The 81,666-nt window shown below is 40.2% G+C and carries 83 protein-coding genes and 1 pseudogene (1 of these 84 only partly in view); 59 read left to right on the forward strand and 25 right to left on the reverse strand.

Going from position 1 to position 81,666, the window contains the following annotated elements; translation table 11 throughout:
* The 3 genes in view from IL355_RS05985 to IL355_RS05995 are tightly spaced (at most 18 nt apart) and all read right to left on the reverse strand, a layout consistent with a single transcriptional unit that may run on beyond the window.
* A protein-coding gene (locus tag IL355_RS05985) for a hypothetical protein (RefSeq protein ID WP_192461236.1) crosses the window boundary here: on the reverse strand, positions 1 to 299 show its 5' portion. It extends 82 nt beyond the left edge of the window; 299 of the gene's 381 nt are visible here — the first part of the coding sequence; it begins with the start codon at positions 297 to 299; its stop codon lies beyond the left edge, outside the window.
* Positions 300 to 317: 18 nt separating this feature from the next.
* Positions 318 to 803, reverse strand: a complete 486-nt coding sequence (gene purE / locus IL355_RS05990) for a 5-(carboxyamino)imidazole ribonucleotide mutase (protein WP_192461237.1) — start codon at positions 801 to 803, stop codon at positions 318 to 320.
* Between the two features lie 2 nt (positions 804 to 805).
* On the reverse strand, positions 806 to 1,978 hold the full coding sequence (locus tag IL355_RS05995) for a 5-(carboxyamino)imidazole ribonucleotide synthase (RefSeq protein ID WP_192461238.1): 1,173 nt from the start codon (positions 1,976 to 1,978) through the stop codon (positions 806 to 808).
* Positions 1,979 to 2,087: 109 nt separating this feature from the next.
* Between IL355_RS05995 and IL355_RS06000 the strand changes: the two genes are divergently transcribed.
* The 5 genes from IL355_RS06000 (at position 2,088) to IL355_RS06020 (ending at position 6,177) form a co-directional block, all read left to right on the forward strand.
* The gene (locus IL355_RS06000) at positions 2,088 to 3,194 is read left to right on the forward strand and encodes an adenylate kinase (protein WP_192461239.1); all 1,107 of its coding nucleotides are present in this window, start codon (positions 2,088 to 2,090) and stop codon (positions 3,192 to 3,194) included.
* 9 nt (positions 3,195 to 3,203) lie between these two features.
* Positions 3,204 to 3,914 carry an SIMPL domain-containing protein gene (locus IL355_RS06005; protein ID WP_192461240.1) on the forward strand — a complete coding sequence of 237 codons (711 nt, stop codon included), beginning with the start codon at positions 3,204 to 3,206 and terminating at the stop codon, positions 3,912 to 3,914.
* Between the two features lie 114 nt (positions 3,915 to 4,028).
* Positions 4,029 to 5,048 carry a GTPase ObgE gene (gene obgE / locus IL355_RS06010; protein ID WP_192461241.1) on the forward strand — a complete coding sequence of 340 codons (1,020 nt, stop codon included), beginning with the start codon at positions 4,029 to 4,031 and terminating at the stop codon, positions 5,046 to 5,048.
* Between the two features lie 10 nt (positions 5,049 to 5,058).
* Entirely contained in the window at positions 5,059 to 5,580 is a 522-nt protein-coding gene (locus IL355_RS06015) for a DUF4136 domain-containing protein (protein WP_192461242.1), read from the forward strand.
* A 234-nt stretch (positions 5,581 to 5,814) separates the two neighbouring features.
* Positions 5,815 to 6,177, forward strand: coding sequence for a hypothetical protein (locus IL355_RS06020; RefSeq protein ID WP_192461243.1), 363 nt, complete (start codon positions 5,815 to 5,817; stop codon positions 6,175 to 6,177).
* 3 nt (positions 6,178 to 6,180) lie between these two features.
* On the opposite strand, the gene IL355_RS06025 is transcribed toward IL355_RS06020, so the two are convergent.
* The 8 genes from IL355_RS06025 to IL355_RS06060 form a co-directional block, all read right to left on the reverse strand.
* Complete coding sequence (locus IL355_RS06025) at positions 6,181 to 6,888, reverse strand: transglutaminase domain-containing protein (protein ID WP_192461244.1); 708 nt, start codon at positions 6,886 to 6,888, stop codon at positions 6,181 to 6,183.
* On the reverse strand, positions 6,885 to 7,619 hold the full coding sequence (locus tag IL355_RS06030) for a carboxypeptidase-like regulatory domain-containing protein (protein ID WP_192461245.1): 735 nt from the start codon (positions 7,617 to 7,619) through the stop codon (positions 6,885 to 6,887). Before IL355_RS06030 ends, IL355_RS06025 begins: the two co-directional genes overlap by 4 nt.
* 140 nt (positions 7,620 to 7,759) lie before the next feature.
* Positions 7,760 to 13,798, reverse strand: coding sequence for an alpha-2-macroglobulin family protein (locus IL355_RS06035; RefSeq protein WP_192461246.1), 6,039 nt, complete (start codon positions 13,796 to 13,798; stop codon positions 7,760 to 7,762).
* A 309-nt stretch (positions 13,799 to 14,107) separates the two neighbouring features.
* Entirely contained in the window at positions 14,108 to 14,893 is a 786-nt protein-coding gene (locus tag IL355_RS06040; protein WP_192461247.1) for an SDR family oxidoreductase, read from the reverse strand.
* 17 nt (positions 14,894 to 14,910) lie between these two features.
* Positions 14,911 to 15,228 (reverse strand): cupin domain-containing protein, encoded by a 318-nt coding sequence (locus IL355_RS06045; protein ID WP_192461248.1) that lies wholly within the window; start codon positions 15,226 to 15,228, stop codon positions 14,911 to 14,913.
* 98 nt (positions 15,229 to 15,326) lie between these two features.
* Positions 15,327 to 17,486, reverse strand: coding sequence for an OmpA family protein (locus IL355_RS06050; RefSeq protein ID WP_192461249.1), 2,160 nt, complete (start codon positions 17,484 to 17,486; stop codon positions 15,327 to 15,329).
* A 1-nt stretch (position 17,487) separates the two neighbouring features.
* Positions 17,488 to 18,432, reverse strand: coding sequence for a PorP/SprF family type IX secretion system membrane protein (locus tag IL355_RS06055; protein WP_192461250.1), 945 nt, complete (start codon positions 18,430 to 18,432; stop codon positions 17,488 to 17,490).
* A gap of 21 nt (positions 18,433 to 18,453) precedes the next feature.
* Positions 18,454 to 21,333: a gliding motility-associated C-terminal domain-containing protein gene (locus IL355_RS06060; protein ID WP_192461251.1), complete on the reverse strand. Its 2,880-nt coding sequence runs from the start codon at positions 21,331 to 21,333 to the stop codon at positions 18,454 to 18,456.
* 258 nt (positions 21,334 to 21,591) lie between these two features.
* On the opposite strand from IL355_RS06060, the gene IL355_RS06065 reads away from it, so the two are divergent.
* From IL355_RS06065 to IL355_RS06095, 7 genes are all read left to right on the forward strand, one after another.
* A complete protein-coding gene (locus tag IL355_RS06065; protein WP_192461252.1) occupies positions 21,592 to 22,950 on the forward strand; it encodes a UDP-N-acetylmuramate--L-alanine ligase in 1,359 nt (452 codons plus the stop codon).
* A gap of 57 nt (positions 22,951 to 23,007) precedes the next feature.
* Positions 23,008 to 23,706 (forward strand): RadC family protein, encoded by a 699-nt coding sequence (radC, locus tag IL355_RS06070; RefSeq protein WP_192461253.1) that lies wholly within the window; start codon positions 23,008 to 23,010, stop codon positions 23,704 to 23,706.
* An 85-nt stretch (positions 23,707 to 23,791) separates the two neighbouring features.
* Positions 23,792 to 25,042 (forward strand): polysaccharide deacetylase family protein, encoded by a 1,251-nt coding sequence (locus IL355_RS06075; protein WP_225621120.1) that lies wholly within the window; start codon positions 23,792 to 23,794, stop codon positions 25,040 to 25,042.
* Entirely contained in the window at positions 25,035 to 25,724 is a 690-nt protein-coding gene (locus tag IL355_RS06080) for a YjjG family noncanonical pyrimidine nucleotidase (protein ID WP_192461255.1), read from the forward strand. Before IL355_RS06075 ends, IL355_RS06080 begins: the two co-directional genes overlap by 8 nt.
* Before the next feature lie 50 nt (positions 25,725 to 25,774).
* Positions 25,775 to 26,326, forward strand: coding sequence for a hypothetical protein (locus IL355_RS06085; RefSeq protein WP_192461256.1), 552 nt, complete (start codon positions 25,775 to 25,777; stop codon positions 26,324 to 26,326).
* Positions 26,323 to 27,753 carry a DUF5723 family protein gene (locus tag IL355_RS06090; protein WP_192461257.1) on the forward strand — a complete coding sequence of 477 codons (1,431 nt, stop codon included), beginning with the start codon at positions 26,323 to 26,325 and terminating at the stop codon, positions 27,751 to 27,753. The genes IL355_RS06085 and IL355_RS06090 overlap by 4 nt, the downstream gene beginning before the upstream one ends.
* A gap of 89 nt (positions 27,754 to 27,842) precedes the next feature.
* Positions 27,843 to 28,766, forward strand: coding sequence for a hypothetical protein (locus tag IL355_RS06095; RefSeq protein ID WP_192461258.1), 924 nt, complete (start codon positions 27,843 to 27,845; stop codon positions 28,764 to 28,766).
* Here the strand turns inward: IL355_RS06095 and IL355_RS06100 are convergent.
* Positions 28,756 to 30,039 (reverse strand): replication-associated recombination protein A, encoded by a 1,284-nt coding sequence (locus IL355_RS06100; RefSeq protein ID WP_192461259.1) that lies wholly within the window; start codon positions 30,037 to 30,039, stop codon positions 28,756 to 28,758. The two genes, IL355_RS06095 and IL355_RS06100, sit on opposite strands and share 11 nt — an antisense overlap.
* Positions 30,040 to 30,176: 137 nt before the next feature.
* Between IL355_RS06100 and IL355_RS06105 the strand changes: the two genes are divergently transcribed.
* Positions 30,177 to 30,917 carry a rhomboid family intramembrane serine protease gene (locus IL355_RS06105; RefSeq protein ID WP_192461260.1) on the forward strand — a complete coding sequence of 247 codons (741 nt, stop codon included), beginning with the start codon at positions 30,177 to 30,179 and terminating at the stop codon, positions 30,915 to 30,917.
* 7 nt (positions 30,918 to 30,924) lie between these two features.
* Here the strand turns inward: IL355_RS06105 and rlmB are convergent, their stop codons facing one another.
* From rlmB to IL355_RS06120, 3 genes are all read right to left on the reverse strand, one after another.
* Positions 30,925 to 31,665 carry a 23S rRNA (guanosine(2251)-2'-O)-methyltransferase RlmB gene (gene rlmB, locus IL355_RS06110; RefSeq protein WP_192461261.1) on the reverse strand — a complete coding sequence of 247 codons (741 nt, stop codon included), beginning with the start codon at positions 31,663 to 31,665 and terminating at the stop codon, positions 30,925 to 30,927.
* A 67-nt stretch (positions 31,666 to 31,732) separates the two neighbouring features.
* Positions 31,733 to 33,157 (reverse strand): SusD/RagB family nutrient-binding outer membrane lipoprotein, encoded by a 1,425-nt coding sequence (locus IL355_RS06115; protein ID WP_192461262.1) that lies wholly within the window; start codon positions 33,155 to 33,157, stop codon positions 31,733 to 31,735.
* Positions 33,158 to 33,168: 11 nt separating this feature from the next.
* Positions 33,169 to 36,399, reverse strand: coding sequence for a SusC/RagA family TonB-linked outer membrane protein (locus tag IL355_RS06120; protein WP_192461263.1), 3,231 nt, complete (start codon positions 36,397 to 36,399; stop codon positions 33,169 to 33,171).
* Positions 36,400 to 37,044: 645 nt separating this feature from the next.
* Between IL355_RS06120 and rpsL the strand changes: the two genes are divergently transcribed.
* From rpsL to IL355_RS06305, 37 genes are all read left to right on the forward strand, one after another.
* Complete coding sequence (gene rpsL, locus IL355_RS06125; RefSeq protein WP_187459365.1) at positions 37,045 to 37,419, forward strand: 30S ribosomal protein S12; 375 nt, start codon at positions 37,045 to 37,047, stop codon at positions 37,417 to 37,419.
* 61 nt (positions 37,420 to 37,480) lie between these two features.
* Positions 37,481 to 37,957: a 30S ribosomal protein S7 gene (gene rpsG / locus IL355_RS06130; protein ID WP_187459366.1), complete on the forward strand. Its 477-nt coding sequence runs from the start codon at positions 37,481 to 37,483 to the stop codon at positions 37,955 to 37,957.
* A gap of 6 nt (positions 37,958 to 37,963) precedes the next feature.
* Positions 37,964 to 40,093, forward strand: coding sequence for an elongation factor G (fusA, locus tag IL355_RS06135; protein ID WP_192461264.1), 2,130 nt, complete (start codon positions 37,964 to 37,966; stop codon positions 40,091 to 40,093).
* Positions 40,094 to 40,104: 11 nt separating this feature from the next.
* The gene (rpsJ, locus tag IL355_RS06140; protein ID WP_007094989.1) at positions 40,105 to 40,410 is read left to right on the forward strand and encodes a 30S ribosomal protein S10; all 306 of its coding nucleotides are present in this window, start codon (positions 40,105 to 40,107) and stop codon (positions 40,408 to 40,410) included.
* A gap of 202 nt (positions 40,411 to 40,612) precedes the next feature.
* Entirely contained in the window at positions 40,613 to 41,236 is a 624-nt protein-coding gene (gene rplC / locus IL355_RS06145; RefSeq protein ID WP_192461265.1) for a 50S ribosomal protein L3, read from the forward strand.
* Positions 41,236 to 41,868 carry a 50S ribosomal protein L4 gene (gene rplD, locus IL355_RS06150; protein WP_192461266.1) on the forward strand — a complete coding sequence of 211 codons (633 nt, stop codon included), beginning with the start codon at positions 41,236 to 41,238 and terminating at the stop codon, positions 41,866 to 41,868. Before rplC ends, rplD begins: the two co-directional genes overlap by 1 nt.
* A gap of 3 nt (positions 41,869 to 41,871) precedes the next feature.
* A complete protein-coding gene (rplW, locus tag IL355_RS06155) occupies positions 41,872 to 42,162 on the forward strand; it encodes a 50S ribosomal protein L23 (protein WP_187459370.1) in 291 nt (96 codons plus the stop codon).
* Between the two features lie 9 nt (positions 42,163 to 42,171).
* Positions 42,172 to 42,996 (forward strand): 50S ribosomal protein L2, encoded by an 825-nt coding sequence (rplB, locus tag IL355_RS06160; RefSeq protein WP_192461267.1) that lies wholly within the window; start codon positions 42,172 to 42,174, stop codon positions 42,994 to 42,996.
* A 13-nt stretch (positions 42,997 to 43,009) separates the two neighbouring features.
* Entirely contained in the window at positions 43,010 to 43,288 is a 279-nt protein-coding gene (gene rpsS / locus IL355_RS06165; RefSeq protein ID WP_187459372.1) for a 30S ribosomal protein S19, read from the forward strand.
* 3 nt (positions 43,289 to 43,291) lie between these two features.
* On the forward strand, positions 43,292 to 43,699 hold the full coding sequence (rplV, locus tag IL355_RS06170; RefSeq protein WP_192461268.1) for a 50S ribosomal protein L22: 408 nt from the start codon (positions 43,292 to 43,294) through the stop codon (positions 43,697 to 43,699).
* A 1-nt stretch (position 43,700) separates the two neighbouring features.
* The gene (rpsC, locus tag IL355_RS06175) at positions 43,701 to 44,423 is read left to right on the forward strand and encodes a 30S ribosomal protein S3 (protein ID WP_187459374.1); all 723 of its coding nucleotides are present in this window, start codon (positions 43,701 to 43,703) and stop codon (positions 44,421 to 44,423) included.
* A gap of 16 nt (positions 44,424 to 44,439) precedes the next feature.
* Positions 44,440 to 44,868, forward strand: a complete 429-nt coding sequence (rplP, locus tag IL355_RS06180) for a 50S ribosomal protein L16 (RefSeq protein WP_187459375.1) — start codon at positions 44,440 to 44,442, stop codon at positions 44,866 to 44,868.
* Positions 44,869 to 44,874: 6 nt separating this feature from the next.
* Positions 44,875 to 45,066, forward strand: a complete 192-nt coding sequence (rpmC, locus tag IL355_RS06185; protein ID WP_187459376.1) for a 50S ribosomal protein L29 — start codon at positions 44,875 to 44,877, stop codon at positions 45,064 to 45,066.
* Positions 45,067 to 45,079: 13 nt separating this feature from the next.
* Positions 45,080 to 45,340 (forward strand): 30S ribosomal protein S17, encoded by a 261-nt coding sequence (gene rpsQ / locus IL355_RS06190; RefSeq protein ID WP_187459377.1) that lies wholly within the window; start codon positions 45,080 to 45,082, stop codon positions 45,338 to 45,340.
* Between the two features lie 2 nt (positions 45,341 to 45,342).
* Positions 45,343 to 45,711: a 50S ribosomal protein L14 gene (gene rplN / locus IL355_RS06195; protein WP_192461269.1), complete on the forward strand. Its 369-nt coding sequence runs from the start codon at positions 45,343 to 45,345 to the stop codon at positions 45,709 to 45,711.
* Between the two features lie 13 nt (positions 45,712 to 45,724).
* On the forward strand, positions 45,725 to 46,039 hold the full coding sequence (rplX, locus tag IL355_RS06200; protein WP_192461270.1) for a 50S ribosomal protein L24: 315 nt from the start codon (positions 45,725 to 45,727) through the stop codon (positions 46,037 to 46,039).
* A gap of 2 nt (positions 46,040 to 46,041) precedes the next feature.
* Positions 46,042 to 46,593: a 50S ribosomal protein L5 gene (gene rplE / locus IL355_RS06205; protein ID WP_187459380.1), complete on the forward strand. Its 552-nt coding sequence runs from the start codon at positions 46,042 to 46,044 to the stop codon at positions 46,591 to 46,593.
* A 1-nt stretch (position 46,594) separates the two neighbouring features.
* On the forward strand, positions 46,595 to 46,864 hold the full coding sequence (rpsN, locus tag IL355_RS06210) for a 30S ribosomal protein S14 (RefSeq protein WP_121849999.1): 270 nt from the start codon (positions 46,595 to 46,597) through the stop codon (positions 46,862 to 46,864).
* 59 nt (positions 46,865 to 46,923) lie between these two features.
* Entirely contained in the window at positions 46,924 to 47,322 is a 399-nt protein-coding gene (gene rpsH / locus IL355_RS06215; RefSeq protein ID WP_187459381.1) for a 30S ribosomal protein S8, read from the forward strand.
* A 21-nt stretch (positions 47,323 to 47,343) separates the two neighbouring features.
* Entirely contained in the window at positions 47,344 to 47,886 is a 543-nt protein-coding gene (gene rplF, locus IL355_RS06220; protein ID WP_192461271.1) for a 50S ribosomal protein L6, read from the forward strand.
* 9 nt (positions 47,887 to 47,895) lie between these two features.
* Positions 47,896 to 48,252, forward strand: a complete 357-nt coding sequence (gene rplR / locus IL355_RS06225) for a 50S ribosomal protein L18 (RefSeq protein WP_192461272.1) — start codon at positions 47,896 to 47,898, stop codon at positions 48,250 to 48,252.
* Positions 48,253 to 48,260: 8 nt separating this feature from the next.
* The gene (gene rpsE / locus IL355_RS06230; RefSeq protein WP_187459384.1) at positions 48,261 to 48,785 is read left to right on the forward strand and encodes a 30S ribosomal protein S5; all 525 of its coding nucleotides are present in this window, start codon (positions 48,261 to 48,263) and stop codon (positions 48,783 to 48,785) included.
* Between the two features lie 12 nt (positions 48,786 to 48,797).
* On the forward strand, positions 48,798 to 48,980 hold the full coding sequence (gene rpmD, locus IL355_RS06235; protein WP_192461273.1) for a 50S ribosomal protein L30: 183 nt from the start codon (positions 48,798 to 48,800) through the stop codon (positions 48,978 to 48,980).
* Between the two features lie 13 nt (positions 48,981 to 48,993).
* Positions 48,994 to 49,446 carry a 50S ribosomal protein L15 gene (gene rplO, locus IL355_RS06240; protein ID WP_192461274.1) on the forward strand — a complete coding sequence of 151 codons (453 nt, stop codon included), beginning with the start codon at positions 48,994 to 48,996 and terminating at the stop codon, positions 49,444 to 49,446.
* 12 nt (positions 49,447 to 49,458) lie between these two features.
* A complete protein-coding gene (secY, locus tag IL355_RS06245; RefSeq protein ID WP_187459387.1) occupies positions 49,459 to 50,802 on the forward strand; it encodes a preprotein translocase subunit SecY in 1,344 nt (447 codons plus the stop codon).
* A gap of 2 nt (positions 50,803 to 50,804) precedes the next feature.
* The gene (gene infA, locus IL355_RS06250) at positions 50,805 to 51,020 is read left to right on the forward strand and encodes a translation initiation factor IF-1 (RefSeq protein ID WP_013305172.1); all 216 of its coding nucleotides are present in this window, start codon (positions 50,805 to 50,807) and stop codon (positions 51,018 to 51,020) included.
* Between the two features lie 20 nt (positions 51,021 to 51,040).
* A complete protein-coding gene (ykgO, locus tag IL355_RS06255; RefSeq protein WP_010519235.1) occupies positions 51,041 to 51,157 on the forward strand; it encodes a type B 50S ribosomal protein L36 in 117 nt (38 codons plus the stop codon).
* A gap of 2 nt (positions 51,158 to 51,159) precedes the next feature.
* Complete coding sequence (gene rpsM / locus IL355_RS06260; protein ID WP_192461275.1) at positions 51,160 to 51,534, forward strand: 30S ribosomal protein S13; 375 nt, start codon at positions 51,160 to 51,162, stop codon at positions 51,532 to 51,534.
* 13 nt (positions 51,535 to 51,547) lie between these two features.
* On the forward strand, positions 51,548 to 51,952 hold the full coding sequence (rpsK, locus tag IL355_RS06265; protein ID WP_187459389.1) for a 30S ribosomal protein S11: 405 nt from the start codon (positions 51,548 to 51,550) through the stop codon (positions 51,950 to 51,952).
* Between the two features lie 89 nt (positions 51,953 to 52,041).
* The gene (gene rpsD / locus IL355_RS06270; protein WP_192461276.1) at positions 52,042 to 52,647 is read left to right on the forward strand and encodes a 30S ribosomal protein S4; all 606 of its coding nucleotides are present in this window, start codon (positions 52,042 to 52,044) and stop codon (positions 52,645 to 52,647) included.
* A gap of 18 nt (positions 52,648 to 52,665) precedes the next feature.
* Positions 52,666 to 53,658: a DNA-directed RNA polymerase subunit alpha gene (locus IL355_RS06275; RefSeq protein ID WP_187459391.1), complete on the forward strand. Its 993-nt coding sequence runs from the start codon at positions 52,666 to 52,668 to the stop codon at positions 53,656 to 53,658.
* A 61-nt stretch (positions 53,659 to 53,719) separates the two neighbouring features.
* Positions 53,720 to 54,259: a 50S ribosomal protein L17 gene (gene rplQ, locus IL355_RS06280; protein WP_192461277.1), complete on the forward strand. Its 540-nt coding sequence runs from the start codon at positions 53,720 to 53,722 to the stop codon at positions 54,257 to 54,259.
* Between the two features lie 96 nt (positions 54,260 to 54,355).
* Positions 54,356 to 55,477, forward strand: coding sequence for a glutamine-hydrolyzing carbamoyl-phosphate synthase small subunit (carA, locus tag IL355_RS06285; RefSeq protein ID WP_192461278.1), 1,122 nt, complete (start codon positions 54,356 to 54,358; stop codon positions 55,475 to 55,477).
* 117 nt (positions 55,478 to 55,594) lie between these two features.
* On the forward strand, positions 55,595 to 56,887 hold the full coding sequence (gene eno / locus IL355_RS06290) for a phosphopyruvate hydratase (RefSeq protein WP_192461279.1): 1,293 nt from the start codon (positions 55,595 to 55,597) through the stop codon (positions 56,885 to 56,887).
* A 126-nt stretch (positions 56,888 to 57,013) separates the two neighbouring features.
* Entirely contained in the window at positions 57,014 to 58,549 is a 1,536-nt protein-coding gene (locus IL355_RS06295) for a glycogen synthase (RefSeq protein WP_192461280.1), read from the forward strand.
* Positions 58,550 to 58,668: 119 nt separating this feature from the next.
* Positions 58,669 to 59,955 (forward strand): citrate synthase, encoded by a 1,287-nt coding sequence (locus IL355_RS06300; protein ID WP_187459396.1) that lies wholly within the window; start codon positions 58,669 to 58,671, stop codon positions 59,953 to 59,955.
* Between the two features lie 96 nt (positions 59,956 to 60,051).
* Positions 60,052 to 60,963, forward strand: coding sequence for a dimethylarginine dimethylaminohydrolase family protein (locus IL355_RS06305; RefSeq protein ID WP_192461359.1), 912 nt, complete (start codon positions 60,052 to 60,054; stop codon positions 60,961 to 60,963).
* Here IL355_RS06305 and IL355_RS06310 read toward each other — a convergent pair.
* Positions 60,960 to 61,364: an ACT domain-containing protein gene (locus tag IL355_RS06310; RefSeq protein WP_192461281.1), complete on the reverse strand. Its 405-nt coding sequence runs from the start codon at positions 61,362 to 61,364 to the stop codon at positions 60,960 to 60,962. The two genes, IL355_RS06305 and IL355_RS06310, sit on opposite strands and share 4 nt — an antisense overlap.
* 108 nt (positions 61,365 to 61,472) lie before the next feature.
* Between IL355_RS06310 and ctlX the strand changes: the two genes are divergently transcribed.
* Positions 61,473 to 62,402: a citrulline utilization hydrolase CtlX gene (gene ctlX, locus IL355_RS06315; protein ID WP_192461282.1), complete on the forward strand. Its 930-nt coding sequence runs from the start codon at positions 61,473 to 61,475 to the stop codon at positions 62,400 to 62,402.
* Here ctlX and IL355_RS06320 read toward each other — a convergent pair whose 3' ends face one another.
* The gene (locus tag IL355_RS06320; protein WP_192461283.1) at positions 62,403 to 62,864 is read right to left on the reverse strand and encodes an Lrp/AsnC family transcriptional regulator; all 462 of its coding nucleotides are present in this window, start codon (positions 62,862 to 62,864) and stop codon (positions 62,403 to 62,405) included.
* Between the two features lie 158 nt (positions 62,865 to 63,022).
* On the opposite strand from IL355_RS06320, the gene metE reads away from it, so the two are divergent.
* The 4 genes from metE (at position 63,023) to IL355_RS06340 (ending at position 68,725) form a co-directional block, all read left to right on the forward strand.
* On the forward strand, positions 63,023 to 65,326 hold the full coding sequence (gene metE, locus IL355_RS06325; RefSeq protein ID WP_192461284.1) for a 5-methyltetrahydropteroyltriglutamate--homocysteine S-methyltransferase: 2,304 nt from the start codon (positions 63,023 to 63,025) through the stop codon (positions 65,324 to 65,326).
* A 122-nt stretch (positions 65,327 to 65,448) separates the two neighbouring features.
* Positions 65,449 to 66,060 carry a hypothetical protein gene (locus IL355_RS06330; protein ID WP_192461285.1) on the forward strand — a complete coding sequence of 204 codons (612 nt, stop codon included), beginning with the start codon at positions 65,449 to 65,451 and terminating at the stop codon, positions 66,058 to 66,060.
* A 6-nt stretch (positions 66,061 to 66,066) separates the two neighbouring features.
* Positions 66,067 to 66,573, forward strand: coding sequence for a (2Fe-2S)-binding protein (locus tag IL355_RS06335; RefSeq protein ID WP_192461286.1), 507 nt, complete (start codon positions 66,067 to 66,069; stop codon positions 66,571 to 66,573).
* Complete coding sequence (locus IL355_RS06340) at positions 66,560 to 68,725, forward strand: xanthine dehydrogenase family protein molybdopterin-binding subunit (RefSeq protein ID WP_192461287.1); 2,166 nt, start codon at positions 66,560 to 66,562, stop codon at positions 68,723 to 68,725. Before IL355_RS06335 ends, IL355_RS06340 begins: the two co-directional genes overlap by 14 nt.
* 2 nt (positions 68,726 to 68,727) lie before the next feature.
* On the opposite strand, the gene IL355_RS06345 is transcribed toward IL355_RS06340, so the two are convergent.
* From IL355_RS06345 to IL355_RS06370, 6 genes are all read right to left on the reverse strand, one after another.
* Positions 68,728 to 69,723: a phosphotriesterase family protein gene (locus IL355_RS06345; RefSeq protein ID WP_192461288.1), complete on the reverse strand. Its 996-nt coding sequence runs from the start codon at positions 69,721 to 69,723 to the stop codon at positions 68,728 to 68,730.
* Positions 69,724 to 69,727: 4 nt separating this feature from the next.
* Positions 69,728 to 70,516 carry a DUF3050 domain-containing protein gene (locus IL355_RS06350; protein WP_192461289.1) on the reverse strand — a complete coding sequence of 263 codons (789 nt, stop codon included), beginning with the start codon at positions 70,514 to 70,516 and terminating at the stop codon, positions 69,728 to 69,730.
* Positions 70,517 to 71,066: 550 nt separating this feature from the next.
* Positions 71,067 to 71,555 carry a MarR family winged helix-turn-helix transcriptional regulator gene (locus tag IL355_RS06355; protein ID WP_192461290.1) on the reverse strand — a complete coding sequence of 163 codons (489 nt, stop codon included), beginning with the start codon at positions 71,553 to 71,555 and terminating at the stop codon, positions 71,067 to 71,069.
* 119 nt (positions 71,556 to 71,674) lie between these two features.
* Complete coding sequence (locus IL355_RS06360; RefSeq protein ID WP_192461291.1) at positions 71,675 to 73,156, reverse strand: BCCT family transporter; 1,482 nt, start codon at positions 73,154 to 73,156, stop codon at positions 71,675 to 71,677.
* A gap of 9 nt (positions 73,157 to 73,165) precedes the next feature.
* Positions 73,166 to 74,593 carry an SDR family oxidoreductase gene (locus IL355_RS06365; protein WP_192461292.1) on the reverse strand — a complete coding sequence of 476 codons (1,428 nt, stop codon included), beginning with the start codon at positions 74,591 to 74,593 and terminating at the stop codon, positions 73,166 to 73,168.
* Positions 74,594 to 74,610: 17 nt separating this feature from the next.
* Positions 74,611 to 75,036, reverse strand: coding sequence for a hypothetical protein (locus IL355_RS06370; protein ID WP_192461293.1), 426 nt, complete (start codon positions 75,034 to 75,036; stop codon positions 74,611 to 74,613).
* Between the two features lie 174 nt (positions 75,037 to 75,210).
* On the opposite strand from IL355_RS06370, the gene argS reads away from it, so the two are divergent.
* A complete protein-coding gene (argS, locus tag IL355_RS06375; protein WP_192461294.1) occupies positions 75,211 to 76,995 on the forward strand; it encodes an arginine--tRNA ligase in 1,785 nt (594 codons plus the stop codon).
* A 6-nt stretch (positions 76,996 to 77,001) separates the two neighbouring features.
* Here argS and IL355_RS06380 read toward each other — a convergent pair whose 3' ends face one another.
* Entirely contained in the window at positions 77,002 to 77,682 is a 681-nt protein-coding gene (locus IL355_RS06380; RefSeq protein ID WP_192461295.1) for a haloacid dehalogenase type II, read from the reverse strand.
* A gap of 486 nt (positions 77,683 to 78,168) precedes the next feature.
* Between IL355_RS06380 and IL355_RS06385 the strand changes: the two genes are divergently transcribed.
* The 3 genes from IL355_RS06385 to IL355_RS06395 all read left to right on the forward strand — a co-directional run bounded on the left by IL355_RS06385 (position 78,169) and on the right by IL355_RS06395 (position 80,447).
* Positions 78,169 to 78,648 (forward strand): tetratricopeptide repeat protein, encoded by a 480-nt coding sequence (locus IL355_RS06385; RefSeq protein ID WP_192461296.1) that lies wholly within the window; start codon positions 78,169 to 78,171, stop codon positions 78,646 to 78,648.
* A gap of 133 nt (positions 78,649 to 78,781) precedes the next feature.
* A complete protein-coding gene (locus IL355_RS06390; RefSeq protein WP_192461297.1) occupies positions 78,782 to 79,261 on the forward strand; it encodes a DUF695 domain-containing protein in 480 nt (159 codons plus the stop codon).
* A 493-nt stretch (positions 79,262 to 79,754) separates the two neighbouring features.
* Positions 79,755 to 80,447: an ATP-binding cassette domain-containing protein gene (locus tag IL355_RS06395; protein ID WP_192461298.1), complete on the forward strand. Its 693-nt coding sequence runs from the start codon at positions 79,755 to 79,757 to the stop codon at positions 80,445 to 80,447.
* A 182-nt stretch (positions 80,448 to 80,629) separates the two neighbouring features.
* Here IL355_RS06395 and IL355_RS06400 read toward each other — a convergent pair.
* A pseudogene (locus IL355_RS06400) lies at positions 80,630 to 81,666 on the reverse strand (transposase); the annotation flags it as partial.

An 81,666-nucleotide genomic window follows, 5' to 3' on the forward strand; every position in this document is an offset into this window, starting at 1 on the left:
ACGCATTGTTTCTTTTCGGGGTCCTTTAAAAGTTGATTGCGTAGTTCCCTATATTCCGGAGTATATTCCGTTAGGTCTATTTTACCGTTGGAATCAAGGTCCATAGCCTCCATTTGAAGGTTTATGTATTGCGCATTCATAGCTAAAATAAGCAATATTAATGCGTAAAGGGAACAAAACAGCAAACCACTTCTCCAAATGCATTTCCAATAGGGGTTTTGGATATTTCGGCCCCAAAACAGCAATGCGGCTATGCCCAAAATACTCAACAGAAAGCCAATAAACGAAGGTGTGTTCATAAATAGGACAGTCGGTTGTTATTTTGATAGGCTTTTAGCTCCATCAATCACTTTTTGTTTAAGACCTTCTTTGTAAGCAATAATTCTGTCCAAAATTTCTTGGTTGCTACTTCCTAAAATTTGAGCGGCCAATATTCCGGCATTTTTGGCACCGTTAAGGGCTACAGTTGCCACAGGAACACCTCCGGGCATCTGTAATATGGAAAGTACGGAGTCCCAGCCATCTATTGAATTGCTGCTTTTTACAGGCACCCCAATCACCGGTAGGGGAGACATGGATGCAACCATTCCAGGAAGATGTGCCGCGCCACCAGCACCCGCTATAATCACGGAATAACCGTTGGTGTGGGCGTTTTTACTAAATTCAAAAAGTTTTTCCGGGGTTCTATGAGCAGAGACAATATCTACATCTACCTCAATCTTTAGTTCCTTTAATATATCTATTGCGTCTTGCATTACGGGCAGGTCACTTGTGCTACCCATTACAACGGCTACTTTACTCATGTTTATTTGCTTATTACTTTGATGGTTTCCTTTACTTGTTGGGCAATTTGCCTGGCCTTTGAAATATCTTGGTTAACAATGGTTACGTGGCCCATCTTTCTAAACGGTCTGGTTTGTTTCTTACCATAAATATGGGGTGTAACCCCTTCCATGGCCAATATCTCTTCTATATTTTGGTAATGTACATCTCCCGTATGTCCTTCTGCGCCTACCAAGTTGACCATAATACCCGCTACCTTACTTTTGGTTTCGCCCAAAGGAAGGTTCAGTATGGCCCGTATGTGCTGTTCAAATTGGTTGGTATAGCTGGCTTCAATACTGTAATGTCCGCTATTATGAGGTCTGGGAGCCACTTCGTTCACCAAAATTTCATCTGTCTGGGTTTGAAAAAGCTCTACGGCCAAAAGACCTACGTGCTCAATCTTTTCAGAGACTTTAAGTGCCACTTCTTGAGCCCTTTCTGCTACTTTTTCATCTATTCGTGCGGGGCAGATAACATACTCCACTTGATTGGCCTCTGGATGAAATTCCATTTCCACTACGGGGTACGTTTTAATTTCTCCGTTGGCACTTCTGCACACAATTACAGCCAATTCGTTCTTAAAGTCGATTATCTCCTCGGCAATGCACTCACCGGGAGGCAATGCGTTCAAATCCTCCATTTTACGTACCACCTTAACGCCTTGGCCATCGTAACCAAATTGGGCGGCTTTCCATATAAAAGGGAATTGAAGCCCGCCATTTTCAATACTGTCCTTGATTTCGCTTTTGTAGGCAAATCTGCTAAAATCCGCGGTAGGAATTTGGTTGTCTACATAAAAGAGCTTTTGTTTTGCCTTATTCTGAATTATTCGTAAAGCCTTGGTAGGAGGGTAGACTGTTTTGCCTTGATCTTCCAGTTTTTCCAAAGCCTCAACGTTTACATTTTCGATCTCAATGGTGAGCACGTCTACATCCGTGGCAAAATCCAGAACGGTCTGGTAATCCATAAGGTCTCCCTGTACAAATTGGTTGCAGGCAATTTTAGAGGGAGCTTCACTGGAGGCATCCAATACCTTGGTTCTTATATCAAATTTACGGGTCTCATAAAGCATCATTTTTCCTAACTGCCCACCACCTAGAATTCCTAGGTTAAAGTTGGAGGAAAAATAATTTGGGTTCTCTTTTACTGGCATCTTTTCTTTTAATTGCCACAAAAATACGTGTAATTCCCAAAACCGTCGTCAGGGTGTTAAAAAAGAGAAATCAAAATGCTATATTTGGCAATTCTCAAAAGTTTTGGCGTTGATCAAACTACATGACAAGCATTTTAAACCGTTTTTGAGCGAGGCCCAGGTTCAGGCCGCGGTAAAGTCCGTTGCAGAAAAGGTAGCGGCAGATTACAAAAACGAGGTACCCTTATTCGTGGGGGTGCTTAACGGCGCTTTTATGTTCGTGTCGGATTTTCTAAAACACTACCCCTACGATTGCGAGGTTTCCTTTGTGAAACTGAGTTCCTACCGTGGTCTTACATCTACCGGAATTGTGCAGACTTTATTGGATGTATCTGAAGATATTGATGGTCGTAGCGTAGTTATTTTGGAAGATATCATAGACACCGGTAGAACATTAAAGGAATTGGTGCTGTTGTTTTCCAATGCAAACGTAAAGGACTTTAAAATTGCCAGTCTTTTTTATAAGTCCGATGTTTATAACGGAGAATACGCTATAGACTATTGGGGCATTGAAATACCGGATAAGTTCATTGTAGGTTACGGACTCGATTATATGGAATTGGGAAGGAACCTCAAGGAAGTCTATCAATTAAACCAAAAGCATATGATCAATCTCGTTTTGTTCGGGAAACCGGGTGCAGGAAAAGGTACCCAAGCAGAATTTTTAAAGGAAAAGTACAACTTGAAGCATATTTCTACCGGGGATTTGTTCCGTTACAATATGAAAAACAATACTGAATTGGGTCAATTGGCCAAGTCATATATAGACAATGGTGATTTGGTGCCCGATGAAGTTACTATTAAAATGTTGGAAGATGCCGTTGAAAAAAATGCCGATGCCAGTGGTTTTATTTTTGATGGATTCCCAAGAACTGCTGCACAGGCCGAAGCTTTGGATACCTTTTTAGAAGGAAGGGATATGAAGGTAAATGCTACTATTGCCCTGGAAGCAAACGATGAGGTCTTGATACAAAGACTTTTGGAAAGAGGTAAAGTAAGTGGTAGGAGCGATGATCAAGACGAGTCAAAAATCAGAAACCGGTTTGATGAATACAATCAAAAAACAGCTCCCTTAAAAGATTACTACGAAGCTCAGGGTAAATTTCACAGTGTAAATGGTATTGGTGCTATCGATGAAATTACCCATCGACTTGGTAAGGTGATCGAGGAACTTTAAAGAGAACCCATGAAAAATCTGGATTGGCTTAAGACCGTTGTTTTGGCTGTCGCCATTGTAATTGCCGGATATTTTGTGGGCAATATGCATAGAGCCGGGAAAAAGTATGATCGCTATGTTCAGGTAAAGGGTCTTTCGGAGCGTGAAGTAAATGCAGATTTGGCGGTGTGGCCCATGACCATATCCTTAACGGGCAATGATTTGTCAACCCTAAGGCAAGACATTGAAGCCCAGAATAAGCAAGTGGTCCAATTTTTCAAGGAGCAGGGATTTAAAGAAGAGGAGCTTACCCGGGGCACCATCAACGTTACCGATGCCCGTGCCAATATCTACAACAACAATGCACAGTACAGTCAGTATCGTTATTTGGCCAATATTGAAATAACGGTAAGGACTACGGATATTCCACGTTTGCAAAAAGCTTTGGCAGAATCATCAGAATTAATTAGCGATGGGGTACTACTCGGTTCTAAAAACTCTTGGAGGCCCATTGAATATATGTTCACCAAACTAAACGATTTAAAACCTGAAATGGTGGAAGAAGCTACTAAAAATGCCCGTGAGGTAGCTGAAAAGTTTGCACGGGACAGTAAGGCTAAAGTAGGGGAAATTCGGGTAGCCAGACAAGGGTTGTTTTCCATTAACGATCGTGACCAAAATACACCCCAAATAAAACTTGTACGGGTGGTTTCTACCATAGATTTTCAGCTAGAAGACTAATTACGAGTATTTTTTCTTCACATTCCTACTGCTTTCAATTTAGATAATCCATGTAGGTGTCTGTAAATGCGTACTTTTGTAGCCATTTAGAAAATTAATTTTGAAAGCGTACGCATGACGGAAGGTAATTTTGTTGATTATGTGAAAATTCATGCCGAATCCGGTAATGGAGGTAAGGGGTCTGCCCATTTGCACAGGGAAAAATATGTGGCAAAAGGAGGTCCTGATGGGGGAGATGGTGGCCGTGGAGGTCATATTATTGTTCGTGGTAACCAAAACCTTTGGACCTTGGTAGGCTTTAAATTTAAAAAGCATTTCAAGGCAGGTCATGGGGAACATGGCGGAAAGCAACGAAGTACCGGTGCGGATGGCGAAGATGTATATTTAGAGGTGCCCTTGGGAACGGTTATCAAAAATACCGATACCCAAGAAACCATTTTTGAAATTACCGAACATAATCAAGAGAAAATGCTTCTTGAAGGGGGTATGGGAGGTAGGGGAAATTGGCATTTTAAGACCAGTACCAACCAAACCCCAAGATATGCCCAACCAGGTATACCTGGGCAAGAAATAGATGTTACATTGGAATTAAAGGTGCTGGCAGACGTTGGGCTGGTAGGTTTTCCCAATGCCGGAAAATCAACCCTTCTTTCCGTAATCACCAGTGCCAAACCTAAAATTGCCGACTATGAGTTCACGACCTTAAAACCCAATTTGGGTATTGTGGAATATCGTGATTTTAGAAGCTTTGTGATGGCAGATATTCCAGGTATTATTGAAGGAGCTGCAGAAGGCAAAGGACTTGGTCACTACTTTTTAAGACATATTGAACGTAATGCAACCTTGTTGTTCTTAGTACCAGCGGATAGTAAGGACATTGTAAAGGAATATAAAATTCTTTTGGACGAACTTAGAAGGTATAATCCTGAGCTTTTGGATAAGGAACGTCTCATTGCCGTTTCAAAAAGTGATATGTTGGATGAGGAATTAATTTCTGAAATACAGGACGAATTGAATGAGGGACTTGATGGAGTTCCATATATGTTCATATCCTCAGTGGCACAAAAAGGAATTACGGAACTAAAAGACCGTTTATGGTCTATGCTAAATGACGAAAAGGTACTGAAATCATAAAACCTTAGAGATGAAAAGTATTTGTATGGTTTTCGTGTTATTGCTTCTAACGGCATGTGGGTCCGTAAAAGTGTATCATGATTATGATACACAAACAGATTTTAGCAATTACGCTACGTACAATTTCTATCCAGAATTACAGACGGGTCTTAGTCCGTTAGATGAAAAAAGGCTTTTAGATGCCATTGATGCAGAATTGCAGTTGAAAGGAATACGTTTTTCTGAGGATTCGGATTTTTACGTAAACATTAAAACCAGATTTTTTAAAGCTCCACAAAATACATCGGTAGGTGTTGGTCTGGGTGGAGGTGGCAGAAATGTTGGTGGTGGTGTTTCGGTAGGTATTCCTGTAGGGGAACCAAATCAGAAAAGGGAAATCAGATTTGATTTTGTGGATACTCAAAAGGACCTTCTAATTTGGAATGCCGTAACGGAAAGTTCATTTAAGGAAAACTACACTCCGGAAAAACGAGAATCGGTTTTACAGCACATCGTAACCAAGGCATTGGCCAAATACCAGCCTAAAAAGTAGGTCGTAGGGATAATCTTATGTTTTGTTAAGTCTTTGAAAACAAAGTAGGTAAGATTGTTTCTTGTGTTGACAACTTTCAGTTGTCTAAATTTTCCATTTCTACAATTTTAAGTAACCTTAGTAAGAAGGCTGGCATCTTATTGCCAGAATTAGCTATTAAAAACTTGAAGTAGGCCATCTTCCAGGCCACTTGTTACCAAACAGGACTCTTCAATTAAGTTAAGGAACAAAGAAATGCCAAGGCTTGCACTTTACTATGTAGAGAACCATAGGATTGAAATAGTGAAAACCCTATTGGGTAAGGAGCAAGTTTTATTGAATGGGATGAAAATTTCTGAAGCTAAATGGGAACAGGCCACCAAACATTACTTTAACGTTAATAAAAACAAGTACCGTATTGCCAGAAGGGATAGTTCAAAGGTGGACAAAATGAACTCCTATGAAATTCACAAAGATGGTGCTCCGGTGGCACTGATCAATGTGGAACAGCAAAACTCCTCCTTTATTATTGTTCTCATTATACTGGTTGGAGTAGGCTGTGGCTATTTATTTGGCGCTTTTGTATATCAGTTGTTTTTTTCAAATGCGATAGCTTAGAATTTAATTTAATTGGTTTTTCGGTATACTACTAATTAATGTCCATTCCGGATTTAAAGGAATATGTTTTAAAAAAAATGTCTCGGGTTCGGCCAAAAAATAACTTTCCTCAAAATACTTTTTAAAGTAGGGCCCTTCTTTGTCTATAATAGTTTTGCCGGCAGACCATGTAGCATCACATAAATACCATTTATCCTCTAAGTTGACGGCATTCCACGAATGATTGGTAATGCCATTTTTAACTTTTTCCTTATCCGAAAAACCATCAATAATTTTACATTCTATTCCGGCCAAAAAGCTCATCTCTCTTATCAAGTAGGCGTATCCGGTACAAGTTGTAGCTTTCGTATTTCTCAGTGTTTTAAATGTGGTTTGGACATATTCCTTGTTCCATTCATCATAAGTTAGCGGGTAATTTTTTAGTTTTTTTCGTTTTTTTGAAACTTTTAAATAAGAATAATAATCGTTCTCTACGTTATCACAGACCCATCTGTAAATAGCCCGAAACCTTTCTTTTTCAGTATCAAGGTGTTCGGTTAACCTATAACATAGCATGGGTAGATTATCTAAGTTTTCACCTCTTAAAGAAATGGCAATACTGTCCGCTTTAGAATAGTCTATGGCAGAGTAGCTATTTTGAGAATTTACCAAATTATGCATCAGTAAAAAGAAAAGAAAGAATACTGTTGATGTTGTTTTTGGATGGTTCATTTTCTTTTTTTGAAGATTGATTTAAAAGTCTTGGTTTTATTTACATCTTTTCTAACATCTTCTACAATAATTTCACCCATCAAGATCACTTCGGAGAGTTCAAATTGTATGGATAGATTCTTTACAGCTTTTTGGGATGTGATTTTATGCTCTTTGGTCTCGTAGCCCAAATAACTAAATTGTAGAACATCTCCCTGCTTTAGTTTTTGCGGAAATTGAAACGTACCGTCAAAATCAGTTGATGTACCAATATTCGTTCCTTTCAGTACCACGGATACGCCTGGCAAAGGACGTTTTTCCTCGTCTAGAACAATCCCAGTAACCTCTATTAAATCCGAGAGATGATTTCTAAATTTAGAATCTTGCGTTTGTTCTAAATATGGTAGTTTTTTTATTGTTTTGGGAAGTAGCAAACTTTCCGCTTTAACGGGGGAAATAGGTAATATTAAAAAAAAGCTAAGGCTCAAAGCCATTAAATGACTACGACAATTTATTTTTTGATAATCTTCTTTGGCCCTATAGGATTGTTCTAATTGGTATTTGGTCATTCTCCCACATATACCGCGAGTGTTGTCGTTCAGAAGAGAAGCAATCTTATCTGGGTTCATTTTGGCAAAATCAATCACCTCTTTGTTACATGCACTACAAAAACCTCCAAATTCTGTTTTTTTAAAATTTTTGTAATTCAATTTGCAAGGTTTTAAAATGGACACTTTTTTCTGGTTACTCATAACTTAGGATTTATTTTATTCTAAATTATGTCCGTACTCACAATGTTCAAATCAATATTGAGTGAATGGTCGGTTTCAATTAGTGAACTAATGCACAGTAACAGTTGATTAGTCCTTTGTCTATATGATTTTAGACTTATTTAACCATTTACCTTAACTCTCGTTCCCTCACTTTGGCTACTGAATTCTGGAGCATACATATTTTGTATGGTGGTAATGCCATTGCTGAATTCACCGGCATTGTTGACCCTCAAGTCGTACTCAAAAACAAAGGTGCCTTTGGGCAATCGATCAAAAAAGAAATTGGTACTGGCGTCCTTGGTGCTCTCATAATAGCCCAACCCGTCTTGCCATTTGTAGCTAGAAAGAACATTTACGGGCTCAAAACCTGCTGCCCGCATATCTTTCATATGAATGAATTCCATTTCTCTATCAGAACGCAATTCAATTCGCACCCGAACTAAATCACCCACCTTCAGGTTGGTACTATTGGTAATTTCCACTAGTTTTTCGCCCGTATCGGTGTTCGTTTTTAAGAATAGTTGCTTTTTAAGCTTTAGGGGTGTTTCCGCAGAGGTAATTTTATCCAAGTCTTCAAAGTATTGCCAGTACAGGGCGCCCCAAGAAATTCCATCACCCTTTTTTGTCATTTCCACTTGGGCCATTTCTGGTTTTATTTCAGAACTTTCCCAAGAGGTTTTAAAATATCCGGTGCCTGCTTCGGTCCTTACGTTTTCTAACTGGCTAGGGTCTATCATTTTATTGCCAACGGTTACTTCTACCGCGTCGGTAACCGAAACCCAATCACTTCCGCTTAGCAATAGGGAGTAAATGGCTTCCGTTGTCGCCTTGGTAGTGGCCCATTGGTTGGTTTGCTTATTTTTTAGGAGCCAAATCTTTAGCTCATCGACCGTTTGGGTGTCCTGGGTAATTTCCTCAAAAGCCTCTATCAATAGCGATTGGGTTTCGATAGGGGCTTGGTACCAATACCAAGAAGCGGTATTGTTTTTCCAGTAACGGCCAAGTTCTTCATTAAAAACACTATTCTCTTTAAGAGACCGAAGAATCAATTGGGCGGTCTTGTTATAACCATGTCGGGAAAGGGACAAAGCCAACAATCCCTTACTGTAAAGACTTTGTTTTGTCCAGTATTTTTTGGCCTGAGACCAATAATAGTCCATCGTCTTCTCCAACTTTACCGAAGTTTTATAATCATTAAAAAAACTTCTCATATACAGGTAGTGGATCTGACTTTGGCTTAAATGGTTCTTATCAAGGTCAGTCGAATGTTTTTTCATTTGTTCGTATTCTTCTACAAACTCATCGTCTAGATACTGCAGGGCTCTTTGAATACTTGATTCAAGATTTGATTGTTCAAAGGCAAAGGCCACTTGCAATTTTTTAAGATGGCCCAAGCCGGTAACAATGTGTTGGGTAATGGTACGGTTATCAGGGCCATTTTGAAACCAAGCCCATGCTCCGGAAGCCTTTTGATTTTGAACCAATTTGGCCAAAGTAGTGGTCTGTTGCGCTTTTAGATTGTTGAGTTCAAAAAGTAGTGCGATTCTTTTTTTCTGTTCGCTTTCTGATTGGGCGTCACGCAACCAAGGGGTTTCTTGAATCAAAAGTGATTTAAGCTCTTCATTTTTCTCCAGATTGCTTTTGAGGGCACCGGTTCCTTTCCATTGCTCAAAAACATTTTTCATTCTAGGGTTCGAGTTGATGATGTGGCTGGCCAATGTATTGGCATAAAACCTAGAAAAAATCTGTTCGCTACATTCATATGGATATTCCATAAGGTAGGGCAGGGCCTGCACGGCATACCAAGCCGGGTTGGATGTCACCTCTAAAGTCAGTTTATGATGTTCGAGAGAGCTCGAGGAATTTTCCTTTAATTTGGTCAACTCAAATTTCTTTGTCTCGTTACCTTTTACCCACATGGGCAAGGTTTCGGTGACCAGCATTCGGTTGGTAAGCACCGGTAATAAATTTTGCTCACCATCTGAATAATCTCCGGCCTTTGCCACGATTTTGTATTGTACGGCTTGTAAGCCTTCTGGTATCTGTAGTCGCCAGGATGCTTGAGTGTTTCCACTAGAATCTACCTTGAAATTTCTCTCTGTTGTTTCGGCTAAAAGCTGCGGAGTTAGGTCCTTACCATTAACGGCATCCGTCAGTTCTATATAGACGCTACCTGAAAGGGATTGATTGGTAAGATTGGCAATTTTAGTGCTAATTTGAATTTCATCTCCTTCCCGAAGAAAACGAGGAGCATTAGGAATGACCATCAACTCTTTTTGGGTAAGGGTTTCCATGGAGGTAACCGTGCTGTTCAAGTTCTTGGTATGCGCCAATAATTGGAGTTTCCAACGGGTGAGTGCTTCGGGGCTTGTAAAGCTGAAGCTGACATTACCTTCTTTATCGGTTTGCAAATGCGGATAGAAAAAAGCAGTTTCCTGCAGGTTGGTTCTGACGCTTACTACCGACAGGCCTTCTTTTTCTTCTGAAGAGGGTTCAGATGCATTTTCAACGCTGCTCTTTTCTTTTTTCGGACTTTGCCCCACTTGAACCACTTCTTCCAAAGCTTGACCGGCCATATCGGCTTCGGCGTCCATCGCTGCCATAGCTACAGGAGCAGACTTTGAAACCATTCCCCTCATTCGCATATTATAACCTCCGCTGAAGTAAAGGCCGAAAAAATTTAAGCCATCGAATCCTTGTGATTTGTAATGGTACAGGTCATTATCCAAATACGTTCTAAAAGAACTATTGCCAAAACTTGTATGGGCGTTGGCATACGATTGGGAATAGTAAATGGGCCTGTAAAGCGGGTTGAAACTCCACGAATGTGGTCTGAAAGCATCCAGCGAAGCGTCGTACATACTGGCCAATAGTTCCGAACTTATTTGGTCACCATTAGGTCCTTTTATTTTAAAAGACCAACTCTCTTCGCTTCCTGGAGCAATTTTATCCCTGAAGGTCAGTGTTTCTATTTCTAAATCCGTTTTTGGATAAGGAACCGAAATCAGTAAAGAGCCAGATTCGAAAGAATTATAGGCCGCATAAGTGTAATTAATGGCAAATCCGCCTAAATCGGCTTCATCAATTTTCACTTTGAAGGTCTTGCTATTTCCGTTCAGCGTAATGATACGTTCATCAACTTTTTTACCGTCTTTTTCGACAAATACAGAAACGCTCAAATCATCGGCATTACTCGAGAGAGTGATTTCTGCGGTATCACCTATTTCGTAATTTTCTTGGTCAGTACTTATATCAAAAAGTTGATTATCGGCAACAACTTTATCTTTTTCGCTATGTAGGGTTGTGAATGCTTTATCATTTACTTCGTTGCCAAATTTATCTTTGGTTTCAAGCTGTAATACATACTTTCCAGAGGTCCATTTTTGAATGCCTTCCAATTGAATCTTGGTGGTTTTTTCAGTATCAAAATTCAGTTCTTTAACCACTTTACCCATTGGCCAGTTTCTGAAATCTTGTTCATCTTTATAGGCATCGTGAGGAAAAAGCTCTTTAAAATCTTCTTTGTTCCAATTTTGATAGTCAGGTGCTGGCCAAGGTCTTTGCCTTAAAACGTAGTTGGGCGCAGACAATTTGTAAATCTTTATAATCCCTTTCACGGGCACGAACTCCCCATTTAGATTGGTAGTACTGATGGTTAAATTGGTTGTTTTTGGGTCTTTTTGGAGGTTCTCAGCAACCTGAATTTGTGCGTTTAGGGAGTGATAGCCTACTTTTACGGTCTGCGAGGTACTCTGTGTCTCTCCATTAATGTCCGTTACATCGGCTGTGATTTCATATTCAAAAGTTGGTAGGGAGGACTTAGGAACGGAAGCATCGGGTAAGGCTTTAAAGGTAATGTGATAATTCCCGTTGGCATCCGTAAGGGTCTCACCATGGGTAATCTCTTGTTCGGAACCTCTGAAAATAGGACGTGACCAATAGTACCACCTAGGAAATTGAACCGTACGTTTAACTTTATAAGTGACTTTGGCCTGGGTGATGTTGCTTCCGGCATAGGACTGTGCCTTTCCGGTAACGGTCACGCTGTCATTTACTTTATAGGTTTCTTTAACAGGATTGAAATTGGTTTGAAATTTTGGTCTTTTATATTCCTCCACTGAAAAGGTGGTATATCCATCCAGATTTAAATTTTCCCCGTCCGCCTCAAGACTGAAGCTGCCGGTCAAAACAGAGGTAGGAATGATAAATTCTCCTGAAAATGAACCAAATTCATTGGTCTTGGCTTTTTGCGTGCCAAGGGTTTGTCCGTTTACATCTATGAGGTTTACATTGACCATGGTATTGGTCAGTACAACAGATTTCTCATCCTTGGTAGAAATGGCAATTCCTTTGTAATGGAGTGGCTGCCCAGGTCTATAAATACTTCGGTCCGTAAAAAGGAAGCATCGGTAGTCTTCCGAAATTTCGTTCTGCTCGTAAGCTTCATTTATGTAATACTCTCCAAATACCGCTATTTCGTCTCCGTATTCGACCTCAATTTTCACATTGCTCCAATACTCTTTTGTTGGTGAAACGGTCACCCTTCCCATGGCATCCGTGGTTGCCGTCTTTTGCATTTTAGGTTGGTTGTAGTTTTTTAAATAACTGAAGTTAACCTTGGCGCCCACAAGAGGCTTTCCGTTAATTCGATTGATGAACTGGTAAGAAGTTTCCTGATTTTTCTTGGTTTCTACCACGGCAATATCTGTAACCTGAATTTCACTGAATCCAAAGGTGTTGCTTTCTCCAAGGGTGGTAGCAAGTATGATGTATCTACCGTTCACTAGGGGCGGCAGCTCAATTTCAATGCCGTGTTGCTGATAGTCCCCTTGATTTTTTAGCGTGGCCGACCAACTTGTTTCTGTTTTTAAGTTTTGAATGAAGGAAAGCCGTTTTTCCTGCGGATGGATTTTCTGAAGTGCTTCCAATTCCTTCTCCGAAATTTTGTGGGCCGAAAGCTTTAGACCTTTTATATTCTTATACTTGACCAGTAAGCGGGCGGTTTTGTTGGTAGGCAAGAATTTTTCAGTAGTCAACTGTAAACTTTCTGCTTTTACTTGCGATTGTAGCGCTTTGCATTTTTCGGCTCCATAACTATCCGGAAATTTTGCCAATACCTGCTGACAGATTTCGATGGCTTCTTTTTGTTTCCACTGAGCATCCGGATTGTTTTCCGGTTTATAGGCATTACCTTGGTTATGAAGCTGCTGGGCAATTTCATACTGGTACAAGGCGGAAACTTCATGGTGTTGAAGGCTTTCGGCAGTATTTTTCAATACCTCTACATATCTTTCCTCCTTCTTTTCAAATACGGCGTTCTGAAAGATGAATTTTAAGCGTTCAATATCTACATGGGCCAAAGCGGACGGCTCCGGATCTTGAAAATGGAATTGCACTAAACCTTGAAAGGTCTGCAATGCCTTCAACTGAAGAGATGTAGAATCTTTGGATGAAATGGGCCTTTGCGCAAAATCATATGCCTCGCAAAGCAAATTCTCATTAGTAATTTCAAATTTATAGGAAGGTTGATTGATACTGTTTTCACTGGTTTTATAAAAATCAAGGGCATTGTAAGCCAATAAATCGTACAGCGTAGGCCGGTATTTTTCTGAATTTTCCTGTTTATGTATAATGGCATCAAAATCCTTTAAACTGGCGTTCTGAAGTATTTTGCTCTCTTTGAGACTTTTTTCAAAATGGTAGGTGATTTCAGAGAAAAGCGTGGTTACGTCCCAAGTTCTAAAATCTTCAGGGTTTACTTTTGAAGTGGTTTCCGTTCTGTTATAGATTCTATATCTATTTTGCTGAACATACTGCCAATACAAATTGGCCAAATAGCTATGGAGAATATTCTTGGTAGGGGAAGTCGCTTTATCTATTTCCTCCTTAAAATCTTGAATAATCTTTAATTGCGCCTCTTCCTCCAAAACCAAGGCATACTTAGAAGCGTAGAGCAATGCTTTAACAGTTTGTGGGCTGTTGTTTTCCTTTTGGGATTTTGCCTGAATACCCTGAACCACTTTATAGGCCGATTGGGTAAGTTGCTCCATTTCAAGCTTGTCTACCTGCTTCCAAAGTTGCTCGTATGATTCGCCTTTTTGTGCTTGAGACATTTGTGAAAAGATTATAAGGGTCAAGATTATATTGAAATATTTCATATATCTAAAATTACGGGATAAAACTGCTCAAAATCGATGCCAATTGAAATTTTAAATGAGCAAAAGAGGGCGATAAATGAGGGAAAACGGACTTTCAATTAGTGCAATACATGGTAAAGCTCTAGATTAAATGAGTCAAGAAAAATCGGATTAAGAAACTTATGAACTTCAACGAGAGACTAGTTTTGTTGAAAATTCTAACCCCCCGATAATCATGGATAATTTTTTAGGTTCCTGGGCTACTTCGCTCAAATCATCATTGGTCTTACTTTTTTTTCTCGTATCCTTACTGATAATAGCTTCCTACACCTAGAGGCTTTTTAACAATCCGCCGTCAATTGGAATTTGTGTACCGGTAATATAAGCGGCATTGTCCGAAGCCAAGAAGGTGGCTAAGTAACCATATTCCTTTGGGTTACCAATTCGTTTTACGGGAACCTTCTCTTCCATATCGGCTCTTACCTCGGATTGGTCAATTCCTAATTGCTCCGCCTTTTTTGCATTCAGCTGGGCGATTCTTTCGGTATCAAAATAACCGGTTAGCACGCTGTTCACCGTAATGTTGTAGGGTCCCACATCTGAGGCCAATGATTTGGCCCAGGTGACCACAGCGGCGCGAATGGTATTCGAAAGCGCCAAATAGGAAAGAGGCTCTTTTACTGATACCGAAGCAACATTGATAATACGTCCCCATTTGGTTTTCTTCATCTGCTCCAGTGCTAATTCGGTCGTGAAAACCACCGATTTAAATAGGAGGTCAAACGCTTGTTGATAATCGTCCGTATTTTTCTCTAAGGTATTTCCTGCAGCGGGCCCTTGCGTATTGTTCACCAAAATATCCACTGAATTATTCGCAAAATATTGGGAAATCGTCTTTTTATATCCTTCCAAATCTGAAAAATCAACTTTCAAAAATTGATGCGATTGCCCTTGGTCCGTTGGCAATTCCGAAACAATTTGCGCCAGTTTATTTTCACTACGGGCCATTAGGGTAACGCTGGCACCGCTTTCCGCCAATTGTTGTGCGATGGCCTTACCGATTCCACCACTGCTACCTCCAACCAATGCTTTTTTATTCTCAAGGGATATATTCATGATTCTATCAACTAATTTTATTTGTATTCTTCCCGAACGGGACTAAAAACATCCATGAGTTTACAGGCGGTAAGCGCCTTTCCGCTATGTACGGCGAATGATGGGATTACCACCACATCATTTGGGTTGTAAATTTTAGTGACCCCATCTACCGTGAACTCAAATTGGCCTTCAAGCACCTGCATAACCTGTTCATGCTCATGCGAGTGCTCTGGTACTTGAGCCCCTTTTTCAACATTCCAGTACGCAATGGAAAGTTTTTCACCATGAATCATTTTTGCATGGTAGCCTGGCATTATTTCTTTTACGGGTATGTGTTGAAGATTGTAATTCATAGAGGTATTTTCTGCCTCTAAGATACGTGAATGAGTAACCAATAACGAAAAACCACAACGATATTATCGCTGGGGTTTTTAGAAAGTCAATTAATATTTTAGTTCCACTGGACCACTACCAATTCGCAGCGACGGTTCCACTCATGGTCTTCTTCGGTACAGCTGTTTTCGGTTTCACAGTGCACAATAGGTTGTGACTCTCCATAGCCTTTTGAAATGACCCTTTCTTTATCAATACCATTTTTGACCAAGTACTCTTTGGCGGCATCGGCCCTTTTTTGGGAAAGTTCCCGGTTGTAATTACTATTACCTCGAATATCGGTATGAGTTCCTATTTCCAGTACCATACCCGGGTGATCTTTCATTATTTTCACCACTTTATCCAAACGTGCCCTGGTTTCTCTTCGTAAATACCACATGCCATAATCAAAATGGATTTCGCCGGTTTGCAGTAGGGTACGTTCGTTATCTTTTACAATCCCCTCTTCTTGAGCAATGATTTTTTCTATTTCTTTTCTTCTTTGCTTTTGGGCCTTTTCTTGTGCTATGGCCTGCTTTTCTTTTTGTTCTGCTTCTTTCTTTAAACGTACTTTTTCTTTTCTAAGTTTTTCTTGCTCAGCCTTTACTTCTAATTCTTTAATTCGTTTGGCCTCAGCAATAGCTTTTTTCGCTGCCTCCTCCTTTTCTTTTTGAAGAGCAATAGCTTTTTGCTTGGCAATCTCTACTTCCGATAACAATGCCAGGGAAGCATCTTTGACTGCTTTCCGCTTTTTGTCCGTTACAATACTTTTAGAAGCGGTTTCGTATCCTTTTTTTGTTGCCGTAATTTTATAGTTCGATGCGCATTCTACCGAAAACTTAAAGGAACCATCCACTGAGGTTGTTAAACTTTCCATGGAAGCTGCTCCTAATTTTACCAGTTCTACTTTGGCATTTGCTAATGGTTGGTTGGTGGTTTTGTCAGTAATGATGCCTGCAATGAATTGCATACAATCCTCTATAACCAAAGGTTTGGTTTCTTTAAAGGAATAGATGTCATCACTTCCTTTGCCTGTAGGTCTGTTGGACGAAAAATACCCACTTTTACTGTCGGTGTTCAAGGCCAATGAAAAGTCGTCATAGCCACTGTTTACTGGGAACCCTAGGTTGTTTGGTCTTTGCAGTTCTCCATCCTTCATTTCCGATTTGAAAATATCTAGCAATCCGTACCCGGGATGCCCATTGGAGGCGAAATAAAGGTTGCCCTCAGCATCTATATGTGGAAACTGCTCTTTTTTGTCAGTATTGATGTTAGCTCCCAAGTTGACTGGGTTGCCATAATCGTCTTTCTGAATATCCACATAATAAAGGTCAAAACCTCCTTTTCCACCTTCACGGTCCGACGAGAAATAGAGTTTGGTTTCATCCGGACTTAATGCAGGATGCTCTGTTGAAAAGTCATATCCGTTAAAAGGAAGCTCCTCAATATTCTTCCATTCCTCCTCTACCCATTCCGCTTTGTAAAGCTTAAGATGACTTATTTTTTCATCGGTTTTTTGTTTGCTATTTCGGGTAAAGTATATGGTTTTTCTATCCTTGGTTATGGCAAAAGTTCCTTCGTGTAAATTGGTGTTTATCCTTTTGGAAAAGCTTTTACTTATGGTGTCACCTAACGTTAATTGTTCTAAAGGATGACTGTAAAGATCCAAATAGTTCTGATTGTTCCATCGGTACGACTTAGACAGCATTTGATCACTTTTCTTAGAAGCCGCATAAACTAACATCGAATCGATTACTGCCGCACCAAATTCTGATGATTCGGTATTCAAAGGGAGATTTTCAATTTTAAATCGGTCGCCAATTGCCGCTATGTTATCAAGATAAGTTCTTTGACTCTTAATTAAAGCTGCCTTTTCAGGGTGCCCATTTTCGCTGTAATAGGCAATTAATACCTCGTCTGCTTGCTCGTCCTCACCAATGGCTTTTAAAGACTGGCTGAGCTTGAAATAATAAGTCTCATCCAGTTTATCACCATAATGGTTCGCTAAATAATGGTACCAGCGTGCGGCCGATTTCATCTGAAAAGTATGGTAGTAGGAATCCGCTAGATTTTTAATGAGTTGCGAACTTTTGTTTTTTGGCAAGAGTTCTTCGTACAGCGAAATGGCATCGGCATAATAGGCCCTGCTAAAATACAGGTCGGCTCGTTTGATATCTGCCTGGGCGCATACACTTGTAAAAGAACCCAGAACTATAAGTAAGAACAATAACTTCTTCATATTAATAAAATCTGGGGGATTTGTCATAGCCTTTGCCAAGCCCTAAAAGGTCAAGGTCAAAAAGCACGAATATTTCATGGGAACCGGAGCTATAATCGCTTAAGTTCGATAAGGTATAGTCATAGGCATAGCCAATTCTCAAAGAAGGAAGAACGGCAATATTGAACATGGCACTCACAGAATCTTCCAAACGATAAGAGAGTCCGCCTTCAATGCGGTCATAAAATAGGGCATTGAGCGAAAAGTCTGCTGTTAACGGAGCTCCTTCCACAATTTTCGCTAATACCGATGGTTTCAATTTAATATCGTTATTGAGTTCGTAAACGTAACCCGTCATAGCGAACAGGTGTATTTTTTCAGAACCTATCCGGTTGATTCCATCCCTGTTTTCCAAATGTTTTGAAGTCAATAAGTTTGGAGCTGAAAGACCAAAATAGAATTGCTGCCTGTTATAAAAAGCGCCTACTCCAATGTTAGGATAAGTGTTGTTCAGGTTGTCATTGAAAGCTTGATCATCTTGAAATTCTGGAAGCATAAAACCATTGAAATTGGTTTCAAAGGTGGTGAAGCCTCCTTTTAAGCCTAAAGAGAGGTTGCTATTTTCGGTAAGTTTTAAAATATAGGCGAAATCTGCATAAATATTATTTTCCTTTAAGGCGCCATCTCCAATATCATCCTTGACCAGAGAGATACCCATTTCTATATTGGAGCTTACCGGAGCATGAGCAAAAAAGGTAAGTGTCTCGGGGGCACCTACCGCATTCTTCCATTGCGAACGGTACAGGCCTCCAAAATTCAATCGACCCAAATCGTTTGTCGTATATGCCGGGTTGACCACACTCATGTTATACATGTATTGTGTATACTGAGGATCCTGCTGTGCAAACACCCATGACTGGGCTAGAAGCAAGAGGCCAACTATCTTTATGATTTGTTTTTTAAACATGCAATCTGTTTTTTTAGAAGATTAGCGGTTGAGGTATAACCTTCCTTGAATTGGTTGGTGACCATCTTTGTTGTAATTAATAACATAGAAATAAACACCGTTGGGAGCGGTTTTTCCTTCTTCTGAGCCATCCCACGCAGGGTTGGAGCGGTCTCCTTTAAAGAGTGTTGCACCGTATCTGTTTAGAATTTCCAAGGTGAATTCAGGAAAAATAATTTCTATGTTGGGAACAAAAAATGAATCGTTTCTACCGTCACCGTTTGGTGAGAAGCCATCGGGAATAAAAAACCCATAATCTTCGGGGTCGCAATTGGTAAGGTCTACCGTAACGGCATTTCTTTCGGGATTCATACAACCGGTGTCAGGGTTGAAGCTTACGGCATAATAGGTTGTTTCCGACTGTAAAAGCGTTTGGTCATCTAACGGATTGCCTTCCTCAGGTGTATCATACCAAAGCACTTCATAAGGGTTGTCTCCCTCTATCGAACGCAGGTCGTTAATAGTTGGGTTATCTAAACCGCATAGGGATAGGATCGTAAATTCTAAAGATGCCGGTTCCAAGCCATAGACAGTTGGAACTATTTCTACCCTGTCCGTGCTGCTACAACCGTTCGGTTCGGTATTAGCGGCAAAGTAGCTGGTGCCGTCTACCAAAAGTGTAGTGTTGTCTAACGGACTACCACCAGTGGCATTGGCGTACCAAGTTATGGTTCCGTTAGCAGAAACTGATGGATTCAAATCTAAAACGGTCGCCTGTTCCGAAGCACAAAAAGTTGGGTTGGTATCCACAGCCATTGGCCTCACAGGGTCCAATAGGTTGACAACTACACGAATTCTATCAGAACCTTCGCAGTTATTGTTGGGGTCTGTATTCGAGATAAAATAATTTGCTCCATCAACTAATTCTGTATCCAATGGTAATATATCCATATCGGACTCCGTAGCATAAAAAAGGATTTCCCCGTTGGCAGATACTTCAATATCGGCCAAGGTTGGGAGCGCCCCGCTAAATTCGTTCAAACAGAAATTCTGATTCTCTTCGGCTACAGGTAAGGCTGGTATTCCTTCGATAGCGAAATTTTCACTCTCTTCAAATTCAAAAGTGGTTCTACAGGCGGTAGTATCGTCTTGAATGCTTCTCACACTAACTGTGTAGTTTCCTTGCTCCAATGAGGCAACATCCAAATCATAAGATGCTGTACCGCCCGTAAAATTGATAGTGTTTTCCAACACTACCAGACCTGTACTTTGGCTAACAACATCATAAGTAATATTATAATCACCATCGGCAAGGTTGGGTGCATCAATTTGAACATCAATTTGAGTTGCATTACATGAATTATCTACCCCGAGGTCAAGAACAATATTAGTGGGAGGTGGAACTACGTTGAAGCTGCTGGTAATATCACAACCCAAAGTAAAACCGCTTTGAACCGTAAAGGAGATATCATAGGAACCTGCTTCCGGTAATTGGGTTGATGGGATATCAAAACTTGCGCTTCCTGAACTAAAGGCAACGTTGGGCATACTAAAGTTGGAATCCGTATTGTCTGAATCCGTAATGGTATAATCAACATCATAATTTCCTTGGGCCAAACTTAGTGATGCATCGTAAATATTGCTCAAGGATATAGGGATATCACTATCGATACAACTGTCCGTAGCCATTGCATTGGGGTCTGTTACAATAAAATCTACTGGGGGTACCTGAATATCAGGGCAAACTTCGGCTCCCAAAGATTCGATGCTAATGGTGATTACTTCATTCATGGGCACGGTACTTGCATCAATATCAAAATAACCTGTACCATTATTTGCCAAGACTATCGACGTGGTAGCACTAAAAGTTCCGCTAAGGGATGACAATGAATAATTGCCGCCGTAAGTGCCATCTTCAATTAAAGAAGTGTTGTAAGTATCTAATACGACTCTATATTCTGTTGGTCCTGCACAAAAATTAGTTGCAGCCATGGTACCTTGTAAAGTAGGTAAAATGATAATGTCCACAGATGTCTGACTGATGGTACAAACTGCGTGCGAAGGATACACTGTATAGGTAAACGTATAAGTTCCTGGTCCGTTATTGTCCCTTATAGCTTGAACATCCACCGTATTATCGGTAAGGTCATCCAGTTGATGGGTCGAAGGCCCTTCTGACCAAGTTCCATTGATATCCTCATCCATTAAGAGCGTATTGAGGTTATAGTTTGTCATACCCGATAAATCTTCTGAGTTGCAAACAGTAAGCGCTGAACCCACACCGGAATTGGCCGGGCGTTGTACCTCCAAAATCAAACTTACCTGTCTGCTGGGGCATGTGCCTACGGCGGGTACGGTATGTGTAAATTCGTAGATTCCTACGCCGGCATCAGCGGCATTGAAAAAATTTTGTGTAAGATGGTCTCCTGCTCCAGGCGTAACGGCGGCCCATGTACCATTAAAGTCTTGAAACTTACCGTCCGTCTCGTCGCCAATAAAACTATGAAGGTTTACGGCAGGGTTATCTCCACAGGCATCTGCACTACCGTCAATATTGTCCTCCCCCGGATAACCACCAAGGATAACCGTGATCACCGCGCTTTCCCCACAAGCGTCATTGGTATAGGTAAATTCATGGAAGCCAGAGTTTTTAACGTCCCAAAGGTTTACGATACCGGTATTTCTGTCCAAGGCAAAGAAATTGGCAGGGTCGTTCGTGGACCAGGTTCCTCCAGGTGTAGGGGTGCCGCCTAATTGCGCGAATAGATCAAAGGTTTTGTTATTCTCATCTGTGTCTTTATTACAGACGGTGACGGAGTTATCGGTCCCGGCGCACTGGGAGTAACTTTTAGTGCTTCCAAAAGCCAAAATCAAAAATATAGTCCATTTAAAATAAGACTCTTTTTGGAGGAAATATGTCATGGTAGGTTGTTTAAGGCCAGATTTCTCCTGCCTAATCGTAGGCAAAACTATCGGTATGTGAAATGAAGAACGAAAAAATGTTGTCAATCAGCCATTTTGAAAGGTGAATCTTACAATATAAGTGGACTGTATTAATGAAAATATGCATTTTGTCGATGAATCATAGCCTTTTGGAGGATTTTGAGGTTGTAATGCGAAAATTTTAGAATGAATCGTCTTCACAACTTCAATACCTATATTTGCGTAAACATTTTTTTAATGCAGATTCATTTTATAGCCATTGGCGGAAGCGCCATGCACAATTTAGCCTTGGCACTTGAGCATAAAGGATATACAATAACAGGTAGCGACGATGTCATCTTTGAGCCTTCAAAAAGTAGGTTACAAGAAAAGGGATTGCTACCGGAAGCGTTTGGGTGGTTTCCCGATAAAATCCATCAGGGTCTTGATGCCGTTATTTTGGGCATGCATGCAAAACCTGATAATCCAGAGTTGTTAAAGGCTCAAGAGTTGGGACTTACCATTTACTCCTATCCCGAGTTTCTTTACGAGCAGAGTAAACATAAGACCAGGGTGGTTATTGGGGGTAGCCATGGTAAAACCACTATTACCTCAATGATTTTGCATGTGCTGAATTATCATGATATTAAGGTGGATTATATGGTAGGGGCACAGCTAGAGGGTTTTGACCGCATGGTGCATTTAACCGAAGAAAATGATTTCATCGTATTGGAGGGCGATGAGTATTTATCATCACCTATTGACCGAAGACCGAAATTTCATCTTTATAAGCCTAATATTGCACTGCTAAGCGGAATTGCTTGGGACCATATCAACGTTTTTCCCACCTTTGAAAATTATGTGGAGCAGTTTCAGATTTTTGTAGATGGAATTGTGAAAGGAGGTAGCATAACGTATAATGAGGAAGACGAAGAAGTTAAAAAGGTCGTAGAGGCTTCTGAAAATCCGATTCGTAAATTGCCTTACCGTACTCCTGAGTACTCCCTTGAAAATGGTGAAACGCTATTGGAAACTCCCGATGGGCCAATGCCAATTGAAGTATTTGGCAAGCACAATTTAAGTAATTTGGCCGGTGCAAAATGGATTTGTCAGAATATGGGGGTGGATGAAGAAGATTTTTACGAGGCCATAGCCACATTTAAAGGGGCTTCCAAAAGACTGGAAAAAATTGCGGAAGGCACTACTTCTGTGGCCTATAAAGACTTTGCCCATTCGCCTAGTAAGGTAGCGGCAACCACTAGAGCGGTAAAAGAGCAGTACCCCGATAGAAAATTAATTGCTTGTTTAGAACTGCATACCTATAGTAGTTTTAACCCCGAATTTTTAAAGGAATATAAAGGAGCTTTAGATGCGGCTGATGAAGCCATTGTTTTCTATTTGCCGGAATCCGTAGCTATAAAGAAGCTAGAGCCTGTTTCTCCCGAACAGATTAAGGAAGCTTTTGAAAGAAGTGATTTGCAGATTTTTACAGAGGCAAGTTCGTTCCACAATCGCATATATGCTTCCGATTTTGATAATTCTACTTTGTTATTGATGAGTTCGGGTAATTACGGCGGTTTAAGCCTCCGAGAAGTCATGCAAAAAATTGAAGCTTAAGCCCAACTGCCAAATTTCAAGTAACGGAGAATTGTATTTAGTGTTTATCTTTATCCTATGCAGGAAGAAAAAAAGTCTTTTTCCATTAAAAACTGGTCAGATGATGACAAGCCTAGGGAGAAGTTGGTACAAAAAGGGCGATCCGTCTTATCCGATGCAGAGCTTATAGCTATATTAATTGGTTCTGGTAGCAGAAATGAAAGTGCCGTGGAACTCTCCAAAAGAATTTTGGCTTCTGTGGAGAACAATCTAAATGAATTGGGAAAGCTCTCCATAAAGCAACTAATGTCCTTCAAGGGTATAGGGGAAGCAAAAGCCGTTACCATTGCCGCAGCCTTGGAAATTGGAAGGAGGAGAAGGGGAGAAGAGGCCCTGGTTGTTTCAAAAATCACCTGTAGCCGCGATGCCTACGAAATTTTGCAACCTTTGATAGGAGAACTGGAGCACGAAGAATTCTGGATTCTTTATTTGAACAATTCCAACAAAGTGTTGCACAAAGCTCAATTGAGCAAAGGAGGTTTGACGGGTACTTTGGTCGATGTTCGTATTGTTATGAAACAAGCCCTTGAATTAGGGGCAGTGGGCTTGATATTGGCCCACAATCATCCTTCCGGCACTTTAAGGCCAAGTACACAAGACAAGAACATTACCCAAAAATTAAAGCGGGCCGCAGAGGCTTTGGATGTGAAAGTTTTGGATCATATCATCGTCACCCAGAGAGATTATTATAGTTTTGCTGATGAGACTATATTGTAAAGAAGGTCCTATATAAAACAAGCCTCTTAAACTAGTTATGTTATTAATCTACACCCATAAAATTACGCCTCGCCTTACATATACCATGAGGCAACTATTTACGCGTATTTTAGGTGTGGAAATTACCTTTACGACCAAAGTAGAGGATTTTATTAAGCATTCCGGAGCTAAAATTACCTACACCAAACAAGCACTTCAGAATGAATTTTTCGTAAGAAGTAATGACCTTTTGTTTGAACAGGGTATCAACGATTTTCAAATTACCGTAAGGGATTGGGATGGAGTACCATGTTTTTTTAGTGCCGGTGAACGTAGTAATCTCCCCTTTGATATTTTCTCTGCCAGCTTTTATCTATTGAGTAGATACGAAGAGTATTTGCCCCATGTAAAGGATGTTCACGGTAGGTTTCCTCCCAAGGAGAGCTTGGCGCATATGAATAATTTTTTGAGACTTCCAGTAGTGGATATTTGGGCATATCGCCTAAGGGAAATGCTGTTGGAGAAATTTCCCGGTTTGGAATATACATCTCGTGAATATAAGTACACCAGCTTAATTGATGTAACAACTTCCCATAGTTACGCATACAGGGGTTTGGTGCGGAGTGTTGCAGGATTGTTTTATGATTTAGGAACTTTAAAATTAAGAAGGGTTGCCGATCGTGTAAAAGTGTGGTTCAATTCCCAAAGTGACCCCTATGACAATTTTGAATACTTGGTGGACCTTCATAAAAAATTGGATCTAAAAAGTATTTTTTTCTTTCAGTTTGCGGCATATTCAACCTATGACAAAAATGTATCGCCCAACCACAACAAATTTAGGTATCTGATCAAATCCATTTCTGATTATTCTACAGTAGCCTTGGCCGCCTCCTATAGTTCTTTTTCTAATGTAGAGTTGCTAAAAAAGGAACGTAAAGATTTGGCAGGTGTAATCAACAGGTCGGTAGATGCTTCTAGAATGCGATACAACAGAATACAAATTCCTCAAAGCTACCGTGATTTAATAGAAGCTGAATTTACGGATGACTATACCATGGGATATACCCACGAACTAGGTTTTAGGGCGGGAACCTGTAGTACCTTTTACTTCTACGATATTAATTTGGAAATACAGCAGCCCATTAGGGTGCATCCTTTTGCCGTACATGATTATGCCCTCAATAATTTTAAAACCAAGGAGGCCATGCTGGAAGGGGTAAACGGTATTTATCAGCAAGTAAAAAATGTAAAGGGGGAGTTTCTGTCCATTTTCTCAAATGAATTGTTGGGAGGTAAAGTGAACAGGGTTGATTGGAAGGATTTTTACGCACAATTTATCAAGAGATTCAATGTTTAGAGATACCATAACCGATGTTTTTTTCGATTTGGACCACACCCTGTGGGATTTTGAAAAAAATTCTGCACTTACTTTTGAAAAGATTTTGGTCAAAAATGAAATTTCGATTCAATTAAGTGATTTTTTAGAAGTTTATATTCCCGCCAACTTGGCCTTTTGGAAATTATATCGCGAGGAAAAAATCACCAAAGAGGAATTAAGGTACCAAAGGTTAAAAACGGTTTTTGATGATTTAAAATATTCGCTTCCCGATGATATCATTCATAAAATGGCTTCGGATTATATAGATAATCTTTCAACCTACAATCATTTGTTTCCTCACACGGTAGAGATTTTGGAGTATCTCAGACCCAATTATAGATTGCACATAATTACCAACGGTTTTCACGAAGTACAGAATAAGAAGCTCAAAAATGCGGGTATATCCCACTACTTTGAACAAGTTATTAATTCGGAAATGGCAGGGGTAAAAAAGCCCAATCCTTATATTTTTAAGTTGGCCTTGGAAAAAGCGGGTACCTATTCCCAAAAGTCATTGATGATAGGGGACAGTTTAGAGGCAGATATTCAAGGAGCATTGGCAGTTGGTTATAAGGCTTTGCACTTTAATGCCCATAAGGAACCAAAGCATCACCATTGTGAAATGATTGATGAACTTATTGAAATAAAATCTTTTTTATAGAGTTATATAGGTGTGACCCCTAGGGCCTTTAAACCCTCTTAGGTGATACCATGAAAATACTCTATAAGTACATTCTAACTTTTATCGTTCTAATATCCTCTGTCACCTCATGTGTTGAGGAGCAGGATTTTGACCAATATGATGATATTTCGGTGACTCCTACCTATGAGGCAAGTATGCTGTATGTAGAAGCCCCGGAAGAAATGGTAAACCAGGCTCCAAGTAATCAAGTATTCATTCAAAACTTCAATTTTGATGCCTTTAGTTATAAAACCTTTGCAGAAAGGGTTTTGGACGGTTCTATCACTTATATCATTGAAAATACTACTAGTAAGCCATTGGAGATTATGGTGGAGTTTTTAGATGATCAGGGCAATGTTCTGGGGCCTGTGGAGCGTTTTGATATAGACCCGGCTCCCACGGCAGTATTGCAACGGGAAGTTGCTTATGGTGACGCAGGACGTCCTATAGATATAATTACCAATACTTCTAGTATTCGTGTGAGTACCACCAATTTAGGTGATACTACAAGCGTCTCCAATGAAGATGATCCCAAAATCATTGTGAAATCAAGCGCTAAATTTAGAGTACGCCTTAAATGAATCTAAGTAATACCATATTCATAATGCTACTTTTGGTAGGTTATTTGGTTCATGCACAGAACAAACAGCTCTTGTATGATTTTACTGAAATTCCCCAAGCGGCGATGGTCAACCCTGGTGTGGAAACAGATTTTCAATGGTACTCGGGCATTCCTGCTTTATCCGGAATATCTATACAGGCCGGTTCCAGTGGGGTTTCTGTGGATGATATTTTTGCCAATGATGGCCTGGATATTAATGATAAAATACGAAACAGGGCCATTTACGGGATGGATGTAAGGGATGAGCTCAGCGGCACTTTTCAAATTGAATTCTTAAACGTTGGATTTAGGGGCAAAAATCCAGATCTCTTTTACAATGGTGGAATGTATTTAGAAGGGGATGCCATTGGCTATTGGTTTCGTGATTATGCTATTTTGGCTTATGAGGGTAATGCGGATAGGCTTGATGAGGCCTTTGATTTGGGTCACCTTAAAACAAGAGGGGAGTTGGTCAATGTTTTGCATTTTGGTGTAAACAAACAAATGGGTAACGGACTCACCATTGGAGGGAGGGCCAAGATTTATTCCAGTATTTTTGATTTTAACTCTACAAGAAACAGTGGTAGTTTTGTCACCAGTGAAGGTCAAAGTAATATTTACGTTAGCACACTGCAAGCCAATATGAGGCTAAGGACATCTGGCTTAAATTCTTTAAAGGATTCCTATGACGAAGATAACACTTCAGCAACGATAATTAAGAGAGCTCTTTTTGGAGGGAATTTAGGGGTTGGGTTTGATGCTGGCTTTACCTATCATTTGAACGAACAATTAACCGTTACCGGAAGTCTTTTGGACATTGGCTTTATTTACCATTCCAATGATGTAAAAACCTATAGTTTACAGGGAAAAACTACCCTAGAAGGGGTGGAAGTAATTCTTCCGGATGCCTTTGATGATCCAAATACTGATTTCTGGGAAGATTTGGTAGATGAGGTGGAAGAATTTGTACCTTTTGAGGATAATGCGAGGAGTTATGTAGCTTTTAGGCCAACCAAATTATATGCCTCTATACGATATAATTTTGGAGAGCCCGTAGAGAGTAGAGCAAATTGCGACTGCGGACCGTATAGTTCAAATGGTGCAGGAAATAGGGCTAAATATGTGAATGGTGTGGGAGCACAACTTTATGCTATTAGCAGGCCTAGAGGTCCGCAAGCTGCTTTAACTGCATTCTATCAAAGAAGATTCGGCAATTTTATGGCTTTAAAGATGGCCTACACCGTAGATAAATTTTCTTTTACCAATATTGGGTTGGGGGTAAACTTTCAGGCCGGACCTGTAAACTTCTATGCCATGGCAGATAATTTACTTTCCTATAGAAATATAGCTGCAAGTAATTATGCTTCTTTTCAGTTAGGATTAAATATTATATCTTGGGGGCAATAGGGAAGGGGTATCTTCTTAATTAGGTGCTAAATTAAAATTTGGCATGCTTTTTTCATCTTCCTTTGTAAAATCGATTAAAGAAAAAGATTGTGAAGCATTTTTTCCTGGCCTTTATTCTATTGGCGTTATTTCCAGTATTGACAAAAGCACAAGTTAATGACTACAAATTTGTAGTTGTTCCTAAAAAGTTCGATGGTTTTAAAAAGGAAAACCAATATCAAACCAGTACTTTGGTAAAGTACCTTTTTACGGAGGAGGGGTTTGAAACAGCATATGCAGATGATTTGCCTTTGGAGCTGAATGCCAATCGTTGCAAGGCGCTCTTCGTCAAGTTGCTGGATAATTCCAACATGTTCACTACCAAAACAAGTCTGGTGTTGGAAGATTGCCAAGGAAGGGAAGTATTTATGACTCAAGAAGGAAAAAGTAAGGAAAAGGAATATAAAGAATCTTTTGGGGAGGCCATAAGAGAAGCATTTATTTCAGTTAAGGGGCTTAATTATCAATATTCAAGTAAGGAGTTGAATTCGGATCTCGTAACGGTTAGTTATCGCAACGATGTTAAGAACGTGGAAGAAAAATCTAAACCTAAAAATCTGAATCCTATGGTAGAGCAGAAGGCTACCATCGAGGAACAAAGCTATAAAGACCACACACCTATACCATCGCCTTTGAAAAAGATAGACCAGTCCGTGGTCAATCAGTCAGCCACCCAGTCCGTTCAAAGCTATGAGAGCAAAACTCCGAAAACCACGGACGTAAAAAGTGAGGTTTCATCTGTTGCGGAGCCAATTTCCGGCACCCTATATGCCCAAAAACTAGAGAACGGATATCAATTGGTGGACAACACCCCAAAAATAAGGATGAAAATATTCGAGACATCTATGCCCAATTATTACTTAGCGGATGCCGATGGTCAATCTGGGGTAGTTTTTGAAAAGGATGGTAACTGGTTCTTTGAATATCAAAAAGAGGGAAAAACGGTAACCCAAGAATTGGAAATTAAGTTTTAGGGTTGTATTTGTCCTTCCAACGATTGGTGATAAATTCCTTAATTCCTTTTTCTCTAGAATTGTTTCCCGGTTCGTAAAAATTGGTGCCAATAATTTCTTCGGGAAGAAATTCCATATTCACAAAATTGTTCTGATAGTCGTGGGCATATTTATACTCATCGCCGTAACCAAGGTCTTTCATTAATTTGGTAGGAGCATTTCTAAGAGGCAAGGGTACACTTAAATCCCCAGTTTCACGAACTTTTTGCTGTGCTTTGTTTATGGCCATATAACTTGCATTGCTTTTAGGCGACGTGGCTAAATAAATAGCACATTGGCTTAATATGATTCGTGCTTCGGGATAGCCAACAGTAGTTACGGCCTGAAATGCGTTATTAGCTATCACCAAAGCAGTAGGGTTGGCCAAACCAATATCCTCGGAAGCAGATATTAGCAATCTTCTAGCAATGAACTTTACATCCTCCCCACCTTCAATCATTCTTGCCAGCCAATAAACGGCGCCATTGGGATCACTTCCCCTAATCGATTTGATAAAAGCCGAAATAATGTCATAGTGCTGTTCTCCGGTTTTGTCATAGAGAACCGTATTTTTTTGAACTCTGGCCAGCACTAATTCATTAGTAATTTCAATAGAATCACCATCAACGGAATTAATGACCAATTCAAAAATATTCAAAAGCTTGCGCCCATCACCTCCAGATAGTTTTAATAAAGCTTCGGTTTCCTTAAGGTCAACTTTTTTCTTACTTAGTAGGGAATCTTGCTTTAAAGCACGCTTTAGAAGATTTTCTAAATCTTCTTTTCCAAAGGCATTTAGAATATACACTTGACATCTTGATAAAAGTGCAGGGATGACTTCAAAACTGGGGTTTTCCGTAGTGGCGCCAATTAGGGTGACCCATCCTTTTTCCACGGCCGCCAAGAGGGAATCTTGCTGCGATTTACTGAACCTGTGAATCTCGTCAATAAAAAGAATAGGATTTTTTGCCGTAAAAAGACCGCCGCTTTTCTTTGCTTTTTCAATGACCTCTCTAACATCCTTCACACCGCTATTAATCGCACTTAGAATGTAAAAGGGCCTATCGCTTTCATTTGCTATGATATTGGCCAAAGTGGTTTTCCCTGTACCTGGAGGACCCCATAGTATTAGAGAAGGAATGATTCCTCTTTTTATTTGCTGTGTCAAGGAGCCGTTTTCGCCAACCAAATGGCTTTGGCTTATATAGTCTTCTAGTGTTTTTGGCCGTATGCGTTCTGCTAGTGGTTCATTCATTTGACAAAATTAGGCAACTCTTTAAGTATTTCAAACGATAAATGAGTCAGGTGTTAAATTGGAATTGGAACTGCGATTGGCATGGTGACAAAGTTTCAGCAAAAAATAATTGGCTAACTTATTGATAATTTTGAATCATGTCCGAAAATCATTATTTCAAATTTACCAATGCTGTTGTAATAGCACCACTTTTTGCGGTATTGGCTATATGGACGGTTTACTATTTAGAGATTAGATTCCAGACCAATTGGAATGAATTCGGTATTTATCCAAAAACTGCTTTAGGCTTGCGAGGTATTCTTTTGAGTCCGTTTATTCATGGCTCGGTAGTGCATTTATATAATAATACCATACCCTTAGCAGTGTTATCAGCCTCTCTTTTCTACTTCTATAGAAAGATTGCTTGGAAGGTATTGATTTGTGGAGCTATTGGTGTGGGGTTGTTTACATGGGTAATTGGAAGGGCCTCGTATCATATAGGGGCAAGTGGTATAATCTATTTATTGGCAAGCTTTATATTTTTCAAGGGAATATTTACCAAACACTATCGGCTGGTTGCTCTTTCTCTGGGTATTGTTTTTATATATGGAAGTATGCTTTGGTATATCTTCCCAATTGAAGAAGGAATTTCTTGGGAAGGCCATTTGGGTGGATTTATTTTCGGATTTGTACTCGCCTATTTCTTGAAAGCGCCTACACCACCCCTTAAGAAATATCGATGGGAAGAGGAAAACTTTAATGCTCAAGAAGATCCTTTTCTAAAACATTTTGATGAGAAAGGAAACTTTATCGGCGAACAGGAATTACTGGAGCAAGAAAATGAATTGACCATCCATTACCACTACAAAGAAACGGAAGATGACACCCCAAACGAATAGTGTTATGTCATTTTTGCTGCCGCTGCCTCACTGCTTCATATAAAAAGATGGCACAGGCTACTGAAACGTTCAAACTTCCTATTTCTCCTAATAGTGGTATACTGGCCAAATCATCGACAGCCCTTAAGGTAGAAGGGGAGATGCCCCGGTCTTCTGAACCCATAACAATAGCGGTGGGACCAGTATAGTCAATTTGATAGAGGTCTGACTCTGTTTTTTCGGTCGCTGCCACCACTTTTACCCCGCTTCCTTGAAGATAGTACACCGCATCTTTAATGTGGTCCACTTTTACTATTGGTACTTTAAATGCCGCACCCGCAGAGGTTTTAATAGTATCGGCGGTTACTGGTGCGGCTCCCTTTTTTTGGATGATGATTCCGTTAACCCCTGAACATTCCGCTGTTCTAATAATCGCCCCAAAATTACGAACGTCTGAAAGTTGATCCAACAATAGAAACAAGGGTTGTTTTTCTCTTTCGATGACATCTTCGACCAAGGTTTCCAATTCGTAAAATTGAATAGGAGAGATGTTCGCAACTACCCCTTGGTGGTTGTTCTTGGTAATATGGTTCAGTTTTTCGAGAGGTACATAGTTGGGTTTGACCCCGCTCTTTCTGAGAAGGGTTTCAAGTTCCTTTGCAAGGCTTCCTTTAAGACCTCTTTGAATAAATACTTTATCGATTGGTTCGTTGGCATTGATGGCTTCCATTACCGCTCTGATACCATAGATTTGAGGTGTTTTTTGCATGGGGCAAATATAAACTAAAAAACCACCCTGTGAGAGGGTGGTTTTCTTCAATAAATAATAAACATTCTTAATTCACATCCCACCAAACCTTGGTAGTCATATCTGCTGGATTAGAAGATACTGCTGATAGAGAGGTTCCATTAGCGGTTGTTTCCGATAAGGGATATGGCATTCTAACAGGAATCGTATTAATTACCGCAGCAGCAGGAGCAGAAAGAGCAGGAAAGTCCAATCTTCTCCACTCATTCCAAGCCTCAATACCCTTAGCATATAGAGCAATCCATTTTTGAACACCAATGGATTCTTTCCAATTTCCAGCGTCATAAGGATTGTTGCTTAAATAATCAGCAATAGCAGCTGCATCTTCAATACCCCAATAGTTCATAGATGCTGTTACCGCATTGTTGTAAGCGGTTTCGGCATCTCCACTGAGAATTCCTCTTTCGTAGGCTTCTGCCAGCAAAAATTGTACTTCGGCATAAGACATTACAACATGTGGAGTAGTTGCCGCTCTAACGGCATCACCAGGTCTGGAAGTAGAAGCTTTCAGTGCCGTAGCAGCGTTATCTGTTAATCCATATTCTAGACCAACAATTGAACCGCCAGCCGCTGGATTGGCATAAACCTCAAGACGCGGGTCTCCCAAATCATTTAGAGTAGTAACTAGAAATTCTGAAACTGCGTAATCATCTCTATTGTCCAAGTTAACATTTTGCCAAAGAGGATTTGAACGATCAGGTGCTGAATCGAAAGTAAACAGTGCATCTTCCTCATTACTGGAAATTAAGTTGGACGAAGCCATAGTTACATATGTTGAGGCCGTACCAGGGTCTATATCTGCCAACCTCATTGCATATTTAAGCATCAAGGAATTGGTAAGCTTTATCCAGTTGTTTACATTCCCATTGTAAAGAACGTCTCCACTATCAAAAGATGGAGAAGATGTATTAAAACTGTTTCTAGCTTCTTCTAAAGTGGAAAGAATACCTTTATATACAGTTTCTTGGGAGTCATAAGCTGGTAAATCAATTTCTGTATCTAAGGATTCTGTGTATGGAATCGCACCAAAACTATCGGTTAGGAAACCATATGCCTGTGCACTCATTACATTTAAGATATTTGTCCTATTGGTTTTGATTGCATCGGATACATCTTGTGCCTCTACCAACGTTTTTGCTGCATCCAATTCCTTAAGGACAGATACGTAAACTTCTGTCCATGTGGCATTAAAAGTGCTTACTGTTTGGTTATATCGCTGATCTTGGGTGTATTCGTTTTCGGCCCACTGTTGGGTCATTAACAATCCCCAACCTGCATTAACGGCAGGCCCTGCCAAACGATCATAAAATGTATATTGAGCAGTTGTAAGTAACGTTGACGGGCTTACACTTACAGCACTGTTTGGATCAACATTAAGTTCTTCAAGCCCATTGTCACATCCCAGGATAAATCCTGCAGATAAGATTAGTGTTAAAAATTTATTTCTTTTCATAATTTCTTTGTTTAAAATTTAGCGGATAGATTAACACCAAAGGACCTAGTTGCTGGCACTTGTGAATTTTCCAAACCTTGGGCGTTTCCTGCTCCTGCTATAATTTGAGGGTCAATATAGGGAACATCAGCAGATAGAATGGCTAAATTTCTTCCAAATACACTTAAGTTAAGGTCTTTAATTGGAGTTCCTTTTATGAATTTTGCAGGGAATGAATAGGACAACCTTACATCTCTCAACTTAACAAAACTAGCATCATAAACATGGCTAGCTGCACGTTGATAATTATCAGTATGGTAGCCTTGTGCATCTATTCTTGTGGTGTTGGGTGCTCCTGATTCCGTAACACCCGGCAATAAAAGACCATTGGCCCTTATATCACTTTCACCGTTAAATGAAACCGTTTCCGGTAACATACCTGAATATTTGGCCCACATTAAAGATGCTGAATGGATAATGCCACCTTCTTGAAAATCTACCAAACCTGATAAAGTGAAATTTTTATATCTAAAAGAAGTGTTAATTCCACCAACATAATCGGCGATTGCAGATCCTAAATAAACTCTATCATCTGTATAAAGATAAGCCCCGTCATCTCCAACTACTTTATTACCGTTTTCATCGCGGATAAAATCTTGTCCAAATACGGCCATATATGGTTTGCCTTCTTGTATTCTCAAATCTGCTCCCCAAGTTGCTGTCACATTGATGCTCTCTACAATAGATTCTCCATTTTCGTCTTTCAATAATTCAACAACTTCGTTTTCTTGTTTAGTTACATTAAATCCGATATCCCAGGTAAAATCTTCAGTTCTTATTGGAGTTACATTCAACTGTAGTTCAATACCCTTATTCTTCATGCTACCCGCATTCAAAAGTTTTGAGGAATAACCTGTGGTAGATGAGGTAGGTACATTAAATATTTGATCTTCTGTCAAACGATCATAATAGGAAGCGTCTAAAGTTAATCTACTCTGGAATAATCTAACAGAAATACCGAATTCAGTTTCTGTTGTCAACTCATTTACCAAATCAGGGTTTTGCTGAGAGTTTGGCACGGTGTACATTGGCAAACTTCCAAAATTTGGTGTAAGTGGGTTGTAAACATCAGTTAATCTATATGGATCGGCATCGTTACCTGCCTGAGCAATACTTGCCCTAAGTTTTACAAAGTTTACGATGTCATTGTTTCTTAAGAAATCCAATTCTGTCAAAACAAAACTCATAGACGCTGCAGGATAGAAATAACTGTTATTGTCTGCAGGTAAAGTAGATGACCAGTCATTTCTAGCAGATAAGTCTAAATAGAGCATATCTTTAAACCCAAAACTGGTAGAACCAAAAATACTATTAATTCCCTTGTCAGCTTGATAGGTTTCGGCGTTGACAGCGGCACTAGAGTTGCTTACATTAAAAAATTTATCTACAACCAAACCTCCAGATGTAGAAACCGTATGTCTCTTGGTGTATTGTCTCATTCTGTTGGCACCAAGCAAACCTGTGAAAGAGAAATCTTCTGAAAAGTCTGTCTGGTAGTTCAATCGAACTTCAAAGTTATTTTCTTGGAACTTCCTTTCTGTCTCAACATATTTAGATTGGTCAATACCTCGTTGAGGTATTCCTTCCCGTAAGCTAAATTGAGTAATATCTGTACCGAATTGGGAGGATAAACTTAAACCTTTAGTAATCTCATAAGAGAAGTTTGCGTTCCCAAAAACTCTATTTCTCCAATCTTCTTGAAGAAAGTTATTTCTTACCCAGTATGGGTTATCAAAGTAGTTTGGAAATGAATCGAACTCTAATAAGTTACCATTATCGTCTTCAATAATACCTGTAGCGTTCCATGTATATTGTTCTCCAAGAGTTGTATTTTGTTGTGACTTAAGTCTGTCAACATCCAGTTGAGTTTGCCACCACTGATAAAAACCTTGTAACGGATTACCATTGTTATAACCTGTGATGTTTCTATTCTGAGCATCTGTACGTATATAGCTCATGGAAACACCTGCAGTTAATTTTTCGGTAAGATTATAGGTAGAGTTAAGGCTTACCGTATTTCTTTGTAGAGAACCTCCCGGAGTCGTACCTGTCTGATCTAAATTCGTATATGACAACCTAAACGAACCCTTGTCATCAGATCCACTTAAGGCAATGCTGTTCATCATAGTCAAACCTGTATTGAAAAATGATTCATAAGAGTTTGGCGGAGCCACCCATGGTCTAGTTTCTTTGTAGTTGCTAGCACCTGGATCCCATGAATCCCAATGTCTTACCAAAACATTAGAATTGTATTTAGGACCCCAAGAACCATCTTTTCCGTAATTAGGAGCTAAATAAGAAACGCCATCTTGCGTGAATTCATTGAAACCGCTAGCCGTATCATAAATAGAACCACCACCGTAAGTTTGTTGATGGGGGATTAAATTTCTTACTTCATCCATGGTAACACTACTTTCAAAGGAGACGCCAAGCCCCTTATTGGAAGAACCATTTTTTGTAGTAATAAGAATTACACCATTTGCACCTCTAGATCCATAAATAGCAGTCGCTGCAGCACCTTTAAGTACGGACATTGTTTCAATACTTGAAGGATCTAAGTCTGATGCGGTATTACCGTAATCGTAAGCGTTATCTCCAAAACCACGCTCCTGATCTTGAGAAGAAAAGCTTTGGTTGCTGATAGGCACTCCATCAACTACAAATAAAGGCTGGTTGTTGCCAAGAAAAGAGTTGGAACCCCTGATAGTAATTCTTGATGAACCACCTAGAGCTGAAGAACTTCCCTGAATTTGAACACCAGATACTTTACCCTGAAGTGAGTTAACAATATTAACCTCTTTAGTTTCTTCGATGCTTTCACCAGAAACTTCCTGCACCGCGTAACCAATGGCTTTTTCAGCTTTGGTAATTCCCATTGCGGTTACTACAACCTCTTCTAGTGACTCGGCATCTTCCGTCATTTGAAGATTAATAGTGTTTGATGCTCCTACGGCTCGAGTTTCGGTCTTGTAACCGAGGTAAGAGAAGGATAGAGTTTGACCTTGACTAGCGTTTATGGCATAGTTTCCGTCAAAATCTGTTTGGGTTCCTACCGTGGTTCCTTGCACCACAATATTAACCCCCGGTAAAGGTAGTCCATCCGCGTCGGCCACCGTACCGGTAATGGTTTTGTCTTGTGCAAAAGTTATTTGCACGAACAACGCTAAAAATAGCGTCAACAATCCTCTGTGTTTTGCTCTCATTTTATAATTATTTGAATTAGCTGAAGGCAAAAATCATAATTTAACGTTAATAATGCAATTATTTTTAACTAAAACTTATGCATGCATAATAAAAAATCTGTTAGATAATGGTAGTTTATGGTCTTTTTTTATGATAATTCCACAGATTTTGTTAGTTGTGTTACGGAAATGAGGCTTTTTACCTCTCCCTAATAGAAATCGTCGGTGTAATATGTTAAAAAATTCTTGATTTTTCAATAATGGGGGTTTTGGCCTGTTTTTCATAAAATAAATAAGAATATCACTACAATAGCGTAAGTTTTAGCCTGCTTTTTGCGTATTGTCTGCCTTTTTGTTCTGTTTTTTTGTACCTGATTGTTGGGTTAACCAAATTTTTTGAGTTGTATTGATTTGTTGGTTGCGGTAAGAATATGTTCTGTTTTTCTTCCCGCAAATTGATCTTTGATCTCATTGCTTTTCTTTTCTGCGTTTGGTGTTGCGTTTTCTAACCTATTTAAAGGCTTTAATGGGGGGTGTTTTGGGTAACTGTATGAAGTGTTCAATAAATCTTTGAAAATTAATGAATAAGAATTTGAATTTTTGAGAAATAGTCTTACATTTGCCGACCCTTAAACAAGGGGTTATTTTATACACATATAATATAGTATGCCAACAATTTCACAATTAGTACGAAAAGGAAGGTCCACGATTACTAAGAAGAGTAAATCGGCTGCTTTGGATTCTTGTCCTCAAAGAAGAGGGGTTTGTACACGTGTTTACACTACTACTCCAAAAAAACCTAACTCTGCCATGAGAAAAGTGGCTAGGGTAAGGTTGACCAATGGAAAAGAGGTGAACGCTTACATTCCTGGTGAGGGACATAATCTCCAAGAGCACTCGATAGTATTAGTAAGGGGCGGAAGGGTGAAAGATTTGCCTGGTGTTAGGTATCATATCGTTAGAGGGGCTTTGGACACCGCTGGTGTTGCAGGCCGTACTCAACGTAGATCTAAATACGGTGCAAAAAGACCCAAGAGCTAAATGATTTAAGAGGTTAGGGGTTTTGCGTTGAACGTAAGGTTCTTTTCCTAAAACAAACAAAATGAGAAAAAGACAGGCAAAAAAGAGACCGCTTTTACCAGATCCGCGTTACGGAGACCAATTGGTTACCCGTTTTGTTAATATGATGATGTGGGATGGTAAAAAATCTATCGCTTTTAACGTGTTTTATAACGCGATGGATATAGTGGAAGAAAAAAAGACCGATGATGAAAAGTCGGCTTTGGAATTGTGGAAAGATGCACTTTCCAATGTAATGCCCCATGTTGAGGTTAGAAGTAGAAGAGTGGGAGGTGCTACATTTCAGATTCCAATGCAAATTCGTCCAGATCGTAAAATTTCAACGGCTATGAAGTGGTTGATCAGTTTTGCGAGAAAAAGGAATGAAAAAGGTATGGCCCAAAAATTGGCCGCTGAAATCTTGGCTGCTGCCAAAGAGGAAGGTGCGGCTGTTAAGAAAAGGGTTGATACTCATAAGATGGCAGAAGCAAATAAAGCATTTTCCCACTTTAGATTTTAATCAACAATGGCAAGAGATTTAAAATATACAAGAAATATTGGTATTGCTGCGCATATTGATGCTGGTAAAACTACTACCACAGAGCGTATCCTTTTTTATACAGGTGTAAGCCATAAAATTGGAGAGGTTCACGATGGTGCCGCTACCATGGACTGGATGGAGCAAGAGCAGGAGCGTGGTATTACTATTACTTCTGCGGCTACTACCTGTACATGGAGGTTTCCAATGGAAAATGCCCAGGCATTGCCTGATACTAAGGATTATCACTTCAATATTATAGATACTCCCGGACACGTGGATTTTACCGTTGAGGTAAATAGATCTTTACGTGTTTTGGACGGATTGGTTTTTCTTTTTAGTGCGGTAGATGGTGTTGAGCCACAATCTGAAACTAACTGGCGATTGGCTGATAATTATAAGGTTCCTAGAATCGGTTTTGTTAATAAAATGGACCGTCAGGGTGCTAATTTCCTTAATGTTTGTAATCAGGTTAAGGAAATGTTGGGTTCCAATGCCGTGCCAATCGTATTGCCAATAGGTGACGAGGCCGATTTTAAAGGTATCGTGGATTTGGCGAAAAATAGGGCCATTGTGTGGCATGATGAGAATTTCGGTTCTACTTTTGATGTGGTGGACATTCCTGCTGAAATGCAAGATGAAGTTAAGGAGTATAGAGCTGCCTTGATTGAAGCTGTTGCTGAATATGATGAGGAGTTGATGGAGAAATTCTTTGAGGATGAGGATTCTATCACGGAGGAGGAGGTTCATGCTGCTTTAAGGGCTGCTGTAATGGATCGTGCCATTATTCCTATGGTTTGTGGTTCGTCCTTTAAAAATAAAGGAGTTCAGTTCTTGTTGGATTGTGTTTGCAGATATTTGCCTTCTCCGTTGGATAAGGACGATATCGTGGGTACCAATCCTGATACTGGGTCTGAAGTAACTAGAAAGCCAGATGTTAAGGAGCCTTTCTCGGCCTTGGCGTTCAAAATCGCTACTGATCCATTCGTTGGTAGGTTGGCATTCTTTAGAACGTATTCTGGTAGATTGGATGCGGGTTCGTATATATTGAACAATAGATCTGGTAAAAAAGAGCGTATCTCTCGTATTTATCAAATGCATTCCAACAAACAAAATGCAATTGAATATATAGAAGCTGGGGATATAGGTGCGGCCGTTGGTTTTAAGGATATTAAAACCGGGGATACCATGTCCGCTGAGAATGCGCCTATTGTATTGGAGTCCATGGATTTCCCGGATCCCGTAATCGGTATTGCTGTTGAGCCTAAAACAAAGGCTGATGTGGACAAGTTGGGTATGGCTTTGGCTAAATTGGCTGAGGAAGATCCTACTTTCCAGGTTAAAACAGATGAAGCCTCAGGTCAGACTATTATTTCTGGTATGGGAGAGCTTCACTTGGATATCATTGTAGATAGATTAAGACGTGAATTTAAGGTTGAGGTAAGTCAAGGTCAGCCTCAGGTTGAATATAAGGAAGCACTTACCAGAGAGGCTGGTCACAGGGAGACTTACAAGAAGCAATCTGGTGGTCGAGGTAAATTTGCTGATATCGTATTTACCATGGGTCCTGCCGATTCTGAAGAAACTGAAGGTCTTGAGTTTGTGAATGAAATTAAGGGTGGTAACATACCTAAAGAGTTTATTCCAGCTGTAGAGAAAGGTTTCAAGGATGCCATGAAAAATGGGCCGTTGGCTGGTTTTGAAATGGATAGTATGAAGGTTGTTTTAAAGGATGGTTCCTTCCACGCAGTGGATTCCGATTCACTATCTTTTGAGCTTGCCGCTAAAATGGGTTACAAGTCTGCTGCGAAAGCTGCTGGGGCTGTTCTTATGGAGCCTATTATGAAAATTGAAGTATTGACTCCAGAGGAAAACATGGGTGACATTGTTGGTGACCTTAACCGTAGAAGGGGTACTATCTCCAACATGAGTGATAGAGCCGGTTCTAAAGTTGTTAAGGGAGAGGTTCCGTTATCTGAAATGTTTGGGTACGTAACTTCCTTGAGAACATTATCATCTGGTAGAGCTACTTCAACTATGGAGTTCTCGCACTATGCTGAGACACCATCGAATATTGCTGAAGAAGTTATTAAAGCAGCTAAAGGAGTAACCGCTTAATTGTTAAAGAAATGAGCCAAAAAATTAGGATAAAACTTAAATCTTACGATCATAATTTGGTAGATAAATCTGCTGAGAAAATCGTAAAAACGGTAAAGACTACCGGGGCAGTGGTTACTGGTCCAATACCTTTACCAACTCATAAAAAAATATTTACTGTTTTGCGTTCACCTCACGTGAACAAGAAATCTAGGGAACAATTTCAATTGAGTTCTTACAAGAGGCTTTTGGATATTTACAGTTCCTCTTCCAAAACTATTGATGCTCTTATGAAATTAGAGCTTCCTAGTGGTGTTGAAGTAGAGATTAAGGTGTAAGTAATACAGTAAACTGCCTAGAGAATAGGTAGTGGACATGTCCTAAGCTGCGTGCGAGGGAAAAACGGAACAAAAATTAATTCGGGGTCGGATAATTTTTGACCCTGTTTTTTTGTCCTAAAGTTGAGAGTATTAATTAAATAAATATAAACGAGCATAGGGTTTTGGATAAAATCTAAAATGCTCAAAATGTAAATCAATTATGTCTGGGTTAATAGGAAAAAAGGTAGGCATGACCAGCATCTTTGACGAGAATGGAAAGAACGTTCCATGTACCGTTATCGAGGCAGGACCATGTGTGGTTACCCAAGTCAGAACCGAAGAAGTTGATGGCTATACAGCTTTACAGCTTGGTTTCGATGACAAGGCAGAAAAGCGTGCTAACAAGGCCGAAGCAGGTCACTTTAAAAAAGCAGGCACTTCTCCTAAAAGAAAGGTCGTTGAATTTCAAGGTTTTGAAGGGGAGTACAAATTAGGAGACACCGTAGGTGTTGATTTGTTTACTGAAGGTGAGTTTGTTGATGTGGTAGGAACTTCGAAAGGAAAAGGCTTTCAAGGGGTTGTTAAGCGTCATGGTTTTGGTGGTGTAGGTCAACAGACACACGGTCAACACAACAGGTTAAGAGCACCGGGTTCTATTGGTGCGGCCTCATATCCTGCTAGAGTTTTCAAGGGAATGAAAATGGCCGGTAGAATGGGTGGAGAACGTGTTACCGTTCAGAACCTACGTGTGTTAAAAGTAGTTCCGGAAAAGAACCTTTTGGTGGTAAAAGGTGCTATTCCAGGTCATAAAAATTCTTACGTAACTATTCAAAGGTGGGAGTAATGAAGGTAGCAGTTTTAGATATTAAAGGAAAAGAAACAGGGAGAAGCGCAGAGCTATCAGATGCTGTTTTTGGTATAGAACCTAACGATCACGCTGTATATTTAGATGTAAAGCAGTATTTGGCGCATCAGCGTCAAGGTACGCATAAAGCTAAGGAGCGTGGTGAGATTGCGGGTAGTACTCGTAAGATAAAAAAGCAAAAAGGTACAGGTACTGCCCGTGCCGGTAGTATTAAATCTCCAATTTTTAGAGGCGGTGGTAGAATTTTTGGTCCTAGACCAAAAGATTATAGCCAAAAGCTTAATAAAAACGTAAAGAGATTGGCTAGAAAATCTGCCCTTAGTATGAAATCTAAGGAGAAGGCCATTTTAGTTGTGGAAGATTTTAGTTTTGATACGCCAAAAACAAAGGAATTCAAGGATATTTTGACTTCTTTGGGTATCGAAAACAAAAAGTCTTTGATAGTCTTGGGTGATTCAAATAATAGCGTATATTTGTCTTCGCGAAATTTGAAGGGCTCAGAAGTTATAACTTCCTCAGAAATAAGTACTTATAAAATACTGAATGCTAACAACGTGGTGTTCTTGGAAGGTGCTTTAGAAGGATTGGAGTCGAATTTAAATAAAAAGTAAGCCATGAGCGTGTTGATAAAACCGATAATTACCGAAAAAATGACCGCTGAAAGCGAGTTGTACAATAGGTACGGCTTTATTGTGAATCCTAGTGCTAATAAATTGCAGATTAAGGATGCGGTAGAGTCTACTTATGGAGTTGCGGTCAAGAAGGTAAGGACTATGAACTATGGTCCTACTAGAAAGACGCGTTATACCAAAACTGGTATCCAGCATGGTAAGACCAATTCGGTCAAGAAAGCTATTGTTGATGTTGTTGAAGGTGACATCATTGATTTTTACAGTAATCTATAAAGACGGAAAATGTCAGTTAGAAAATTAAAACCTATCACTCCTGGACAGCGTTTTAGAGTAGTAAACGGATTTGACGCGCTTACTGCTGATAAGCCGGAGAAGAGCTTGCTCGCTCCGTTAAAAAAGTCGGGAGGTAGAAACAGTCAAGGAAAGATGACCATGCGCCATAGAGGTGGAGGTCACAAGAGAAGGTATCGTATTATTGATTTTAAAAGGGATAAGCAAGATGTTGCTGCAACCGTAAAATCTATTCAGTACGATCCAAACAGAACGGCCTTTATAGCATTGTTGGAGTATGCTGATGGTGAAAAAAGATATGTTATTGCTCAGAATGGTTTGCAAGTAGGTCAGCAGGTTTCTGCTGGTGAATCTGCAGCTCCAGAAATAGGTAATGCATTGCCGTTAAGTGCTATTCCTTTGGGTACCATAATCTCTTGTATAGAGTTGAGGCCAGGTCAGGGAGCTATAATGGCAAGAAGTGCGGGTACTTTTGCGCAGCTTATGGCGAAGGAAGGTAAGTTTGCTACTGTAAAAATGCCTTCTGGTGAAACAAGGTTGATTTTGTCTGCTTGTTTGGCGACCATTGGTGCTGTTTCCAATTCGGATCACCAGTTATTGGTTTCAGGTAAAGCTGGTAGAAGCAGATGGTTAGGTAGAAGGCCTAGAACTAGACCGGTTGCAATGAACCCGGTTGATCACCCAATGGGTGGTGGTGAAGGAAGGGCTTCTGGAGGTCACCCAAGATCAAGAAACGGTATTCCTGCTAAGGGTTATAGAACTCGTGTTAGGACTAAGAAGACCAATAGATATATTTTAGAACGTAGAAAGAAATAAAAAGTAGAAAGAAATGGCACGTTCATTAAAAAAAGGACCATACGTTCACTATAGCCTGGAAAAGAAAGTCCAGCAAAATGTATCTTCTGGAAAGAAGAGTGTGATCAAAACATGGTCAAGAGCATCGATGATTACACCGGACTTTGTGGGTCTAACGATAGCAGTTCATAATGGTAGACAATTTGTTCCTGTTTTTGTGACTGAAAACATGGTAGGGCACAAGTTGGGTGAATTTTCTCCTACAAGATCTTTTAGAGGTCATGCGGGAGCTAAGAATAAAGGAAAGAAGTAAGCTATGGGAGTTCGTAAAAAACAAATGGCCGAGAGGTTAAAGGCTGAAAAAAAGCAGATTGCTTTTGCTAAGTTGAACAACTGTCCAACTTCACCAAGGAAAATGCGCTTGGTTGCGGATTTGATTAGAGGGGTAGAAGTGGATAAAGCTTTGGCTATCCTAAGGTTCAATTCTAAGGAATCTTCGAGAAAACTTGAAAAGCTTTTGTTGTCTGCTTTGGCAAACTGGCAAGCAAAGAATGAGGATGCTAGTGTTGAGGATGCCGGACTTGTTGTAAGAGAAGTGCGTGTAGATGGCGGCACCATGTTGAAAAGATTACGTCCTGCTCCTCAAGGAAGGGCGCATAGAATAAGAAAGCGTTCAAACCATGTTACATTGGTTTTGGGGTCTAACAATAATATAGAAAGCTAGAATGGGACAGAAAACAAATCCAATAGGAAATCGTCTTGGAATCATCAGAGGTTGGGAGTCTAACTGGTATGGTGGAAACGATTATGGTGACAAATTGGCGGAGGATAACAAAATCCGTAATTATATCCATGCTCGTTTGGCAAAAGCTAGTGTTTCTAGAGTGATCATTGAGCGTACCCTTAAACTTATCACTATCACGGTAACCACTGCTAGGCCAGGTATTATCATTGGTAAAGGTGGTCAAGAAGTAGATAAGCTTAAAGAAGAGCTTAAGAAAATTACCAATAAAGAAGTTCAGATCAATATTTACGAAATAAAAAGACCTGAACTTGATGCAAATCTTGTTGCGGCAAGTATTGCTCGCCAGATAGAGAGCAGAATTTCTTTCAGAAGGGCAATTAAGATGGCTATTGCCGCTGCAATGAGAATGAATGCCGAGGGTATTAAAGTTCAAATTTCTGGACGTTTGAACGGAGCTGAAATGGCTCGTTCGGAATCATATAAAGATGGGCGTATTCCATTGTCTACTTTTCGTGCGGATATAGATTATGCTTTACAGGAGGCTCAAACTACCTATGGTAAATTAGGTATTAAAGTTTGGATCATGAAAGGTGAAGTGTACGGTAAGCGTGATTTGTCTCCACTAGTTGGAATGACTAAAGGTCAATCTGGAAAAGGTGGTGATAAAAGAGAAGGTGGAAGAAAATCTCGTCGTAGAAAGTAATTTAAAAAAGTAAGCAATGTTACAGCCAAAAAGAACCAAGTTTCGAAAGATGCAGAAAGGCCGCATGAAAGGAAATGCGGGCAGAGGTTTTCAGTTGTCGAACGGTATGTTCGGTATCAAAACTTTGGATTCTAAATTTATAACATCACGTCAGATTGAGGCGGCACGTATTGCAGCCACAAGATATATGAAAAGGCAAGGTCAGCTTTGGATCAAAATTTTTCCGGACAAGCCTATTACCAAAAAACCTCTTGAGGTACGTATGGGTAAAGGTAAAGGTGCTCCTGAGTATTTTGTAGCTGTGGTGAAGCCAGGTAGGGTTTTGTTTGAGGTAGCAGGTGTGCCTTTGGATGTTGCAAAAGAGGCATTGAGACTTGCTGCTCAGAAACTTCCGGTGAGAACCAAGTTTATTGTGGCCCGTGATTATGTTGAAGAAACAATTTAAGGTATCATGAAAAATAAAGAAATCAAAGAATTGTCCGTAGAGGAGCTTAAGGATAAGCTTGCTGAGTACAAAAAGCAACATGCAGACCTTAAAATGGCACATTTTGTTACACCATTGGAAAATCCGCTTCAAGTTAGAACGGCGAGAAGAACGGTGGCTAGATTGGCAACGGAATTAACTAATAGGGAAAACCAATAATTGGTTCTGCTTTATGGAAGATAAAAGAAATTTAAGAAAAGAGAGAATAGGGGTGGTAACCAGTAACAAGATGGAGAAGTCCATTGTTGTGTCTGAGGTGAAGCGAGTAAAGCACCCTATGTACGGTAAGTTCGTTTTGAAAACGAAGAAGTATGTTGCTCATGACGAGAAGAACGACTGTAAGGAAGGGGATACTGTTAAAATAATGGAAACCCGCCCGTTGAGCAAGACCAAGTGTTGGAGATTAGTAGAAATCTTAGAAAGAGCTAAATAATTATGTTACAGCAGGAATCAAGATTAAAGGTAGCAGACAATACGGGAGCTAAGGAGGTTTTGACCATTAGAGTTTTAGGTGGTACGAAACGTAGATATGCTTCAGTTGGAGATAAAATTGTTGTTGCCGTAAAGGAGGCTACTCCAAACGGTGGTATTAAAAAAGGTGCTGTATCAACAGCAGTGGTGGTGAGAACTAAAAAAGAGGTAAGAAGACCGGATGGTTCTTACATTCGTTTTGATGACAATGCTTGTGTGTTGTTGAACCCTACTGGTGAAATGAGAGGAACCCGTGTTTTTGGACCTGTGGCTCGTGAGCTTCGTGATAAGCAGTTTATGAAGATTGTTTCATTGGCCCCTGAGGTACTTTAATATAGTTGATATCATGATAAAGTTAAAGATAAAAACAGGAGATACGGTAAGAGTTGTTGCTGGAGACCATAAAGGTACAGAAGGTAAGGTCTTGACCGTTGATCGGGAAAAGAACAAGGCTATCGTAGAAGGAGCGAACTTGGTTTCAAAACATGAGAAGCCAAGTGCACAAAACCCTCAAGGTGGTATTGTTAAGAAGGAAGCTCCTATCCATATTTCAAACCTAGCGTTGATAGATGCTAAGTCTGGTGAGGTAACTAGGGTAGGATACGAAGTAAGGGACGGAAAGAAAGTTCGTGTTTCCAAGAAATCCAATGAAGTAATATAGTTATGGCTTACGTTTCAAGGTTAAAGACAGAATATAAGGAGCGTATTGTAAGCGCTCTTAAAGAAGAATTTGGGTACAACAATATAATGGAGGTTCCCAAACTTCAGAAGATTGTAGTGAGTAGAGGTATTGGTGCTGCTGTTGCTGATAAGAAGTTGATTGACCATGCGGTTGAGGAACTTACTACTATTACTGGACAAAGAGCGGTGCCAACAATGTCTAAAAAAGACGTTGCTGCCTTTAAATTGCGTAAAGGAATGCCAATTGGAGCCAAGGTTACGCTTAGAGGTGAAAGAATGTATGAGTTTTTGGATAGATTGATTACTTCTGCATTACCTCGGGTTCGTGATTTTCAAGGAATCCGTGCTACTGGGTTTGATGGTAGGGGTAATTACAGTTTGGGTGTGACCGAACAAATTATCTTTCCGGAAATCAATATTGATAAAATCAATAGGATTAACGGAATGGATATTACCTTTGTGACCTCTGCGCAAACAGATAAGGAAGCAAAATCCCTTTTAACTGAATTAGGATTACCGTTTAAAAAGAATTAGAATGGCTAAAGAATCAATGAAGGCCCGTGAGCGTAAAAGGGCTAAAACTGTTGCAAAATATGCTGAGAAAAGAAAAGCTTTGAAAGAAGCTGGCGATTACGAAGCATTGCAAAAATTGCCACGTAACGCTTCTCCAGTACGTATGCACAATCGTTGTAAACTTACGGGTAGACCAAAAGGGTATATGAGAACTTTTGGTATCTCTAGGGTTATGTTCAGGGAAATGGCCAACCAAGGTTTAATTCCTGGTGTTAAGAAGGCAAGCTGGTAAAAGAGTTTAACTGGTTTCAGGTTCGTTAATGGCGAAAACCGTTACCAAATTATATAGAAATGGTTACAGATACTATTGCAGATTATCTTACGAGAATCAGAAATGCCAGCAGAGCTGGTCACAGAGTGGTGGAGATTCCATCATCAAAAGTAAAAAGGGAAATAACTAAAATATTGTTCGATCAAGGGTATATTTTAAGTTATAAGTTTGAAGAGGATAATTTTCAAGGGACTATTAAAATAGCCTTGAAATATGATAAGGCTACTAAGGAGCCGGTTATCAGAAAAATACAAAGGGTGAGTAAGCCAGGTTTACGTAAGTATACCGGGGCAGATACACTACCTAGGGTGTTGAACGGTTTAGGTATTGCAATTGTCTCTACTTCACATGGGGTTATGACAAGTAAGCAAGCCAAAAACGAAAATGTAGGTGGCGAGGTACTTTGCTACGTATATTAATAAGTAATAAAGTATTAAGAAATGTCAAGAATAGGTAATAGTCCGATTGTAATTCCAGAAGGAGTTACTGTAGATATAAAGGATAACGAGATTGTTGTAAAGGGAAAATTGGGTGAATTAACTCAAGATTTTTCTGCAGTTGACATCAAGGTTGAAGAAGGTAAAGTAGTAGTAGAGAGACCTTCAGATTCTAAACCTCATAAAGCAAAACATGGTTTGTACCGTGCTCTAATCAACAATATGATCAATGGTGTGTCTAAAGGATGGACCAAAGAATTGGAGTTGGTGGGTGTAGGTTACCGTGCGAGCAACCAGGGTCAAAAATTGGATTTGGCTTTAGGTTTTTCCCACAATATAGTTTTGGATTTAGCTCCTGAAATCAAGGTGGAGACTACTTCAGAAAAAGGAAAGAACCCTATTGTTAAATTGACATCTCACGACAAGCAATTGGTAGGTCAGATAGCTGCTAAGATTAGATCTTTCCGTAAGCCAGAGCCTTACAAAGGAAAGGGTGTTAAGTTTGTTGGCGAGCAATTACGAAGAAAAGCAGGTAAATCAGCTTAATAGTATATCATGGCATTATCAAAGAGCGAAAGAAAACAGAGAATACACAGAAGAATCAGAAAGGTTTCTTCTGGTACTGCGGAAAGACCAAGATTGTCCGTATTTAGAAGTAACAGTGCAATATATGCCCAAGTTATCAATGATGTTGAAGGGGTGACCTTGGCGTCTGTTTCTTCAAGGGACAAAAATTTGGCTGAAGTAAAAGGATCTAAATCGGAAATTGCAACTGCCGTAGGTAAAGCAATAGCTGAAAAATGTAAAGAAGCTGGCATTGAAAAAGTTGCCTTTGATAGAGGAGGTAACCTATATCATGGAAGAGTGAAAGCATTGGCCGATGGGGCTCGTGAAGCAGGACTTAATTTTTAAATAATACTATGTACCAGAAATATAAGAACGTAGAGACTGTTAAACCTGGCGGTTTAGATTTAAAAGATAGATTGGTAGGTATTCAACGGGTTACCAAGGTTACCAAGGGTGGTAGAGCATTCGGTTTTTCTGCTATCGTAGTAGTTGGAGATGAAAATGGAGTTGTTGGTAGTGGTTTGGGCAAATCCAAAGAGGTGGCCACCGCTATTGCCAAGGCTATAGAAGATGCAAAGAAAAATTTGATTAGAATTCCTTTGAATAAAGGAACTTTGCCACATGAGCAAAAAGGTAAATTCGGTGGAGCTAGGGTTTATATACAACCTGCTTCCCATGGTACCGGTGTAATTGCTGGTGGCGCTGTTCGTGCGGTATTGGAATCTGTGGGGGTACAAGATGTACTCTCTAAATCTCAAGGATCTTCTAACCCTCATAACGTTGTAAAAGCCACTTTTGATGCTTTATTACAATTAAGGGATGCAGGAACAGTAGCTAAACAAAGAGGAGTATCCTTGGATAAAGTATTTAAAGGATAATAGAAGAATATTATGGCTAAGAAAATACAGGTAAAACAGCTTAAGAGCAGTATCAAGAAACCGCAGAACCAAAAGCGTACTTTAGAGGCTTTGGGTCTTAAAAGAATTGGTCAGGTAGTAGAACATGAGGCTACATCCAATATTCTTGGTATGATAGATAAAGTTAAACATTTGGTTTCCACTCAGGAAGCTTAATAGAAGAGATACAATGAATTTAAGCAATCTTAAACCAGCAGGTGGTTCAGTAAGCAATTCAGGTAAAAGAGTTGGTAGAGGACAAGGTTCAGGAAAAGGTGGTACGGCTACCCGTGGACATAAAGGTGCCAAGTCTAGATCTGGATATTCAAAGAAAATTGGTTTTGAAGGTGGTCAGATGCCATTACAGCGTCGTGTTCCTAAATTCGGTTTTACGAACATTAACCGTGTAGCTTATAAAGGAGTCAATTTGGATAAATTACAGGAATTGGTAGACAATAAAATTGTTACCGATACTGTGACTGTTGAAACTCTAGTGGAAAACGGTTTGGCTAAAAGAAAGGATTTAGTAAAAATATTGGGCGGTGGGGAACTTAAAGCTTCCCTTAAAGTGTCCGTGCATAAATTTACGGCTAGTGCAAAAGCGGCCATTGAAGCAGCTGGCGGAGAGGCAATAAATTTATAAGCATACCCTACTATGAAGAAATTTTTCGAGACCATATCCAACATTTGGAAAATAGAAGAGCTAAGGAATCGCATTTTGATTACGCTTAGCCTTCTTTTGGTATACCGTTTTGGTTGTCAAATAGTTCTTCCTGGGATTGATTCTACTCAATTGGCGGCCTTGGCTTCCGGAACGGACCAAGGTATTTTTGGTCTCTTGAATGCTTTTACTGGTGGGGCTTTTGCCAATGCATCAGTTTTTGCTTTGGGTATTATGCCGTATATCTCTGCATCTATTGTAGTACAGTTGATGAGTATCGCTATTCCCTATCTTCAGAAATTGGATAAGGAAGGGGAGAGTGGAAGAAAGACTAAAAATCAAATTACGCGTTGGTTAACAATTGGTATTTGTGTTGTTCAGGCTCCTGCTTATCTGTACGGTTTGGAAGCGTTTGGTGTTCAAGACAGTGCATTCTTGTTAGGGAAAGGTCTTGATTTCATGATTCCAGCGGTAGTTATTCTTGTTACCGGTTGTGTTTTTGCAATGTGGTTGGGAGAGAAAATTACTGATAAGGGTATTGGTAACGGTATTTCATTATTGATTATGATTGGGATTATAGCTACGATGCCTCAATCATTTGTTCAGGAATTTATTTCAAGGACAACCAACAATACTGGTGGCTTGATGTTCATTTTAATCGAGGTAATACTTTGGTTCTTGGTCATTCTTGCTAGTGTTCTGTTGGTGATGGCGACACGCCAGATACCGGTTCAATACGCTAGAAGGACTGCTTCCGGGGGTTATGAAAAGAACATCATGGGTTCTAGACAATATATTCCACTGAAGCTTAATGCCTCTGGTGTTATGCCTATAATTTTTGCTCAGGCAATTATGTTTGCCCCTAGTTTGATCGGTAAAACATTCAATAATACTGCCGCGGGTCAATGGATGGAAGTTCAGTTTCAAGATATATTCGGATTGGCTTACAATATTTTGTTCGCTGTTTTGATTATTATCTTCACTTACTTCTATACGGCCATTACGGTTCCAACAAATAAAATGGCCGATGATTTGAAAAGAAGCGGTGGTTTTATACCTGGAATTAGACCGGGAAAAGAGACAGGGGATTTTTTAGATAAGGTAATGTCTTTGATAACTCTACCAGGTTCTGTATTTTTGGCCATTTTAGCGGTATTACCTGCTATCGTGGTAAAATTGATGGACATTCAGCAAGGTTGGGCTTTATTTTACGGAGGAACATCGCTACTTATTATGGTAGGTGTTGCCATTGATACCGTTCAACAGGTAAATGCATATTTGTTGAATAGACATTATGATGGATTAATGAAGACTGGTAAAAATAGAAAAGTAGCATAATTATGGCGAAACAAGCAGCAATAGAGCAAGATGGATCTATAATTGAAGCATTGTCTAATGCAATGTTCCGCGTAGAATTAGAAAATGGTCATGTGGTTACGGCCCATATCTCTGGAAAGATGCGTATGCATTATATTAAATTACTTCCTGGGGATAAGGTTAAGTTAGAGATGAGTCCGTATGACCTTACCAAAGCTAGAATTACCTATAGATATTAAAACGAGAGAAAGACAGCAAGATGAAAGTTAGAGCATCAATAAAGAAAAGAAGCGCCGACTGCAAGATTGTACGCAGAAAGGGCAGGTTGTATGTAATCAACAAAAAGAATCCTAGATTTAAACAAAGACAAGGATAATTATGGCAAGAATTGCGGGTATAGACATACCAAAACAAAAGAGAGGTGTAATTGCCTTGACCTACATTTTCGGTATTGGTAGAAGTAGGGCTAAAGAAATTTTGGAGAAAGCCAATGTGAGTGAGGATACAAAAGTATCTGAATGGAACGATGATGAAATTGGACGTATAAGGGAAGCTGTTTCCAGTTATACTATTGAAGGTGAACTTCGTTCAGAAACTCAGTTGAACATTAAGCGTTTAATGGATATTGGTTGCTACCGTGGTATTCGTCATAGAGCTGGTCTTCCACTTCGCGGTCAACGTACCAAGAATAATTCTAGGACTAGAAAAGGAAAAAGAAAAACGGTTGCTAATAAGAAAAAGGCAACTAAATAATAAGTAGGTTATTATGGCAAAGGCAACTTCAAAAGCAGGTGCAAAAGCGGCTAAAAAACGTAAAGTAATCGTTGACTCGGTGGGCGAGGCTCACGTAACCGCATCTTTCAATAATATCATTATTTCCCTTACCAATAAAAAAGGGGATGTTATTTCTTGGTCATCGGCAGGTAAAATGGGCTTCAGGGGTTCTAAGAAGAATACTCCTTACGCAGCTCAAGTAGCTGCTGAAGAATGTGCTAAAACCGCACATGAAGCTGGATTAAGAAAAGTAAAAGTTTATGTAAAAGGACCAGGTAACGGCAGGGAATCTGCTATCCGTGCTGTCCACAACTCTGGTATTGAGGTAACGGAGATAGTTGACGTTACACCAATGCCTCACAATGGTTGTAGACCTCCAAAAAGAAGAAGAGTTTAATTTATTCAAATTTATTTCACCGGAAATGTAGTTAACGATTATCGAAGGATAAGCCTTAATTCATAATCACATTTCCAAATTATTAGAAAATGGCAAGATACACAGGACCTAAAAGTAAGATAGCCCGTAAATTTGGTGAGGCAATCTTTGGAGACGACAAGTCTTTCGAAAAGAAAAATTATCCCCCAGGACAACATGGTAACAACAGACGTCGCGGTAAGAAGTCTGAGTATGCGGTGCAGTTGATGGAGAAGCAAAAAGCCAAGTACACTTATGGTATACTTGAAAAACAATTTAGAAACATTTTCGCTAATGCCAAAAGGAAAGAGGGCGTTACTGGTGAAATATTGCTTCAATTGTGTGAGTGTAGATTAGATAATGTTGTTTTCCGCATGGGGATTGCCCCATCAAGAAGAGGAGCCAGACAATTGGTTAGCCATAGGCATATTACTGTTAACGGTGAATTGGTTAACATTCCTTCATATACTTTAAAAGCGGGTGATGTTGTTGGTGTTCGTGAGAAATCTAAGTCACTTCAAGTGATTCAAGAATCATTGGATTCCCAAAATAATGTTTATGAGTGGCTAACTTGGAACTCCGAAAAGAAAGAAGGTACTTTTGTTTCTGTGCCAGAAAGAATTCAAATTCCAGAGAATATCAAAGAACAATTAATAGTTGAGCTTTACTCTAAATAACATAGAACACTAATTCATATGGCATTATTTAATTTTCAGAAACCCGATAAAGTAATAATGATCGATTCCTCGGATTTCGAAGGTAAGTTCGAATTCCGTCCTTTGGAACCTGGTTATGGATTAACTGTTGGGAACGCACTAAGAAGAGTATTGCTTTCTTCTTTGGAAGGACACGCGATTACTTCCGTTAGAATTGACGGGGTGGAGCATGAGTTTTCCGTTATTTCGGGGGTTGTTGAAGATGTAACCGAAATTATATTGAACCTTAAGCAGGTTCGTTTTAAGAAACAAATAGATGATTCCGAGGCTGAAGTAGTTTCTATATCCGTTAGTGGTAAAGAGCAATTGACTGCCGGTGATTTTCAAAAATTCATTTCTGGATACCAAGTTTTGAACCCGGATTTGGTTATTTGTAACATGGATTCCAAGGTGAGCATTAATATGGAAATTGTCATAGACAAAGGTCGTGGTTATGTTCCTGCTGAGGAAAACAAGAAATCGAACGCTGCTTTAGGAAGCATTGCTATAGATTCTATCTTTACTCCTATCAAAAACGTAAAGTACAGTATTGAAAACTTTCGTGTGGAGCAAAAGACCGATTATGAAAAATTGGTTTTTGAGATAGTTACAGATGGATCTATTCACCCTAAAGATGCCCTTACAGAAGGAGCTAAAGTATTAATACACCACTTTATGTTGTTCTCTGATGAGAGAATTACACTTGAAGCTGATGAAATAGCGCAAACGGAGACTTATGACGAGGAGTCCTTGCATATGCGTCAGTTGTTAAAGACTAAATTGGTAGATATGGACCTTTCCGTTCGTGCCCTTAATTGTTTAAAGGCTGCGGAAGTTGATACCTTAGGTGATTTGGTTTCTTTCAATAAGAATGATTTAATGAAGTTTAGAAACTTTGGTAAAAAGTCTCTAACGGAGTTGGAAGAATTGGTCATCAACAAAGGTCTTAGCTTTGGAATGGACCTTTCAAAATATAAATTAGATAAAGATTAATCGATATTTCTTACAGGATAGGGATACACCCTCAGTTGGAGAAATACAATAGACAAGAAAAATGAGACACGGTAAAAAGGTCAATCATTTAGGAAGAAAAACAGCGCATAGAAAAGCGATGTTGGCTAATATGGCTTCTTCCTTGATCGAGCACAAGAGAATCAACACTACGGTGGCAAAAGCAAAGGCGCTGAAACAATTCGTAGAGCCTTTGATAACAAAAGCCAAAGCGGAGAACAACATCACTGCTGAAAAGGGTACACACAACCGTCGTATTGCTTTTAAGAGCTTGCGTAACAAATACGCGGTAACGGAGTTGTTCAGTAACGTAGCGGAGAAAGTGGGCGATCGTCCAGGAGGTTACACCCGTATCATAAAATTGGGTACACGTCTTGGTGATAACGCTGATATGGCAATGATCGAGTTGGTTGATTTCAACGAACTTTATAATGCTGGTAAGCCTAAAAAGAAATCTACGAGAAGAAGTAGAAGAGGTGGCAAAAAACAGGAAGATGAAAATGTAGTAGCTCCTGCTGCCCCTGCAGAAAAGGCGGAAGCCCAGACAGACGTTGAAAATGTTACAGACGATTCAGAAGAATAAAATGAATAGTGTCACATAACACATTGAAAAGGATAAACTTAATAGTTTATCCTTTTTTTATGTTTAATTTTGAAAACTTTGAAATAGGAAAATTATATGAAGTATCAATCTAAGAGAAAAGCACTTTTGTTGTTGGCCGATGGTACCATTTTTTATGGTAAATCTGTCGGGGATGTTGAGGGAACTGCCTTTGGCGAGGTATGTTTTAATACGGGAATGACAGGTTACCAAGAAATATTTACAGACCCTTCCTATTTTGGGCAGCTAATGGTAACCACCAATGCCCATATTGGTAATTATGGAACGGTAGCAGAGGAAGTAGAATCGGATACGGTTAAAATTTCCGGTTTGATCTGTAGAAATTTCAGCTACGAATATTCAAGGCCTAGAGCAGACAAAAGTTTAAAGGACTTTTTAAGTGAAAACAATCTTTTTGCCATTTCTGATGTAGATACCCGTGCTTTGGTAAGCTACATTCGTGATAACGGGGCAATGAATGCAGTAATATCCACTGATGTTCAGAATATAGAAGGCCTTAAAAAGCAATTGGCAGAGGTGCCTACTATGGTAGGTTTGGAATTGGCCTCTAAGGTTTCAACCAAGGAACCTTACTTTGTGGGTGAAGAGACAGCTACTTATAAAATCGCCGCTTTGGATATAGGTATAAAAAAGAATATTCTTAGAAATTTGGCTAAGAGGGATGCCTACATAAAGGTTTTTCCTTACAACACTTCCTTTGAAGAAATGAATGCTTGGGGACCAGATGCCTTTTTCGTTTCAAACGGACCTGGGGATCCAGAACCCCTTACGGATGCCATAGCAGCTGCCAAGAAAATGATCGAAAGTGATAAACCAGTTTTTGGAATTTGTTTAGGTCATCAGGTAATCGCTTTGGCAAAGGGGATATCTACCTATAAAATGCATAATGGACATAGAGGGATTAATCATCCAATATTGAATTTGGTTACGGGTAAGGGAGAAATAACTTCCCAAAACCACGGTTTTGCCATTAATAGGGAAGAAACCGAGGCCAATGCAGATGTTGAGATTACCCACGTACATTTAAATGACGATACGGTGGCAGGGATAAAGTTGAAAAACAAGGATGTATTCTGTGTTCAGTACCATCCGGAGGCTAGCCCTGGTCCACACGATGCGGATTATCTTTTTGATCAATTTTTCGATTTGATCAAAAACAAGACAGTTCAAACGGCATAGGTTAAATCATTGTTATTTCCCCTTAAATATAAATGCTTGGATAGAGGCCTAACATTGGGGGTTTTGTATATTTGTTAACCTTGAAAAACAATACTTTTTCCAACTAAAAATAATTATATGAGTATTATATTAAGCGTACACGCAAGACAGATTTTAGATTCAAGAGGTAATCCTACTGTTGAAGTAGATGTGATCACGGAAAATGGTGTAATGGGAAGAGCTGCGGTGCCTTCCGGTGCTTCCACCGGAGAGCATGAAGCAGTTGAATTGCGTGATGGCGGAGACACTTTTATGGGTAAAGGTGTTGGTAAGGCAGTAGAGAATGTAAATACATTGATTTCCGAAGAGATTTTGGGAATGTCCGTTTTCGAACAAAACCTAATCGATCAGGTAATGTTGGATTTAGACGGTACTCCAAACAAATCAAAACTTGGGGCTAATGCTATTTTAGGTGTTTCCTTAGCGGTTGCTAAGGCTGCTGCCAATGAATTGGGAATGCCTTTATATAGATATGTGGGCGGTGTAAGTGCCAACACGCTTCCAGTTCCTATGATGAATATTATTAATGGAGGTTCCCACTCAGATGCCCCTATTGCTTTTCAGGAATTTATGGTAATGCCGGTAAAGGCAAAGAATTTTACCCATGCTATGCAAATGGGAACAGAAATTTTCCATAACCTTAAAAAGGTTTTGCATGATAGAGGTTTAAGTACGGCTGTGGGCGATGAAGGTGGTTTTGCACCTAATTTGGCGGGTGGTACGGAAGATGCGTTGGATACAATCGCAAAAGCTGTTGATAAAGCAGGATATAAATTAGGTGATGAAGTAATGATTGCCTTGGATTGTGCTTCCGCAGAGTTTTATGTGGATGGAAAGTACGACTATACCAAATTTGAAGGTGACAAAGGAAGTGTAAGAACTTCTGAGCAACAAGCAGAATATCTTGCTGAACTTTGTGCCAAATACCCAATCATCTCTATAGAGGATGGTATGGATGAAAACGATTGGGACGGTTGGAAAACCTTGACTGAAAAAGTAGGTGACAAAGTTCAATTGGTTGGTGATGATTTGTTCGTAACAAATGTTGAGCGTCTTTCAAGAGGTATTGATCAAGGTATTGCCAATTCCATTTTGATCAAAGTAAACCAAATAGGTACCCTAACGGAAACAATTGCAGCTGTAAACATGGCGAAGAACGCCGGATACACCTCTGTAATGAGCCACCGTTCCGGTGAGACTGAGGATAATACCATTGCAGACTTGGCCGTTGCCCTTAATACGGGTCAAATTAAAACTGGTTCAGCTTCCAGATCTGATCGTATGGCAAAATACAACCAACTTTTGCGTATAGAAGAAGAGTTGGGAGATACGGCATATTATCCACAAGAAAAAGCGTTTAAGGTTAATTGATTATTAACACATTCGAAAAAAATCAGGCCTTTCTTTTCATTTATTCTTGAAGAGAAAGGCTTTTTTTTGGATGATACTCAAAGTTTACTTACCTTTTTGCTTTAATGAATAACCTTCTTCCTCTCAATGAATAATTTTCTTTTTGTAGCTGCCGAGAATGATGCCATTCCTGATTGTAAAGCAGGTGGCATGGGCGATGTGGTTAGAGATGTTCCTAGGGAAATCGCTAAACGCGGAGATAAAGTACATGTGGTGGTTCCTTCTTATTCAAGGATTCATAAGAACGGAGCTTTTAGAACCAATCTTAATTTTAGGCTGAGAGGTACGGATTATTCTGCGGAACTATATTCGGTGCCTCCCAAGAAGGATGTAGAAAACATCATTCATTACGCCATACATCACCCTGAAATTACGGAAGGTGGAATTGCCCATATTTACCATGATGATCCAACGGAACCATTTTTTAATGATTTTATAAAGTTCATTATTTTTAATACTGCGGTGGCCGAAGCAATAAAGATGGGTGCTTTTGGAGATTTGGATATCGTGCACATGCATGATTGGCATTCAAGTGCCATGCTTTTTTTAAAGACCTATCATCCGGAGTATCACGTACTCAAAAAAATGAGGTACGTCTACAGTATTCATAATTTGGCTATTCAGGGCATAAGACCCTTTTATGATAATTACGCCTCTGTTCATAATTGGTTTCCTGAAATTGAATTGGACCATAATGCCTTGAAAGACCCTCGCTACCAAGATTGTATCAATCTTATGGCCGTGGGTATACGTTTGGCAGATTCCGTTCATACGGTATCTAAGGCATACAAAGAAGATGTGTTGCTACCAAGTGCAAGACCTGAGTTTGTAGGTGGTGAAAGTTTGGAAGGAGACCTTAGGAATGCCGAAAACGAGGGCAGGCTCTACGGAATTCTTAACGCATCCAATTATTCAAACGTTAGACAAGCCGAGAAGGGGCTTCTTTACAGAAATACGGTAAAAGCCTTGTTTCGATGGCTTCAAGACGAATCCAAAAAATACAAAGCGGATTTTCTGGCCCACACAGGGGAGAAAATTATGGAGTTCGTAACAAACAGACCTAAATTTATTATGTCCAGTGTTGCGAGGTTAACCGAGCAAAAATTCTACTTTTTGATGCGTTCCCCAGAATCTTTTGAAAAGATATTGGACAGGCTAAAGGAGGTAGATGGAATTTTTATGCTCTTAGGTACCGGTGACCCTGATTATGAACAGTTGTTTAGGGATATGAGTTATAAACACAAGAACTTCATTTTTACCAACGGTCAATCAGAAGATTTGATTGATTCCATGTATTTGGAGACGGATCTGTATTTTATGCCTAGCTTGTTTGAACCATGCGGTATTAGTCAAATGTTGGCTATGCGTAACGGTAACCCATGTTTGGTACACCATACCGGTGGTCTAAAGGATACCGTGCAGCACATGAAAACCGGTTTTGCTTTTGATGGTAAAACATTCAATGGTAAGTTGGAAGATATGGTCAATAAATTTGATGAAGCGCTACACGTTTGGGAACACGATAAGGACACTTGGAAAAAAATCAAGGCGAATGCCAAAAAAATGAGATTCACTTGGGAAAAATCCTTGGATGAGTATTACAGTAAATTATATCTGTTGTAATATCTACAAATTACATTTAAAAAGTGTTGTTAATAAAGGGTGAAACCCTTAGCTATTATTGTTAGGATTACCCTTTTTTCTTAAATTTACCGTTCACTTAAAACTAGTAAATACTACAAATGTCAGATAAAGCTACTTTAGAGTACAAAGGTCAGAAATATGAATTTCCGGTAATTACAGGTTCAGAGAATGAGTCTGCCATCGATATAAAAACATTACGCTCCGTTACTGGTGGTATGATAACTATTGATCCTGGTTATAAAAACACAGGTTCATGTTCTAGTGCCATTACTTTTTTGGACGGAGAAAAAGGAATCTTAAGGTACCGTGGCTACTCTATAGAAGAGCTGGCGGAAAAGGCCGATTTTCTTGAAGTGGCTTACCTTCTTATTTTTGGCGAATTGCCAAACAAAGAGCAATTAGAAAAATTTCATAAGGACATTAAGGAGGAATCCCATGTAGACGAGGAAATGAAGAAAATTTTGGATAGTTTTCCAAAATCGGCTCACCCAATGGGCGTTTTATCTTCCCTTACCAGTGCCCTAATTGCCTTTAACCCTTCTACCGTAGATGTATCTTCCGAAAAGGACATGTATGAGGCTATTGTAAGAATTCTGGCGAAATTTCCGGTACTAGTAGCTTGGACCCTAAGAAAGAAAAAAGGGTTGCCTCTTGATTACGGTGATGATACGTTAGGTTATGTAGAGAACATTCACAAGATGATGTTCAAAAAACCGAACCAAGAGTACAAAAGGAATAAAATCGTCATTGATGCACTTGATAAGTTGCTTATTCTTCACGCTGATCACGAGCAGAATTGTTCTACGTCTACGGTGAGGATAGTCGGTTCTTCCCATGCTGGTTTGTTCGCATCCCTATCTGCGGGTATTTCTGCCCTTTGGGGGCCACTGCATGGTGGTGCTAACCAAGCCGTTCTTGAAATGTTACAAGCAATTGAGGAAGATGGCGGGGATACCAAAAAATACATGGCAAAGGCAAAGGATAAGGAAGACCCTTTCCGTTTAATGGGCTTTGGACATAGGGTTTACAAAAACTTTGACCCAAGAGCCAAGATCATTAAAAAGGCCGCTGATGAAGTTTTGGCAGATTTAGGAATCGAAGACCCTATTTTGGATATAGCCAAAGGATTGGAGAAAGAAGCTTTGGAAGACCAATATTTTGTGGATAGAAAACTATATCCTAACGTGGATTTTTACTCTGGTATAATTTATAGGGCATTAGGTATACCTACCGAAATGTTCACTGTTATGTTCGCCCTAGGTCGCTTGCCAGGTTGGATTGCCCAATGGAGGGAAATGAGACTTCGCGGCGAACCAATAGGAAGACCAAGACAAGTATATATTGGAGAGACGCTTCGTTCTTTTGTAGAGGTTGATAAACGATAAGTATTTCCTTTAAAAATAGTAATGCTCTTTCGCCTTGGTGAAAGAGCATTTTTTTTACGCCAAATGCTACCTTTGCGGTACTATAAAGTTTCAATGATGCTAAAGCTTAATGTAAAGGATGAGATTTCACGCTTAAGGTCCGTGGTATTGGGAACGGCCCAGAGTTGTGGGCCAGTGCCCAGTCCGGAGGAGGCTTATGACCCTAAATCCCTGGAGCATATTTTGGCAGGTACCTATCCGAAAGAAAGTGATATGGTAGTAGAGATGGAAGCGTTTGCCAAGGTTTTTTATAAGTATGGTGTTAAAGTTTACAGGCCGGAGGTCATAGAAAACTGTAATCAAATTTTTTCTAGGGACATTGCTTTTGTAATAGAAGATAAGCTTATCATAGCAAATATCCTTCCTGATAGGGAGCAAGAGGTAAACGCTATATTGCACGTATTGGAAGAGGTGGATAAACAAAATATTATAAGGCCTCCAGAAAAAGTACATGTAGAAGGCGGGGATGTAATGCCCTGGAACGACCATATATTCATTGGTACGTATACGGCAGCCGATTATCCATCGCATATTACGGCTAGGACCAATAAAGCGGCCGTTGAATTTATTTCAGAGCTTTTTCCAGAAAAAACAATTAAACCTTTCGAATTACGCAAGTCTAAAAATGCCAAGGAAAACGCCTTGCACCTAGACTGTTGTTTTCAACCTTTGGGCAAGGGAAAGGCAATCTTGCATAAAAATGGATTTTTAGTTGAAGAAGAATATGGGTGGCTGGTAGATTTCTTTGGGAAGGAGAACATTTTTGAAATCAGCGCGGAGGAGATGTACCATATGTTCAGCAATGTTTTTTCCATTTCCCCAGATGTCGTGGTTTCCGAGAAGAATTTTACGAGGCTAAATAATTGGCTGAGGGAAAAAGGGTTTACCGTGGAGGAAATTCCCTATGCGGAAATCGCCAAGCAAGAGGGCTTGCTAAGATGTAGTACGTTGCCCTTGGTTAGGGACTAGCTTTTAGTTGTTTTAGGGATTTTTTGTAGTATTTCAATAGCTTTGTTGCCGTCCTCAATAGCTACAAAAATATGATCGTGATAATACCCCGCTACCGCATTACAGCCAATATGGTTTTTTGCTAATTCTGAAGAGAAAACTGCGGTTAAGCCAACTGCTTCAAGCGAAGAGTGTACTTTGAGGGTAATCCAGGCGGCTACGAAATCATAAGAAAACTGAAATTCATCTGCCTTGCTTCGGTTCAAGATATAGGTGCTTCCTTCCGCTTCCTTAAAAAAACAGATACAATGGGCCAAGGCCATAGGGTTTGGTTCTGTAAGATTGATGAAAACATATTCACCTTTGTTTAGAATGGGGTTTAACGATGAAAGTAATGTGCTTAAATTGGTTTCTCCTGACATAAAAATAGATGGTGGAATGTTCAGATTAAACTACGAATAAGTTTTGTTTTTTTAAGTCGATTCTGCAGCTTAAAAAAATTACATTTGCACCCAAATAAGTAAGATTTTATGCAAGTTACCAATTCTATTTTAATGGTGCGACCCGTTGATTTTCGTATGAACGAACAAACTGCGGTCAACAACTATTTTCAGGAAGGATTAGATTTAGAGAATGCAAAAATCAATATAAAGGCGCAACAGGAATTTTATGCCTTTGTTTCTGTATTAAAAGAAAAGGGTGTCAACGTTATTGTTGTTGATGATACCTTGGAACCTAGCACACCCGACTCTATTTTTCCAAATAATTGGATTTCCTTTCATGCCAATGGTACCGTTGCCCTGTATCCTATGTTTGCTGAAAATAGGAGGAGTGAAAGACGGGAAGATATTCTTGATTTACTGGAAGAACAAGGTTTTCGCATAGATAATATTATTGATTATACTTCTGCAGAAGATGACGGTGTTTTTCTCGAGTCGACCGGTAGTATGATTCTTGATCGTGCGAATAAAAAAGCCTATTGTGCCTTATCCGAAAGGGCAGACGAAGAACTTTTTATTGAGTTCTGCGAAGATTTTGAGTTTACGCCCGTAGTTTTTACAGCTAATCAATCGGTAGATGGTAAACGAATGCCAATTTATCATACCAATGTGATGATGTGTTTGGCGGATGATTTTTCCGTCATTTGTTTGGATGCTATAGATGATAAAAAGGAAAAGAAAAATGTGGTACAGCATTTAAAAGATGATGGTAAAGAGGTCATCTCTATATCCGAAGCACAAATGCATCAATTCGCTGGAAACATGCTTCAGGTACAGGGAAGTAATGAGGAGCGTTTTTTGGTAATGAGTTCGGCGGCTTACCATAGTCTTACCAAAGATCAGGTAGCCAAAATAGAAAAACACTGTCCAATTATTCACAGTTCCCTAGAAACCATTGAAACCTGTGGCGGTGGAAGTGCCCGCTGTATGATGGCCGAGGTTTTCTTGCCTAAACAATAATTATATAGGAATTCTGTAGGTGTGCTTGATAACTCCCATGACAAAAGTGCTATGTACGCTCCCAATATTCTTAATAGACCCTAAATCATTGATTACAAAAGATTGATAGTGTTTCATATCACGCACGAAAATTTTCAGTAAAAAATCATAATCCCCAGAAACGTTATAGCACTCCGTTACCTCTTTTAACGAAGTGATATCCTCTACAAATTGATTCCCTATTTTTTTGGTATGTTGTTTTAAAGTTACATGGCAAAATACGATGAACGACTTGCCTACTTTCTCTGCGTTTACTAGGGCTACATATTTTTCAATAACACCTTCCCTTTCCAATCTTTTGATACGTTCATAGACCGGTGTCGTCGATAGATTTACCTGCTGAGCAATTTCTTTGGTGGTCAATTTACCATCGGTTTGTAGCAAATTCAATAGCTGTAAGTCTATTTCGTCCAAGGTAAGCATAGAAAATTTATCTTTTTATGAAGCTTTCGGTCTAGTGTTTTAGATAAAATTTACTGCAAAATTATAGATAATAGTTTTGTTTTCTGAGTTTATGTGTAATTAAAGTTTAAAAAACTTCAATATGTAATTTTGGCAGATACTTTAAAAATCGTCAACTTATGAAATCTATAGTATTGGGCTACCCTAGAATTGGGAAAAAAAGAGAATTGAAAAAAGCTACCGAAGCATATTGGAAAAAGAACATCACTGAAAATCAGCTACAGGAAACGGCTAAAGAAATCAAGAAAGCAAATTGGCTTGAACAGCAGCATGCTGGTATCGATTTGATTTCTTCCAATGATTTTTCCCTTTATGACCAAATGCTTGATATGTGTATCACATTGGGAAGCATCCCCAAAAGATTTCAAGATTTAATAGGGCTCAAACAATATTTTGCCATGGCCAGGGGCTTGCAAACGGATAAAGTCGATGTCACGGCCATGGAAATGACCAAATGGTTTGATACCAATTATCACTATATCGTGCCTGAGTTTACCACAGGTCAAGCTTTTTCATTAAATCCTGAAAAAATAATCAAAGAAATTCGAGAGGCAAAATCCTTGGGTATAGAAACCAAACCGGTAATTATAGGACCTATTACCTTTTTACTGCTAGGTAAAGAGAAAGTGGAAGGTTTTCATCGGCTTGATTTGCTCCCGTCTTTGCTTCCCATTTACAAGAAACTATTCAATCAAATTGCTGCGGAGGGAGTTGAATATGTACAAGTTGATGAACCTGTCTTTGCCCAAGATTTAGAAAATAAGGCGCAGTCAGCATTTAAAAAAGCTTATTCCTACTTCGCTAATAATAGAAATGGAATTAAACTTATTTTGGCAAATTATTTTGACTGTTATGGTGATAACTTGAATCTTGCCCTAGACTTACCGGTAGAAGTGCTCCATTTAGATTTGGTTCGCTGTAATTTGCAATTAGATGATATTTTGGCACATCCGCTATTAGATGGTCAAAAAATACTATCGCTGGGGGTGGTTGATGGTAGAAATATCTGGAAGAACGACTACGAAAAATCCCTTAGATTGATTGAAAAGGCAAAAAGAAAGGTGGGTAAGGCTAATCTATGGGTGGGTACCTCTTGCTCTCTTCTGCATAGTCCGGTTGCGCTTTCCTTGGAAAAGGCTAATGAGCAATTAGATGAGGTAAAACAATGGTTGGCTTTCTCCGAGGAAAAATTGAGTGAAGTGGTCACTCTCCAGAAACTGGCCAATGAGGATACTGATGAAAGCCTCTTAGAGGAGTTAAAAGAAAACCAACGAATACATAAATTAAGGCGTAGTTCCAAATTGATACATAATGCATCGGTAAAAGAACGCGTAAAAAATCTAACGGAACAGGACGCCCAACGATTATCTACCTTTCAAGAACGACAGATAATTCAGCGACGGGAGTTGAACCTGCCTTTGTTTCCGACCACTACCATTGGTTCTTTTCCTCAGACCCAAGAGGTTCGGGTGCAACGAAGAAAGTTTAAAAAGAATGAAATCTCATCTCAGGCATATGATGCATTTTTGATGAAGGAGACCGAAAAGGCAATTAATTTTCAAGAGGAAATAGGATTGGATGTACTGGTACATGGCGAATTTGAACGAAATGACATGGTTGAATATTTCGGGGAAAGTTTAGAAGGTTTTGCCTTTACCCAATTCGGTTGGGTACAGAGTTACGGTACCCGTTGTGTAAAACCTCCTATAATTTTTGGGGATGTGTCCAGGCCGGAGCCAATGACGGTCAAATGGTCTTCCATTGCCCAAAGTTTGAGTAAAAAATATGTAAAAGGAATGTTGACCGGTCCCGTTACCATTTTACAATGGTCGTTTGTGAGAAATGACCAACCTAGGGCGGTGACTTGTAATCAGATTGCTTTGGCTATAAGGGATGAAGTATGCGATTTGGAAAAAGCGGGCATTAAAATCATCCAAATAGATGAGCCCGCTATTCGTGAAGGCTTACCTTTGAGAAAAGATGACTGGGCCAACTACCTTCAGTGGGCAATAAAGGCGTTCCGTATTTCGGCAAGTGGGGTAGCAGATGCAACTCAAATTCATACGCATATGTGTTATTCGGAGTTTAATGATATCATTGATGATATTGCCGGTATGGATGCCGATGTGATTACCATTGAAACATCCCGTTCTAAAATGGAATTATTACAAGCGTTTGTGGATTTTAAATATCCCAATGAAATTGGGCCTGGGGTGTATGATATTCACTCTCCAAGAGTGCCCACTGTACAAGAAATGGAAAATTTACTTTTAACGGCCTCAGAGCTCTTACCAATAGAGAACCTTTGGGTAAATCCCGATTGCGGACTAAAAACACGTGATTGGCCAGAAACCAAGGCCGCCCTTGAGAACATGGTGCGTGCTGCCAAAAGCCTTCGTCAAAAGCAGCTGCTAAAAGTGTAAATAGCTACCTTGTGAGAGTCATGACGAAATAATTATTGGCTCTATGAAATTTAAATTAGGTGGATTCTCCTTAAAGAATTATCTTAAGGGTTGTCCGCCTTTTTTTGGTTTAAGATTTTGAAATGAATCGTACTGCATTTCTTTTATTCATTTTTTCCTTGGTGGCTTTTTATTTGATTGGGTCAAATAATGAAGCGTCCCTAGAAGCATACGAAGTCATTTCGGAAGAGCAAAGAGATTCCTTAACTACAGAGAGAGCTTACGAGCAGGTGATGAATGTATTGATGCATCCACGATGCATGAACTGTCACCCCACAGATGACGTTCCAAAACAGGGAATGGACAGGCATCCACATTACTTTGGGATGTCTAGGGGAAAAGAAAACAAAGGTTTTTCTGTTACCAAATGCGCTACTTGTCATCAAGAAGAAAATAATTTGAACTCAGGAGTGCCCGGTGCTCCGCATTGGTCTTTGGCTCCTTCTTCCATGGGTTGGCAGGGTCTTTCGAGGTCGGAAATCGCCCAGCGGCTATTGAATCCAGAAACCAACGGAGGAAAATCACATGAAGAGTTGGTCACCCACATGACAGAAGATGAACTGGTGCTGTGGGCTTGGAATCCCGGAGTGGATGCCAATGGTGTCCAGAGGGAAAAGCCTCCGGTATCCGAGGAAGATTTTAAAAAAGCGGTGGAAAAATGGTTTGATGAAGGGGCACCCATCCCTTCCAAATAAAAAAATATGAAAATAGCGCTTAAAGTAAATGGGGAGCAACATTCCCTAGAAATAGCCGATGAAAATACTCCGTTATTGTGGATTGTTAGGGATTTGCTGAACCTAAAAGGAACCAAATTTGGTTGTGGAAAAGCCGCTTGTGGGGCATGTACGCTCCATGTAGATGGAGAGGCCGTAAGGTCTTGTTCGTATGCCGTAAAATTTGCTGACGGAAAAAAAGTAACTACTATTGAAGGTTTGAGAAACGAGGAAGCGCCACATCCGGTGCAACAGGCTTGGTTAGAGCATGTAGTACCTCAATGCGGCTACTGTCAGCCAGGATTCATGATGGCCACTGCCGCCCTGATTTCGAAAAACCAAGAACCTACCGATGAGGATATCGATAACAATATCATCAATATATGCCGATGCGCCACCTACTATCGTATGCGCAAAGCCATTCACCGAGCTGCTGAACTGGAACGGGATCGATTGAGTCTTTCCACTAAAAACATCGAGAATGGCGAAGAATAAGATGTCTAGAAGAAAGTTTTTGGTGCGTGGCGGATTGGGAACGATTGGGGTACTTGCTGTAGGAACCTACTTATTTAGAAACCCTATAAGAAGGCAGATTGCAGGAGCTTTGAATACAGCCGATACGCCGTATATGGGCGATACGTCAACGCCAATTATCTGGTTTGAAATAACCGAAGAGAACAAGGTGATTCTCCATAGCCCGAAAGTAGAAATGGGACAGGGAACGTTTACCGGGTTGGCACAGATGGCAGCCGAAGAACTGGAAATTGATATGAGCCAAATTAAAGTGGTTCATGCACAATCTATCTCTGGGAACATGGACAGTTTTGCTACGGGGGGAAGCACCTCTATTTCGGCATTATGGGTTCCTTTGCGGGAGTTGGCAGCTACCATGCGCGAAATGTTGTTGCAAAAAGCTGCTGAGAAAATGGGGGTAGAAAAGAGTACCCTAACCATTTCAAACGGGCAAGTTTCTTCCGGCAGGACCGAGATGAGCTACGCCCAAATAGCCGAAGGTGTGGAAGCGTGGGAGGTGCCCGATACTCCAAAGTTAAAGCCTGTTTCGGAGATGAAATGGGTGGGAAAGCCGGTACCAAGGGTCGATTTGGCGGACAAAGTTTTTGGAGCACCTATTTTTGGAGTGGATGCCACATTGCCAAATATGCTGTATGGTTCCGTGGTTCGCTCTTCTAAAATTGGGGCGGTCTATAAAGGTGCCGATATTTCAAAGGCTGAAAATATGCCTGGAGTGGTCAAAATTGTTCAAGAAGATGATTTTGTGGGCGTAGTTGCCAAATCTTTTACTGAAGCTGAGAATGCCAAAAATGCTATTGAGGTAATTTGGGAGACCACCAAAAATTGGCAGACCGAAGATATACGTTCCATGCTCGAAGTGGGCCAAGGAACACCCTTTGTGATTCAAAAAGCAGGGGATGTTGATGATTTTTTCGGGGAAGGTTCATTAATAGAAGCATCGTATTGGAGCCCGATTGGGGCGCATGCGCAGATTGAACCCAATGGTGCTTTGGCCCATGTGGAGAAGGATATGGCAACCATTTATATGTCTACCCAAGTGGTAAAAATTTCTCGGGATGAGATTGCCAAGCGTCTGGGAATGGACAAGGATCAAGTGAACTTGGCGCCCACTTTTTTGGGAGGTGGATTCGGAAGGCGACTTCATACCCCAAATGGTATTCAAGCGGCGGTTTTGAGCAAAGCAGTGGGGAGGCCTGTAAAATGCTTTTTCTCAAGAAAAGAAGAATTTCAGAACGATACCTTTAGACCTCCTACGCATCATGTGCTAAAAGCCAAATTGGATAATGAGGGCAGCATTGAAGCTTTTGAACATAATGTGTCCAGTGGCGATGTTGCTTTCGGTTCGCCTATGGTTCCGGGTATTGCTGAGCCCATTTTAGGTGCCGATTTAGGTGCTTGGCGTGGCGGAATGGTGCAGTATGGAGCTATTCCTAATTATCAAGCCATTTCATGGAGGGTTCAACTACCTTTTGCCACCAGTTGGTGGCGCAGTTTGGGGTTGTTGGCCAATACCTTTGCCATTGAAAGTTTTATGGATGAACTGGCGGTCAAGGCCAGAAAAAATCCGGCGGACTTCCGTCTGACGCATACTCAAAAGGATGATAGGGGGGAGCGCTTGGCCAATGTAATCAAGAAGGTGGTGGAAGTTTCCGGCTATAAAGATGAGGTGGTAAATAATAGGGCCATGGGTTTTGCCGCTTCTACTGATGCCAACACACCATGCGCCCAAGTAGTGGAAGTTTCCATCGAGAACAATGAAATAAAGGTGCACAAAGTTACCTGTGCTATGGATCCAGGGTTGGTAGTAAATCCTGATCAAGTAAAAGCACAATGTGAGGGCGCCATTATTATGGGAATGAGCGCTTCGTTGTATGAAAAAATGGAAGTAGAAGACGGTGCATTGACACCTACTATTTATGGGCCTTATCAAATGGCCATGATGAAACATGCACCTAAGGAAATTGATATAATTCTATTACAGGGAGCGGATTCTCCCGGAGCCGTAGGGGAACCACCTTTAGGACCAATTGGAGCGGCCATCGCCAACGCGGTGTTTAGACTAACCGGGCAACGTATTAGAAGAATGCCACTGCAAGATCATTTACAAGTTTAATTCTATTTTTTGATAGAAGGCATAAATGCCTTTCTCGGGTTGTCAATGAGTAATTGGTCTATTTCGCTTTGTGTAAATCCACTGTTTTTTAGAGCGGGAATCAAGTGAAGCGGTATCGCATCAAACTGTCGGATGGCACCTCCGGCGGGAAATCCGTTTCCATCGTGGGATACCAGTACTTTGTGCAACAAATCGTGCTTCTTGAATTTTGAAAGTCTTTGAACATATCCTTCCACATTATCGGCCTTCACCCCGTCCAATGAAATCCAAGCCCCTTTTTTTGCCATTTCCAATAAAATTTTGTCATCGGTAACTTTATTGGCGTGAACCCAAATCCAAGCATTGGGTAATACTCCTTTTTCATTGAGTAGTTTAAGGGTCAAATAAGCAGCTTGAATATTTTCTCCTGTATGAATGGCCAGGGTAAGCCCTGTTTTTGAATGGGTAATAATTCCTGCTTCTACCAGTTTTTGGTCAATTTCTGAGGGTTCTCCGGAATCAAAGGCCAGTTTAATAAATCCTGGGTGGACTGAGGTTCCTTCAATACCATCAAAGAACTCATTTGTCCAGGTTTCAGCAAGCTCTGCTGGGCTAAGTTGGTAGGCGAACTTTGGAATGTACCTGTCGTTTGCACTTCCATAAAATCCCGTATTGGTAATAATATGAACTCCTGAGGCATCTGATATTTTTTCAAGCAGGTCTATCCGTCTGCCAAAATAGGCCGTAGTACAATCAAAGATAGAATGGATTCCCATTTCTTTTAATCCCTTCAAATAGGGAACTACCTGCTTCATTAATCGGCTTTCATCGTAAAAGGAGGTGGAATCTGAAGGTTTGCCGAAATTGGACATGACATGTTCATGAGTCAATGAAACCCCCAAGGATTTCGCATTTATGAACCCTTTTACGGTAGCAATGGAATCATTTTGCGCATGGGAAACACAGAAAAATAGCGTATTTAGTATCAGAAATCCTCCATACGCTATTTTACTTTTCATGTCTTTATGAATTGATAAGTTGCTTTTTATTTAACTCAATTTCGGTTGCTATTTCGTCCCAGAGATTGATTCTTACCTTTAAGGCTTTTTTGGCCGCATCCGAGGCCTCCAACCAATTGAGTTCGCTTTCACCACATAGCTCTTGAATCATTTTGAGGGATAAGGGACCATGTTCATCCCCATCTACTTCAATATGCCTTTCTAAGTAGTAGGTTAATTTAGGAAAATTAGGCTTTTGTTCCTTGGAAGACTGTTCAATTATTTCCAAAAACATATCCGGAATCAAATCCTCCCTACCAAAAGTAAAAGCGGAAGCAATTTTATGCACTTTGTTTTCTTTGATAGTTTGAAAAGTGAACAATAAAAACTCCTTTTCGGCGGGTTGCAAATCGGCCGAATTGATATCCTCCTCAATAGTATCCAGTCCCTCTAGGGAATTTACAAAGGAAAGAACCTTGCTTGTATCGGCATTAACCTCTTCCATGGCATCCAAGTACATTTCAAAGTGACTTTTGGGAGTGCCTTTTTCGTTAATGTCGGTTTCCTCTCCCCAGACAATTTCATTGATAAAACGGGCGGTGGTGGTGTTTTTTGCCGGTTTCCAAGGTACTTGTGTGCAAGTAAGATGGTTTTGAAGTGCTTTTAAAAGCGACATAAAATCCCAAACGGGATACACATGTTTTTGCATGAACAAACGCACATCGTCCATTTCGGCCAATAGGCCATATACACGGTGGTTAGTGAGTTCATCTCTTAGCGGTTGGATTTCTTTTTCAAGGGGGGGCAATTCCAATCATAAAATTCTTTTTCAAAAGTGTTCGCTTCAAAGGTACTTCAATAGTCGGTGCCATGACATTGTTTCGTTTAAAGAACGGATTTAATGGGCAAAAGTAAGCATTGTCCTTATTCTAAGCTAGCATATGAAATTTCTAAATCTATAAGGGAATAAGCAATTTTTATTGCGAATAAAATGAAGTCATTTGCCACAAGAAGCAGCGATGTGATTTTAGATAAGTTCAATCAAACTTATAAAATTAGCTCACTGACTTTCTTATATTTTTACCTCTTTTCTTTTTACGAAACTCGGTACTTTCCATATGTTTTCTAGCCCTGTAGATAGAGATGACCGCAATACACGTCCAAATGATATTGGTTACGAAAGAAGGCATGGCGTTATAATATAAGCAGTTGATGGCAATAAGAAAGCCGCCCAAAAGATTGAGGTAACTGCAAATTTAAGAAAAGTCTTTGGCCTCGTTGAGGGTGAGACCATAAGAGACCAGTACCATAATAGAACCGGACCAGCCGAAAACATCTAAGAAATATTTTAGTTCCATGGGCAATTAGTTTTTATCGTTCAGTTTTTGAACGATTCTTTCCTTAAAATCAGACGCAATCATGTGTTGTTCTACAATCCGTAATTCTTCCAAAAGTTTGGTGTTGTGGTCCATCATATCTTCTAGGGCTTCCGTAGCCGCTTCCCAGTAATGATGTAGTTGTGGTAACTTTTCAATGGCTTTTTCAGATAGGCTCAAAAGATGCTTCCTGCTGTCATTTGGATCTTGCTCCGAAATAAGATAACCGTTCTTCTTCATCTTTTTTACCAGTTTGATAACCCCAGGGTGGCTTATTTGAAGAAAATCGGCAATTTCGGTAACCGCCAATTTTCCTTTTTTTTCCAGCAAAACAAAAATCATATGCCAGTTGGGTTCAATGTCAATATTGAACTCCTGATAAAACTGCCTAGTTTGAATGACGAACAGGTCATTTAAGCGCTTGAGCCTGGCCGTTAGTCCCGGATAACCCATTTCGTATAAAAAGTCGTTACTCATACCATTTATGTTACTAGTTACGCAAATGTAAAACAAAAAATGGTAACTAGTTACATAAATAGATTAAATTATCGTTGGTTTGATTTTACTTTATCAACGAGGTAGTGGATTACCGTCATTTATTTTGAGGCCTTTTTAAGTCCGTAAAGAAATAGGCCCGCCATAACCACCATAAAAAGGGCAAAAGGCAAGGAGGTAATAATCAATAGCTTTTGTACAGCAGTGAGCACATCAATTTCCGGTTTTACGTTTCCTAGAAGTAAAAGGGCTATCGTTGATAGTAAAATCAAAACCGACCAAAGTAACCTGTGCTTTTTCTTGGGATTCTTTTTGCCCTTATCCGTAAACATGCTCAATACGAATACGGCAGAATCTACGGAGGTCACTAAAAACCCAATGAGGAGTAGGATGGTCATAAAGTTGAGTGCTGTGGCCATGGGGTAATTCTCCAAAAAAACGAAGAGGGAAGAAAATACGTTGCTGAATTCCCCCGAGTAACTTCCCCAAGATTCGATGACTTGAAAGGCAGAAGTTCCAAAAACGGAAAACCAAAAGAAGGTGCCCAAAGAGGGTAAGATAAGCACACCCAACAGTAATTGTCGTAGCGTTCGTCCTTTGGAAATTCGGGCAATGAAAATACCGGTGAAAGGTGCCCACGCCAACCAAAACGCCCAATAGTAAAACGTCCAATCGGTTAAAAAGGCCATTCCCGGATTGTAATTACCAAAGGCAAGACTTATCGGTACAAAATCGATTATATACTGTGCGGTAGCGAAGAAAAAGGAAGAAATGATTTCCGACATATCGCTGGTGACAAAGACAAAGAACATCAGCAAAAGCGTACCTATAATATTCACTTTGGAGATGATTTTGATGCCTTTGTTCAAGCCTTGCCAGGCGGAAAGAAAGGCGATGGCCGATATCAAAATGGTAAGTGTCAATACCGATGTCAAACCCCAATCGGACTTAAAAATATGGTTGAGTCCCCCATTGATTTGGGTGGTTCCGAGCCCAATGGCGGCAATAAGCCCGAAAACAGTGGTGATGATGGTCATCACATCAATACCCTTTCTGGCTGCGGAGTAGGGTATGACGTCTTCAATGGCCGCGCTCACGCGCACCTTTTTCTTTTGAGCAAACAGGGCGTAGCCGATGACCATGGCAAAGAGGCCGTAAAAGGCCCACGCCGTAAAACCCCATTGGTAGAAGGTGAATTCCAGCGCTAGAATTTCAGGTGACAATTCGGATCCGTATGGCGGATTTTGCTGCATAAAAACAGGTTCCTGTACGGCCCTTAAAAGAATTCCGGCGCCCATTCCGGCGCTGTACAACATGGCTGTCCACGCCCAAAGGCTGTGTTCGGGTTTTGCATTTTTTTTGCCCAGTTTTATTTTTCCCCAAGGGGAAAGGGCAATTGCCAATAACAATAAAACGTAGCCTAGGCCTAAATACAAATAGAAATAGCCAAAGTAATTGCGTACCCAAACGGAAGCCACTTCAATAACTTCATAAGCAGCCTCGGTAAAAAGAAAAACCCAAAGAATAAATACCAACAGAATACCGATGGAGGTAACAAGTAATGGATTTTTAAGGAGTTTCATTAAGGGGTTTTATTCTTTTGTATTGGCAATATTGCGAATCATGCCACCAAAGATAAAGTAATGAAAAGGAAGTAGGCTGTACCAGTAAAGCCTGCCTCTGAGGCCCCTAGGTCTAAAAGTAGCGGTTTGGTAGAGAACGCTGTTTTCAATTTTAAATTCCAACCAGGCCTCACCAGGCAGTTTCATTTCGGCAAAAAGTAACAATCTTTTATCATCCTTATCGGCCAAAAGCACCCGCCAAAAATCGAGGGAGTCTCCCGCAAATAACTTATCTGGGTGGGTTCTTCCCCTGCGAAGTCCCACTCCGCCAGAAAATTTATCCAGTAGGCCCCTTATTTTCCACAACCAATTTCCGTAGTACCATCCCGTTTCCCCACCAATTTTCCAGACATTTTCCAAGACCCTGTCCGGATTCTTGATTTTTAGTTTTTGCTTATCCGTAAGAACGCCGTATTGCGGTACCTGAATGTATTTTTCGAGACCTTTTTTAAACCTGCCACTGACCATACTGTCTTTCCAGCTGCTGATTACCAGGTTTTGTTCAATTTTTTTAAAGGCTAGGTCTATCGCCTGTTTGTAGGTATGGGGTTTTATTTGCAACAATTCTTGCAAGCGTTGGTCTTTGGCAATGACTTCGATTTTCATGCTGTCCACCAGATTCATCGCCAGTTTATAAGAGGTGGAGGTAACAAAATAAAGCCAATAGCTGGAAAGTTTTGGGGTCATTACGGGAACGGTGTATATGTAGTTTTTGAATCCCCTAACTTCGGCATATTGTTCGAGCATATCCTTATAACTAAGCACATCAGGCCCGGCAATATCAAAAGAATCGTTATAAGTTGCTTCATTGCCCAAAACACCGGTCAAGAAAGCGATAATATCACGAATGGCAATGGGTTGCGTCTTGGTAAGCACCCACTTGGGAGTAATCATCACAGGCAGTTTTTCACAAAGGTCCCTAATGATCTCAAAGCTAGAACTGCCGCTGCCCACAATAATGCCCGCGCGGAGCACGGTCAAGGCGAATGGACCTTCATAAAGAATGTTCTCTACATTCTTACGAGATTCCAGATGTTTGGAGAGCTTATCCTCGTTAACAATTCCACTTAAATAAACCACCTGCTTCACATGGGTTTGGGACATATATTTATTGAAATTTCTGGCCGTTTTGGCTTCCATTTCGCTAAAATCCCCAGTAGAGGCACTCATGGAGTGGATAAGAAAGTAGGCCACCTCAATATCATTGGGAATTTTTTTGGGCGCTACTTCCCTCAGAAAATCTACTTCCAAGACCTCTATTTGGGCGCGCATTTCTTCCGTAATGGAAAAACGGGCCTCATCGCGAACAGTGCAGACCACCTCATGACCGTCTTCCAGCAGTTGCGGAAGCAGTCTCATACCTATATAGCCATTGGCGCCCGTAAGCAGTATTTTCATGGTTCCTTTTTTGTTGATTAAAGGTCTTCTATACTGGTAGGCGCATTGTCCGCCTTATGGTTCAAGAGTTTGGTAAAGAATTTTTGAACGGCCTTGGTGTCCGCCTTGACTTTAAGAAAGTGCTGGTCTCTGTAGATGGAATAAATGCCCAAATCTCCCTTGTAAATGGTGAGTTTGTAATAGGGAATTACCAAAGCATAGGTTTCCAAAAGTGACCGAAAGCGAACGATAATTCCTTTGGGCCTTATTTCTACATTGCATTGGTCGCGATTATTGTCCAGAATCAAAAGGTTTCTAATGCCCAAGCTCGCCTCGGTAATGAACAAACGGGGAGAGCCAATGCCACCCAGTGCCCAACGTTCTTTTAAAGTGAAGGGCTTGCCTACTTCAGTATCAATTTTTCGGGTGAGTTCTTTGTTGCTGTAAGAAACGTTGACCAACATTTTAGCGAAATTTAGGTGCCAATTCTTGGGAGCGAAGCGTACTTGGCGAATGTTCCTTCAAATTTAATCAAAACTTACGGCAAGTACTTGGCTGTTTTGCCGTTATTACGCGCTCATCCCATCAAAAAAAGTGTAAAAAATGATTAGTTTTGCAGCCTTAATTAAGAGGAAGCCATGGGAATTGAATCCATTTTAGAGGTAAAGGTAAAAGAAGCGGTCGCTCAGTTGTTCGAGGTAGCACTTCCGCAGGTAGAGTTTCAGCCTACGCGCAAAGACTTTGAAGGCGATGTAACGGTGGTGGTTTTTCCCATGTTGCGCTATGTAAAAGGGAATCCCGCCAAAATAGGGGAAGAAATAGGTCAATTTCTTACGGCGAACGTACCTGCCGTAACCGGATTTAATGTAATCAAGGGTTTTTTGAACCTAGTGATCGGCGATGCTTTTTACCTCGATTTTTTCAATTCCATCAAAACAACTACTACCTATGGTCATGTAGCCGAAAAGGCCGATGATGCCGTGATGGTAGAATATTCTTCGCCCAATACCAACAAGCCTTTGCACTTGGGGCATGTGCGTAATAATTTGTTGGGCTATTCGGTTTCCGAAATTTTAAAGGCCGCTGGAAAAAAGGTGTACAAAACCCAGATTATCAACGATAGGGGTATACATATTTGTAAAAGTATGCTCGCCTGGAAGCGTTTTGGAAATGGCGAAACACCGGAAAGTACGGGGTTAAAAGGGGATAAATTGGTTGGGAATTACTATGTGGCCTTTGATAAAGCCTATAAAGATGAGATTGCCCAATTGGTGGCCAAGGGAACCGACTCCAAAAAGGCAGAAAAGGAAGCGCCCATTCTGTTGGAGGCCCAAGAGATGCTGCAGAAATGGGAAGCCGGAGATGAGGAAACGGTGGCCCTATGGAAAACCATGAACGGCTGGGTGTATGAAGGTTTTGCCGAAACGTATAAAGATATGGGGGTTGATTTCGATACCCTGTATTACGAAAGCGATACCTATCTTTTAGGGAAGGATGTGGTGGCGCAAGGCCTGGAAAAGGGCGTTTTCTTTAAGAAAGAAGATGGCAGTGTGTGGATCGACCTGACGGAAGACGGACTCGATGAAAAAATAGTGTTGCGTTCCGATGGTACCGCCGTTTACATGACCCAAGATATTGGTACTGCCATACAACGGGTAAAGGATTATCCTGATGTGGGCGGAATGGTCTATACCGTGGGCAATGAGCAGGATTACCATTTTAAGGTACTTTTCTTGATTTTGCAGAAGTTGGGCTATTCATGGTCCAATAACCTACACCATTTGAGCTACGGAATGGTCGATCTGCCCAGCGGAAAAATGAAGAGTAGGGAGGGTACCGTGGTAGATGCCGATGATCTGATGCAGGAAATGTCGCAAACCGCAGCCGATATTTCGGCGGAGTTGGGCAAGTTGGAAGACTATGATGAAGACCAAAAGGAAGAACTGTACCAAATGATCGGTTTGGGCGCGCTTAAGTACTATATCTTAAAGGTAGACCCCAAGAAACGTATTCTTTTCAATCCGGAGGAATCGGTAGATTTTCAAGGAAATACAGGTCCGTTTATTCAATATACCTATGCCCGAATCCAGTCCATTTTACGCAAAGCGGAAGAAACCGGCGTTTTAAAGGATGATAATGTTGAGGTGGAAGCCCTACACGCCAAGGAAAAGGAATTGCTCAAGCAATTGCAGCTGTACCCGGAGACCATTCAATTGGCGGCCGAAAATTACAGCCCCGCTTTGATTGCGAATTACACCTATGATTTGGTGAAGGAGTTCAATTCATTCTATCAGCAGGTTTCCATTTTGGGCGAAGCCGATGAAAACCGTAAAATCTTTAGGGTGCAATTATCCAAAAAAGTAGGCGAGGTGATTGCCTCTGCCTTTAGACTGTTGGGTATTGGCGTACCGGAGCGTATGTAGACCGCTTTAGTATTGTAAAAGTCGGTCAGTTACCTGTTCCAGGTCGGTCGCGACAATTTCGGGAGTAGGTGCCAGCGGATAGAGTTGTTGCCCCGGTCTTTTGATAAAGGCCGCACGCCAACCGGCCCATTGGGCTCCGGCCACGTCCCAACCGTGTGCGGCGATCATCATGCTTTCGTTAAGACTTACGTTCATTTGTTGGGATGCATATTGGTAGGCTTCTTGAAAAGGTTTGAATTTTTTTGCGCCCTCCACACTTAAAATAGCATCAAAATAGGGGGTAAGCCCGGCATATTCAAATTGTTGGGTGACCCCTTCTTGAGAGCCGTTGGTAAAGGCCGCTAAGGTAAAGTTGGCATCTTTTAGGCGTTTCAAGGAGCGTTTTACCTCTGGGTGCGCCGGTAATTTGCGAAGTGCCGATACTACTGTTTCCCTTGCTTTTTCTTCGGAAAGGGTAATTTGGTTATTGGCAGCCACCATTTGCAAAGTGGCGGCACCGATATGCCCAAAGGGTCGATATTGCCCACTGGCAGAAGTGACCAGGCTGTATTGGAGCATGGTGGTAAACCAAAGGGACAGAAGGTTCTCATTACCGTCAAGGACATCGGCAATGTTACGTTTCATTGCAGTAAGGTCTAGAAGGGTTTCGTTGACATCAAAAAACAGTACTTGGGGCTTTACGGGCATGGCTTCTTTTTTAGGTGTGATTTCAAAATTAGAAAAGGCTGGTTATACTTAGGTGTGGTATGTCTTTTAAAGAGATTGTAATTATACGATTAATGTTGATGAGTTTGTAGTTTTAAGCATACTTGAAGAAAGGTTTTTCCTATATTTGAGTATAACTATATTTCTTATATTAAGAATAGAATGTTATATGTGAATAGGAAAGGAGTTTGGTAATTTGTATATCAATTTACAAAAGTAATTTATGTGATATACACTTTACCAAAGTTTAAAATTTATAAAGCATTAAAAATAAGACATATAGATGTTTGGAGAGTTCCATATATTTATGTGTTGTAAACAATTTTAAATCACTACTCAGGCCAAATGAAGTTCAAATGTTTATTCCTTTTCCTTGTCTTAATTTTTGCTTGCTCAGAGAAAAAAACGGAAAATAATACCTCTATCTCTCTCAAAGGGCAAAAATTTGAAAATCCAAAAGCTAGTGAATTGAACAGTAAAGCAATTAGGGAAGTTAAGAGTGGAAACCATGATTCCGCGAAAGACTTGTTTTATGAAGCGTTGGATTTAGAACCCAATAACCCCACTATTTTAAGCAATATTGGACTTTACTATCAGGACTTGGGTTTAGACCAAAAAGCAATTGAATTCCACAATAAATCACTGAAAGCCTCGGACTCAACATACCTGATTTCAGGAGCAAATCTGGGCAACGCTTATTACCAAATTGGAGAATACTCCAAAGGAATCAGAATTTTGGACTTTGTTATTGAAAATACCTCAGAAGATAAGCTCTTGGTAGCTGCGTATGTCAATAGAGGGTTCAATCATCTTGGGAAAGGGAATTGTAAAAAGGCTAAGTCGGATTTAATGACTGCAAAAAACAAGTCTTCAAATCAAAAAGACATGGATTTTCAAGTTAGTCGACTGGAAAAAAAACTAAAAAACTGTTTACAACAAGGGCTATAATTTATAGCTGCAATTCATTAACTTGAAACTACAAAACCATCAACGGCTGGATTTGCCACGGTTGGAAATGCTCCGCATTTCTACACCGCCACAAATCATAGCCAGACCGTTGGCACACATTAAACCAGACAAAATGTTTAAGAAACTATTTTCAAAAAAAGAACCTAAATCGTACGGACCGACAGAACCGATTTATCCCGGGGAATTGTTTGAAGTTGGTGAAATAACAGATGACAATGGGTTCTTTGGAGTTTCAAACATCAACAAGTCGTATGACAATTATCCAAATAAAAAATATTTCCCTTGGTGGATTCAAGTGACTCTAGAACTTGTTGACACTGATGATAGAAAAATGCCAACCGACAATGAAGCCCAAGTATTGAATGAGCTAGAAGATAAAATTGAGAAGTTTATTAAGGAAAAACATAAAACTCACTTCATCGGACGAGTAACGCAAAATGGGTTTAGGGACATTATTTTTTATGTTGACCAACCAAGATTTGACCAAGAAAATACAAACCTATTTTTTGACAAAGTTCAGGAACAAAGAAGAGTGAATTTTAATATGGAAAAGGACATCAATTGGAATAACATTGGTGGATTAATAAAATAAAAAACGTGTGCCAACAAAACCTATACGCAATGCGGGTTGACAAGATAAAAGAAAGGTCGGTGCTTTTAGCCCGCCAAAGCTCCGCTTTGACGTTTTTGTTCAATAAATTTAAAAATACAAAACGCAGCTTTGGCTACCGTTCGTGCCAGATTGAAAGTTTTGGCTTTTTAACTCCGCACTGCGCATAGCTAAACCGTTGTAAGTAATTTTAAATCTCACCGCTGAAAATTTTTAAGAACATACTACTATTCCAAAGAAAGGTTTTTCCTGTGTCTTTTTTGATTTCAATAGCAATCGGAATTTTACTTGGCGGAAAACCTCAAACTATTGGATTTTGTTTTTTGGCAATAGCTCCAATGATTCAATACTATTCCTACGATTATAAGGACAAAAATCAGTACTACTACTTTTTCAATCTAGGTGTTGGTAAAATTCATTTATGGCTTTCTACCGTAACAATCGGAATGATAATTCTAATAATACTTTCGTTGTTATGAACATTCTACATATTGACAGTTTGACCAAATCTTATGGCGACAAGATTATACTAAGCGACATATTTCTTAGCTGTGGAATTGGACAAATAAAAGGGCTTATTGGGAGAAATGGTTCAGGAAAATCAACGCTCCTCAAAATAGTTTTCGGAACGGAATCCGCAAATACTAAATTCATTCGGGTAGGAGAAAAAATTGTGAGGAATGTAACAGACGGCAGAGGACTTATCAATTATCTCCCACAAGACCATTTCTTGCCCAATAATGTTAAAATAAAAACAATAATTAATCTTTTTCTAGACAAAGAAAACAGAGAGGTTTTATTTGCAAACGAACATTTAAAACCTCTCTTGAACAAAAAGAATCAGGAATTATCAGGTGGAGAAAGAAGAATAATAGAAATCTTGTTGATTATTCATTCAAATGCTCAATTTGTTCTACTGGACGAGCCTTTTAACGGAGTAAGTCCTATTATTCGAGATTACATAATTGAATACATCAAAAAAAGAAAAAGTTCAAAAGGCTTCATTATAACGGACCACGATTTTGAAAACGTCATTGGATTGGCGGACAAAATTATATTCTTGGATAACGGTTACTTGAGGGAACTAAAGGACAAGAAGGAATTGGTAGAACTCGGATATATAAAAAAAACTACTTACAACACGGGTAACCGTTGCGCAAGCCCTTGAACAGCAAAAAAGAGACCTCTTTTAAGCCCTTTTTAGGGGCTTTTTATTTTTAGGACGACTGGGCAATCTAGATTTTTGGGCAACCCTACAAGTGTTCTTTCAAGTTCTTGGCACCTGTTTTTTATAAAAAATAACAAAGCAAGTTTCCCCGCCCCGCTCCCGATAGCTATCGGGATGGAACGTTTTTGGTCGAATTTCAGGTATTTTTTCAGGTTGTACGCGATTGCCGAGAGGTGCATCGCCTTGTTGGCCTGTTTCAATCCAATGGTATTTATCTTTCGTAGTCCCATAAACTCTATCAGGGTGCCGAAAACGGGCTCGACCGTGCTCTGCCGTTTGCCCTTCATATACCTGCCCTGTGGGCCCTCGACCCGGGCGATGTTCCTTTCGTACTCGGCCCGGTAATAGGTAACGCTGAACTTCTTTTCCTGTGCGCTTTTGCCCAGGCACCGTTCCCGTAAGGGACAGCCAAGGCAGACATGCTTTCTTGCGCGGTACTCCTTCTTCTTTGTCTTGGTGCGGTAATCCAAAAACACTTTGGTAAATGGTATCACCTTGCCCTGTGGACAGATATAATGATCTTCCGTATTGTTATAGGTGAACCCGTCCGGACCACCCTTGTACGTGCCATGGGGCGGGATGAAGCTCTTCAGTCCCCGGGCTTCCAGAAAGGCGTAGTTCTCCCCACTGCTGTAACCGGTGTCCGCTACGCAGTTCTCCCATACCAGGCCTTCTTTCCAGAGCCTGCGTTTTACGCGCTTTACGATGTCCGGAAGGTGTTGGTTGTCCTTCCCGTCCGCATGGTAGGCCCTGATGTCGGTGATCACGTGGTGGGCCGTATCAACGCTCAATTGGCCCAGGTAGTTCAGCTTCCGGGCCTTGCCCGGTTTTACGCTTATACGCGCATCGGGGTCCGTGGGGCTGTAATGTGTTTTGTTACTGGTATACTTGGCCCCCTTGTTGCCCGCCCCCGGCCGTTGGTCCTGGTCCTTCGCCCACTTCTTGTTGCGGCCCTTAATTGCATTTAGCTCCTTTTCACTTGCACTTATACTGCGCTGCCCATTATCCGACCTGTCGCCCTTGCTCTTGCGATGGGGCACTTCTTTATCCATCGAACTAAGGACCCGCACCTTCCGCAGGTGTTCTTGCAGCTCTTCCTCCGGTACCTTCAGTTCCAAGGTATCCATGCTCGCGTTCGCCTTTACCGGCGCACTGTCGA

This window comes from Euzebyella saccharophila, assembly GCF_014855495.1.
Lineage (GTDB): Bacteria > Bacteroidota > Bacteroidia > Flavobacteriales > Flavobacteriaceae > Euzebyella > Euzebyella saccharophila.

Bases quoted from the DNA above. Each gene is read 5' to 3' on its own strand.
- fusA (WP_192461264.1), top strand. From the start codon at position 37,964: ATGGCAAGAGATTTAAAATATACAAGAAATATTGGTATTGCTGCGCAT.
- rpsE (WP_187459384.1), top strand. From the start codon at position 48,261: ATGTACCAGAAATATAAGAACGTAGAGACTGTTAAACCTGGCGGTTTA.
- rpmC (WP_187459376.1), top strand. From the start codon at position 44,875: ATGAAAAATAAAGAAATCAAAGAATTGTCCGTAGAGGAGCTTAAGGAT.
- IL355_RS06065 (WP_192461252.1), top strand. From the start codon at position 21,592: ATGCAGATTCATTTTATAGCCATTGGCGGAAGCGCCATGCACAATTTA.
- rplD (WP_192461266.1), top strand. From the start codon at position 41,236: ATGAAGGTAGCAGTTTTAGATATTAAAGGAAAAGAAACAGGGAGAAGC.
- IL355_RS06060 (WP_192461251.1), bottom strand. From the start codon at position 21,333: ATGACATATTTCCTCCAAAAAGAGTCTTATTTTAAATGGACTATATTT.
- IL355_RS06005 (WP_192461240.1), top strand. From the start codon at position 3,204: ATGAAAAATCTGGATTGGCTTAAGACCGTTGTTTTGGCTGTCGCCATT.
- rpsS (WP_187459372.1), top strand. From the start codon at position 43,010: ATGGCACGTTCATTAAAAAAAGGACCATACGTTCACTATAGCCTGGAA.
- rpsM (WP_192461275.1), top strand. From the start codon at position 51,160: ATGGCAAGAATTGCGGGTATAGACATACCAAAACAAAAGAGAGGTGTA.
- carA (WP_192461278.1), top strand. From the start codon at position 54,356: ATGAAGTATCAATCTAAGAGAAAAGCACTTTTGTTGTTGGCCGATGGT.
- rplP (WP_187459375.1), top strand. From the start codon at position 44,440: ATGTTACAGCCAAAAAGAACCAAGTTTCGAAAGATGCAGAAAGGCCGC.
- IL355_RS06360 (WP_192461291.1), bottom strand. From the start codon at position 73,156: ATGAAACTCCTTAAAAATCCATTACTTGTTACCTCCATCGGTATTCTG.
- ctlX (WP_192461282.1), top strand. From the start codon at position 61,473: ATGCAAGTTACCAATTCTATTTTAATGGTGCGACCCGTTGATTTTCGT.
- IL355_RS06395 (WP_192461298.1), top strand. From the start codon at position 79,755: ATGAACATTCTACATATTGACAGTTTGACCAAATCTTATGGCGACAAG.
- IL355_RS06335 (WP_192461286.1), top strand. From the start codon at position 66,067: ATGAAAATAGCGCTTAAAGTAAATGGGGAGCAACATTCCCTAGAAATA.
- metE (WP_192461284.1), top strand. From the start codon at position 63,023: ATGAAATCTATAGTATTGGGCTACCCTAGAATTGGGAAAAAAAGAGAA.
- rplF (WP_192461271.1), top strand. From the start codon at position 47,344: ATGTCAAGAATAGGTAATAGTCCGATTGTAATTCCAGAAGGAGTTACT.
- IL355_RS06120 (WP_192461263.1), bottom strand. From the start codon at position 36,399: ATGAGAGCAAAACACAGAGGATTGTTGACGCTATTTTTAGCGTTGTTC.
- IL355_RS06310 (WP_192461281.1), bottom strand. From the start codon at position 61,364: ATGTCAGGAGAAACCAATTTAAGCACATTACTTTCATCGTTAAACCCC.
- IL355_RS06105 (WP_192461260.1), top strand. From the start codon at position 30,177: ATGTCCGAAAATCATTATTTCAAATTTACCAATGCTGTTGTAATAGCA.
- rlmB (WP_192461261.1), bottom strand. From the start codon at position 31,665: ATGCAAAAAACACCTCAAATCTATGGTATCAGAGCGGTAATGGAAGCC.
- purE (WP_192461237.1), bottom strand. From the start codon at position 803: ATGAGTAAAGTAGCCGTTGTAATGGGTAGCACAAGTGACCTGCCCGTA.
- IL355_RS06340 (WP_192461287.1), top strand. From the start codon at position 66,560: ATGGCGAAGAATAAGATGTCTAGAAGAAAGTTTTTGGTGCGTGGCGGA.
- rplX (WP_192461270.1), top strand. From the start codon at position 45,725: ATGATAAAGTTAAAGATAAAAACAGGAGATACGGTAAGAGTTGTTGCT.
- obgE (WP_192461241.1), top strand. From the start codon at position 4,029: ATGACGGAAGGTAATTTTGTTGATTATGTGAAAATTCATGCCGAATCC.
- rpsD (WP_192461276.1), top strand. From the start codon at position 52,042: ATGGCAAGATACACAGGACCTAAAAGTAAGATAGCCCGTAAATTTGGT.
- rpsJ (WP_007094989.1), top strand. From the start codon at position 40,105: ATGAGCCAAAAAATTAGGATAAAACTTAAATCTTACGATCATAATTTG.
- IL355_RS06055 (WP_192461250.1), bottom strand. From the start codon at position 18,432: ATGTTTAAAAAACAAATCATAAAGATAGTTGGCCTCTTGCTTCTAGCC.
- IL355_RS06035 (WP_192461246.1), bottom strand. From the start codon at position 13,798: ATGAAATATTTCAATATAATCTTGACCCTTATAATCTTTTCACAAATG.
- IL355_RS06040 (WP_192461247.1), bottom strand. From the start codon at position 14,893: ATGAATATATCCCTTGAGAATAAAAAAGCATTGGTTGGAGGTAGCAGT.
- IL355_RS06090 (WP_192461257.1), top strand. From the start codon at position 26,323: ATGAATCTAAGTAATACCATATTCATAATGCTACTTTTGGTAGGTTAT.
- rpsK (WP_187459389.1), top strand. From the start codon at position 51,548: ATGGCAAAGGCAACTTCAAAAGCAGGTGCAAAAGCGGCTAAAAAACGT.
- IL355_RS06380 (WP_192461295.1), bottom strand. From the start codon at position 77,682: ATGCCCGTAAAGCCCCAAGTACTGTTTTTTGATGTCAACGAAACCCTT.
- argS (WP_192461294.1), top strand. From the start codon at position 75,211: ATGGGAATTGAATCCATTTTAGAGGTAAAGGTAAAAGAAGCGGTCGCT.
- IL355_RS06345 (WP_192461288.1), bottom strand. From the start codon at position 69,723: ATGAAAAGTAAAATAGCGTATGGAGGATTTCTGATACTAAATACGCTA.
- IL355_RS06025 (WP_192461244.1), bottom strand. From the start codon at position 6,888: ATGAACCATCCAAAAACAACATCAACAGTATTCTTTCTTTTCTTTTTA.
- rplV (WP_192461268.1), top strand. From the start codon at position 43,292: ATGGGAGTTCGTAAAAAACAAATGGCCGAGAGGTTAAAGGCTGAAAAA.
- infA (WP_013305172.1), top strand. From the start codon at position 50,805: ATGGCGAAACAAGCAGCAATAGAGCAAGATGGATCTATAATTGAAGCA.
- rplR (WP_192461272.1), top strand. From the start codon at position 47,896: ATGGCATTATCAAAGAGCGAAAGAAAACAGAGAATACACAGAAGAATC.
- secY (WP_187459387.1), top strand. From the start codon at position 49,459: ATGAAGAAATTTTTCGAGACCATATCCAACATTTGGAAAATAGAAGAG.
- IL355_RS06295 (WP_192461280.1), top strand. From the start codon at position 57,014: ATGAATAATTTTCTTTTTGTAGCTGCCGAGAATGATGCCATTCCTGAT.
- IL355_RS06050 (WP_192461249.1), bottom strand. From the start codon at position 17,486: ATGAAGAAGTTATTGTTCTTACTTATAGTTCTGGGTTCTTTTACAAGT.
- ykgO (WP_010519235.1), top strand. From the start codon at position 51,041: ATGAAAGTTAGAGCATCAATAAAGAAAAGAAGCGCCGACTGCAAGATT.
- IL355_RS06030 (WP_192461245.1), bottom strand. From the start codon at position 7,619: ATGAGTAACCAGAAAAAAGTGTCCATTTTAAAACCTTGCAAATTGAAT.
- rpmD (WP_192461273.1), top strand. From the start codon at position 48,798: ATGGCTAAGAAAATACAGGTAAAACAGCTTAAGAGCAGTATCAAGAAA.
- rpsN (WP_121849999.1), top strand. From the start codon at position 46,595: ATGGCTAAAGAATCAATGAAGGCCCGTGAGCGTAAAAGGGCTAAAACT.
- IL355_RS06085 (WP_192461256.1), top strand. From the start codon at position 25,775: ATGAAAATACTCTATAAGTACATTCTAACTTTTATCGTTCTAATATCC.
- IL355_RS05995 (WP_192461238.1), bottom strand. From the start codon at position 1,978: ATGCCAGTAAAAGAGAACCCAAATTATTTTTCCTCCAACTTTAACCTA.
- IL355_RS06115 (WP_192461262.1), bottom strand. From the start codon at position 33,157: ATGAAAAGAAATAAATTTTTAACACTAATCTTATCTGCAGGATTTATC.
- rplB (WP_192461267.1), top strand. From the start codon at position 42,172: ATGTCAGTTAGAAAATTAAAACCTATCACTCCTGGACAGCGTTTTAGA.
- rplO (WP_192461274.1), top strand. From the start codon at position 48,994: ATGAATTTAAGCAATCTTAAACCAGCAGGTGGTTCAGTAAGCAATTCA.
- rpsC (WP_187459374.1), top strand. From the start codon at position 43,701: ATGGGACAGAAAACAAATCCAATAGGAAATCGTCTTGGAATCATCAGA.
- IL355_RS06390 (WP_192461297.1), top strand. From the start codon at position 78,782: ATGTTTAAGAAACTATTTTCAAAAAAAGAACCTAAATCGTACGGACCG.
- rplE (WP_187459380.1), top strand. From the start codon at position 46,042: ATGGCTTACGTTTCAAGGTTAAAGACAGAATATAAGGAGCGTATTGTA.
- rpsG (WP_187459366.1), top strand. From the start codon at position 37,481: ATGAGAAAAAGACAGGCAAAAAAGAGACCGCTTTTACCAGATCCGCGT.
- rpsH (WP_187459381.1), top strand. From the start codon at position 46,924: ATGGTTACAGATACTATTGCAGATTATCTTACGAGAATCAGAAATGCC.
- IL355_RS06355 (WP_192461290.1), bottom strand. From the start codon at position 71,555: ATGAGTAACGACTTTTTATACGAAATGGGTTATCCGGGACTAACGGCC.
- rplN (WP_192461269.1), top strand. From the start codon at position 45,343: ATGTTACAGCAGGAATCAAGATTAAAGGTAGCAGACAATACGGGAGCT.
- eno (WP_192461279.1), top strand. From the start codon at position 55,595: ATGAGTATTATATTAAGCGTACACGCAAGACAGATTTTAGATTCAAGA.
- IL355_RS06320 (WP_192461283.1), bottom strand. From the start codon at position 62,864: ATGCTTACCTTGGACGAAATAGACTTACAGCTATTGAATTTGCTACAA.
- IL355_RS06330 (WP_192461285.1), top strand. From the start codon at position 65,449: ATGAATCGTACTGCATTTCTTTTATTCATTTTTTCCTTGGTGGCTTTT.
- IL355_RS06080 (WP_192461255.1), top strand. From the start codon at position 25,035: ATGTTTAGAGATACCATAACCGATGTTTTTTTCGATTTGGACCACACC.
- rplC (WP_192461265.1), top strand. From the start codon at position 40,613: ATGTCTGGGTTAATAGGAAAAAAGGTAGGCATGACCAGCATCTTTGAC.
- IL355_RS06275 (WP_187459391.1), top strand. From the start codon at position 52,666: ATGGCATTATTTAATTTTCAGAAACCCGATAAAGTAATAATGATCGAT.
- rplQ (WP_192461277.1), top strand. From the start codon at position 53,720: ATGAGACACGGTAAAAAGGTCAATCATTTAGGAAGAAAAACAGCGCAT.
- IL355_RS06020 (WP_192461243.1), top strand. From the start codon at position 5,815: ATGCCAAGGCTTGCACTTTACTATGTAGAGAACCATAGGATTGAAATA.
- IL355_RS06370 (WP_192461293.1), bottom strand. From the start codon at position 75,036: ATGTTGGTCAACGTTTCTTACAGCAACAAAGAACTCACCCGAAAAATT.
- IL355_RS06045 (WP_192461248.1), bottom strand. From the start codon at position 15,228: ATGAATTACAATCTTCAACACATACCCGTAAAAGAAATAATGCCAGGC.
- IL355_RS06015 (WP_192461242.1), top strand. From the start codon at position 5,059: ATGAAAAGTATTTGTATGGTTTTCGTGTTATTGCTTCTAACGGCATGT.
- IL355_RS06075 (WP_225621120.1), top strand. From the start codon at position 23,792: ATGAGGCAACTATTTACGCGTATTTTAGGTGTGGAAATTACCTTTACG.
- radC (WP_192461253.1), top strand. From the start codon at position 23,008: ATGCAGGAAGAAAAAAAGTCTTTTTCCATTAAAAACTGGTCAGATGAT.
- rplW (WP_187459370.1), top strand. From the start codon at position 41,872: ATGAGCGTGTTGATAAAACCGATAATTACCGAAAAAATGACCGCTGAA.
- IL355_RS06100 (WP_192461259.1), bottom strand. From the start codon at position 30,039: ATGAATGAACCACTAGCAGAACGCATACGGCCAAAAACACTAGAAGAC.
- rpsQ (WP_187459377.1), top strand. From the start codon at position 45,080: ATGGAAGATAAAAGAAATTTAAGAAAAGAGAGAATAGGGGTGGTAACC.
- IL355_RS06365 (WP_192461292.1), bottom strand. From the start codon at position 74,593: ATGAAAATACTGCTTACGGGCGCCAATGGCTATATAGGTATGAGACTG.
- rpsL (WP_187459365.1), top strand. From the start codon at position 37,045: ATGCCAACAATTTCACAATTAGTACGAAAAGGAAGGTCCACGATTACT.
- IL355_RS06300 (WP_187459396.1), top strand. From the start codon at position 58,669: ATGTCAGATAAAGCTACTTTAGAGTACAAAGGTCAGAAATATGAATTT.
- IL355_RS06305 (WP_192461359.1), top strand. From the start codon at position 60,052: ATGCTAAAGCTTAATGTAAAGGATGAGATTTCACGCTTAAGGTCCGTG.